General features: G+C 41.5%; 102 protein-coding genes and 1 riboswitch (2 of these 103 running past the window's edge). Of the genes, 53 read left to right on the top strand and 49 right to left on the bottom strand.

Annotated features, from left to right (window positions below; all coding sequences use genetic code 11):
• The 13 genes from rplO to ispH all read left to right on the top strand — a co-directional run.
• A protein-coding gene (rplO, locus tag AC0SAP_RS04645; RefSeq protein ID WP_094566735.1) for a 50S ribosomal protein L15 crosses the window boundary here: on the top strand, positions 1 to 237 show its 3' portion. 198 nt of this gene lie to the left of the window's left edge; 237 of the gene's 435 nt are visible here — the last part of the coding sequence; its start codon lies beyond the left edge, outside the window; its stop codon occupies positions 235 to 237.
• A gap of 2 nt (positions 238 to 239) precedes the next feature.
• Positions 240 to 1,664 (top strand): preprotein translocase subunit SecY, encoded by a 1,425-nt coding sequence (secY, locus tag AC0SAP_RS04640; RefSeq protein ID WP_109200812.1) that lies wholly within the window; start codon positions 240 to 242, stop codon positions 1,662 to 1,664.
• A 21-nt stretch (positions 1,665 to 1,685) separates the two neighbouring features.
• Positions 1,686 to 1,799: a 50S ribosomal protein L36 gene (gene rpmJ / locus AC0SAP_RS04635; protein WP_094566737.1), complete on the top strand. Its 114-nt coding sequence runs from the start codon at positions 1,686 to 1,688 to the stop codon at positions 1,797 to 1,799.
• A gap of 68 nt (positions 1,800 to 1,867) precedes the next feature.
• Positions 1,868 to 2,221: a 30S ribosomal protein S13 gene (rpsM, locus tag AC0SAP_RS04630; protein ID WP_094566738.1), complete on the top strand. Its 354-nt coding sequence runs from the start codon at positions 1,868 to 1,870 to the stop codon at positions 2,219 to 2,221.
• A gap of 20 nt (positions 2,222 to 2,241) precedes the next feature.
• Entirely contained in the window at positions 2,242 to 2,631 is a 390-nt protein-coding gene (gene rpsK, locus AC0SAP_RS04625) for a 30S ribosomal protein S11 (protein ID WP_094566739.1), read from the top strand.
• Between the two features lie 28 nt (positions 2,632 to 2,659).
• The gene (gene rpsD, locus AC0SAP_RS04620; RefSeq protein WP_094566740.1) at positions 2,660 to 3,280 is read left to right on the top strand and encodes a 30S ribosomal protein S4; all 621 of its coding nucleotides are present in this window, start codon (positions 2,660 to 2,662) and stop codon (positions 3,278 to 3,280) included.
• A gap of 60 nt (positions 3,281 to 3,340) precedes the next feature.
• A complete protein-coding gene (locus AC0SAP_RS04615; RefSeq protein WP_094566741.1) occupies positions 3,341 to 4,345 on the top strand; it encodes a DNA-directed RNA polymerase subunit alpha in 1,005 nt (334 codons plus the stop codon).
• 28 nt (positions 4,346 to 4,373) lie between these two features.
• Positions 4,374 to 4,760 carry a 50S ribosomal protein L17 gene (gene rplQ, locus AC0SAP_RS04610; protein WP_094566742.1) on the top strand — a complete coding sequence of 129 codons (387 nt, stop codon included), beginning with the start codon at positions 4,374 to 4,376 and terminating at the stop codon, positions 4,758 to 4,760.
• A gap of 63 nt (positions 4,761 to 4,823) precedes the next feature.
• Complete coding sequence (ribF, locus tag AC0SAP_RS04605; protein WP_473383171.1) at positions 4,824 to 5,765, top strand: bifunctional riboflavin kinase/FAD synthetase; 942 nt, start codon at positions 4,824 to 4,826, stop codon at positions 5,763 to 5,765.
• A gap of 90 nt (positions 5,766 to 5,855) precedes the next feature.
• Positions 5,856 to 8,636, top strand: a complete 2,781-nt coding sequence (gene ileS / locus AC0SAP_RS04600; RefSeq protein WP_473383241.1) for an isoleucine--tRNA ligase — start codon at positions 5,856 to 5,858, stop codon at positions 8,634 to 8,636.
• The gene (gene lspA, locus AC0SAP_RS04595) at positions 8,629 to 9,150 is read left to right on the top strand and encodes a signal peptidase II (protein WP_109236020.1); all 522 of its coding nucleotides are present in this window, start codon (positions 8,629 to 8,631) and stop codon (positions 9,148 to 9,150) included. Before ileS ends, lspA begins: the two co-directional genes overlap by 8 nt.
• A 168-nt stretch (positions 9,151 to 9,318) precedes the next feature.
• Positions 9,319 to 9,975, top strand: coding sequence for a beta-class carbonic anhydrase (locus AC0SAP_RS04590; protein ID WP_109236019.1), 657 nt, complete (start codon positions 9,319 to 9,321; stop codon positions 9,973 to 9,975).
• On the top strand, positions 9,968 to 10,933 hold the full coding sequence (gene ispH, locus AC0SAP_RS04585; RefSeq protein ID WP_473383169.1) for a 4-hydroxy-3-methylbut-2-enyl diphosphate reductase: 966 nt from the start codon (positions 9,968 to 9,970) through the stop codon (positions 10,931 to 10,933). Before AC0SAP_RS04590 ends, ispH begins: the two co-directional genes overlap by 8 nt.
• A 238-nt stretch (positions 10,934 to 11,171) precedes the next feature.
• Here ispH and ilvA read toward each other — a convergent pair whose 3' ends face one another.
• A complete protein-coding gene (gene ilvA, locus AC0SAP_RS04580) occupies positions 11,172 to 12,683 on the bottom strand; it encodes a threonine ammonia-lyase, biosynthetic (RefSeq protein WP_473383168.1) in 1,512 nt (503 codons plus the stop codon).
• A 277-nt stretch (positions 12,684 to 12,960) separates the two neighbouring features.
• Positions 12,961 to 13,875 (bottom strand): adenylyltransferase/cytidyltransferase family protein, encoded by a 915-nt coding sequence (locus AC0SAP_RS04575; RefSeq protein ID WP_473383167.1) that lies wholly within the window; start codon positions 13,873 to 13,875, stop codon positions 12,961 to 12,963.
• A 217-nt stretch (positions 13,876 to 14,092) separates the two neighbouring features.
• Here AC0SAP_RS04575 and cls point away from each other — a divergent pair, with 217 nt between their 5' ends.
• Positions 14,093 to 15,577 (top strand): cardiolipin synthase, encoded by a 1,485-nt coding sequence (cls, locus tag AC0SAP_RS04570; protein ID WP_473383165.1) that lies wholly within the window; start codon positions 14,093 to 14,095, stop codon positions 15,575 to 15,577.
• A 134-nt stretch (positions 15,578 to 15,711) separates the two neighbouring features.
• Here the strand turns inward: cls and AC0SAP_RS04565 are convergent, their stop codons facing one another.
• The 11 genes from AC0SAP_RS04565 to AC0SAP_RS04515 form a co-directional block, all read right to left on the bottom strand.
• Positions 15,712 to 16,653, bottom strand: a complete 942-nt coding sequence (locus tag AC0SAP_RS04565) for an NUDIX hydrolase (RefSeq protein WP_473383164.1) — start codon at positions 16,651 to 16,653, stop codon at positions 15,712 to 15,714.
• Between the two features lie 138 nt (positions 16,654 to 16,791).
• On the bottom strand, positions 16,792 to 17,391 hold the full coding sequence (locus tag AC0SAP_RS04560) for an ABC-type transport auxiliary lipoprotein family protein (protein ID WP_473383162.1): 600 nt from the start codon (positions 17,389 to 17,391) through the stop codon (positions 16,792 to 16,794).
• A gap of 121 nt (positions 17,392 to 17,512) precedes the next feature.
• Positions 17,513 to 18,436: an MlaD family protein gene (locus AC0SAP_RS04555; RefSeq protein ID WP_473383161.1), complete on the bottom strand. Its 924-nt coding sequence runs from the start codon at positions 18,434 to 18,436 to the stop codon at positions 17,513 to 17,515.
• On the bottom strand, positions 18,420 to 19,238 hold the full coding sequence (locus tag AC0SAP_RS04550; RefSeq protein WP_229821586.1) for an ABC transporter ATP-binding protein: 819 nt from the start codon (positions 19,236 to 19,238) through the stop codon (positions 18,420 to 18,422). Before AC0SAP_RS04550 ends, AC0SAP_RS04555 begins: the two co-directional genes overlap by 17 nt.
• 12 nt (positions 19,239 to 19,250) lie before the next feature.
• Entirely contained in the window at positions 19,251 to 20,357 is a 1,107-nt protein-coding gene (locus AC0SAP_RS04545) for an MlaE family ABC transporter permease (protein ID WP_473383160.1), read from the bottom strand.
• Positions 20,358 to 20,766: 409 nt separating this feature from the next.
• Entirely contained in the window at positions 20,767 to 21,378 is a 612-nt protein-coding gene (locus AC0SAP_RS04540) for a thermonuclease family protein (protein ID WP_473383158.1), read from the bottom strand.
• Positions 21,379 to 21,600: 222 nt separating this feature from the next.
• The gene (locus tag AC0SAP_RS04535) at positions 21,601 to 22,086 is read right to left on the bottom strand and encodes a phosphatidylglycerophosphatase A family protein (RefSeq protein WP_473383157.1); all 486 of its coding nucleotides are present in this window, start codon (positions 22,084 to 22,086) and stop codon (positions 21,601 to 21,603) included.
• Between the two features lie 76 nt (positions 22,087 to 22,162).
• A complete protein-coding gene (gene orn / locus AC0SAP_RS04530; protein ID WP_473383156.1) occupies positions 22,163 to 22,702 on the bottom strand; it encodes an oligoribonuclease in 540 nt (179 codons plus the stop codon).
• 153 nt (positions 22,703 to 22,855) lie between these two features.
• The gene (gene yaaA, locus AC0SAP_RS04525; RefSeq protein WP_094566758.1) at positions 22,856 to 23,620 is read right to left on the bottom strand and encodes a peroxide stress protein YaaA; all 765 of its coding nucleotides are present in this window, start codon (positions 23,618 to 23,620) and stop codon (positions 22,856 to 22,858) included.
• A gap of 44 nt (positions 23,621 to 23,664) precedes the next feature.
• Positions 23,665 to 24,441 carry a phosphatase PAP2 family protein gene (locus AC0SAP_RS04520; protein WP_473383154.1) on the bottom strand — a complete coding sequence of 259 codons (777 nt, stop codon included), beginning with the start codon at positions 24,439 to 24,441 and terminating at the stop codon, positions 23,665 to 23,667.
• A gap of 90 nt (positions 24,442 to 24,531) precedes the next feature.
• On the bottom strand, positions 24,532 to 25,332 hold the full coding sequence (locus tag AC0SAP_RS04515; protein WP_473383152.1) for a Cof-type HAD-IIB family hydrolase: 801 nt from the start codon (positions 25,330 to 25,332) through the stop codon (positions 24,532 to 24,534).
• Between the two features lie 376 nt (positions 25,333 to 25,708).
• On the opposite strand from AC0SAP_RS04515, the gene hfq reads away from it, so the two are divergent.
• The 6 genes from hfq to AC0SAP_RS04485 all read left to right on the top strand — a co-directional run bounded on the left by hfq (position 25,709) and on the right by AC0SAP_RS04485 (position 32,559).
• The gene (gene hfq, locus AC0SAP_RS04510; protein WP_094566761.1) at positions 25,709 to 25,963 is read left to right on the top strand and encodes an RNA chaperone Hfq; all 255 of its coding nucleotides are present in this window, start codon (positions 25,709 to 25,711) and stop codon (positions 25,961 to 25,963) included.
• A gap of 26 nt (positions 25,964 to 25,989) precedes the next feature.
• Entirely contained in the window at positions 25,990 to 27,291 is a 1,302-nt protein-coding gene (hflX, locus tag AC0SAP_RS04505) for a ribosome rescue GTPase HflX (RefSeq protein ID WP_473383151.1), read from the top strand.
• A gap of 80 nt (positions 27,292 to 27,371) precedes the next feature.
• A complete protein-coding gene (gene hflK, locus AC0SAP_RS04500) occupies positions 27,372 to 28,619 on the top strand; it encodes an FtsH protease activity modulator HflK (RefSeq protein ID WP_094566763.1) in 1,248 nt (415 codons plus the stop codon).
• Positions 28,620 to 28,634: 15 nt separating this feature from the next.
• Entirely contained in the window at positions 28,635 to 29,693 is a 1,059-nt protein-coding gene (hflC, locus tag AC0SAP_RS04495) for a protease modulator HflC (protein WP_473383149.1), read from the top strand.
• A 93-nt stretch (positions 29,694 to 29,786) separates the two neighbouring features.
• On the top strand, positions 29,787 to 31,079 hold the full coding sequence (locus tag AC0SAP_RS04490; RefSeq protein WP_109236002.1) for an adenylosuccinate synthase: 1,293 nt from the start codon (positions 29,787 to 29,789) through the stop codon (positions 31,077 to 31,079).
• 16 nt (positions 31,080 to 31,095) lie between these two features.
• The gene (locus tag AC0SAP_RS04485) at positions 31,096 to 32,559 is read left to right on the top strand and encodes a phosphomannomutase/phosphoglucomutase (protein WP_473383148.1); all 1,464 of its coding nucleotides are present in this window, start codon (positions 31,096 to 31,098) and stop codon (positions 32,557 to 32,559) included.
• A 92-nt stretch (positions 32,560 to 32,651) separates the two neighbouring features.
• Here the strand turns inward: AC0SAP_RS04485 and lptG are convergent, their stop codons facing one another.
• From lptG to tgt, 3 genes are all read right to left on the bottom strand, one after another.
• Positions 32,652 to 33,686, bottom strand: coding sequence for an LPS export ABC transporter permease LptG (gene lptG, locus AC0SAP_RS04480; RefSeq protein ID WP_473383147.1), 1,035 nt, complete (start codon positions 33,684 to 33,686; stop codon positions 32,652 to 32,654).
• 61 nt (positions 33,687 to 33,747) lie between these two features.
• Complete coding sequence (gene lptF, locus AC0SAP_RS04475; protein ID WP_286481296.1) at positions 33,748 to 34,803, bottom strand: LPS export ABC transporter permease LptF; 1,056 nt, start codon at positions 34,801 to 34,803, stop codon at positions 33,748 to 33,750.
• A gap of 78 nt (positions 34,804 to 34,881) precedes the next feature.
• Positions 34,882 to 36,003, bottom strand: coding sequence for a tRNA guanosine(34) transglycosylase Tgt (gene tgt / locus AC0SAP_RS04470; protein WP_473383145.1), 1,122 nt, complete (start codon positions 36,001 to 36,003; stop codon positions 34,882 to 34,884).
• Positions 36,004 to 36,227: 224 nt separating this feature from the next.
• Here tgt and AC0SAP_RS04465 point away from each other — a divergent pair, with 224 nt between their 5' ends.
• Positions 36,228 to 36,665: a DNA polymerase III subunit chi gene (locus tag AC0SAP_RS04465; protein WP_473383144.1), complete on the top strand. Its 438-nt coding sequence runs from the start codon at positions 36,228 to 36,230 to the stop codon at positions 36,663 to 36,665.
• An 81-nt stretch (positions 36,666 to 36,746) separates the two neighbouring features.
• Here AC0SAP_RS04465 and recN read toward each other — a convergent pair whose 3' ends face one another.
• Positions 36,747 to 38,417 carry a DNA repair protein RecN gene (gene recN / locus AC0SAP_RS04460; protein ID WP_473383142.1) on the bottom strand — a complete coding sequence of 557 codons (1,671 nt, stop codon included), beginning with the start codon at positions 38,415 to 38,417 and terminating at the stop codon, positions 36,747 to 36,749.
• A gap of 89 nt (positions 38,418 to 38,506) precedes the next feature.
• Positions 38,507 to 38,758 (bottom strand): glutaredoxin family protein, encoded by a 252-nt coding sequence (locus tag AC0SAP_RS04455; protein ID WP_473383141.1) that lies wholly within the window; start codon positions 38,756 to 38,758, stop codon positions 38,507 to 38,509.
• A 726-nt stretch (positions 38,759 to 39,484) separates the two neighbouring features.
• Here AC0SAP_RS04455 and AC0SAP_RS04450 point away from each other — a divergent pair.
• The 16 genes from AC0SAP_RS04450 to der all read left to right on the top strand — a co-directional run bounded on the left by AC0SAP_RS04450 (position 39,485) and on the right by der (position 58,621).
• Entirely contained in the window at positions 39,485 to 40,459 is a 975-nt protein-coding gene (locus tag AC0SAP_RS04450) for a KpsF/GutQ family sugar-phosphate isomerase (RefSeq protein WP_286481290.1), read from the top strand.
• A 72-nt stretch (positions 40,460 to 40,531) separates the two neighbouring features.
• Positions 40,532 to 42,508, top strand: a complete 1,977-nt coding sequence (locus AC0SAP_RS04445) for a UvrD-helicase domain-containing protein (RefSeq protein WP_473383139.1) — start codon at positions 40,532 to 40,534, stop codon at positions 42,506 to 42,508.
• A gap of 143 nt (positions 42,509 to 42,651) precedes the next feature.
• Positions 42,652 to 43,392, top strand: coding sequence for a hypothetical protein (locus AC0SAP_RS04440; RefSeq protein WP_473383138.1), 741 nt, complete (start codon positions 42,652 to 42,654; stop codon positions 43,390 to 43,392).
• A 34-nt stretch (positions 43,393 to 43,426) separates the two neighbouring features.
• On the top strand, positions 43,427 to 44,170 hold the full coding sequence (locus tag AC0SAP_RS04435; RefSeq protein ID WP_473383137.1) for an energy transducer TonB: 744 nt from the start codon (positions 43,427 to 43,429) through the stop codon (positions 44,168 to 44,170).
• A gap of 7 nt (positions 44,171 to 44,177) precedes the next feature.
• Positions 44,178 to 44,921, top strand: a complete 744-nt coding sequence (locus AC0SAP_RS04430) for an ABC transporter ATP-binding protein (RefSeq protein ID WP_473383135.1) — start codon at positions 44,178 to 44,180, stop codon at positions 44,919 to 44,921.
• A 9-nt stretch (positions 44,922 to 44,930) separates the two neighbouring features.
• On the top strand, positions 44,931 to 45,962 hold the full coding sequence (locus AC0SAP_RS04425) for a FecCD family ABC transporter permease (RefSeq protein ID WP_473383134.1): 1,032 nt from the start codon (positions 44,931 to 44,933) through the stop codon (positions 45,960 to 45,962).
• Between the two features lie 207 nt (positions 45,963 to 46,169).
• Positions 46,170 to 46,278: riboswitch (cobalamin riboswitch) on the top strand.
• Positions 46,279 to 46,296: 18 nt separating this feature from the next.
• Positions 46,297 to 48,255: a TonB-dependent receptor plug domain-containing protein gene (locus AC0SAP_RS04420; protein WP_473383133.1), complete on the top strand. Its 1,959-nt coding sequence runs from the start codon at positions 46,297 to 46,299 to the stop codon at positions 48,253 to 48,255.
• 194 nt (positions 48,256 to 48,449) lie between these two features.
• Complete coding sequence (locus AC0SAP_RS04415) at positions 48,450 to 49,457, top strand: ABC transporter substrate-binding protein (RefSeq protein ID WP_473383131.1); 1,008 nt, start codon at positions 48,450 to 48,452, stop codon at positions 49,455 to 49,457.
• A 76-nt stretch (positions 49,458 to 49,533) separates the two neighbouring features.
• Positions 49,534 to 49,971 carry a nucleoside-diphosphate kinase gene (gene ndk, locus AC0SAP_RS04410; RefSeq protein WP_094566781.1) on the top strand — a complete coding sequence of 146 codons (438 nt, stop codon included), beginning with the start codon at positions 49,534 to 49,536 and terminating at the stop codon, positions 49,969 to 49,971.
• 105 nt (positions 49,972 to 50,076) lie between these two features.
• A complete protein-coding gene (gene rlmN, locus AC0SAP_RS04405; protein WP_473383130.1) occupies positions 50,077 to 51,219 on the top strand; it encodes a dual-specificity RNA methyltransferase RlmN in 1,143 nt (380 codons plus the stop codon).
• Positions 51,220 to 51,678: 459 nt separating this feature from the next.
• Positions 51,679 to 52,419: a tetratricopeptide repeat protein gene (locus AC0SAP_RS04400; RefSeq protein WP_473383129.1), complete on the top strand. Its 741-nt coding sequence runs from the start codon at positions 51,679 to 51,681 to the stop codon at positions 52,417 to 52,419.
• A gap of 99 nt (positions 52,420 to 52,518) precedes the next feature.
• Complete coding sequence (locus AC0SAP_RS04395; protein ID WP_473383127.1) at positions 52,519 to 53,982, top strand: helix-turn-helix domain-containing protein; 1,464 nt, start codon at positions 52,519 to 52,521, stop codon at positions 53,980 to 53,982.
• Between the two features lie 19 nt (positions 53,983 to 54,001).
• Entirely contained in the window at positions 54,002 to 55,285 is a 1,284-nt protein-coding gene (gene hisS, locus AC0SAP_RS04390; protein WP_286481270.1) for a histidine--tRNA ligase, read from the top strand.
• Between the two features lie 99 nt (positions 55,286 to 55,384).
• Positions 55,385 to 56,005: a YfgM family protein gene (locus AC0SAP_RS04385; RefSeq protein ID WP_286481268.1), complete on the top strand. Its 621-nt coding sequence runs from the start codon at positions 55,385 to 55,387 to the stop codon at positions 56,003 to 56,005.
• Between the two features lie 27 nt (positions 56,006 to 56,032).
• Positions 56,033 to 57,178 (top strand): outer membrane protein assembly factor BamB family protein, encoded by a 1,146-nt coding sequence (locus AC0SAP_RS04380; RefSeq protein WP_473383125.1) that lies wholly within the window; start codon positions 56,033 to 56,035, stop codon positions 57,176 to 57,178.
• Positions 57,179 to 57,220: 42 nt separating this feature from the next.
• On the top strand, positions 57,221 to 58,621 hold the full coding sequence (gene der / locus AC0SAP_RS04375; protein ID WP_473383124.1) for a ribosome biogenesis GTPase Der: 1,401 nt from the start codon (positions 57,221 to 57,223) through the stop codon (positions 58,619 to 58,621).
• A gap of 227 nt (positions 58,622 to 58,848) precedes the next feature.
• On the opposite strand, the gene AC0SAP_RS04370 is transcribed toward der, so the two are convergent.
• Both AC0SAP_RS04370 and AC0SAP_RS04365 read right to left on the bottom strand, forming a co-directional pair.
• Entirely contained in the window at positions 58,849 to 59,265 is a 417-nt protein-coding gene (locus tag AC0SAP_RS04370; RefSeq protein ID WP_286481264.1) for a hypothetical protein, read from the bottom strand.
• Positions 59,266 to 59,569: 304 nt separating this feature from the next.
• Complete coding sequence (locus tag AC0SAP_RS04365; RefSeq protein ID WP_473383123.1) at positions 59,570 to 61,930, bottom strand: Tex family protein; 2,361 nt, start codon at positions 61,928 to 61,930, stop codon at positions 59,570 to 59,572.
• A gap of 429 nt (positions 61,931 to 62,359) precedes the next feature.
• On the opposite strand from AC0SAP_RS04365, the gene AC0SAP_RS04360 reads away from it, so the two are divergent.
• The 4 genes from AC0SAP_RS04360 (at position 62,360) to AC0SAP_RS04345 (ending at position 66,478) form a co-directional block, all read left to right on the top strand.
• On the top strand, positions 62,360 to 62,941 hold the full coding sequence (locus AC0SAP_RS04360) for an ATP-dependent zinc protease family protein (RefSeq protein WP_275665745.1): 582 nt from the start codon (positions 62,360 to 62,362) through the stop codon (positions 62,939 to 62,941).
• A gap of 204 nt (positions 62,942 to 63,145) precedes the next feature.
• Positions 63,146 to 64,720 (top strand): UUP1 family membrane protein, encoded by a 1,575-nt coding sequence (locus tag AC0SAP_RS04355; protein ID WP_473383121.1) that lies wholly within the window; start codon positions 63,146 to 63,148, stop codon positions 64,718 to 64,720.
• Between the two features lie 2 nt (positions 64,721 to 64,722).
• Positions 64,723 to 65,721: an alpha-L-glutamate ligase-like protein gene (locus AC0SAP_RS04350; protein WP_473383120.1), complete on the top strand. Its 999-nt coding sequence runs from the start codon at positions 64,723 to 64,725 to the stop codon at positions 65,719 to 65,721.
• Positions 65,722 to 65,731: 10 nt separating this feature from the next.
• Positions 65,732 to 66,478: a methylated-DNA--[protein]-cysteine S-methyltransferase gene (locus AC0SAP_RS04345; RefSeq protein ID WP_473383119.1), complete on the top strand. Its 747-nt coding sequence runs from the start codon at positions 65,732 to 65,734 to the stop codon at positions 66,476 to 66,478.
• Here the strand turns inward: AC0SAP_RS04345 and AC0SAP_RS04340 are convergent.
• The 8 genes from AC0SAP_RS04340 to uvrB form a co-directional block, all read right to left on the bottom strand.
• Entirely contained in the window at positions 66,417 to 67,541 is a 1,125-nt protein-coding gene (locus AC0SAP_RS04340; RefSeq protein ID WP_473383117.1) for a YeiH family protein, read from the bottom strand. The genes AC0SAP_RS04345 and AC0SAP_RS04340 overlap by 62 nt on opposite strands.
• 199 nt (positions 67,542 to 67,740) lie before the next feature.
• Positions 67,741 to 68,712, bottom strand: a complete 972-nt coding sequence (locus AC0SAP_RS04335) for an NAD(P)H-quinone oxidoreductase (RefSeq protein WP_473383239.1) — start codon at positions 68,710 to 68,712, stop codon at positions 67,741 to 67,743.
• 152 nt (positions 68,713 to 68,864) lie between these two features.
• Positions 68,865 to 71,786, bottom strand: coding sequence for an FAD-binding and (Fe-S)-binding domain-containing protein (locus tag AC0SAP_RS04330; RefSeq protein ID WP_473383116.1), 2,922 nt, complete (start codon positions 71,784 to 71,786; stop codon positions 68,865 to 68,867).
• Between the two features lie 112 nt (positions 71,787 to 71,898).
• Positions 71,899 to 73,041 (bottom strand): cell division protein ZapE, encoded by a 1,143-nt coding sequence (gene zapE, locus AC0SAP_RS04325; protein ID WP_473383114.1) that lies wholly within the window; start codon positions 73,039 to 73,041, stop codon positions 71,899 to 71,901.
• Between the two features lie 14 nt (positions 73,042 to 73,055).
• Positions 73,056 to 73,565: a tRNA adenosine(34) deaminase TadA gene (gene tadA, locus AC0SAP_RS04320; RefSeq protein WP_286481250.1), complete on the bottom strand. Its 510-nt coding sequence runs from the start codon at positions 73,563 to 73,565 to the stop codon at positions 73,056 to 73,058.
• Between the two features lie 204 nt (positions 73,566 to 73,769).
• Positions 73,770 to 74,333, bottom strand: coding sequence for a YggT family protein (locus AC0SAP_RS04315; RefSeq protein WP_094566795.1), 564 nt, complete (start codon positions 74,331 to 74,333; stop codon positions 73,770 to 73,772).
• 141 nt (positions 74,334 to 74,474) lie between these two features.
• Positions 74,475 to 75,308: a pyrroline-5-carboxylate reductase gene (gene proC, locus AC0SAP_RS04310; protein WP_286481249.1), complete on the bottom strand. Its 834-nt coding sequence runs from the start codon at positions 75,306 to 75,308 to the stop codon at positions 74,475 to 74,477.
• A 178-nt stretch (positions 75,309 to 75,486) separates the two neighbouring features.
• Positions 75,487 to 77,526, bottom strand: coding sequence for an excinuclease ABC subunit UvrB (gene uvrB, locus AC0SAP_RS04305; RefSeq protein WP_353623189.1), 2,040 nt, complete (start codon positions 77,524 to 77,526; stop codon positions 75,487 to 75,489).
• A gap of 513 nt (positions 77,527 to 78,039) precedes the next feature.
• Here uvrB and lon point away from each other — a divergent pair.
• The 5 genes from lon to AC0SAP_RS04280 all read left to right on the top strand — a co-directional run bounded on the left by lon (position 78,040) and on the right by AC0SAP_RS04280 (position 83,684).
• Complete coding sequence (gene lon, locus AC0SAP_RS04300; RefSeq protein ID WP_286481248.1) at positions 78,040 to 80,490, top strand: endopeptidase La; 2,451 nt, start codon at positions 78,040 to 78,042, stop codon at positions 80,488 to 80,490.
• A gap of 130 nt (positions 80,491 to 80,620) precedes the next feature.
• Positions 80,621 to 80,899 (top strand): HU family DNA-binding protein, encoded by a 279-nt coding sequence (locus AC0SAP_RS04295; protein ID WP_094566799.1) that lies wholly within the window; start codon positions 80,621 to 80,623, stop codon positions 80,897 to 80,899.
• Positions 80,900 to 81,270: 371 nt separating this feature from the next.
• Entirely contained in the window at positions 81,271 to 81,846 is a 576-nt protein-coding gene (locus AC0SAP_RS04290; protein ID WP_473383112.1) for a UPF0149 family protein, read from the top strand.
• 24 nt (positions 81,847 to 81,870) lie between these two features.
• Positions 81,871 to 82,632 carry a TatD family hydrolase gene (locus AC0SAP_RS04285; RefSeq protein WP_473383110.1) on the top strand — a complete coding sequence of 254 codons (762 nt, stop codon included), beginning with the start codon at positions 81,871 to 81,873 and terminating at the stop codon, positions 82,630 to 82,632.
• Complete coding sequence (locus tag AC0SAP_RS04280; RefSeq protein ID WP_473383109.1) at positions 82,629 to 83,684, top strand: NAD(P)H-dependent flavin oxidoreductase; 1,056 nt, start codon at positions 82,629 to 82,631, stop codon at positions 83,682 to 83,684. Before AC0SAP_RS04285 ends, AC0SAP_RS04280 begins: the two co-directional genes overlap by 4 nt.
• A gap of 99 nt (positions 83,685 to 83,783) precedes the next feature.
• Here the strand turns inward: AC0SAP_RS04280 and nth are convergent, their stop codons facing one another.
• Both nth and AC0SAP_RS04270 read right to left on the bottom strand, forming a co-directional pair.
• Positions 83,784 to 84,419 (bottom strand): endonuclease III, encoded by a 636-nt coding sequence (nth, locus tag AC0SAP_RS04275; protein WP_473383238.1) that lies wholly within the window; start codon positions 84,417 to 84,419, stop codon positions 83,784 to 83,786.
• A 74-nt stretch (positions 84,420 to 84,493) separates the two neighbouring features.
• Positions 84,494 to 85,141 (bottom strand): RnfABCDGE type electron transport complex subunit B, encoded by a 648-nt coding sequence (locus AC0SAP_RS04270; protein WP_094566803.1) that lies wholly within the window; start codon positions 85,139 to 85,141, stop codon positions 84,494 to 84,496.
• 499 nt (positions 85,142 to 85,640) lie between these two features.
• Between AC0SAP_RS04270 and AC0SAP_RS04265 the strand changes: the two genes are divergently transcribed.
• Together AC0SAP_RS04265 and AC0SAP_RS04260 are read left to right on the top strand one after the other, a co-directional pair.
• Positions 85,641 to 86,729 carry an AI-2E family transporter gene (locus tag AC0SAP_RS04265; protein WP_473383107.1) on the top strand — a complete coding sequence of 363 codons (1,089 nt, stop codon included), beginning with the start codon at positions 85,641 to 85,643 and terminating at the stop codon, positions 86,727 to 86,729.
• Between the two features lie 595 nt (positions 86,730 to 87,324).
• Positions 87,325 to 88,383, top strand: coding sequence for a YkvI family membrane protein (locus tag AC0SAP_RS04260; RefSeq protein ID WP_286481236.1), 1,059 nt, complete (start codon positions 87,325 to 87,327; stop codon positions 88,381 to 88,383).
• 63 nt (positions 88,384 to 88,446) lie between these two features.
• Here the strand turns inward: AC0SAP_RS04260 and AC0SAP_RS04255 are convergent, their stop codons facing one another.
• From AC0SAP_RS04255 to AC0SAP_RS04200, 12 genes are all read right to left on the bottom strand, one after another.
• Positions 88,447 to 89,031, bottom strand: coding sequence for a hypothetical protein (locus AC0SAP_RS04255; protein WP_473383105.1), 585 nt, complete (start codon positions 89,029 to 89,031; stop codon positions 88,447 to 88,449).
• Between the two features lie 221 nt (positions 89,032 to 89,252).
• Positions 89,253 to 89,678 carry a ComEA family DNA-binding protein gene (locus tag AC0SAP_RS04250; protein ID WP_473383104.1) on the bottom strand — a complete coding sequence of 142 codons (426 nt, stop codon included), beginning with the start codon at positions 89,676 to 89,678 and terminating at the stop codon, positions 89,253 to 89,255.
• 92 nt (positions 89,679 to 89,770) lie between these two features.
• Complete coding sequence (locus AC0SAP_RS04245) at positions 89,771 to 90,553, bottom strand: segregation and condensation protein A (RefSeq protein ID WP_473383103.1); 783 nt, start codon at positions 90,551 to 90,553, stop codon at positions 89,771 to 89,773.
• A gap of 131 nt (positions 90,554 to 90,684) precedes the next feature.
• The gene (trpS, locus tag AC0SAP_RS04240) at positions 90,685 to 91,692 is read right to left on the bottom strand and encodes a tryptophan--tRNA ligase (RefSeq protein ID WP_473383101.1); all 1,008 of its coding nucleotides are present in this window, start codon (positions 91,690 to 91,692) and stop codon (positions 90,685 to 90,687) included.
• Between the two features lie 259 nt (positions 91,693 to 91,951).
• On the bottom strand, positions 91,952 to 92,794 hold the full coding sequence (gene truA / locus AC0SAP_RS04235) for a tRNA pseudouridine(38-40) synthase TruA (RefSeq protein WP_286481230.1): 843 nt from the start codon (positions 92,792 to 92,794) through the stop codon (positions 91,952 to 91,954).
• A gap of 85 nt (positions 92,795 to 92,879) precedes the next feature.
• The gene (locus AC0SAP_RS04230; RefSeq protein WP_094566811.1) at positions 92,880 to 93,716 is read right to left on the bottom strand and encodes a MurR/RpiR family transcriptional regulator; all 837 of its coding nucleotides are present in this window, start codon (positions 93,714 to 93,716) and stop codon (positions 92,880 to 92,882) included.
• 7 nt (positions 93,717 to 93,723) lie between these two features.
• Positions 93,724 to 94,710, bottom strand: coding sequence for a glucokinase (locus tag AC0SAP_RS04225; RefSeq protein ID WP_473383100.1), 987 nt, complete (start codon positions 94,708 to 94,710; stop codon positions 93,724 to 93,726).
• Positions 94,697 to 95,320, bottom strand: coding sequence for a ribosome biogenesis GTP-binding protein YihA/YsxC (yihA, locus tag AC0SAP_RS04220; protein ID WP_233146759.1), 624 nt, complete (start codon positions 95,318 to 95,320; stop codon positions 94,697 to 94,699). The genes AC0SAP_RS04225 and yihA overlap by 14 nt, the downstream gene beginning before the upstream one ends.
• 486 nt (positions 95,321 to 95,806) lie before the next feature.
• Positions 95,807 to 96,622 carry a symmetrical bis(5'-nucleosyl)-tetraphosphatase gene (locus AC0SAP_RS04215; RefSeq protein ID WP_473383098.1) on the bottom strand — a complete coding sequence of 272 codons (816 nt, stop codon included), beginning with the start codon at positions 96,620 to 96,622 and terminating at the stop codon, positions 95,807 to 95,809.
• A 97-nt stretch (positions 96,623 to 96,719) separates the two neighbouring features.
• Positions 96,720 to 98,570: a tetratricopeptide repeat protein gene (locus AC0SAP_RS04210; RefSeq protein WP_473383097.1), complete on the bottom strand. Its 1,851-nt coding sequence runs from the start codon at positions 98,568 to 98,570 to the stop codon at positions 96,720 to 96,722.
• Between the two features lie 126 nt (positions 98,571 to 98,696).
• The gene (mutY, locus tag AC0SAP_RS04205; RefSeq protein WP_473383095.1) at positions 98,697 to 99,857 is read right to left on the bottom strand and encodes an A/G-specific adenine glycosylase; all 1,161 of its coding nucleotides are present in this window, start codon (positions 99,855 to 99,857) and stop codon (positions 98,697 to 98,699) included.
• Between the two features lie 223 nt (positions 99,858 to 100,080).
• Positions 100,081 to 101,319, bottom strand: coding sequence for a uracil-xanthine permease family protein (locus AC0SAP_RS04200; RefSeq protein WP_473383094.1), 1,239 nt, complete (start codon positions 101,317 to 101,319; stop codon positions 100,081 to 100,083).
• Positions 101,320 to 101,945: 626 nt separating this feature from the next.
• Between AC0SAP_RS04200 and purU the strand changes: the two genes are divergently transcribed.
• On the top strand, positions 101,946 to 102,794 hold the full coding sequence (purU, locus tag AC0SAP_RS04195) for a formyltetrahydrofolate deformylase (protein ID WP_286481217.1): 849 nt from the start codon (positions 101,946 to 101,948) through the stop codon (positions 102,792 to 102,794).
• A gap of 54 nt (positions 102,795 to 102,848) precedes the next feature.
• On the opposite strand, the gene AC0SAP_RS04190 is transcribed toward purU, so the two are convergent.
• The 7 genes from AC0SAP_RS04190 to lepA all read right to left on the bottom strand — a co-directional run bounded on the left by AC0SAP_RS04190 (position 102,849) and on the right by lepA (position 109,945).
• On the bottom strand, positions 102,849 to 103,466 hold the full coding sequence (locus AC0SAP_RS04190) for an aminotransferase class IV (RefSeq protein WP_473383092.1): 618 nt from the start codon (positions 103,464 to 103,466) through the stop codon (positions 102,849 to 102,851).
• The gene (locus AC0SAP_RS04185; protein WP_473383091.1) at positions 103,429 to 104,577 is read right to left on the bottom strand and encodes an aminodeoxychorismate synthase component I; all 1,149 of its coding nucleotides are present in this window, start codon (positions 104,575 to 104,577) and stop codon (positions 103,429 to 103,431) included. The genes AC0SAP_RS04190 and AC0SAP_RS04185 overlap by 38 nt, the downstream gene beginning before the upstream one ends.
• A gap of 108 nt (positions 104,578 to 104,685) precedes the next feature.
• Positions 104,686 to 105,624 carry a DMT family transporter gene (locus AC0SAP_RS04180; RefSeq protein ID WP_473383089.1) on the bottom strand — a complete coding sequence of 313 codons (939 nt, stop codon included), beginning with the start codon at positions 105,622 to 105,624 and terminating at the stop codon, positions 104,686 to 104,688.
• Between the two features lie 131 nt (positions 105,625 to 105,755).
• On the bottom strand, positions 105,756 to 106,646 hold the full coding sequence (gene era, locus AC0SAP_RS04175; RefSeq protein ID WP_109235955.1) for a GTPase Era: 891 nt from the start codon (positions 106,644 to 106,646) through the stop codon (positions 105,756 to 105,758).
• Between the two features lies 1 nt (position 106,647).
• Complete coding sequence (gene rnc / locus AC0SAP_RS04170; protein WP_286481208.1) at positions 106,648 to 107,316, bottom strand: ribonuclease III; 669 nt, start codon at positions 107,314 to 107,316, stop codon at positions 106,648 to 106,650.
• Between the two features lies 1 nt (position 107,317).
• Positions 107,318 to 108,145, bottom strand: coding sequence for a signal peptidase I (gene lepB / locus AC0SAP_RS04165; protein WP_109235953.1), 828 nt, complete (start codon positions 108,143 to 108,145; stop codon positions 107,318 to 107,320).
• 6 nt (positions 108,146 to 108,151) lie between these two features.
• A complete protein-coding gene (gene lepA / locus AC0SAP_RS04160; protein ID WP_473383088.1) occupies positions 108,152 to 109,945 on the bottom strand; it encodes a translation elongation factor 4 in 1,794 nt (597 codons plus the stop codon).
• A 611-nt stretch (positions 109,946 to 110,556) separates the two neighbouring features.
• On the opposite strand from lepA, the gene AC0SAP_RS04155 reads away from it, so the two are divergent.
• From AC0SAP_RS04155 to AC0SAP_RS04140, 4 genes are all read left to right on the top strand, one after another.
• Positions 110,557 to 113,445 carry an insulinase family protein gene (locus tag AC0SAP_RS04155; protein WP_473383087.1) on the top strand — a complete coding sequence of 963 codons (2,889 nt, stop codon included), beginning with the start codon at positions 110,557 to 110,559 and terminating at the stop codon, positions 113,443 to 113,445.
• Between the two features lie 303 nt (positions 113,446 to 113,748).
• Positions 113,749 to 114,177, top strand: coding sequence for a biotin-independent malonate decarboxylase subunit gamma (locus AC0SAP_RS04150; RefSeq protein WP_473383236.1), 429 nt, complete (start codon positions 113,749 to 113,751; stop codon positions 114,175 to 114,177).
• Entirely contained in the window at positions 114,171 to 114,467 is a 297-nt protein-coding gene (locus AC0SAP_RS04145) for a phosphoribosyl-dephospho-CoA transferase MdcG domain-containing protein (RefSeq protein WP_473383085.1), read from the top strand. The genes AC0SAP_RS04150 and AC0SAP_RS04145 overlap by 7 nt, the downstream gene beginning before the upstream one ends.
• A gap of 335 nt (positions 114,468 to 114,802) precedes the next feature.
• Positions 114,803 to 115,343: the 5' portion of a GntR family transcriptional regulator gene (locus AC0SAP_RS04140; RefSeq protein WP_473383083.1), read on the top strand. It continues 152 nt past the right edge of the window; the window shows 541 of its 693 coding nt (coding positions 1-541); the start codon lies at positions 114,803 to 114,805; its stop codon lies off the right edge, out of view.

The raw sequence follows: 115,343 nt of genomic DNA, 5'->3' as shown, positions 1-115,343 counted from the left end.
AATTCACAAATTGGTTTGGTGACTGCAGAGGTACCATTATCAGCACTTAATAAAGTAGAGGGTAATGAGATCACTATGGCATCACTTATTGAGAGCAATATTCTTCCAGCGAAATATGAGCGCGCAAAAGTTATGCTTTCTGGTGAGATCAATAGAGCGGTCACCTTAAAAGGTATTCGTGTTACTAAAGGGGCTAAAGCGGCTATTGAGGCTGCAGGCGGCTCTGTTGAAGAGTAAATATGCAAAGAAATCAAGTAGGGGCTAATAACCTCGGACGTTTTTCAGGGCTCTTGTCAAGACTATGGTTTTTAGTCTTGGCATTAGTAGTCTATAGAATTGGGGTCTATATTACATTGCCAGGTATTGATGCTGTTACGCTTTCAGAGGTAATGGATCAGCAAGGGCAACAAGGTGGTATATCTGCAATGATTAATCTCTTCTCAGGTGGTGCATTTGAGAAGATGTCTGTGTTTATGCTGGGTGTAATGCCGTATATTACAGCTTCGATTGTTATTCAGATGTTATCTGTAGTGTATGCTCCTCTCGAACAACTCAAAAAAGAGGGTGAGGCAGGGCGTCGTAAGATGACTCAGTACACTCGCTATATGACTATTGCTTTCGGGGTTGTGCAGGGGATTGTTTATTCAATCGCGATCATGAATGGTGGATTTGTAAATGCCGAATTGGTAGTTATACCGCCAGTCCTATTCGTTACACTTTCAACGCTAACACTTGTAACAGGAACAATGTTCCTCGTTTGGTTGGGTGAGCAGATTACAGAAAGAGGTATCGGTAATGGTATTTCAATGATCATCTTTGCAAGCATTCTAATGGGCGTACCTTCATCGGTTGCGTTCCTATTTGAGACTGCTACCACACAAGGTGGTGCAATGTGGTTGTTATTAGTTGTTCTATTCTTGCTTGTATTGGCTGTAATTTTTGTAATTGTCTTTATTGAGCGTGGTCAGCGCCGTATTACAATTCAATATGCAAGAAGACAGCAAGGTAGAATGATGACGGTTGGTAATCAAACTAACCATCTGCCATTAAAACTCAATATGTCGGGAGTTATACCGGCAATCTTCGGTTCTGCGTTCCTATCCTTTGTTTACACCATTAGTACCGGTTTAAGCAAAGTTAATGTGCCAGAATTGACTGACGCGGATACAGGGCTTTGGGGGAGCTTTAGCTATTATGTATCCTTGACACTTAATAAGCTCGGATTTTACGGAGTGAAGTATTTCTCTATAGGTCAGCCTGCATATATGATATTATTTGCGGCACTTATAATCTTCTTCTGTTTCTTCTACACTGCATTGCAGTTTAACTCTAAAGAGACAGCAGAAAACTTAAAGAGAAATGGTGGTTTTATACCTGGCATTCGCCCTGGAATTCATACATCGCAATATTTAGATAGAGTATTAACTCGAATCACTTTATGGGGTTCGCTCTATATTACAATCATCTGTCTATTGCCTGAATTCTTTAATGGTATAAGTCCTGTACAAATGTACTTCGGTGGAACCTCGATCCTAATTGCTGTTGTAGTCGTAATGGATTTAGTGACACAAATTCAAGCATTATTAATGTCTCAGCAGTATGAGTCTTTAATGAAAAAAGCAAATATTAGTTCAGCATTGAATGGTACCCCACCAAACTTTTAGTAAAATATATTGGAGTTAAGAATGAAAGTAAGAGCGTCAGTTAAGAAAATTTGTCGCAAATGTAAGATTGTTAAACGCGCTGGTGTTGTACGTGTTATCTGTGAAGATGGACGTCATAAACAACGCCAAGGTTAATAGTATTGAGTAATTTTAATTTATCAGGTAGAATGCTCTGCTTGATATAATATTAGGATAGGATTTATATGGCACGTATAGCAGGTATTAATATACCAGTAGCAAAGCATGTGATTATTTCACTGCAATCAATTTATGGTGTTGGTCCAACTCGTGCGGCAGCAATCTGTGCAGCGGCAAATGTTGACCCAACGACAAAAGTAAAAGACTTAACAGATGAGCAAGTTGATGCACTACGAGCTCAAGTTGGTGAATATACTGTAGAAGGTGATTTGCGTCGCGAAGTATCATTAAACATTAAGCGTTTAATGGATCTCGGATGCTATCGTGGTATTCGTCATCGTCGTAGTTTACCTTTAAGAGGACAGCGCACTAAAACTAATGCACGTACTCGTAAAGGTCCAAGAAGACTTGTTAAATAATTTGTTAGGGAAAATGTAAAATGGCAAAACCTTCAGTAAAAACGCGTAAACGCGTTAAAAGAAGTGTTGTTGACGGTATCGCACATGTTCAAGCATCATTCAACAACACAATCGTGACTATCTCTGATCGTCAAGGAAATGTACTTTCATGGGCAACTGCTGGTGGCTCAGGCTTCCGTGGTTCAAGAAAATCTACTCCATTTGCAGCTCAAGTAGCAGCAGAAAGAGCTGGTACAGTAGCGCAGGAATATGGTCTTAAAAATTTAGATGTAAATATCAGCGGACCTGGTCCAGGACGTGATTCAGCAGTTCGTGCACTTAACGCGATTGGCTACAAAATCACAAGTATTTCTGACGTAACTCCCATTCCACACAATGGTTGCCGTCCGCCGAAAAAGCGCAGAGTATAATATAAATTTTTAAGGAGTATAGATAGTCATGGCACGTTATATTGGCCCAAAATGTAAATTAGCAAGACGTGAAGGCACAGATCTCCACTTGAAATCTGGCGCACGTTCTTTCGAATCTAAATGTAAACATGACAGAGCACCTGGACAGCATGGTGCAAAACCAGGTCGTACATCTGACTACGGTTTACAGTTACGTGAAAAACAGAAGTTAAAAAGAATGTATGGATTGTTAGAGAAACAATTCCATCTTTACTATAAAGAGGCAGATCGTCGTAAAGGTTCTACAGGTGAGAATCTTTTAGAGATCCTTGAGTGCCGTTTAGATAACGTTGTTTATCGTATGGGCTTTGCTTCTACTCGTGCAGAAGCACGTCAGTTAGTAAGTCATAATTCAATTTTAGTAAATGGTGAGAAGGTTAATATCCCTTCATATCAGCTGAAAGCAAGTGATGTGGTTGCTATTCGTGAGCGTTCTAAAAAGCAAGCAAGAATTGCATATGCAATGGAATTAGCAGAAGCAAATGGCCTAGTTGATTGGGTTTCGGTTGATAAAACAAAAATGGAAGGCGAGTTCAAGCGTGTTCCTGAGCGTTCAGATTTACCAGCAGATATTAACGAGTCATTAGTAGTAGAGTTGTACTCAAAATAATAAGCATATTGGTATTTTTTCGTTCCTTCTTATTATTTTAGATCAATCGGGTAAGTACATATGGCTTTAAATGAGTTGTTAACTCCACGTATAGTGGAGATCAAAACCGACGAAAATCACTTCTCTGAAATATCGCTAGAGCCTCTTGAGAGGGGCTTTGCGCATACTTTAGGGAATGCATTACGTCGTATTCTGCTATCTTCGATGCCAGGTGCAGCGATTACAGAATGTGAAATTGATGGCGTTTCAAAAGAGTACTCTGCAATTCCAGGGATGCATGAAGATGTTATCGATCTTCTGCAAAACCTTAAAGGTATTGCAATTACTCTTCACGATGCCCCTGAAGCATATATCTCATTAGATATTCAGGGTCCGTGTGTGGTAACAGCAGGAAATCTTGAAGTTCCACATAATATTGAAATTGTTAATCCTGAACATGTAATTGCGAACCTTACTTCGAGTGGTTCCTTAAAAATGCGCATGAAGGTAGAAAGTGGGCGCGGTTATAGTACTGCGGCAAACCGTGAAACCGAAGCGGGTGATAGTTCTACTATTTCACTTGGCCTCTTCAAGTTAGATACGACATTTAGTCCTGTAAATCGCGTAAGTTATCGTGTAGAAACGGCTCGTGTTGAACAGCGTACTGACTTAGATAGACTCGTTATTGCGTTAGAAACTAATGGAACTTTAGATCCAGAGCAAGCAATTCGTAATGCAGCAACGATCCTTCATGAGCAGTTAAATGTCTTTGTAGATCTTAAACCAATGCCGGAAGAAGAACCTGTAGAGGAAGAGCCAGCATTTGAGATAGATCCTACATTATTAAGACCTGTTGATGATTTAGAGTTAACAGTTCGTTCTGCGAATTGTCTAAAAGCAGAGAGTGTATATTACATCGGTGATTTGATTCAGAAAACAGAAACAGAGTTACTCAAAACGCCTAATCTTGGTAAAAAATCATTAACAGAAATTAAAGATGTGTTGGCGCAATATGGTTTATCTTTAGGTATGACTTTAGATAATTGGCCACCGCCTAACTTAGATACCTCTAAGCCACCAGCATAATTTAATTATTTGAATAGGAAGTATAAAAATGCGTCATCGTAAAGCAGGTCGTGCATTTAGTCGCACATCAGCACATAGAAAAGCAATGTTCAAAAATATGTCTGTATCTATTCTTGAGCATGAAATTATTAAGACTACACTCCCGAAAGCAAAAGAGCTTCGTCGTGAAGTAGAACCATTAATTACACTTGCTAAAGTTGATACGGTAGCTAACCGTCGTAAAGCTTTCGCAATCCTAAGATCACGTGAAATGGTCACTAAACTTTTTGAAGTTTATGGTCCACTTTTCAAAGATCGTAATGGTGGTTATCTCCGTATTTTGAAGTGTGGTTTCCGCCCTGGAGATAATGCTCCAATGGCTTATGTTGAATTTGTTGAGCGTCCAGCTAAAGCAAATGAAGCTGATGCCAGCTAAATCATAAATTATTTATTAGCCGGTTATTCTTATAGCCGGCTTTTTTATTTAACGGTCGAAAAGATGAAATTTTTCTTTTATCGAGACTCTCGTGTTATTCCGGATGTGCCACGAATTATTACGATTGGGGCTTTTGATGGAATACATTTAGGTCATCAAAAATTATTGCATAAGGTGAATGCGCTACAGGCTAAAAATCCTGATGCAAAGCGAACATTAGTGACGTTTGAGCCACTTCCTCATGAGTTCTTTTTGAAAGAGAATTCACCGGCACGAATTATGTCGCTAAAAGAGAAATTAGCTTACCTTAAAAAGAGTCAATTAGTTGATGAGGTGATTATCCTGCCCTTCACTGAACGCTTGCGGGAAGAATCTCCAGATCACTTTATTGACCATTTTTTAGTAGATCAGCTCAATATTAAGGGAATCGTGATTGGTGCTGATTTTCGTTTTGGTGCAAAAGCGGCAGGATCTTTTGAAGATCTTTCAGCGGCTGGGAAACAGTATGGCTTTGAAGTTGTTCAGGAAGATTATTACTTTATTGGTGGCGTACGTGTCTCCTCGACCTTGGTTCGTGAGGCTCTGGCAGTTTCAAACTTTAATCAAGCGGAGCTCTATTTAGGTCGACCATATCAGATTATGAGTCGTGTCGTTTATGGAAATCAGCTCGCTAGAAAGCTCGGAACAGCGACGATCAATCTGCCATTAAAACGCTTTAAGCCCCCCTTTACCGGGGTGTATAATGTAGAAGCCACTCTCTGTCGAACTCAGGAGAAGTTGAAAGGTGTTGCCAATATTGGTTATCGGCCTACAGTTGATGGCATAAAACCTAATTTAGAAGTACACTTACATGATATTAACCGTAACTTATATGGTGAGACATTTAGTGTTAGATTTCTCTCTAAAATTAGGGATGAGAAACGATTTGAAAGTATTGAAGCATTAAAGGCGCAGATCTTATTAGATGCAGGGGCTTCAAGAGATTATTTTAATCTTCAAAAGTAGGATGTGAACGTGAGTAAAGCAAAAAGAATCGAAGAGAAGAATGACAATATATACCGGGATACCTTAAATCTCCCGGAAACAGATTTTGCGATGAGAGGGAATCTTCCAAAGCGGGAACCTGAGTTTATTGAGTATTGGGATAAGATCGATCTCTACCATAAACAACGGGAGATCTTCAAAGGAAAGCCGAAATTTATTCTTCATGATGGACCTCCTTATGCAAATGGTGCGATCCATTTAGGGCATGCAGTTAACAAGATCTTAAAAGATATTATTGTTAAATCTAGAGGGCAATTAGGTTTCGATTCTCCTTATGTTCAAGGTTGGGATTGTCATGGTCTTCCTATTGAATTAGTTGTTGAGAAGAGTTATGGCAAAGTGGGCGATAAATTGACCCCTGCCGAGTTTAGAGCTAAGTGCCGCGAGTTTGCAAAGAGTCAAATTGCAATTCAAGCCGATGGTTTTAAGCGTTTGGGTGTGCTCTCTTATGAAGAGAAACCTTATTTGACGATGAATCAAGATGCGGAAGCTGATATTGTTTTGGCATTAAAAGAGATCGTTAAAAAAGGTCATCTAGAGAAGGGTGCTAGACCTGTTAACTGGTGTCTCGATTGCGGCTCATCTTTGGCTGAAGCGGAAGTAGAGTATGCAGATAAGGTCTCTTATAGTATCGATGTTAAATTCCCGGTGGTAGATGTTGCCTTATTAGGGGAGAAGATTGGTCAGCCATTAGAGGGCGAAGTCTCTGTTGTTATCTGGACAACAACTCCTTGGACATTACCTGGTAACGCGGCTGTTTCTGTGAACAAAGATTTTATCTATGCTTTAGTCGATAAGTCTGGCGATCAACTTCTTGTGGCAAAAGATCTTGTGGAAGAGCTTGAGAAGAGTTGGGATTGTCAATTACCGATAATTGCAGAATTTGAAGGCGCGGTTTTAGAGAATTTGATGGTGAAGCATCCTATTGAAGCGGATCGTAATGTACCATTGATTTTAGGAGATCACGTTACATTAGATGCAGGGACAGGATTTGTTCATACCGCCCCCGCTCATGGTGAGGAGGACTATGCTGTTGCTCTTAAATATGGGATCGAATTTGAAAATCCTGTATTAGGTGATGGTACTTATATTGCAACTGTTCCCTATTTTGGTGGTCAAAATATTCGTGGTATTGAGCCTGAAATGATTCAATACTTAACAGATAAAGGAATCTTAATCCATAGTGGTAAGATCACCCATAGCTATGCTCATTGTTGGCGCCATAAAACACCTACAATCTATCGTGCAACGCCTCAATGGTTTATCAGTATGGATAAACAGGGATTACGTCAAGAGGTTCTCGATGAAATTGATCAAGTGCAATTTATCCCGACATGGGGTAGAGAGCGTCTTTATGGCATGATCGAAGGCCGTGGCGATTGGTGTATTTCTCGTCAACGCTATTGGGGGGTTCCGATTCCTTTCTTCCTACATAAAGAGACAGGGGAGTTACATCCTGAGACAGATCGCTTGATGGAAGAGGTTGCGACAAGAATTCGTAAAGATGGATTAGAGGCTTGGTTTAGTGCAGAAGTAGAAGATTATCTCCCTGCAGAAGAGGCAGCGCTCTATCAGAAAAATAGAGATACATTAGATGTCTGGTTTGACTCTGGAACAACACATTTTAGCGTTTTAGCGCGTCGACCTGAATTGAGCTATCCGGCAGATCTCTATCTCGAAGGATCGGATCAGCATCGTGGTTGGTTTAACTCTTCAATTATCACCTCTGTTGCAATTAATGGTGTTGCTCCTTATCGAGCATTATTGACCCATGGATTTACGGTAGACGCGAAAGGCCGTAAGATGTCTAAGTCTTTAGGTAATGGTGTTGAGCCAGCTGATGTGATCGATAAAATGGGCGCAGATGTTCTTCGTCTTTGGGTCTCCTCAACAGATTATCGCGGAGAAATTCCGGTATCAGATGAGATCTTAAAGAGAATTTCTGAAACTTATCGCCGTATTCGTAATACCGTTCGTTTCCTTTTAGCGAATACTAATGAGTTTGATCTTGAGAAGAATGGTTTAAGCTTTGATGAGATGCTTCCTCTTGATCGTTGGATTGTTGCAAGAGCCTTAGAGATCCAAGAGGAGATTAAGGAAGCGTATCTTGATTACTCTTTCCATAATGTCTATCAAAAATTACAATACTTCTGTTCAATCGATTTAGGAAGTTTCTATCTCGATATCATTAAAGATCGTCAATATACCGCAGCTAAAGAATCTATTGCGAGACGTTCAGCACAAACTGCGCTCTATCATGTGTTAGAAGCTCTAGTTCGCTGGATGGCACCGATCCTTACCTTTACTGCAGAAGAGGTTTGGTTAGCGATGCGTGATCGTGGTAATGAGCGTTTAGAGTCTGTCTTCTTAACAGAATTTTACGATGGATTGATGCCCCTCTCTGAATCAGACCCATTCAATACAGCATATTGGAACCGTCTATTAGCTATTCGTGGAGAAGCTTCGAAAGTGATCGAAGGATTACGATCTGAAGGTAGAGTAGGTTCTTCATTACAGACAAAGATTACAATTTATGCAAGTGATACATTAGCGGCAGATATCGCACGTCTTGAAGATGAGTTGCGTTTTGTTCTTCTCTCTTCATATGCTGATGTTAAACCTCTTTCTGAAGCGCCTGAATCGCTCGAAGAGCACTCTTTAGAGGGTGAAAGCTTTGCAGTAGATGTTGAAGTATTAGGGGATGATTATCAGAAGTGTGTAAGATGTTGGCATCATCGTGAAGAGGTGGGTAAAAATAGCGAACATCCGCTTCTTTGTGATCGCTGTATTGAGAATCTATCACCGGAAGGGGAAGATCGTCATTATGCATAAAGCTGCTCATCAAGAGAAGCCAGTTAATATCTACTTCTGGATGATCTTTGTGGTTATCGGAGTCCTACTCGACTTTGGTACAAAATATGCAGCGGAACATCTCTTATTGTACGGGGAGAGTATCCCCGTCTTTAAGGGGCTCAGTTGGACATTAGTCTATAACCCTGGATCAGCTTTTAGTTTTTTAGCAGATCAGGGAGGCTGGCAGAGATGGTTTTTTGTTGCTATTACCGTAGTGATCTCTCTGATTCTCTTTTTTTGGATTAAGCGTACCTCATCTTCGGAAAAGCTTTTAAGATTTGGCTTAGCTGCTGTATTAGTGGGCGCAATTGGCAATCTTATTGATCGGGTAGTTTTAGGGCATGTTGTCGATTTTATTCATGTCTATTTCAATGATTGGCACTTTCCCATCTTTAATGTCGCAGATATCTTTGTTACTACAGGAGTTGCCTTTATCCTTCTCTCCTCATTAACGGAGAAGCGACGGCAACGTGAGGATGAGTCAATTCGTTGATTCTTGAAAGTAGTGTCACCCCTAACAGTCATTCATCATCTCTAATAAGTGGTGGTGAATGAGATTGGATGGGTGTGACACTTAATAGATGAAGTAAGAAGTGAAGTGTATTACCGTAACTCCTTTGTGAGTACGGTCTGTTAAGGTGCTAGTAGATAGGATAAAACTATGGCAGATGATAAATCAACACTAGAGAAGATCTTAGAACATAACCGTGAGTTTGTTGACTCGAAAGAGTACGATCATCTCTGTACTGATAAGTATCCCAACAAAGAGATTGCAATTTTAACCTGTATGGATGCGCGAATTGTGGAGCTTCTTCCTAAGGCAATGGGAATTCGTAATGGGGATGCTAAGATTATTAAGAATGCCGGCGCGCTAATTAGCCATCCCTGGGGTGCAGTTATGCGCAGTCTTTTAGTGGCGGCACTTGAGTTTAATGTTAAAGAGATTATGGTGGTTGGCCATACTGACTGTGGTATGCGGGGATTTGATCCAGAACATCTTCTTGGCAAAGCCCGTAAATTTGGTATCACAGATGGAACAATTACAACATTGAGAAATGCCGGTATTGATCTTGATGGTTGGTTGCGAGGGTTTGATAATGTTGGCGATAGCGTTCGTTATACGGTCGATCAGATTCGCAATCATCCTTTAATGCCGGGGCGAGTTGTGGTTCATGGTTTAGTGATTCACCCCACAACAGGAAAATTGCATACCGTTGTTAATGGTTATGTCGAGAATGTTAATCTCCTTGAAACACCTAGTGGTGCAGCGAGTAATACTGCAAATAATAGTAATTTAGTAGAAGAGAATAATGACTAAGAAGATATTTTTAGCCAATCCCCGTGGATTTTGTGCGGGTGTGGATCGTGCCATTAGCATTGTTGAGCGAGCGCTCGATCTTTTTGGCGCTCCCATCTATGTTCGTCATGAGGTTGTTCACAATAAATATGTGGTCGATAGCCTGAAAGATCGTGGTGCGATCTTTGTAGATGAGCTTGATGAAGTTCCAGATGGAAAGATTGTTATCTTTTCTGCCCATGGCGTTTCAAAAGCTGTACAAGATAATGCTAAAGAGCGCGGACTTGAGGTATTCGATGCAACTTGTCCTCTCGTAACGAAGGTACATTTAGAGGTATCTCGTTTTGCGAAAGATGCAATGGATACTGTATTGATAGGTCATGCCGGACATCCTGAGGTGATTGGGACAATGGGGCAGTTTGATTCTCGATATGGTGGGGAGATCCATCTTATTGAAGATTTAGAAGATGCTGATCAGTTAATCGTTAAAGATCCTTCAAAGATTGCTTATGTAACGCAGACAACGCTCTCTTTAGATGACACGTCACAAATTATTGATCGTTTGCGGGAACGTTTTCCGGAGATTCAAGGTCCTAAAAAGAGTGATATCTGTTACGCAACTCAAAATCGTCAAGATGCAGTCAAAACTTTAGCAGAGAATTGCACTCTGATTCTTGTTGTTGGCTCTAAGAATAGTTCTAACTCTAATCGCTTGCGGGAGCTTGCGGAAAAAGAGGGTGCTAAAAGTTATCTGATCGACAGAGCAACAGATATTGATCTCGATTGGTTAGATGGGCATCTCAATATAGGCGTTACTGCCGGAGCCTCAGCGCCCGATATCTTAGTGCAAGAGGTGATTACCTTTTTGCAAGAGAAGCGAGATTATCAATTAGTAGGAAATATGCCGGGAATTGAGGAGAATATTGTTTTTCCGCTACCTCGTCTTCTTCGTCCTTCTGAGGATGAGTCAAAGGCTTGATTCTAAAGTAGAGTGTAGTAATTGTAATAGTAGCAATAGTTGTAATAGCTGCAATAATTGTAATCAAAGAGCGGTTATAAGTATTCGGTTATAAATATTAAATAGCATAAAACCGAAATCATTTTGGAGCTGTCATTCCTAATGATTTCGGTTTTTTATTGAGTGAGGCTGGGCTAGTTATTCACAACGCACTTCATTATGGTCGTTAACTATCGTAATTAATCATTTTTACTGCCATTTAAAGAAAGAGCTTGAAGGCAGGGTTTTCATTCTCATCTTCAAATTGATAGCCTAATTCATCGAGGAATGATTGGAAAGAGCCATCCTGAAGATCTTTTTCAGGCACCTGCATACCGATAAGAACGCGACCATAATCTGAGCCATGATTGCGATAGTGGAAAAGACTAATATTCCATCGTCCCGCAAGCATTGATAAAAATTGTAAAAGAGCTCCAGGTCTTTCAGGAAATTCAAAGCGGAAGAGTCGCTCATTCTCTGCATCTGCTTTTCCACCAACCATATGGCGAATATGGAGTTTTGCCATCTCATTATCACTCAGATCGACCACATCTAACTGATGGCTCTGAAGTCTCTCTAAAATCTGCTGTTTCTCTTCATCGCCACGACTCAGTTGTAAACCTACAAAGATCACCGCTTCTGAGGGATTTCCATAGCGGTAATTGAATTCAGTGATGCTTCGTTTGCCAATAAGGTTGATAAAGTTTTGGAAACTGCCAGGCGATTCAGGAATTTTGACGGCAATGAGCGCCTCATTTCTTTCCCCTAACTCTGCTCTCTCGGCAACATATCTTAATCGATCAAAATTGATATTAGCGCCACTTAAAATGCCGGCAACATTTTTAAATCCTGTGTGAGGATTGGCTTGGAGATACTTTTTAATGCCGGCAACACTGAGAGCACCAGAAGGCTCGCTTAGGGCGCGTGTATTGTTAAAGATATCTTTCATCGCCGCACAGAGTTCATCAGTTGAGACAGTAATGATCTCATCGACATATTTTTGACAAAGTTCAAAGGTCTTTTCTCCGACTAGTTTTACCGCAGTGCCATCGGCAAAAGTCCCAACTTGTGGTAGGTTGATCCGCTTTCCACTCTCTAAAGAGGCCTTCATTGAGGCTGACTCTTCAGGTTCTACGCCAATAATTTTACAATTAGGGGCAATAAATTTCACATAAGCAGCAACGCCGGCGATCAGGCCACCACCACCAACCGGGATAAAGATCGCATCGAGGACCGGTTTTTGATCGAGCATCTCTTTACCGATTGTTCCTTGTCCTGAGATCACGGCAAGATCATCGAAAGGATGAATAAAGCTCTTCCCCTCAATTTCTGAAAGGTGGAGGGCGTGGGCATAAGCCTCATCAAAGTTATTGCCATGAAGAATTACATTTGCGCCCATTTCACGACATGCATTCACCTTAAGAAGCGGCGCGGAAGTTGGCATGACAATGGTTGTATCAAGCTTGAGGTGGAGGCCACTGAGCGCAACTCCTTGAGCATGATTGCCGGCAGAGGCACAGACTACTCCCTTTGCTTTCTCTTCATCACTCAGTTGGAAAATTCGATTAAATGCACCTCTAATTTTGAAGGAGAAGATCGGTTGTAGATCTTCTCTTTTAAGCCAAATATCACATTTTAATTGCTGGCTGAGAAGGTAGAGATGGTCCAATTGCGTATTTTTTGCAACATCGTAGACACGGGCCGATAAAATATCCCGGATTAATGAATTCATGAGTGTGTAACCTTTGTTCTTATTAGATTTGGTAGATGGTATAGAGATAAAAATAAATCGACTAACTCTCTATTAATTCTATCTGAAGCGTGACTGATCTCTTAGGAAGATAAGATCGATATTTTTAGCGCTTTTCAACGCTCTTTTAATATTCCTTACTCCCCTATTGGGATCCCCTCTTATAGTTTCGTTTGACTTTAAAAAGAAACTAAGATTACAGAATGCCTTAGCAAGATTGAGGAATCAAGTTTTAGTTGAAACTATTCTTGTACCATATCTATTTAGGTTTTGGCATCTTATTGGGGATTTGTGGTGTATTGATAAAATGATTGATAAATTGACAAACTTCTCTAAATTGTTCCCGCATTATTGAGGAGATATGAGCACTCATTGCCGATTCGCTTGAAGTTGTTGGGAAAGAGAAGATGTGAGAAGAGATGGGCGCATTGAAGTAGTGAGTAGCATGCTCTTTGACTTCTGTGATAAAAGCTTGCGAGCCAACGGCTAAAGAGATCGATTGTCGCTCTTTTTGTGCTTGCTTTAGTATTGTTGGGATCTTCTGAATCTCTATCTCTATAAATTGGATCTTTGACCAACATTGAGCATCATCAAGGGGTTCAACCATCTCAAAGAGCGTCACAATAGAGGGCGTTAAGAGGGGCTCTTTTTCAATAAGAATTCTTTGTTGAAAGAAAGGGCGAATAATAGTCGGAATAAAGTGCCAATTTTCGATAGGATTCTCTCGAATGGCTGTTGCCGAGATAGGGAAAAGATCTCGAGGGGGGTCGATTAATGTTACCGGAAGTTGAAAGAGCGCTTCATAATGCATCTTATCTTGAGGCTCACTGCTAAAGATTAAGGTGGGTTTGATATTGAGTTTTTTTAGATGAGATTTGAGTCGGTCGCTCCAAGCTTCCCAGCCATTGGGGTAGGAGGGAATACCATCCTCATTAAAATCATATAGAAAGATTCCGGGGATACCTTTAAGGCAATCTTTTGCCCAATTGAGGCGATCTTTAATAGTCGGCGCTGTTGTAAAAGCACTTGTTTGATACAGGGCCTCATCCCGATCAGTTTCGCTACAGACAAAGATGTGAAGCTCATCCACCATCAACTTAGCAGAGAGAATCATACTAATATGACCTTGATGAAGTGGGTAGAATTTTCCGACAATAAGACCGATCTTTTTCATATTTTTTATAAGGGATAGAGGGATTATCTAATAATGATGGAAGGATTATGTGAATGGAAGGATTATCAAAAATTATAGTAATTTTATAACAAGTTGAACATGCTATAATATCATGCCTTTAGATGTGACGATGATAGAGAGACAATTCTCTATCATAACTCTCCCTAATAGGTTTGAGAATTGATCTATTTCCCGCTTTCTTTTAGAGAATATTTGCATGATAACATCGATTTTAACAGGTAGTTTTTTATGGGCAGGGAGTCTTATTACTCTGTTGCTCTATATCGTCTTTATTTTAGCGGTATGTGTCAAAATTATTATGGATAATACGAGTGCCAGTAAAACATTGGGCTATCTCGTTTTGATCGTATTTTTACCGCTTTTTGGTGTGATTCTCTATCTCTCATTAGGGGTCAATTATCGTAATAAGGCGATGTACGATAAAAAGCTTGAATATAATGATGATCTAAAAGATAAGATTTATGAATATACCAAACATATTGAGAATAACCCTCAAGCAATCGATAACCCTGTTATTGAGCAATTTAAGCGATTAGCTCACTCAGTTTCAACGGAAGATATTCATTGGATGAGCCTCAATAATGATGTGAAGCTCTTAAAAAATGGGGAAAATAAGTATCCGGAAGTTTTAAAGGAGATCGCTGCGGCAAAAGAGACCATTCATATTGAGTACTATATTGTCCGAAATGATGGAATTGGTAATCAGATTAAAGATCTCTTGATTCAAAAAGCGAAAGAGGGTGTTAAGGTTCGTTTTATCTACGATGACTTTGGCAGCAAAAAGATTCGAGGGCAATTTGCACAAGAGATGCGAGATGCAGGCATCGAAGTTTATGCTTTTAGAAAATTGCTCTTTATCTTCTGGGCTAATCGGGTCAATTATCGTAACCACCGTAAAATCATTGTGATTGATGGACGCGTAGGGTTTGTCGGTGGAATCAATATCGGAGATGATTATATCAATGTGCCGGGAAGTGGTAAGCCGATATTGCGAGATATGCATGTGCGTCTTGAAGGTTATAGTTGCTACGCATTGCAACATATTTTTTTATCAGATTGGAATTTCTGTGCAAAGCAGAAGATTGAACCTAATGAGCAACTTTTCCCAGTGGATTTACGGGAAGAGCAGGGTAAAACAGCGGTGCAAATTGTGGCAAGTGGGCCCGATTCCCCCGAGCCTTATATTATGAATTCGATCATTCAGGCAATTGCGTTAGCGAAGAAAGAGGTACTTATTACGACTCCCTACTTTATTCCAACAGAGCAGATCTTAACGATGCTAAAGATTGCGGCAAGAAGCCAGGTAAAAGTAAAACTCTTAGTGCCGGAGCGAACCAATTCACTCTTAGTCCGAATGGCGAGTCGAGCGCTCTATCTTGATCTATTACGTGCTGGCGTTGAGATCTATCATTATCAAAAGGGCTTGATCCATGCGAAGACGAGTGTTTATGATCGGAGTTTAGCGATGATCGGAACAGCGAATATGGATATTAGAAGCTTTGATCTCAACTTTGAGGTGAATGCCATAATGTATGATCGAGAATTTGCTGAGAAGATGACAGCACAATATTACGAGGATCTTGAGAGCTCTGTTCAGGTGACTCTCGAAGAGTGGGAGAAGCGTCCTAAATATAAGGTTTTTGCCGATAAAGTGGTCTATTTAGCGTCATCTCTACTCTAATTCTGCTGATTTTAAGTAGCTACTACTTATTAGCCTACCTCAAGTGCTATAAGCTTCAAGGCAACAATTACAGTTACTCTAATTAGGCTAATTCGGATAAGTAGAATAACTAGATTTCGCTATAACAGATCTTGTTATAGCAAAGAGGAAGGCGAAAGATTTAATCGTTTTGATAGATATTGCTGTTCTGTCGAGGAGAGCTGCGTTAATTGATGTCTAAGGAGAAAGTGGAGTGTGACTAACCCACTATTAGGTTTAAACTTTTCGCCATCGAGAAGTGCCGCCATCACCTCTTCCGAGGTGAGTGCATGAAATGCTTCCACTTCACCATCATTAATTTGGGGCTCAAAAGAGGGAGGGATGGGGAGATCAAAGATAAAGATCGATTCATCCCGAATACTCTTATTGTACTCTGTAAGATAGTTAAAAGGGGTAACAAAGGAGAGCGCCTTTGTTGCTGCTTCTGGGATATTGGCTTCTTCCATCGCTTCACGCTTTGCAGTTACAAGTGGAATTTCACCATAACTTAAACCACCTGCTGCAATATTATCGAGCTTATGAGGCTCAATCTGTTTGAGTTTAGAGCGTTGAGCAACCCAGATATGGGAGATTTGATCGCTCTTTTCAGCCTCAACATAGCCATTGATATGAACGCCAAATACTCTAAAGCCTAAGAAAGGGGCCACACCACGTTCTATCGTAAAGAGGGCATTTTGCAGTCGTTCTTTACGGCGATAGACTCCATAGGCCTCATCTCTCCAATTAGTAATAATGCCGGCAAGGCGCAAATTTTCTGAAAAGTTGGCAAGAAACGCATTACGCTCATCAAATGTAGAGCAAATAAATTGGGAGGTAAAGGTGACCGTTGATGTTTCTTGATTCAGCTGAAAGAGCTCCGGATAGTTCGCAATAATGTCGATATTATCTTGATGTATCCAACCGATAATCTCTTCTTGAAAATAGAGGGGCCAGTAGAGAGAAAAATTGGGTTTTGGGAGATATTTAAAGAGATTTGAGAGCATATTAAATGATGGGGTAAGAGAAGAGCTAATGGGCATTAAGGAGAGAAATCTCAAGAAGATTCCTTAGAATACTTCTTGAATAATGCCCAAGCCCTCTCACTATTATTTTCTTTTTATTGTTGGATTGAATTGTTAGGTCGAATTCTTAGATCGAATTCTTAGGAATAGATTAAATTTTTCGATCGATCGCAGCTAATAACGACGCAATGTCTGTGTGATATCTGTAGCAAGAGAGTTGGCAATCTTCTGTAACGCACTGTTGTATGCAGCAACCCCTCCTTCTGCGTCATAACTTCTGCTCGGTTCTGTAATATTGTAGGTAAAGGTCTTAATAATCTTGTTATTACGATTATTAATGAGGCGTGCTTGAAGCTTTAAGACAACATGATTTTCAGTGGCATTAGGAAAGATCTGATTCATCTCCAATAATGTGATGTCGAGACGATTTTGAGCATTAACACTATTAGGTGCCATAACAACATATTGGAAGAGTGCGCGATTCTCTAAATCTTGAGCAATCAGTGATTGAATCAATTGTGCGGGTGGTGCAATCCAATCACTTTTGGTGTAGCTCTCAATCTCATTCGGTGAGCGACTGTAGGTCATATCGGTTGAGAGGCGACCTAAAGATTTTACTTGCGAGATCATAAGTGAAGGGAGCGATCGATTGCCGGTGTTAACACTATTTTCTGCCGGCGTTAAGGTAAAGCTCTTCTTCGGGGGAGCAGATGCACATCCCACAATGATAAGGGGAAGAGCAAAAAAGAGGATAAGTTTTTGCAAACGCTTCATAAATATTCTCCTGATAGAGGCTTTAAGCCCTTGGAACGGATCGAAAATTAAAGTTAAATTTAGATAGGGTATTTAGATAGGGTGTAGATCGGTAGAAAGTGTTTCTACCGATTCTATGATTCTACTCACCTGGCCCCGGTTGCTGTTTGGGTTTACCTAAGATTAAGGAGTTAGGTGAGGCTTCTAACTCTTGCATAAAGAGAGAGAAGTTGTAGAGTGCGTTCTCTAAGGTTGGCAAGATGGATTGAAGATTACTATTGGTCTCTTCTCCTAAGTTATTCCAAGTCCCTAAAGTCGATTGAGCACTATCTAATGTTTTGTTGACATTAACGGTTGTCTGTTCAAGTTGTTTTGATGCGCCTTGAATCTGTTTAGCAAACTCACCTAAAGCCGCTGCTGCCTCTTTTACTTTCGGCTGAATTGTATCGATTGTATCTGTCGCTTTCTCTGTTAATGTATTGACTTTACCACCAATGCCGGCAAGATCTGCGGTAAATGCATTGGTGTTGTTTAAGATATTGGAGAAGTTATCAATATTTTGTGTTGTTAATATAGATCCCATCTTCTTCGAGAGCTCAGTGAGCGACTTGGTTATATTATCGAGCGCTTCATCTAAACGACGAGCGAGCGAAGGACCATTTTGAATTGTGGGAATAGGATCTGCTTTAGTGGGAAGAAGTGCTCCCGCCTGAGGAGTTCCTCCGCTTAAACTAACATTAACGATGCCGGTAATTCCGCGATTGATCAGCTCTGCCTTAGTATCTTTTTTAATTGGCGTTCCGACATCGATATTGAGAAAGATCGTCACATAGCGAGGATCTTCGTGGTTAAGTTCAATTTTACTCACTTTTCCCACATTCACGCCACGATAATCGATAGGAGAGTTGACAGAAAGACCTGCAACCGATTCATTGGTTACAACTTTATACTCAATGGTATTAACCTTTTCAAAGCCATTTGTCAGCCAAATAATGAGCGCAATAAGACATGCGATAAATCCGAGAACAAATGCGCCGACAATAGTGTAATTAAATTTGTGTTCCATGTGCCTCTCCAACTGTGCGTCCACGTGGACCTTGGAAATAGTGTTGAATTAAAGGATTATCATTTTTAACCAGTTCAGCAATGGGCTGATAGGCGATCAGTTTTTTATCACCTAAAAATGCGACCTGATCTGAGATTGCCCAGATCGAATCTAAGTCATGCGTGACCATAACGACGGTTAGGTTGAGTGATTCTTTGAGTTGACGCATCAGATCATCAAACTCAGCTGCAGAGACAGGATCAAGCCCTGCCGTTGGCTCATCTAAAAAGAGTAGTTCCGGATCAAGTGCTAAGGCTCTTGCTAAACTTGCGCGTTTAATCATACCGCCCGAGAGATCTTTGGGGAGCAGATTGGCTGCTTGAGGTTTCAATCCAGATAAGGTGAGCTTTAGCATCGCCACTTCTTCCATCTCTTTACGACTGAGCTTCGTATGTTCTTGTAGTGGCACCATAATGTTTTCTAGCACGGTTAGCGAGCTAAAAAGAGCCCCGCCCTGAAAGAGCATACCAAAGGTTTGACGTAATTTTTGCGCCTCTTTATGGGTTGATCCCCAAACGGGTTGATTAAAGAGGTATACCTGCCCCTTTGTGGGTTTCTGCAGCATAATGATGCAACGGAGCAGGGTTGTCTTTCCAGAGCCCGATCCGCCTACAAGTGCAACAAGTTCTCCCCTTTTTACCGTCATATTGAGATCTTCATGAACAGAATGGGTTCCGAAGCTGTTATAGATATGTTCTACACGAATCACATCATCATTATTCACCGCTTGAGATTGCGGCATAGCAATTTTAACTTCACTCATCGATCGATCTCCCTATAAGCCGACATTGCGCATTAAGATTGAGAAGAGCGCGACGATGACAATGACGTAGAAGATAGATTGTACAACTGCCTTCGTTGTCTGTTGTCCGACACTGTCAGCCCCCCCTTCTACTTGGAATCCTTGATAGCATCCCACAAGAGTAATCACTATTGCAAAAACAGGAGCTTGGATAATGCCTACTAAGAGCGAGCGCCAGGTAACGGCATTGGGGATCGCTGTGATAAACTCACCAAAAGAGATATCGAGATAGATTGCCGCTAAACACATACTGCCAAAGATTGCCATCATATCGGCAAAGAGTGTCAACAGGGGTAGTGAAACAGCAAGCGCATACATTTTGGGCAGAACGAGTTGGTCATAGCGATTGATACCGATCGTCTCTAGCGCATCCACCTCTTCATTGACCACCATGGTCCCGATCTGTGCGGCATAGGCAGCCCCCGTTCGTCCGGCGATAATGATCGCCGTTAAGAGAGGACCTAAAACACGTAAAATTGCGACAGCAGAGAAATCGACAATATAGATACTAGCGCCAAACATCTGTAGAAGACTCCCTGCTTGATAGGAGATAACAGCCCCGATTAAGAAGTTAAGTAGACCAATAATCGGAAGCGCCATAACTCCTGCACTCTGGATATTCGCCCAGAAGGCACTCCATCTAATTTTCCAAGGCGTGAAAGCGCGTTGTGTCGCAATGACAGAAATCTCCCCAATAAATTCGATAAATTTCTGGATCTCATCGAGAAGATAGATGGTAAACATTCCGACTCGTTTGGTGAAACTATTACGATTATCGGGAGCAGCCAGTTGAATGCCGGCATCTTCAATACGAGATTTAATGTAGAGGTAGAGATCGAGCTGTTTCTTTTCAAATCCTTGATAATCGATCTTACTCTCTTTCGGGAGGCTTTTAAGAGCAATATAGAGCTCTTGGCATCCGGTGGTATCGATTTGGCTCAATTTGGATCCATCGATCGTTACATCTTTTAGGGTAGCAATTTGTGGTTGAATCTTATCTGATGCGAGCTGTATCTCTCGCAGATTAGATAGCGTCCACTGCCCATCAATTATGATTGTATTGTTATCAATCGTTATCATTCTGTTTGCTCATTAGTAACGGATATAAAAGTATCAGTAAATATTGATCACTATCGATTGGTCAATATCGCTTGATCATTATCGATGCCATATTGATTCGTTATCAATTTGATTATTCGACTATTCAACTATTTGATTGTTCAACTATTTGACTGTTGAATTATTCAGTTGCTCAATTAGTCAGCTATTCAAATTATTCAAATTATCAAAACTTCATTCATCAAGATTTCTATTTAAATATCTCTATTGAAAATTTTATCACTTAAAATATTATAGAAAATAGTATGAAGAATAACTATGAAAAATATAACTATGAAAAGTGCTTATTGCACTTCTTGATCATGATTCTTATCAAAATTTATATTCAAATCTTGATGGCGGTTCAATATTGTACGTGGAATAACAGGGATTAGCGAGGATTAACTTTTCGCCATGCGGCAGGATCTTGCTGATGTCCTGCTTGTGACCAGATCCCCCGTTTTGCTGCTTTCGCCTCCTCTTCTGCTCTATAATATTGAGGGTCATTATTATACTGCCGATAAACAACCGCCTCCCCTAATCGGACCATCTCAAGTCCAATATCTTTTTGGTTGTAAAAGAGCTGTGCGACATAACGTTGGTAATGATCTCGATCTCTAATTTTCAGAGTAATGATACCATTTTTCTCTTTAGGAAGAAGATTTATCAATGCCTTTTTAGCGCGATCTCCCCAAGGTTTTTGCCCCATTTCTGGTGCATCCATTCCCCAGATTCTCACCCTTAACTTATGCCACTTGCCACTCGCTTTTCCTGTAGAAGAGCAACTTGCAGGGCAGATCGCTGTGATTGAATCACCATCACTAATATGATTAATTTTGCAGGGGCATTGATAGCCCTTGTCGAGCTGAGACTGCTCTTGAGTATACCCTTGGCTACTTTTTAGTGGGTGTGGTCTTTCGAGAAAAAAAGAGCTAGCAAAGATCGCCATAAAGAGAAACGCGACAATTATTTTCCCTTTCTGTTCTCGCTTTATTTTACTCAATAAGTTTTTTAAATAATATTTAATGGCTTTTGAGTATCGGTATTCCATATTAATAGATTAATAGTTTGATTGTTTAGTTTCGAGTGATGCTCTCTTATTAAATGTTTGTGAGGTGCTTAGAAAAGCATTCTTCCAAATGAAACTGTTTTATGAGCTCGTTTTATAAAGTCGTTTTAAATCATTAGGCTGAAATTTAGCTAGCTTTATCGATTTTATATGACTCTATATTAGAAGCGGGAAGATCCAGTGTAAAATCAGCTGGAGAGAGATAAAGGCAAAGAGGCCGGCAATCATGTCATCGAGCATAATGCCAAATCCTCCAGATACGCGCTGATCTGCAATTTTGATGGGCCAAGGTTTTAAAATATCAAAGAAACGGAAGAGGAGGAATCCCAAGATAATGGTACTCCATGAGAGTGGTGCGGCAATCATGGTGATCCAAAAACCCACAAACTCATCCCAGACAATGCCACCATGGTCGTGGACTCCTAGTTCATCGCTTGCTTTTTGGCAGATAATGATGCCGGCAATGCTCGTCAGAAGAAGCATTAGAAGATAAAATGGTAGTGAGAGGGTTAATGAGAAGATAATCCAGAAGGGGATAGCCATTAAAGTTCCCATTGTCCCAGGGGCGATTGGGGAGAGGCCGGCACCAAACCCAGAAGCTAAAAATTGCCAGGGAGTTTTGATAGTGATTTTGGGATTCATTTGAAACCTCCTTCTGAGGAATGGGAATGATAGTCTGTCTCTGCAACGCTTCTATCTGCTATTGATACCTAATGGGTTATTTAACAAAGTAATGTTCACGAATAAATTTTAACTCATTGATCGATTCATGAATATCATCAAGTGCAAGATGGGTATTCTTCTTCTCGTAACTAAGAGGATTAGAATACCAACGTTTAACAACTTCTTTAAATGAGCTGACATCGATATTACGATAGTGGCAAAATTGATCGAGTTCCGGCATATATTTTTTTAGAAAGCGTCGATCGGTACCAATACTGTTACCGCAAAGGGGGGATTTCCCGGCAGGAATCCATTGCGAGGCAAACTGAAGTGTCGCATTCATTGCATCAGTTACTGTGACATCGCTCTCTTTAATTCGCTTGATTAAGCCTGAATTGCCATGTGTGGTTTGACACCAATCATCCATGAGATCGAGAATCTCTTGAGGTTGATAGATCGCAAGGTTAGGGCCTTCTGCTAAGAAGTTGAGATCTTTATCTGTAATGATTGAGGCGATCTCAATAATGTGGTGAATCTCCTCATCAAGGCCGGTCATCTCTAGATCGATCCAAAGTAGATTGCTCTCAGATTGCATATTTTTCTTCCTATCTTGCATCTTAAGTAATTGAATAGTGGAGTGGGAAAGGGGCATTATACCGAAAAGAGTGGGCCGGGAGAATTAAAAAGGCAGAGTCTCATTTTGAACTCTGCCTCGTTTATCTAAAGTTATTGGAATTCTTTAAGGAGTTTAGCCTCGGATAAAGACAATTTCGCCGGTGACATCATTAGGTTTATAGGCGTATCCTTCAAGATTAAATTTCTTTAGCTCTTGGAGATCTGTAATATTGTTTTCACTGACAAAGCGAGTCATTAAACCTCTCGCTTTTTTCGCATAAACACCAATTACTTTATATTCGCCATTACTAAAATCTTTAAAAATTGGGGTGACAACACGCGCTTTTAGCTTTTCAGGGCGAACAGCTTTAAAGTACTCATTAGAAGCGAGGTTGATAACCACTTTTGCATCGATCTCATCAATGCGTCTATTGAGATATTCTGTGACGAGATCTCCCCAGAATTCGTAGAGATTTTTTCCACGTGGATTAGGAAGCGCCGTTCCCATCTCTAAGCGGTAAGGGGCGATAAGATCTAAGGGGCGAATAGCACCATAAAGACCCGATAAAATCGCTAAGTGACGATTGAGAAAATTGACACAATTTTCAGGTAGATCGTATGCAGAGAGCCCTTGATAGACATCGCCATTGAAGAGATAGAGTGCGGGTTTTGCATTTTGTGAGGTAAATGGAACCTCAAAGTCTCTAAAGCGCTCTACATTCTGCTCTGCAATTCGCTCAGATACTTTCATAAGACTCTGAATCTCTTCCGTTGAGTATTGGCGAAGAATATCAATAAGAGCCTGTGAATCTTGAAGTAACTCAGGTTGCTCAAGACTTGTAATCGGCGGTGGAGTATGTTCATCCAACATCTTTGCAGGAGAAAGTAAAAACAGCATAGTAATCCTCTTTATTGTTGTTTTAATTGTTATCTTAATCTTAGTTAATGATCAATTTTATCATCTGTTTGCGTTACACTCTTTTCCATCAGAGTATCTCTTTTTGCTAAAAAATAAAAGAAAATTAAGGCGACGATGTAAGCGATGATTGTGCTGACAAAAAGATCGATAGGGAAATGCATCCCAAGTCGTAATCGACTAATCATCATTAACCCAGCCCAGAGAGTCATAATAACAATCGCGACCGCTGTTTTAGGATCTTTTTCCCGGGTCATAAAACCGACAATAATAAAGGCCCACATCACCGCAAAAATCGTATGTCCTGAAGGGAATGAGTAACCTGTTTCCGCTTGCCAGTGAGATTTTAACCAGTTGGGGGTTATAGGATCATCCTTAATTGCGTTGGCAACAATTGTGCCGCGCTCTTTGCGAGGAAGCTCATAAAATGACTCAATATCAACTCCTTGATCGACGACATAACTCATGTAGGGGCGAGGCTCTTCCCAGAGAACTTTAATTGTACTTTTAATGATCTGTGTGCTGCCTTGTAGCAAAAAGACACTTAAAAAGATAATAACCCAGTGATGCTGTAATTTTTTACAACGCATACTTAGCCAGATAGCCAGAACAAGCGATGTTAGTAGTGCAAAATAGGGGGCAGAACCAGATTCAGTTACGATAAAGAGGATTGCATCTATCGCCGTATAGCTGTGAAGTGGAGACCAGTGCCAGCCTAGAATCCAAGCTAAAAGCGGGATAAGCAGTAGTGCGATAAAAACAAAAGAGAGATTACGAAATAGGGTTTTATAGGTGTTCATCATAAATAGTTGATAATCAGGTGTTAGTGGTGATTGATTATAAATCAATTTCTTACTGAAGGAGAACCTTGTCGTGATGAGCCAAGGGCAGTATCAGCGAAAATAGTGGAGCCCAAAGAGCTGGTCAAGTTGCCGTGCTACGCCATCTTCAATGTTTTTAGCGATGATTCGATCGGGAAACTGTGCTTTTAACGGTTCTGTTGCATTACCCATAATAAAAGGGTGCGCCACCAGTGAGAGTAGCTCTCGGTCATTGAGTTGATCACCAAAAGCGATGCAATGTTGTGGGTCGATATTGAGTGCCTCTAAGACATATTGTGCCCCGACTGCTTTATTGATCCCAAGCGGCATCACCTCGAGATAGGTTGATGATGAGGTTGAAACTGAAGCGCCATCAAAGAAATCATAGGCGATTGAGAGATGATCGTGCAGCTCCTCTTCTGGTAAGACAAAGAGCGCCTTTGTTAATGTCTCATTGACCCAATCGTGATTAGGGCAAAGAACCTCAAATCGTTCGCCGGGGCAAGTGTAATGGTGGGGAATACCATCTTTGGTGTAGATAATATTGTTGTGGTAGAAGATGGGGGGGTATCGATACTCATTAGAGAAGTTGAAAACTTGCTTTAAGACAGGCTTTGGTAATGTTGCCTCATGTAGAACAGCATCTCTTTTAAAGTCAAAGACGCGAGCGCCATTGTAGTTAATGATATATTCTGTTCCACCAATGGCCTTTGCAAAAGGTAGGCTCCCGGCAAAACTTCTCCCTGTACTGAAGATGATCTGAATCCCTTTCGATTTCAGTGTCACAAGAATCTCCTGAAGTGCCGGGGAGAGTGCATTGTTGTTATTAAGACTTGTGCCATCAAGGTCTAGAAAAATCGCTTTAAAGCTCATGAAAGATCCTTTTGTCGAGTGAAATGCATAGGAGAGAACTTGTAGAGTATAGAGTGATAGCGTGAAGGCGACAAGCGGTGATCAGATGATCTCTTTTATCCCTTTTCATTTCATCTTAGATCTAAATCTTGATCTAAATCGATTAATAGCGCTTTTAAGTTGGGCTTTTAATGATCGATATTATCGCTATATACTTGAAACTAATTTCTCATTTTAGTGCTAAATAGATTATAATAAGGCGGTAATAAAGCCGATCGATACTAGTCGGTAGCAGGCTTCGTGTTACTATAGAGTCGGTTTCTTGTAGCGAGGAGCTCTGATAAAATAGAGAACTCATCATATAACGACGATAAGAACTAAAAAAGTGAGAACTAAAATGGCAAAAATGCAATCCCTTCAAGACCCGTTCCTGAACTTGCTTCGTAAAGAGCGTGTTCCGGTATCTATCTTTTTAATCAATGGCATTAAGTTGCAAGGACAGATTGAATCCTTCGACCAATTTGTCATTCTATTAAGATCAAATGTCAGTCAAATGATCTATAAGCATGCGGTGTCTACAATCGTTCCTGCGAGAAATGTTAATTTAAGCAGTGAAGTGGTAGGAGAAGTTGACGCTCCTATTGCTGAATAGCAGAGGTAAGGGTCCATCCTTTATTAATGAATCATATAGTAGAGCAATTTAGTCACGAAGATGACAGAGCAATCATCGTCTCTTTAGAGATGCCTGAAAGTGAAGAGGGGGATCTTGCAGAGTTTAAGGAGTTAGTGACATCTGCAGGTGTTGAGATCCTCTCCTGTATTACAGGAACTCGGCAAACCCCTCATCATAAATATTTTTTAGGAACCGGCAAAGCAGATGAAGTACGTATAGCCGTAGAGCAGAGCGATGCTAATGTTGTATTAATTAACCATGATTTAACGCCTAGTCAAAACCGCAACTTAGAAGAGTTATGCGGTGTTCGTGTGGTTGACCGGACTGGCTTAATTCTCGATATCTTTGCCCAAAGAGCTCAAAGCTTTGAAGGAAAGTTACAGGTTGAATTGGCACAATTAACCCGATTATCGACACGTTTAGTACGAAAGCATACTAATCTCTCGCAACAAAGAGGGGGTGCTGTAGGACTTCGAGGGCCAGGGGAGACCCGGCTTGAGATGGATCGGCGCGTTATTAGTGATCGTATTCGGCAGCTTAAAAAACGTCTTGAGACCGTGACAAAGATGCGTGCGCAGGGACGTATCTCTCGGGAACGTAACGAGGTTCCTACAATCGCATTAGTCGGTTATACCAATGCCGGCAAATCTTCTCTTTTCAATCGATTAACTGCCGCTGGCGTCTATGTGCAAGATCAACTCTTTGCAACACTCGATCCGACTCATAGAGCGTTGGATATTGAGTTTGTTGGCAGAGCAGTTTTAGTTGATACCGTTGGGTTTATCTCTAAACTTCCTCATGATCTTGTAGAAGCGTTTAAATCAACTTTGCAGGAAGCTGTTGAAGCGGATCTTCTTCTCGAGGTGATCGATGTTGCAGATCCAGAGAGAGATCTAAAGATGCGAGAGGTGACTGCTGTTTTAGAGCAGATCGGTGCAGAAGCAGTACCGCGATTACAGGTCTTTAATAAGATCGATCTTAAACCTGAGATCGAGCCCCATAATGAGATGTCAGAAGAGGGCGTTGTTAAAGCTGTTTGGATTTCAGCAGCTAAAGATATTGGCATCGACCTACTTTTAGAGGGAATCGCTTCCCACTTTCAGAAAGAGCATCTCTCAATGAGATTGACGCTTCCCCCAAGTGAAGGGCGACTAAGAGCAGAGCTCTATGCGCTCGATGCAGTTAAAGAGGAAGCGTTTGGCAAAAATGGTGAGTTTCTTTTAGATCTCTATGTTGCTCGATATCGAATTATGCGACTATTGAAGGAGCAGCCAGAAGCAGCTCCCTATTTCGAACAATATCTATAGGTGCAAATAGCGTAAAAAATTGGTATCTTGTCGAGTTGGTATTCAACAGTTTCGGTAAGATCTGGAATCAAAGGGATTAAATGAAAAAAAATAACTTAGAGATGGCTTGGCAAGAGCCTAAAGATAGCCAGCAAGGTGGCTCATCAGGTAGTCCTCATGGGAATAATCAGCCGAATGATCAACGACCTAAAAATGGCGCTGGGCCCGATCTTGACGAAATTTTTAAAAAGTTAGGCGGTGCATTTCGTGGTAAGAAAGGGATGGGCGGTCATCGACATGGCGGTTATGGTAAATATATCGCTTTAGGTGGTGCTGTTCTTCTATGTGGTTGGTTAGCAACAGGTTTCTATACGATTGATGCGGGACAAAAAGGGGTCGAACTACTCTTAGGTCAGTATCATGCCACTAAAGATCCTGGTTTAAGATGGCGTCTTCCTAATCCGATTGGTGATCATCGCATCATCGATATTCAACGTCGATTTTCACAAAAGATCGGTTCTACCGCTAAAGGAAATCGTCGTGCTGCGATGTTAACGAAGGATGAAAACTTAGTTGATGTGAGTGTTGAGGTTCAATATCAGATTAATAATGATGATCCTTCACAATATTGGTTTACATCTGTTGATCCCGATAAAACATTAAAAGAGGTTGTCGATAGTGCAACCCGTGAGCGTGTTGGTCAAACATCTCTAGATGATATCTTGACAGATGGTCGCGAGCAGTTGATGCAAGAGGTTAAAGAGCTTGCTCAAAGTATCTTAGATAACTATCAGATTGGTCTTGTGATTACAAACGTGAACTTAGAAGATGCGCAAGCGCCGGCAGCGGTGCAAGATGCCTTCTCCGATGCGATTCGTGCTCGTGAAGATGAGCAGAGTCGAATTAACCAAGCGAATGCTTATCAGAGTAAAGTCCATGAAGAGGCTCGCGGGGAAGCGGAGAGAATTTTGCGCCAAGCAGAAGCTTATCGTGAGAGTAAAATCGCACAAGCACGCGGGGAGGCAGAGCGTTTTAATCGCCTCTACTCAGCATATGCTGTAGCGCCAGAGGTGACTAGAGAGCGTCTCTATCTTGAAAATATGGAAGAAGTATTACAAAACAGTAATAAACTCTATATGGGGTCAGATAGTAATAACTTAATGATGTTGCCACTCGATAAGATGACAGGCTCTACAACAAACTCAGGATTGAGTAAGACTGAGAAGAGAGAGGGTGCGGTGACAATCGAAGTCAAAGAGACAACACCGACACCAGAGAGCATTATTCAAAATCAACCCAATAATAACAATGTGAACGATCAGAGAAGTCGTGCGCGTTTCACTCGTTAAGAGAGGAGAGAGAAAATGAGAATTGTAACTCGCATCGTTTTACCAATCGTCATTATTGTACTGCTTCTCTTAAGCACATCTTTAGTGATTGTTAAAGAGTGGGAGAAAGGTCTTCAACTCCGTTTTGGGCGTATCGTTGCCGTCTATGATGAACCCGGTATCTATTTCAAATTACCCTTTATCGATAATGTAAGAGTCTTTGATGGCAGAATTCAGACATTAGATACGCCACCAGAACCTTTCTTAACTTCTGAGAAGAAGAATTTGATTGTTGATACCTTTATAAAATGGCGTGTCATCGATCCTGAGGTCTATTATCAGAAAGTATCGGGTAATCCCGGTATCTTTAACCGCCTTTTTGAGCCTATTGTGAAGAATAACTTTAGAGCAGCTTTCGGTAAGCGTGATGTTCAGACAGTTGTCGGTGGTAATGTTACCTCTAAAGGAAGTAAATATGACGACGATACTTCAAAGGTGATTGTCGTTGATAAGCCGAGTGATGCGCTCTCTTTAGATCCTAAGACATTAGAAGAGATTCATTCTGAAGATGTCGATATCGTTATTCGCAGTAAAGAGAATGTTGTTCCGGTTATTGCAGGGCAAGAAGTTGATCTCAATAATACAGTTCGTCAAGAGATTGAGCGGACGATTTTAGTCGCGCTCTCTGTAGAAGCGAAAGAGTATGGTGTTGAGATTATCGATGTTCGTATTAATGGTGTAGAGCTCCCTGATGATGTGACCGATAACGTCTTTAAGCGAATGAGAACAGAGCGTGAGCGCGTAGCAACGGAATTGCGTTCTAAAGGGGAAGCTGCCTATATCGAAAAAGTTGCAGAAGCAGATAGTAATCGAACGATTCTCTTAGCAACCGCTTATGAAGAGGCAGAGAAGATTCGCGGGGAAGGAGATGCAGAAGCGGCGACAATTTATGGAAAAGCGTATGGTCAAGATCCTGACTTCTACTCTTTCTATCGTAGCTTAGAAGCATATAAAAATGCCTTTCAGAATGATGGGGATCTCTTAATCCTCGATCCAGAGAGTGATTTCTTTAAACACTTTCAGCAGAAACAGTAATAAACAGCAAGTAGTGAGTGTTGTTCAAGCTGTCTATTTGTATCAATTTAAAAGCGCTCTGCGCTAGATTCATTTTCATGAGGAAAACTTATAATGGGTAATAATGTTGTTATTATCGGGACGCAATGGGGCGACGAAGGTAAAGGAAAGATCGTTGACCTCTTAACAGATAAAGCAGAAGCTGTTGTTCGATTTCAAGGGGGGCATAATGCCGGGCATACTCTTGTTATCGATGGCGAGAAGACAGTTTTACGTCTAATTCCATCTGGAATTTTGCGTGAACATGTTACCTGTTATATCGGTAATGGTGTGGTGCTCTCTCCAGAGGCACTCTTAAGTGAGATGGATGAACTATTAAGTCGTGGCATCAATGTCGATGAGCGTCTAAAGATCTCAGAAGCTTGCCCTTTAGTGATGCCATATCATGTTGCGATCGATCAGGCTCGTGAAGAGAAGTTGGGTAAAAATAAGATTGGTACAACAGGAAGAGGTATCGGTCCTACCTATGAAGATAAGGTTGCTCGACGAGCGGTACGTGTTGCTGATCTCTTCTATCCTGAAGTTTTCCGTCAAAAACTTGAGAGTGTTATGGAGTACCATAACTTTGTGTTAGTTAACTATCTTGGTAAAGAAGCACTCTCTGTAGATAAAGTATTTAATGACACAATGGAGCTTGCAAAACGTCTTCTTCCATTAGTGACCGATGTCTCTTATGAGCTTAAAAAGTTAAGAGATCGTGGAGCTAAGGTGATGTTTGAAGGAGCGCAAGGAACATTCTTAGATATCGATCATGGAACTTATCCTTTTGTGACTTCAAGCAATACATCAGCAGGTGGCGCGGCAACAGGGTCAGGTGTCGGTCCTTTAGCGTTAGACTATGTTTTAGGTATTGTAAAAGCATATGTCACGCGCGTTGGCTCTGGGCCATTCCCAACAGAATTAACATGTGAAATTGGGCAAGGCTTAGCAAAACGTGGTCATGAATTTGGTTCAGTGACCGGTCGTGCGCGTCGTTGCGGATGGTTTGATGTTCCTGTTTTAAAACGCTCAATCGATATCAATAGCTTATCAGGTATCTGTTTAACGAAACTTGATGTGTTAGATGGCATGGAAGAGGTGAAGATCTGTACCGGTTATAAGTTAGATGGTGAAGTAGTTGACTATCCTCCTTATGGTGCTGAAAACTTTGCTCGTTGTGAGCCTATCTATGAAACAATGCCGGGTTGGTCAGAAAGTACAGTTGGTGTCATGAGTTTTGATGCACTTCCGATCGCTGCGCAGAATTACATTAAGCGTCTTGAAGAGCTTGTGAAGGTACCGGTTGATATTATCTCAACAGGCCCTGATCGTAATGAGACATTAGTTTTAAGAGACCCTTTCGATTAGTAGAAGGTAATCCGTAATGGCGTTAAAAGCTTTTAAAGCTTACGATATTCGGGGGGAATACCCCTTAGAGATTAATGAAGACCTAGCTTATAAGCTAGGTCTTGCATTTGTAGCGGAATATCGAGCTCAAGAGATCGTTGTGGGGCATGATATTCGTGAAAGCAGCCCGCAACTTTTCACTCAATTAGTCGCAGGTATCTGTGATGCCGGCGCCGATGTTATCTCTCTCGATATCTGTGGAACGGAAGAGGTCTACTTCAATACTGTCTATCTCGAAGCAGATGGCGGCATTATGATTACAGCAAGCCATAACCCCAAGAGTCACAACGGTTTTAAATTGGTAGCGAGAGGCGCAGAGCCTATCAGCGGTTCCACTGGCCTTGAGGCATTAAAAAAACGTATTTTGCAGGAAGATTTTGGTCATCTCACTCTAAGAGAGAAGGGGCTATTAAGGCACTTTGTCGATAAGAGGCCTTATCTTCAAGCCTTGTTGCAAGCCTCTTCAATGGCACTGCCGCAAAAGGGTGAAGATTTCCCTTTAAACTCATTCACTTCAGCTTCATCAGCGTCATCAGTTTCATCCACCCTATCCACCTCACCCATTTCACCCATTTCACCAAAGCCATTAAGGATCGTCTGTAATAGTGGCAATGGTTGTGCCGGAGCGATTGTTGATCTTCTTGAGCCCTATCTGCCTTATCAGCTAATAAAGATTCATCATGAGCCAGATGGTACTTTTCCAAATGGTGTGCCTAATCCACTTTTAGTGGAGAGACGACAGGCAACCCAAGAGGCGATACAGGCTTCTGGGGCTGATTTTGGTGTTGCGTGGGATGGTGATTTTGATCGTTGCTTCTTCTTTGATGAAAGAGGAGATTTTGTTGATAGCTCCTATATTGTTGGGCTATTAGCAACCGTATTATTAACGGATCATCCCAATTCTACTGTTGTGATTGATGCACGGCAGACACTCAATAGTGAAGAGGCGATCAAGAATGCTGGTGGAAAGGTTGTTATTTCTGCCGGTGGACACTCACCGATGAAGGAGAGTATGCGGAAGTTTAATGCACTTTATGGTGGAGAGATGAGTGCTCACCACTACTTTCAAGCATTTCATTACTGCGATTCGGGAATGATCCCCTTTCTTCTCATCTCTCAGCTTTTAGCAAAGAGTGATCAGACGTTAGGTGAGCTCGTCGCCGCCGCAAGAAGGCGTTATCCTTGTAGTGGTGAGCTCAACTATTTGGTAATTGATTCAGATCTTGTGATGGCGAAAATAGCCGATTATTTCAAAGATAGAGCAGTTTCTGAAGATTATCTTGATGGCTTGAGTCTCCGTTTAGATGATTCTCGGATCAATGTGCGAACTTCTAATACAGAACCTTACCTACGAATCAATATCGAAGGAAAGGGATCTGAAGCGATTGTAAAAGAGCGGCAAAGAGAGATTGAGTTGTTGTTAACTCCCTATTTACAGTAGTTAAATGCCGGCGCTTTAAGTTGCCGGCATTTTAAAATATCTTAAGTTTAAGAGATTGATGATAGAGCGCTTATCAATTGATCAGTTACAATTTATGGTAGTAGCTTGAAGAGGGCATAAGCGATGATAATCGCTAAAATTGTCGGGAAGAGGGCCCCTAATAAGGGTGAGAAGCCTGAGATAAGGATAAAGTGCCCTAGCATCTGAGTAGTCAAGTAGATAATAAGCCCTAAAATCACGCCGATTAAGATACGCTCACCAATTCCTTGTCGCCGTTGTTGCGCAAAGACTAAGGGGGCAGCGATCAGGATCATTGAAATGTTGGTCAGTGGATTAAAGACTTTAGACCAGAAAGCAAGGCGATATTCGCTACTATCGAGATTATTCTCATCGAGATAGTTAATAAAACGCCAAAGACTTTGGCTCGATTGATATTCAGGATCGCTAATTAGCGCAGTTAAGGCAGCTTGATCGATATGGGTCTCGATTTTGAAATTTTTTAGCTGCTCTTTTGTGATTTGGCGCTCACTAAAGGTGATTGCGGAGAGCGAAGGAATGACCCATTGGTTATTTTCAAGAACCATATGATCAGCTCTCATAATCTGTTTGAGAACATTTCCTTCTGGTTTATAGATGGTGATATTGCGTAGTGAGAGATCACGCATTGATCGCACCTCTATAATATAGCCACCATCAATGGCCCAAAACCCCTTACCGATACTGCTTTTATGGCTCACTTTTAGAGCCTTTTCGTGAGTCTCAGGGACAATATATTCGCCTATTAAGACAATACCAAAACTTAATATAAGGGTGGTATAGATCGCTCCTTTCAATGTCCGAGCTTTACTAAAACCCGCTGTTCTAATGGCTGTTAGTTCATTGTGGCTCGCGAGTTGGCCTAGTCCAAGAAGCGTCCCTAATAGAAGTGCCATCGGAAAGATTCGGTAGATCCGTGCCGGCATATCATAGAGTAGATAGAGCAGCATATCAGTGACGACATAGGTTTCATCGAGATCTTGTAGCTCATTTAAGAAGGTAAAAAAGGTCTCAATAATAACAAGAAGTAGAAGACAGAGCAGAGTAAAGAAGAGGGAGGTCTTTAAGGTATATCGATCTATTTTTATCATATTATCCTCGCGATAATGAGTTATCGCTCATAGTGCTATTTATGCTATCAAGAGAGTGCCGCTAGAGCGATCTGTTATAACGCCGGTAGACAATATAGGCAAATATAAACATTATCAGTTGAATCCACCAGACACCTAAATCAGGGTTAATTTTGCCACTCTTAATCCAGGAGAGTCCGATACCTAAGAAGTTAAAGTAGAAGACGTAAAAGATGACCCCCACAATTAATTTATTGAAGCGACCTTCTCGCGGTCGAGAGTGTGAGAGTGCCGGGATCAACAAAATTAAGAGATAGATTGAGATCGGACCGGAAAGGCGCCTTTGTAATTCCCGCTTCTCATCCGGGGTTGTGCCGGTGATGACATCATACGCACTCCAAGCGATCGCTTTGGGCCAAGCATCACTACTTTCAGTATCGAGGCGGATTCGTAGCGTATCGAAGAAGAGCACTTCTGAAAAATCAGCATTTGTGGTTGTCCTTGAGCCATCTTCTAAGATCACAAAACGGGTATTATCCTCATTGATCTGTTGGGTTCCCTTTTCGGCAATGGTAATAGTATGATGCCCATTCGCTTCATTCGTTTTGATAAAGATCTTGTTCAGCGTTCCATCTTCCGCATTGATCGATTGTACGTAGATAGTCTGCTTTCCTCTGGCAAACTCCTGGAAAACACCTGGTTTTAAGATTGTCAGCTGGGCCTCTTCTCGTGCCTTTTTTAAGACTACTTCTTGAATTTGTGCAATCTCCGGCACAATCCAGAAATTTAAAATTAAGATGAGAAAACTTAAGGGAATTCCGATCTGCAACAAAATACGATAGAGTCGTTTAACCGGCATTCCTAAAGCGTAAAAGGCGGTCATCTCACTATCTTTGTAGAGTCTACCGAAAGCTAAGATAGAGGCGAGTAGAAAGCTCAAAGGGAGCAGTTCAGTGATAAATCGAACAACTTGTAGGCCTAGCAATGAGATCACAGCTGATTGCGATAGAGTTCCATTGATCACTTGGTTGAGATAGAAGGCCAATCGCTGCACAAGCAGAATAGAGATCAGTACCAAGAGTACTGCTGCGAAGGTCGACAAGATCTCTCGTCGAATATAGCGATTAATGAGACTCATATCATTACTGTTCCATAATTTGAGGACCTAAATCGGTCGCTGAAAGTGTAGATCGCTGTGAGTAAATGAGAAGAGAGGCTATCGCGCCTCTTCATCCACCTGTTTACGCTCTCTGTAGAATTGTTCATAATATTGATCGAATGTTCCGGCATCGATGTGATCTCGAATCTGTTGCATATGCCAGAGGAAGTAGTGCAGGTTATGAATACTTGCTAAATGTGCGCCAAGCAGCTCTTTGGTTCGAATAAGATGACGAAGATATGAGCGACTAAAGTTTTGACAGGTGTAGCAGCTACAGGTCTCATCGAGTGGACGAGTATCGAGATCATAGCGAGCATTTTTGATGCGAATATCGCCAAAACGGGTAAAGAGATGTCCATTTCGAGCATTGCGTGTAGGAATCACGCAGTCAAACATATCGACCCCTCGTTTTACCCCTTCGATAAGATCTTCTGGTTTACCGACGCCCATCAGATAGCGGGGTTTATCTTTCGGCATTTTGGGATCGAGAAATTCTAAGATACGATCTCGTTCCTCTTTCGGTTCTCCAACCGCTAGACCGCCGATAGCATATCCATTGAACTCCACCTCTTGGAGTGCATCGAGTGATTGTTCTCGAAGATCCTCAAACATACTTCCTTGAACAATCCCGAAGAGTGCATTGGGGTTCTCACCGGCAACAAAAGCATCTTTAGAGCGTTTAGCCCAACGCATTGAGAGCTCCATCGATTTTTTAGCTTCATCATAAGTTGCAGGATAGGGTGTGCATTCATCAAATGCCATCACAATGTCGGAACCTAAAACCCGTTGAATCTCCATTGATTTCTCTGGATCGAGAAAGAGTTTCTCACCATTAAAGGGGGAGCGGAAGGTAACCCCTTTCTCCTCAATCTTACGAAGCTCTGCGAGAGAGAAGACCTGAAAACCGCCTGAGTCGGTAAGGATCGGTTTATCCCACCGCATAAAATCATGAAGATCGCCATGAGCGCGAATCACATCAAGTCCCGGTCTTAGCCAGAGATGAAAAGTGTTGCCAAGAATAATCTGAGCATTCATCTCTTTTAGGTTTTGGGGGGTTACCCCTTTTACTGTGGCAATTGTCCCTACCGGCATAAAGATAGGTGTTTCGATCGTGCCTCGCTCAAAAGTAATCCGGCCTCGGCGAGCAGCGCCATCGGTCTTTAAAAGTTCAAATTTCATTGCTACCTTATTTTTCCATAATTTTAATGCTATTATTTTACCGTTAAACAGTAAGAAATGCAGATATTCATTGGGGAATGAATTATCGCATATAACCCCTTTCATCGTCGGCAAAATTAATAGGCTGATTTAAGAGGCTAACTCTCTTAAAAGGTTATCTCATAATCTTACGGGATGAGGCTAGCTGATAGGTGGGCTAACAAGATTCACTGAAAAAGGATGTTATGGTACAAGTCAGCTTTTATGTTCTACCAACAAGTAACGAAGCTTCTCGACAAAAACTGTTATTGAAGATCTTAGAGAAGGCATATCTTGCTGAGGAGCCGGCACTTCTCTATAGCGATAATCAGGAGTTGATCCGCTTTTTAGATCGAAAACTGTGGGAATTGCCCCACATTGAATTTCTCCCACATGCTGTCATTACGACGGAGGAGGATATTAATGAGGCTGATTTTATCTATCTTTCCGATAAGATGTGGCCATTACCTCATCGATCTTTAATCATCAATATTCACCCCTTTGTGCCGGATGATGTTAAAAATGGACTCTATCCGCGTGTCTTTGAGGTGATTACGCAAGATCCGCAAGTATTAGATGAGAGCCGAAATCGTTATCGGCTCTATCGTCAATTGGGGTTTGAGATCGAAACTCATAAGTTATAATAATTATAATGTCGTTTATAGGTCTTTTATAGATCGTTTATAGGCTGTTTATAAGCAGTTAGTAAGAGATAATCTTCTGCATCATTGAGGACGATTACTCTCGATCATCTCTTTTGCATGTTCAAAGGTGGCTTCTGTCAGCTTGACACCCCCTAGCATTCTAGCGATCTCATCAATACGCCCTTTAGGAGTGAGTGCACGAATAGCCGTTGTTGTACTACTCTCTCCTTTTGTTTTAGCCACAACAAAATGGTGATGCCCAAAACTGGCAACTTGGGGAAGATGGGTCACACAGAAGACTTGACGACCAATGCTAAGCTCTTGCAGATAGCGACCAATCATCTCTGCAACAGCACCACCAACACCGGTATCCACCTCATCGAAGATTAAAGTAGGGAGAGATGAGCGCATACTTAGAATCACAGAGATTGCTAAGCTAATACGTGCTAATTCACCACCTGAGGCAACTCTGCCTAAAGGTTGTAGAGGTTGTCCCGGGTTAGCAGAGACATTAAATTCAACTGCTTCATTACCATAAGGATGGTAAGGATTATTAGGCTGAAGATGGATTGCAAATTTTCCCCCTTCCATTGCTAAGCCTTGCATCGACTCGGTGATTTTAAGATTGAGTTCCTCAATCGCCTCTAATCGCTTCTGCGTGATCTCATCCGCCATCTTCTGCCAACGGATTTTCATCTGGGCAATCTTCTCCTCAAGCTCTTCAATCTCTTCTTCAGAGACATCTTGGGCGCTAAGTTCCTGTTCGAGCTCTTGTTGTTTTGTTAAAAGGTTGAGAGGGTCGATCCGATGTTTACGTGCTAAGCTATTGAGCTCTTGCATGCGGCTTTCGACCTGTCGTAATTCCTCTTGATCAAATCCCTCATGATCCATTTTGGCATTGAGTTCATTTTCTGATTCACTACAGAGAATAAGCGCATTGTTGATCATCTCTTTAATATCTTTTACAGAAGGATCGAAGTTTTCGATGGTTTGTAGCGACTGTTCTAGTTGTGCTAACTTCCTGGTGATACCATTTTCATCATCACTTAGGTAGTTGATCGCTTCTTCTAGGGCGGCAATTCTCAGCTCAAAGTTGTTAAGATGATCGAAGCGTTCATTGATCGTTTCCCACTCACCTTCTTGTGGCTTTATGCTATTGAACTCTGCCAACTGAAACTTTAAAAAGTTGATGCGATCTTGTGTGCTCTCATCCCGGTTTTTAAGCTTATTGAGTTTACTCTCTAACTCCTGCATCTCTCGGGTAAAGATGGCAAGGTCATTCACCTCCTCTAGGCAGCCGGCATATTGATCGACCAGATGGCGTTGAGCATTGGCACGTGTTAGTGATTGATGAGCATGTTGACCATGGATATCGACTAAACGCTCACCGATACTTTTGAGTGCATGGAGTGGCATAGCGCGACCATTGATAAACCCACGGGTTCGTCCGCTGCTTGAGATAACGCGACGAAGAATACAGAGATCATCATCAAAACCGATAGAATTTTCAGTGAGCCATGCTTTAGCTCTTGGGATTTTGGAGATATCAAAGGTGGCAATAACCTCACCTTGTGCTTCGCCCTGATAGATCATTGAGCTATCTGCTTTTCCGCCTAATACAATTGAGAGAGCATCGACCGTTAAAGATTTTCCCGCGCCGGTCTCTCCACTAATAACAGTTAAATTAGGGGAGAAATCGAGTTGCAACTCTTCAATAATGGCGAAGTTTTTTACATAGAGATCAATTAGCATCGCAGATTCCTTAACTTATACGGTGTCGATTGTGAGGGTCGATAAACTTCTTAGTTTGAAAACAGGCTTTAGGGGTTTACTTCGGAAATCTATTTTGAGCTCTTTTTTATTTTCTCGATGATCATATCGAGATCGAGAGGACTTTTGTAGATCTCCTCTTGCCATTTAATGACAGGAATAAACCAACCATAACGCTCTACTAATGCATCATCGTGAACAATATCGATATAGTGATATTGAATACCTTCAGCTTGTAAACGCTCTTCAACTGCTTCGCAGAGTTGACAATCTAATGTGCTGTAGAGCACGACTGTGTCAATATTTTGAGTCTGATTTGTCATACTTAATTATGCTCTTTTACTTTGAATACCAATAAATGATCCAATAAATGATCCAATAGAAATGAGCCAATAATCACCTATTGGTATGATCGATTGGCATTATCTATTGTGGATCATTAATTGACGACGATCTGGACGATGATCTGATAATTGTGTCGCTTAGTTTACTCAATCATCTCTTAAACGACAATAAAAATATTGCTTTTATGTAATATTTGTAAAAGTTTGCAATATTTATAATGAATTATCTATTTCCTCTATCTGTTTTCTTATCTGATTTTTATTTGTTTTATGAGCACCTCATGAAGCACTTCATGAAACCCTTTTATGTGAGTTTTATATGAGAGGGTGTCGTAATGGATCTTATTGAAGTTAAAGATGACTGATAGTTAATAAGTAGGTGTAAAAATAGTAGATAGTGGTATTAATAACGGAGTGTAGTCAATTCTCTGTAGAATAAAAAGGATCTTTCAGTCATGCTTTTTTTGTTGCGCTATAATTGCATCAATTTAAATGACATACTCATTGACGAAGTAGTGAGGCGTTCAATAAAAATTCACTCATAGGATGGATATTAACGCCCCTCTTAATTCGTTAATTGGGTTAATCGGGTTGATTGGGTCAATTCGGTTAATTTGACTAATTGGAATTGGTTCGATTAGTTCGATTGGTTCGGTTACTTTCACTAGTCCGATTAATAAAATCTTATTCAGGAGAGAGCTACAGATGGATGCGCAGCGAGAAATATATCTTACCCATGCAAAGAATGTTCTAACAATTGAAGCAGATGCTGTATTGGCATTGCAATCAGAGATTGATGAGAATTTTTTACAAATTTGTGATCTTCTGAAAGATTGTCGCGGGCGCGTTGTCGTGACGGGGATGGGCAAGTCAGGACACATTGGCAATAAAATTGCGGCGACGATGGCGAGTACCGGCACTCCTGCCTTTTTTCTCCATCCCGCGGAAGCAAGTCATGGTGATCTTGGCATGATTACTGAAGAAGATGTGGTTCTTGCGCTCTCTAATTCTGGGGAAACAGATGAGATAATTGCTATTTTACCGATTATCTCTCGGAGAGATATTCCGCTTGTGGCAATGACCGGAAATCAACACTCTACCTTAGCAAAATCAGCCGACTATCATCTTTTAGTAAAGGTTGAGAAAGAGGCATGTCCTCTCAATTTAGCACCGACAGCAAGTACAACTGCGGCGCTTGCGATGGGGGATGCATTGGCAGTAACGCTATTGGAGATGCGAGGGTTTACCTCTGAAGATTTTGCCTTCTCCCATCCTGGTGGCAAATTAGGTCGCAGATTGCTTCTGCGCGTTGCCGATATTATGGCCCCTTTTGAAGAACTTGCGGCACTTCCTGAGTCGACAACATTAACCGATACTCTTTTAGCAATGACCCAAAAACCGCTAGGCGTTTCAGTCGCTATTGATGATCAACAGATGCTTTTAGGAGTCTTTACAGAAGGGGATCTTCGTCGTTCTTTGATGACAGGTCGAGATATTCATGAGCTCACATTAGGTGATTGTATTACGCGCACTCCCTATATTATTGCGCCCGATGCTTTAGCTGTGGATGCTGTGCATTTAATGGAGACTAAGAGAATTACGGCACTCCCAGTTGTTGAAGCGGGGAAAGTATTAGGTGTGATCAATATGCACCACCTTCTTCAAGCGCGAGTAATTTAGCGTTCTGATGAGTGTTTCTTAAGAATTTTTTAAAGAGTTTGTAGAGAGTTTATAGAGTAATAAAGGGTAACAATGAAACTCAATCCGGAACAGGCAAGTGCGGTTAAGCATATTAAAACACCACTATTGGTATTAGCCGGTGCAGGCTCAGGAAAGACGCGTGTTATTACCGAAAAAATCAGATATCTGGTTGATGAACACTATTATGATCCGGGATCAATCTATGCTGTGACCTTTACCAATAAAGCAGCAAGGGAGATGTCGGATCGACTGATCGGAACAATGGGGAAGGAGCGGGGACGTAAAGTGCGCGTCTCTACCTTCCACACCTTAGGGCTCTCTATCTTAAAAAAGCATGGGAAGTTGATCGGTCTGCGCCCGGGATTCTCTATTTATGATCAGAAAGATAGTACACAATTGATGGAATCATTGATGGAGAGTGATGCTGAAACGATTCGTTTGGCATTAGATCGTATCTCTACGTGGAAAAATGATCTGCAGAGCTTAGATGCGCTCCGTAATGCTGTTTTAGACCCCTTTGAAAGCTCTCTTGTGGAGCTTTATGATCGTTATCAAACTCAGCTTCTCTCCTATAATGCGATCGATTTTGATGATCTTATTCTTCTGCCCCTACAATTGTTGCAAAAATTTCCTGATGTTCGCTATCACTGGCAAAAGGAGATCCGTTATCTGCTCGTCGATGAGTATCAAGATACCAATATGTGTCAATATGAGCTGGTGAAGTTACTGATAGGGGATCATCACCACTTAACTGTTGTGGGGGATGATGATCAGTCGATCTATGCATGGCGAGGCGCACGACCTGAAAATTTACATCAATTGCGGGTCGATTTCCCCAATCTAACCCTTATTAAGCTTGAGCAGAACTATCGCTCAACAGGCCATATTCTTAAAGCTGCAAACCATGTGATTTCACTCAATCCTCATCTCTATGAGAAGGCACTTTGGTCCACATTAGGGGATGGAGAGAAGATTGAAATTCGCGACTTTAAGAGTGCCGAGGCGGAGAGTGAATATATTGCTACTACAATCGTGCATCATGTGATGTTAAATCGTGCTAACTACAGTGATTTTGCTGTTCTCTATCGTGGCAATCATCAGGCACGAATCTTTGAGATGGCACTGCGTATGCGCGGTGTACCGGTTAAAGTGGTTGGAGGAACTAGTTTTTTTCAACAGCCTGAGGTTAAAGATCTTCTCTCCTATCTCAAGCTCATTAGTAATCCAGCGGATGATCCCTCCCTGTTACGGGTAATCAATATCCCCAAAAGAGAGATTGGGGCGGTAACACTCAAAAAAATTACAGAGTTTGCCGCAGAACATCATCTCTCTCTCTTTGAGACATTAGAGCATCCCCATTTAGCAAGTTATATTGGACGAGCAGGGCATAAATGCGCTCAGTTTGCCGCCCAAATTCGTTCACTGAGTCGTTATGAGAATCATGTTGAGAAACTCTTTGATAAGTTGATTACCGATATCGGTTATGAGGAGCATCTACGAGATCAGGCAACTTCTCCTAAATCATTTGAGCGGAAATTGAATAGTGTTAATGCATTAAGAGAGTGGTTTGCCGGCGAAGAGGGGAGTTTGGGGGAGATACTCTCCCACTTAACTTTGATCTCTATTTTAGAAAATCAACGAGAAGAGGAAGAGGCGGATGCTGTGACGCTCATGACGCTCCATAGCGCTAAAGGGTTGGAGTTCCCCTATGTTTTTATGGTGGGATTGGAAGAGGATCTACTTCCGCATCGAAATAGTATCGATAGTGATATGGTTGAAGAGGAGCGTCGACTCTTCTATGTGGGTGTAACCCGAGCTCGAAGAAAATTGGAGATCACTTTCTGTCGGCAGCGCCGGCGTTATGGTGAGTGGGAGTCTTGTAAGATGAGCCGCTTTTTAGAGGAGTTGCCGGAAGAGAATATTGTCTGGTATACCGATGGCAAGATGCCCTCAAAAGAGGCTCAGCGCCAAAATACGGCAGATACGCTTGCTGGATTACAGGCCATGCTCGATGGGCTAGAGCGATGAGAGATTCTATGCATAATGAAATCAATAAAGGTGGCATAAGCGGTGGTATAAACGCGTTGGAATATGGATCTAAAAAAAACATTAGCAGGGGAGCAAACTTAGCAGATAGTGGGATTGCTATTTGTCGAGTTATGGGTCAGATTATGGCTCGAATAGTTGCACCGATCGGGCGAAGAGGATTTATTGAAGGATACTTTATCCTCTCTCTGATGGCTTTATCATTCTTTGCACTCCTTCTCTACCACTATGCTGATGTTGCAGAGTCGCCACAAAAACTCTTAAGAGGCATTGCTAACCTGATACTAGAACGAAATTTCTACTTAGCTATTGTGATGCTCTTTTTTTTAAGCTTTGGCATTCTCTATCTACTACGAATACGAGATAGTAGACTTTCACCGATGCTAAAGGGACTCTTTTTTCTACCTCTTTTTCTCTTTTATCTCTTTGCTGCTGAATTGATTTTGGTGCTCACCAATATCATTGTAGAGACCAACTTTCTACAGATGATAGCCGCGATTAAGCGCTTTTCACAAACCGCGAATGGGGAGAATTTCTCTCAAATAATTCCTCAGAGCTGGATCCTTTTATTAAAAGAGGGTGCATGGCGTTTTCAGCTGCTCTCTCTTTTGCATCTCTTGGTTCTGATCTTGCCGTTACTTTTGCCCGCCTCCTCCTCTCTAGATGAGAAGCGCTCTACCTCTACTTTTCAACTGATCTTTATCACTTTCTTAAAGATTCTTCGCTATCTCTTTTTCACCCTTGCGCTATTATGGTTTCTCTTGAGTCTTCTATGTTGGGGGTATATCGCTTATCAGACATTTCAAATTGAGAGCGCCCCACAATATTTACAAGATTATCAGCGATTTCAAATGCTATTTCAGTAAATGAGAGAGAGTGATGATCAGGCGCATAATAGTTGTGATAGCAATTTTGGCATCGTTACTCTTAAATGGGGGATTGCTCTGTGGGCTTCTTTTTTCTCTTAAGGCGGATCAGCTGATTTTAGCGCAAAATGCCGGAACAGTTGAAGGAGAGCAATATTTATCGATTCAGCTATTAAGTCAGAGCCCCTCTTTAGAGACCAATACAGAGGTGGAGGTAGCGATAGAGGTAGATCCTAAAGAAAAGAGTGGAGAAAAGAGTGAAGAAAAAAGGGGAGAGCAAGTGATCGACCCGATAGATCCTCCCCAAAAAGAGGCTAAAAAAGGGCGTGAAGATAGAAAAAGCTTAGAGAGTCAGCAGCAGCGTGCAGATACAAAAAATCTAGCGAAGAGGAGCGTTGAGCCAAATAAGAATCCCGCACCTCAAAAGCAAAATAGTAAAACAGAATCACTCGCCAAAGAGGCGCCGGCAGTTGAGAAGGGTGAGAATAAGGGGAGAAGCGGCGATCAATTTGCTCAATCTTTGATGAATACTATTCTTTACAATATTGAAGGTTGCTATCCAGAGGCTTCAAAACGAAGGGGTGAGGAGGGTACGGTTGAGTTAGCATTGCAGCTGAAAGGGGGGCATATTGAAGTGATAGTGCTGAAGAGCTCAGGTTATGGACGACTTGATCGCTGTGCCATCACATCTGTTGAGAGGGCGTTAAAAAAGAGCCAGATTAAGGAGCTTCCTGCAAAAAGGGTTAAACTAAAACCGATTCGATTTCAATTACGCTAGGAGAGAGATGTTAAAAGTTGAAGCATTGACGGCAATCTTATCGACAGGGGAAAAGATTCTTACTGATATCTCCTTTTCGCTTCCTAAGGGGGCAAAGATGGCGATCATCGGCCCTAATGGTGCAGGGAAAAGCACTCTGCTGAAGGCATTAATCTCGGCAATTCCGGCAGATTATCGTACTTTGAAGGTTAATGGTTGTCACTTTGAGCAGCTCTCTTTAAGAGAGCGGGCATTGCAGATGAGTTATATCGCCCAACAACAGCAAGTCGATGAGGAGATTACCGCATGGGAGTGGTGCATGCTGAGCCGTTACCCACACTATTTAGCAGGTAAAGCCAGGGGGATAGATGGTCAGATTATTAAATCCTCGTTGCTTCGTTGTGATGCGCTTCAATTTGCCGGAAGAAAATTATCAACCTTAAGTGGCGGAGAGCGGCAACGGGTCTATATGGCGGGCGCATTAGCGCAAGAGACACCCTTAATTTTACTTGATGAGGTGAGTGCTGCATTAGATCCCAAACATCGAGAGACGATCAATCAGTTGATTGCGCTTGAGCCGGAGAAGACCATTTTATCGATCACTCATGATCTTAATATGCTCGATGCTTATAGCCATCTTCTCGCACTCAAAGCAGGACGTGTTTTAGCCTTTGGCTTAAGAGAAGAGGTTTTATCAAAGTCATTACTGCACTCTCTCTTTGATTACGCTTTTGAAGAGGTGGTTTATGAAGAGAAACGGCGTTATTTTTAAGGAGTTGGTGTGGCGCGACTATCAGAGATCACAAAAATCGATAAGAGAATTAAGGATAAGCTCCTCTATTTAGGTAGCATGAGCCTCATTTTTTTAATGATAATGCCCTCATTTGGGCTCACCTTTCTTCTTCCTTGGGGAGAGGGCGCTGAGCTCTATTGGCAACTGCGTTTTCCTCGAGCGGTTGCAACCTGGTTGATTGGTGCAGGATTAGCGCTTGCTGGTTTGGTATTGCAAGCGATTTTACGAAATCCATTAGCAGAACCCTTCACATTAGGGGTTGCGGCGGGGGCAAGTTTAGGAGCGGCTATCTATATCTATTGGGGGATCTCCTTCTCATTGGGGATTATGACCGGTTTGACGATTTTTGCCTTTATCGGCGCATTGATCGTGACGATCATTATCTATCAGGTGAATTTTCGAACAGGTCACTCGCCTATTAAATTATTGTTAATGGGGGTGATCTTAACCTTCTTTATCTCAAGTATCTTGATGCTACTTCAAGCTTTAGGGCGCTCCTCCTCGGCATTAGCGATGATGAGTTGGATGATGGGGCGACTCTCCTTGATCTCTTTAAATGATCTATGGCAATTGCTGTTGATAACCGGTTTTTCATCAATCATTATCTTTCGCTCGCTTATTCCTCTCAATCTATTGCAGCAAGGGCAGGAAGTAGCACTCTCAAGAGGGGTTGATTCTGCTCGTGTGATGCAGGTTCTCTTTTTAGTTGTAAGTTTGATGACGGCGGTATTTGTTGCTATTGCCGGGCCGATCGGTTTTGTCGGAATGGTAGTTCCTCATCTTGTGAAACGCATATTAGGAAGTAGTGATCATCGTTATCTCTTTTGGGGTGTAATCTTTATGGGCGGGGGATTATTAGTGGTTGCCGATACATTAGGCTCTCTTATTTTGCGCCCTTCAGAGATTCCTGTAGGGGTTGTTACCGCACTTTTAGGCGCGCCTTTCTTCCTCTATCTCCTACTAAAAGGGGGACATCGAGATCGCTTTGTAAAGGTTTCTCGAAGCAGGAGGGGATCATAACCTCTTGTTATCAATAATCTAACAATGTTTTAAAAAGGTTTTTTAATAAATTCTTTGCATCTCTAGAGTACTTTGTTAATACTATCTCCGGCAGAAGTTTGGGAAATCGACTCTGCTCAATCATTTCTGCTCAAATCAATAAATGTTTTTATCGCTATTGATTGAGAATGACTGATCCAGGTTTATTAAAACTGATCAATTTATCCACTTATTAAATAGGGCTAGGCTTTGGGAAGCAGGGTGAAAATCCCTCACGGACCCGCCACTGTGATGTCATTAGACTTTAGTCAGATACCACCTAGCTTCTACAACTCTCGAGGTTTAAGAGGCAAATATGAATACTCCTTTTTTGAATAAAGGTGCTCCGGCACTTTTTCTTATTTCATCCTTTCTATTGACGCCGGCACTTGCCGATAAGGTGATGGCAGAAAATCATGATGAAGAGATAATCTTTACCGCCAAACGCACGCCGGCGCTCCTTAATGAAGTTGGTACACAGAGTATCGTTATTACAGAAAAGGAGATTCAAACTCGGCAATACAATAGTGCGGTAGAAGCGATCTCCCATCAACCGGGCGTTATTTTAAGTCAAAATGGACCTACTGGACCGAGCTCTCTTTTTTTGCGAGGAAGTAGTAATACGTTACTTTTAATCAATGGAGTGCCGGTATCTGACCCGATGGGGCCTGATCATAACTTTAACTACGCTCTTTTAGGGCAGTTGTTAGATGTTAATCGTATTGAGGTATTAAAAGGGCCTCAAAGTGCGCTCTATGGAAGCTCTGCTATGGGGGGTGTTGTTCAGATCTTCACTAATGATTTAAATAATCCCGGCACGCGTTTTCGTATTATGGTAGGTTCTCATGAAACGATTCAGGTAGGTGCAACAACGACAGGGGCAGTAGGCGATCTGCGTTATTCTTTAAGCGGGCTCTTCTATAATACCCGTGGTATTGATGTTACTACGGATACGCCTAATAAGCCTCAGAATGATTACGATAAAGATCGAAATAAAAACCGCCAATTATCAGGGCGTTTTAATTATATTTTGAATGATAACTTAGATGTCGATTTAGATTTTACCTATAATAATCGTTATGATGAATTTGATAACTTATATAATGTAACTCCTTATAATGATTATGATAAGTCGAAAATTTTTACGGGGAGAGTAGGGCTCAATGGTTCATTTTTTGAGGATCAATGGAGCTCAACCCTCTCTTATGGTGTAGTGAATTTAGATCGAGATAGTTATTCGGGGGAAGATGTTAATAGATATGATCCTAATCCTAACTGGAAGCCGACAGATCCTGACTGGATGAAAACAATACCTGTTAAAATTGGGGAGAAGATCAGCCATTCTCGTTTTAGGGGAAAAACTCAGACAGTTAATTTTGATAATGAATTAAGCTTTTATAAAGATTTCTCAACCCGTTTTGGAGTGGTGTATCACCATGATAAAGGGTCAGATAATAGTCGCTTAGATCACTCTCAAAATACGAAGAGTATCTATGTAGAACAATCTCTCGATTTTGCTGATCAATTCTTTAATACTGTAGGTATTCGTTATGATAAAAACTCTATTTTTGGAAGTAAAACCACTTATCGTTTAACTTCTCGTTATAACATCAATGAGATGCTTGCCGTTAAAGGGAGTTTCGGTACAGGATTTACAACACCGACTATTTATCAATTATATGTTCCAGTATATGGAGATAGAGATTTAAAACCGGAAACGAGCCGTGGTTATGATTTGGGGATTGAATTAAGACCTTCATCCAATAGTCTGATATCACTAAACTATTTTTATACCAATTATAAAAATATGATTGCAGGAAACTCGAAAAATAAATACAAATATGAAAATTTAAATAGAGCGAAGATTAAAGGGGTTGAAATAGCAGGTTCTATAGCCTTAACTGATCAATTAGCCGTATCTGCAAGTTATACCTATCTTAATGCGAAACAGAGATCAGAGGGAGGTAAGTATGAGCAGATGCTCCGTCGCCCTAAACATCAAATTACAGCGAACGTAACTTATCAGCCGATTCAAAACTTAACGCTTAATGCATCGGCTATCTATTATAGTCAACGAGAAGATGCTGTTTTCGGGAAACCTAATGTAAAACTTGATGCCTTCACACTCTTCGACATCGCCGGCAGTTATAAGATCAATAAGACCTTTGAGGTGGATGCAAAGATTCAAAACCTCTTCAATAAGGATTATGAGTTTGCACGTGGTTATCGTGAAAAGGGGCGTACAGCTTATCTTGGTGTGAATATCTCTCTTTAGGATACTGTTTTGTAAGTACTCTAAACATTGAAAGAAGTATTGAGAGAGTGCTATTTCAGCATTGGAATAGCACTTTTTTAATGGGCTAATTTGAGAACTTATGTAATTATAAGTTGACTTGGTTGACTGGTTGATTAGTTGACTAGCTCATAAGTTTATAAACTCATTACAAAAGTGTGTGGATCGATTACATTATGAATAATAAGGCTGCGTTAGTGATACAAACCCTCATACAAGCATCTCTGCAAAGGCTCAAACTCCGCTTTTGCTATATTGCCAATATTGTCCAATTAGTTGTTGTTGGCATTCTACTTATCATGCTATTAGCTCCTACCTTTGCTGCAACACTCACCATCCCTAAAGGTGAGAGTCGGCAATGCCAAAGAATTGTCTCTATCTCTCCGGCATTGAGTGATATGTTGGTAGAGATGGAGTTAGAGGAGCATATTGTTGGGGCGACACGTTATGATCGTCTGCCGGCAACAGAAAAGCGTGAGATTATTGGTGGTTACTTTGATCTCAATATTGAGAAAGTGGTCTCATTGAAGCCCGATATTGTCTTTCTTGAGGGGAATGTGAATAATCCCATATCGGAACGATTAGCAACTTTGGGTGTTAAAAATCGTGTCTATGCGCTCGACACCATTGAAGAGATTGAAGCTGCGAAGCAGGAGATTGGCCACTATTGTGAAGGGAAGATGGAGATTCACTCTCAAACGCTGAAAGATCAGTTAGCGGCCTTAACGCCTCTTGATGAATTTGATCAAGAGAAACCTCGTGTGTTGATACTCTACAATTATGGTGATCATGCTGAAACTATTTTGCCAAAATTAGCAGCAGGTCGTAGTTTTCATGGAGAGCTGTTGGAGACACTTGGTATGCGCAATGTCTATTTGGGATCGCTCAATGCGCCGGAGTTAACGCGAGAGGCGATCTCTATTCTTAATCCTGAATGGATCTTTATCCTTAATGGAGCGGTTGATGATACATCCTTAACACGCAATGAGTTGGTTGTGAAACAGCTCTCTCCTCGTTGGGAGTTTCTCTCCCGTGTAGATGCTGTTAAGAATCATCATGTTTATGAGATATTTGGCTTTTATACACAGATCCCTTCCGTTTCTGCAATGAAGCAGTTAGCGGCTCTTTTTGCACAATTAGTCTATGGTATTGAGATCGAAGATCAAGCGGTATCAACTCATTAAATTTCGGGTGTAAAGTTGCTAAATATGGTAGACTAAGCCGCTTTATCGACCGATTTATTGATTTTAGGAGTAAATTATGAGCAAACAACAGACATTATCGATTATCAAGCCAGATGCAGTTGCTAAAAACTTAGTAGGTGCGATCTATTCACGTTTTGAAGCAGCAGGTTTTAAAATTGTTGCAGCAAAAATGACTCACTTAACACGTGAAGAAGCTGAAGGCTTCTACGCAGTTCACAAAGAGCGTCCATTCTTCAACGATTTAGTTGAATTCATGATCTCAGGTCCTGTAGTGATCTCTGTATTAGAAGGTGATGATGTGATTGCTAAACATCGTGATCTTATGGGTGCAACAAATCCTAAAGATGCATTAGCAGGTACACTTCGTCATGACTATGCAGAATCAATCGATGCGAATGCGGTTCACGGCTCAGATGCGCCTGAAACAGCGAAAGTAGAAATTGAATACTTCTTTGGTCCTAACGCAGTTGCAGCACCTAAAGTGTGTGCATAATCGCTAAGCACTAAAGAACAGTACCGACCCGCAATATTGGCAGTGTTTTTAGACGCTATCGATATTGCGGGCGTATTGATAGTAATAGAAGGACTCTAAATATCTATGTTAGATATTGACATTGAAGTAAAAGTTGAAGATGTGAAGCGTCAAACAGATCTGATTAATCTTTATAGTTTGACCTTTGCCGACTTAAAAGAATTTTGCCTCTCAATCGGGGAGAAACCCTATAGAGCGACCCAAATAATGAAGTGGCTCTATCATAAAGGGGTACGTTCGATTGATGAGATGACTGATATCTCAAAAAAGACACGAGAGAAGCTCAAAGGAATTACATCATTATCACTTCCTGAGGTGATCATGGATCATCTATCAGAAGATGGAACGCGAAAATGGTTGATTCGTTTAGATTCCGGTAACTCAATTGAGATGGTCTATATTCCCGAAGATGATCGAGGAACGCTCTGTGTTTCATCACAGGTGGGTTGTGCGCTCGATTGCTCTTTCTGCGCAACTGGAAAGCAGGGCTTTAATCGAAATTTAGCAGTGGAAGAGATTATTGGGCAACTGATGATTGCAAAGTTGCTGCTTAATGATTTTGAAGAGATCGATAACTTTACCCCTAGAAAAGTGACTAATATTGTCTTTATGGGGATGGGGGAGCCACTCCTAAATTATCGTAATGTGGTAGCTGCGATGGATATTATGCTCGATGATTACGGTTTTGGGCTCTCAAAACGACGCGTGACCTTGAGTACTTCAGGCGTTGTGCCGGCACTCTACCGTTTAAAAGAGGATATTGATGTCGCTTTAGCGATCTCTCTGCATGCACCCTATAATTCATTAAGAGATGAGTTAGTGCCAATCAATCAGAAGTATCCTATTGAAGAGCTTTTAGCGGCATGCCGTAACTATATTGATGGCACAAATAAGAAGATTACGTGGGAATATGTTCTTTTACGAGATATTAATGATCGTGATGAAGATGCTCATGCGCTAGCGCGTTTGATCCGTAATATCCCCGGAAAAGTAAACTTAATTCCTTTCAATCCTTTTGATGGTGTTGATTATAAGACAACAGAACGTCAACAGATCGATCGCTTCCGTTCGATTCTCATGAGTTATGGACTTGTTGTGATGACTCGTAAGACGCGTGGTGATGATGTTGCTGCGGCATGTGGTCAATTAGCAGGGAAGGTCAAAGATCGTACGAAACGAACCGGTCAGAGTGAAGTGATTGAAGGATAGATGATCGAGAGTTGAGATCTTTTGTTCGCTTCTCCTCAATGAAGCTTCTTATCAATAGATATTAAGAAGTATCGGAAGATATCGGAAGGCATCGGGAGCGTTACCGTAAGGTTAGTTTTTAAAGAGAGCGTTATCATTGTGATACGCTCTTTTTTGTTCTCACTCACCCTCTCTCTACCGATTTCTTTTTTCTATCATTTCTCTATTTTCTCCTATTTTTTCCCGTCTTCTCTTTTTAGTCATTATTGGCCCACCACTTATCAATCATCTGATCTCGATTGAGATCGTGACATCTATTTTAAGCCTTATGATATTGCTGACATTTCATAATATTGAGAATCATGACCTAACTTTATCTAGTTCTCTAGTTATCTAGTTCTCTAGTTACCGTGTTATTTCATGATCTCTTTTCTGCGCTAAGAGAGACTGATATAGAAAATTGATGAAAGGAGTCGGCTGTTGAGAAGAGCGTTGTTAAAAAACGTATTATTAATAATGATCGCCTTTGGAGTAATAGGGTGTGCTCATATAGGAGGATCGGGGGCGCTAACAACTTATCTCGATCAAGAGGCGCTCTCTTTAGCGGATCAGAAGCAGTATGAGTTGAGTCTCTACTATATCGAGTCAGGACATTATAAAAGCGCCCGGGAGAAGCTTGAGCGATTGGTGATAGACAATCCCAACTTTCCCGATGCTTATAATGGGTTAGGAGTGATCCATGAAAGGCGAGGGAGAGTGACGTTGGCGGCTGATTATTTTTTGCGAGCAATTCAATTAAATCCCAATTATGATACGGCGATCAAAAATTATGGGGTATTAATGTGTTATGTCACGGGGGGAGATGGTATTATCTCTATGGCAAAGAATCAGTATCAGACGATGGTAAAATCTCGTCTATATAGTGAGGCGGCAAGGTGTTATCTCGATAATGAGAAGTATCAGCAAGCCACAGATGCCCTTAACAAAGCGTTACAACTCGATACCGATTATGCTGATAGCTATCTAATTAAAGCAAAGCTCGACTATAAATTAGCACAATATGAATCGGCCGAGAGCGCAATCTTTCATTTTAATGATCTCAATGGTTATACAGAAGAGAGTGTTCGCTTAGCGCTTATCTTAGCGGAAAAGAGGGGCAATCAAGCAGATATTGATCGCTATAAAAATATATTAGTCGAGCAGTTTCAGATGACGAAATAGTGTCATATAGAGACATCAAAATAGAAATAGAGGCGCGCTATACTGATAGCTTTTATCTGCAGATAGGGCGTTTTAATGAAAGATGAGGAAGAGGAAAGCATGAATGCACAGGAACTAGGCGCAAAGCTAAGAGAGATCCGATTAGAGAAGGGCTTATCAATAGAGCAAGTTTCACGTGTATTATCATTAAGACCCGCGCTTGTTGAGGCGATGGAGAGTGGTGATTATCGGGAAATTGGGGCGCTTCTTTATGCAAAAAACTACCTCAAAAAGTATATTCAATTTTTAGGGGTTGATGATCCCCATTTTAGTGCAAGCGTTGAGGCACTTTCCGATGGTTTAGATCCTAAGAGTCAAGGTTTTTACGAAACCTCAAAGGTGAAGCTTGAGGTGGAAGAGAAGAAGCGCTCCAATAATTTTAAGTATTATCTTCTCTTTGTTTTAGTGCTCTTAGCGATCTTTGCCTATCTCTATCAGAGTGGTATGATTCCTTCTCCTTTTAGAGAGAAGTTATCTACTGAAGGGCAAGGAGCAGTCTCTCTTCCTAATGAGCGACTCCCCTCTTTAGAGCTTGAGTATAATCTTAAAGAGAAGGAGTTAACCTCTTATGAAGAGAAGAGCTTTGAGGAGATTCTGCTCGATGCAACACAGCAACAACAAGATTTAATGGTTAATGAGGTTCATGGAACAGAATCTCTTTTACATTTAGAGAGTGATGCCTTTTCAGAAGATCCAGAAAATGCCCATCTTGTAAGGTTAGATCTACAAAGTGAGTTGAATATCGATGCGATGCTCCCAGAACTTTCTAATAAAAGAGGGGGATATCAACGCTCGGGAAATTATGCCGTTTTAGGAAAAGCGCTTCGAAATTATGCCCCGCTCTTGACCGATGATAAATTACCACTTATCGATTTGGGCTCAAAAACGGTCTCATCACAATTTATAATTCCAGAAAAGCATATCGATTATCTCTATCAGTCGCCCAATAGCGTTCGATTAGGGCTTATCATTCCTAAAAGCTTTGAAGAGCAATTGGCGGCATTGCAATCTAAGAAGCTCTCTCTCTATGATCGGGAGAGTGGTTACTATCCCCTTTTAAGTCGTATTGTTGCTGAAAAACAGCTTCTAAAGTTGAAGCGTGAGTATCAAGCGTTGAAAGAAGAGGAGGGAGCTCTCAATGCTCTTGTTGTGGCAGATGATGTCAGTGATAATCTATTAGGCGCTCTTAAGCAGAATCTCCTACTGCAAGCAGAAAAAGAGGCCTCAATTAGCACTCTACAGACCCTTTTAGAAGAGAAAGCGATCATCACAATTGTGGCACAAGATATTACAACTTTAGGGGTTGAGGATGAGAAGGGGCGCCAGATTGCCAACAAGGTACTGAAACGAGGTGATCAGTATCAGTTAGAAGGGCAAGGGGTTTTTGAGATATATTTAGGGAATCCGGCAGTTATTGATAGAATAATGGTAAATGGAGCGCCGATTCCAGAGTATCATTATAAGCCCTTAACTGAAGAGGCTGTATCGATCCGTTTTTCGCTCAATTCAGGACAATATCTTTAAATATCATTAGGAAATAGTAATGAGTAATAAAATTAATGCATTGCGTGGAATGCACGACTGCTTACCTGCTGAAATTGGTTATTGGCAGACAATTGAAGGACATCTCCGTTCACTCTTTGCCGAGTATGGTTATTGTGAAATTCGGACACCGATGTTAGAAGAGACCCGTCTCTTTACACGTTCAATTGGTGAGGTGACCGATATTGTTGAGAAAGAGATGTACACATTTCCTGACCAGAGTGAAAGCTTGAGTCTCTCTTTACGCCCTGAGATGACAGCGGGAATCGTTCGTGCCGGCATTCAGCATGGACTCTTCTATAATCAGGTGCAAAAATTGTGGCAGATCGGACCTGCATTCCGTTATGAGCGTCCTCAAAAAGGGCGCTATCGTCAATTCCATCAAGCAGATGTTGAGGTTTTTGGGGTTGAAACACCGGATGTTGATGCTGAAATGTTAGCGATGTTAGCTCGCTTTTGGCAACGACTCGGCATTGCAGATGAGGTAAAGCTTGAGATCAACTCGATGGGAACAGCGGAATCTCGTGCTCAATATCGTGAAAAATTGATCCAATACTTTGAGGGTTTCATGGATCAATTAGATGAAGATTGTAAGCGTCGTCTCTATACCAATCCTCTTCGTATTTTAGACTCAAAAAATCCTGATTTAAATGAGATTATTGCCGGAGCACCTAAACTACTAGATCATCTAGATTCTGAATCAAAAGAACATTTTGATCTGCTCTGTCAGCAACTCGATATTTTAGGTATTCCTTATATTGTTAATCCTAGAATCGTTCGCGGTATGGATTACTACACACGTACGGTCTTTGAGTGGACGACAACAAAACTCGGTTCTCAAGGAACGGTTTGTGGCGGTGGGCGCTATGACAAGATGGTAGAGGAGTTAGGTGGACGCTCAACGCCGGCAATCGGTTTTGGTATGGGAATGGAACGTCTCATTCTTCTTTGCCAAGCTTGCGGTGTTGAAGCGAATGAGTCGACCCCACTTTTAACGACGATCTTTCTTGGAGAGCAGGCGACCCTTCAAGGGCTCGCAATAGTCGAGTCTTTGCGAAATGAGATTGAGAATGCAGAAATTATCACGAACCTAGGTGGTGGTAGTATGAAGTCTCAGATGAAAAAGGCAGACCGCTCAGGGGCAAAATATGCTTTAATCATGGGTGAAAATGAGTTAGAGCAAGATATTGTGATCTTAAAAGATCTCAGAGAGAATGGGGCGCAAGAAGAGATTGCTCGAACAGAGTTAGCGACATTTCTCCGTGCTAAGTTAGCAGAGCGCTAAGTCGGTAATATAGAGTAGATAGGATTAGATGTTAACCTATTCAAATAATTGAAGTAAACTAGAGTGATTTCTAATTTTAGATCAAAAGGTTTAGATTGAATGGCTTTAAATCAATATGAAACAGATGAGCAACGTGCAGAAGTACTGATCGATTGGCTCAAGAGAAATGCGGGCTACCTCCTTCTTTTAGTGGTAGTTGTGGTCGCTTCCATCGGTGGCGTGGAATATTATAAGCATCATAAGGTGCAGAAGCTCAATGAGGCTTTTGATCGTTATGATACCTTTTTAACAACTTATGATAATGAGCCTGTAGATCTAGGGAAGAGTGCAGCACTTATTAGTGAAAATGAGGGGGTTTATCAGATCTTCTCAGCACTTCTTTTAGCCAAAGAGGCGCATGGTGCCGGTGATTACCAAGGAGCGGAAAAATTATTAAAATCAGCTTTGACAGTAGATCTTAATGATCCTGGTTTAAAAGATCTGATCAATTATCGTCTTGCGATTGTTCAATTTGATCAAGGAGAGGATCAGCAGGCGTTAGTGACGCTAAAAGAGATTCAATCATCAGAGTTTTTAGGTTTACGAAAAGTATTAGAGGGTGATATCTATAGCGCATTAGGTGAGATAGAAGATGCGAAGATCGCTTATGAAGAGGCACTCAGTAGCGAAGTTGTTCCTGATGATGCGCGTGATAAATTGCATCTTTTAAGTGCTCAATAATCAATCCTCGATAGGACTCTAAGCAATATGAAAAAAATCATTACAACCTTGATCATATCATTAGTGATTGCTGGCTGTGCCGGCGGTCTTCGTGGTAAAAGTAACTTGACGCCACCCACCGAGTTGGATTTAACAGTGCCGGCAACTTTAGTGAGCCAGAATTGGCAGATTAAAACAGGTAGCCAAACCCCAAAAGAGAGTAATCTTCGCTTCTATATTGCCGATGATGGTTTAGGTACACTCTATATCGCCGGACAAAAAGGGGTTGTGACTGCTATCGATCGCCATAATGGACAAAAGCGATGGGAAGTTAAGACGCAATCTCCTCTCTATACCGGAATTAGTTATAGTCAAGGCATTCTCTTAGTCGGAACGCAAGATGGGTATATAGAGGCACTTTCGGCTTCCAATGGTGCACAAGTTTGGCATCAAAAACTGTTAGGTGTTCCTGCTGTTCCTCCTGTCGGAAATGGTCAATTAGCGATTGTACGAACCCTCTTTGGTGCGGTAGAGTCATTTAATCTGCAAGATGGTAGTGAGGAGTGGGCTTACCTCTTCCCACGCTCAGAGTTCTCTGTTCGAGGTGCAGCGCCTCCGACATTCCTCAATGGTAATATCTTAATTGCCGGCGATACGGGTACACTCTCTTTAATTAATGCCGAAACAGGAGCTGAGATCTGGAGTAGAGTTCTTAGTCAGCCTCAAAATGGTAGCTATATGGGGGGATTGCGAGATGTTGACGCCGCGATTATTGTCTCGCCACAGCGGATCTTTGTGGGACAATATTTAGCAGGTGTTACAGCTTTAACGCATGATGGCCGTAAGTTATGGCAAGCAGGTAAAGGCGTCTATGCGGGACTTGCTTATACCGGTGAGAGTGTGATCTCTGTAGAGAGAGATAGTACAATGCAAGCATTGAATGCTCAAAATGGAGCATCAGTGTGGCAAAACCTCGATTTAAGAGGGCGCAATTTAACGAAGCCTGTGATCATGCGAAATCGTATTGTTGTAGGTGATTTTGAAGGATATGTCCATGTTATTGATGCAACAACAGGAATACTTCAAGGCACTACAAAAGTAGGGTCAACAGGGTTTTTATGGGATATTAGAGAGATCGATGGCAGTGTCTATCTGCTCGATTACTCAGGTACACTTTATAAAGTTTCGATATAAATACGATATTTTGATTCGATATTAATTAGTATAAGGGAAAGGATGTCACAACCACTTATTGCGCTAGTAGGGCGTCCCAATGTAGGAAAATCGACAATTTTTAATGCATTAACGCGAACAAGAGATGCGTTAGTTGCCGATCAACCTGGTTTAACTCGTGATCGCCAATATGGTGAAGGGCGAGTAGGTGATCGTCCCTATAATGTATTGGATACCGGTGGATTATCAGGTGATGACAATCAGATGGATAATCTCATTGCAGAACAGGTCTGGATTGCTACTGAAGAAGCAGATCTTATCTTCTTTATTGTTGATGGTCGGGCAGGTGTTACGGCTTTTGATGAGCAGATCGCAGATCGCCTTCGGAGAATGGGAAAGCCGGTCATTGTTGTTGTTAATAAGGCTGAGGGTATTTTACCTGAAGTGATTGTCGGTGAGTTTTACTCATTAGGTTTAGGGGAGCCTATTGCTATTTCGGCCTCCCATAATCAAGGTTTATATGAGTTACTTCATCGCGCTTATGAGGAGATTGAATTTCCTGAGGCTGTTGTCTCTGAAGAGATTCAAGATGATATTATCCGTTTGGCGGTCTTCGGTCGTCCTAATGCCGGGAAATCGACTCTCATTAATCAGATGGTGGGAGAAGAGCGTGTTTTAGCCTCTGATGTGCCGGGAACAACGCGAGATAGTATTGAAATTCCATTCACAGCTTATGATCGAGAATTTATTCTCATCGATACTGCGGGGATTCGTCGCCGTAGTCGTGTCACTGATATGATCGAGAAGTTTAGCGTTCTCAAGAGCTTAGATGCTCTTGAGAAAGCGAATGTTATCGTCTTTGTCTTTGATGCTAAAGAGGGATTATCGGATCAAGATGCGACCCTTTTAGGGGCTGTTCTAGAAGCTGGTAAAGCGCTTGTTCTTGCGGTTAATAAATGGGATTCGCTCGATGAAGATGAGAAGAGTTGGGTTCAACAAGATTTTGCGAGACGTTTTGCTTTTATCGATTTTACGGAGCCGCTCTTTATCTCTGCGCTGAAAGGACAGGGAGTACGTCAAGTGATCCGTCAAGCGATCGAGGTATTTGATCAATCGATGCGTGAATTCTCTACAAATGAGCTCTCTAATATTTTAGAGTATGCTGTTCATGCGCATCAGCCACCGATGGATAAAGGATATGCACCGAAGTTGCGTTATGCGCATCAAGGAGGCAAAAATCCATTGAAGATCATTATTCACGGTAATCGGACTCAATATGTTAAAGATAGCTACACTCGTTATCTTAGCAATATGTTCCGTGAGCAGCTTGAGATTGTCGGAACCCCAGTTCGTATCCTCTATCGTACTAATGAGAACCCTTATGCAAATCGTCCAGGAAAAACCACAGAGATTCGTGGAAGTGCGAAGCGTAAACGCAAATTAGAGCGAGCAAAAGAGAAATAATAGAAATAATATAATAGAAGCAGGATAAGAGAAGCTAGAAGAGAAGTCAGAAGAGAAAATGGATCGATTCGTGAATCTCCATCTCTTATTAAGATTTTTGCTTAACCTCATTATTATAGAATTTATCATTATCTATCATTATTTATCATTAAAAAGGTCATAACGTTAAATGTTATGACCTTTTTCATTTGTGTGCTTTACTGCGTAGTGAGCTAAATGGTGATCACTTATCCAATTGTTAATTGCCAAAATCCCGTATGATCTTTTGTGAGTACGAGTGTATCGAATTGATAATCGCCATCATTGTAATAGAGGGTATAGCGAACAATAGCCCGATCCTTTTCACTGTTATATTCGATGGTATGATACTCAATTTTATTAATTCCCCCCTTTTCTTGAATATTGAGTGCAAGATCGGTGAAAATAATTGTTAGAATTTCATACGCTTCTGCCTCTGCTTCAGGATCTTTTAGTTTCTCTTCAATATTGAAAAGGGAGAGAAGCTCGGGATAATTCTGCTGGTTGAGGGATTCATAGAAGAGTTGAATACTCTCTTCAGGAGAGTGGGAGGGAGTACATGCTGCAACTAGAAGAGTCAATCCCACTATGGATGTGCGTAATAAAATTTTTAATCTATGAAACATCATAAGCCTTAAAGGAGATTGGAGCTAAGAGCAGATTATAGCAGAAGTGAATGATAGATTTGTGGAATAGGAGATATCTGCCGGGTGCGAAAATGAATTGAGTCACCGTTTATTGTGATCAGTGAAATACTTACTATTAAGAAAGAAGAGCACTAAGAAAAAAAGATCACCTCACTAAGGTGATCTTCTCTCTTGTGTGATCTCTTTATAGATATATCCATTACTCGATGCTTTTAATATATCTTTTGTTATCAACTGTTAATTAACAGCCGTTGATTAACGGTTATTGATTAACGGCTATTGATCAACGTTTTTTCAGAGATTTTAAAGCATCGGCAAAAGGATTATTGCTGATTGATCTGCCTCTATTTTGTGAATCACGATCTCTGTTGCGATTTCTGCTTCCTTGATGATTTCTTGCGCTATTTTCTCGTGAGTGACTTGTTCGGTGGGCATCAGTATCAGAAGTGTGATTCTCCCCTTGTGGAAGTGGATCATTCATCCGCATCGAGAGTCCAATTCGTTTTCTTGGAATATCAACCTCTAATACTTTTACCTCAACAACATCCCCCACTTTGACCACTTCATGGGGATCTTTAACAAAACGATCTGCTAACGCACTGATATGAACCAATCCATCTTGGTGGACTCCAATATCAACAAAGGCACCAAAGTTTGCCACGTTGGTCACAACGCCTTCCAATTTCATTCCTGGTTTGAGATCTTTCAGTTCAGAGACATCTTCTCTAAATTGAGCGGTAATAAATTCAGGACGAGGATCGCGTCCCGGCTTTTCAAGCTCTGCTAAGATATCCTCAACAGTGGGAAGACCAAATTTTTCACAGACATAATCTTGAGGATTAAGCCCCTTAAGAAAAGTACTATTACCAATAATCTCTTCCAATTTTTTACCACTTTTTTGGAGAATTCTCTCTACGACAGGATAAGCTTCAGGGTGAACTGCGGAGATATCGAGGGGATGATCTCCTCTAATCCGTAGAAATCCGGCGGCAAGTTCAAATGTTTTGGGGCCTAAGCGGGGAACTTTTTTGAGTTGAGCGCGATTTTTGAAAGGACCATTCTCATCACGATAAGCGACAATATTGTACGCAGTGGTGCTATTGAGACCGGATACTTTTGCAAGAAGCTCTGTGGATGCTGTATTCGCATCAACACCGACGGCGTTAACACAATCTTCCACAACACTTTCGAGCATGCGATTGAGCTGTACTTGATTAACATCATGCTGATATTGCCCAACACCGATCGCTTTGGGTTCGATCTTAACTAATTCGGCAAGGGGATCTTGGAGACGTCTAGCGATCGAAACTGCTCCACGTAGAGAGACATCAAGATCGGGGAACTCTTTTGCTGCAGTTTCAGATGCTGAGTAGACCGATGCACCAGCTTCACTTGTGACCACTTTATTGAGCTTAGGAAATTGCTTGCAGAGCTCAGCTGCTAATTTATCTGTTTCGCGCGATGCCGTACCATTGCCGATAGAGATCAGTTGAGGATTATATTTTGTGACAAGCTGTGCGAGTATCTCTAAGGATTGAGCCCAGCGATTGTGGGGTGCATGTGGATAGATCGTCGCAGTTTCTAATAATTTCCCAGTGCGATCAACAACAGCGACTTTACATCCTGTCCGAAGGCCGGGATCGATTCCTAAAATCGCTTTCTCTCCGGCAGGAGAGGCGAGGAGAAGATCTTTTAAATTACGCGCAAAAACGGCAATCGCTTCTGTCTCTGCCGCTTCACGCATCTGGTTGATCAATTCTAAAGAGAGGGAGAGATGTAATTTGGCTCTCCAGCTAAGGCGGATTGTCTCTTTAAGCCAAGGATGTGGTGCAGTGAGCGCTAATTGATCGGTGATTATTTGAAGGGGCACCTCTTCTAGTAATTCCGGCAGTTTGAGGTTGAGCTGTAAAATATCTTCATTTCTTCCTCGAAGAAGTGCTAAAGCCCGATGAGAAGGAATTTTATGAATCGGTTCTTGAAACTGAAAGTAATCTTTATAGTTGTTCCCAAGCTCCTCTTTTCCAGCTTGAACTTGCGCATGAAGCTCTCCCTCTTTCCAGAGATAGTGACGAAGTTCTCCTAGAAGTTCAGCATTTTCAGAGATTCTTTCAATGAGAATAAAACGAGCACCATCGAGGACCGCTTTATGATCGGCAAAACCATGATCAGGATTGAGATAGGGCGTAGCGAGCGCTTCAATATCGAGGTCGGAATCATTATTTAAGGTAAGAAGTTGATCTGCTAAGGGCTCAATGCCGGCTTCAATGGCAATCTGTGCGCGGTTTCTTCGCTTAGGGCGATAGGGAAGATAGAGATCTTCAAGTGCCATTTTAGTCTCGGCATCGTTGATCTTTTTGCGAAGATCATCACTCAATTTATTCTGCTCTAAAATGGAGTTGAGGATGGTCTCTCTTCTCGCATTGAGCTCGCGAAGGTAGATTAAACGCTCTTCAAGATTACGTAGCTGTGTATCATCTAAGCCGCCTGTAACCTCTTTACGATAACGGGCAATAAAGGGAACCGTTGCACCCTCATCAAGTAGCTTAATCGCGGCTGATACCTGTGCCTCTTTAGCATTGATATCGGTGGCGATAATGGTGGGTAGTGCTGCGAAATGGGCTTGCATATCTGCCTGAATCGTCATTAACAAGAACTCCTTCTGCTCAAAAGTAATGAAAAAGAGCTCTATTATATCGTGATTTACCACTAGGAGCGTATCGCTTTACGTTTAAAGTAAAGATTCGAGTAATTGTTAGACATCATTATCTTATATCAATATTGAATCAATATTGGATCAATATTGGGTCAATCGTGGATCATCAATAGTTGATTAAGATTGGATAGATTGTTGCACTTATTATGCGCTCTAATAGGATTGTAGATGTAATAAGGAGAGACTCTGACATTACTTCTGATATTACTCAATGTATGGATCAATCGATGCCGCTTCTTAGGGGTGAGAATTTTTCTCCACGAAAAGATCTATGCTAAACTGACAAAAATTAAAAAACGTAAAATCGATCTTTCAATAGCGAAAGCATCAGGATCGATATGCGAAGAATAGGAAGAAATAATGAGTAGAAAAAAGATAGAGATGATCACCATTCTCCTATGCCTTATGGGGAGCTTTCTCTTCGGTGTGACATTCGCAGCGGAAAAGGCAAAAAAAGGGGCAATGGAGAAGGATCATAGTGTTCAGCGAGTATCTCAGCCAATTTTAGGACGTTATGAACGTGTTAAAATTGATGAGTTAGGTGGCAAAACTATTAAAGCAAAAATTGATACCGGTGCTTATACCGCCTCTTTGAATGCAATCGATATCGAGTATTATCAGAAAGATGGGGAAGATTGGGTTCGCTTCACGCCTGTTGTTGATGATAAGCCTCTACAGACACAAACACTTCCCTTAGTTAAAATTTCTCGAATTAAACAGCGGGCAGAGGAGGGGGATGATAGCGATGATATTGCATCTGCGAAGCGTCCTGTTGTGGCAATGACAATCTGTATTGGTGATCAAAAGGCAGTGATTGATGTCAACTTAACTAATCGCGGTCATTTCAATTACCCTCTTTTGATTGGTGCAAAAGCTTTAAGAGAGCTCAATGCTCTAGTTGATGCTGGAAAACGCTATATTGCGCCGGCAGATTGTGATTAATTGCCCTATTGTCAATTGATCAACTTTATCTATTTAAACCATCTATTTAAACCGTCTATTTAAACTGTTTATTTAAAATATCTATTTAAAAAGTAATTTACTTAATAGTACTTAATCGTACTTAATAGTGATCGATTTAATTATTACTGATTGAGTTGTTACTGATTTAGTCGTTACCGATTCGCCAAATAAGGAAAGTCTCCAATGCGTTCCGTCAATCTTCATTTAAGAGTTTTAGTATTTCTTCTTGTAGCATTCGGCTTAGGCTCTATCGCTTATGAGCGTTATGTGTTACAGATCCCTTTTACCGATCGAGCCGTTGAGGATCTCTGGACGATCGATGCCAAAATTACCTATGATGTTCCTGCAAATTCAGGGGTTAGCGTTAAGTTTTATCTGCCCACTATCTATAATCAATACTCGCTCTATAGTGAGTCCTTGATTGCGGATAAGCAGTATGGACAGGTATTAGAGCAAGACGAGTATGGGAATAAGATTGGCCACTACTCTATAAGAAGAACGAAGGGACCGGAGACACTCTATTATCGTTTAGCTTTGTCCCCTAATTTTGGTATGAGTGAAAAGGTGGAGGAGAAGGGACCTATCTACCGAGAGCCGATACCTCTCGAAGGGGCTGATAAATTGGCCGCAGATGCATTAGTCACTGATATTCGTGCAACCTCATCGAATACATTGAGTTTTATTAGTGAGGCGATTCGCCGAGTGAATGATCCTGATAATATCAATGTGAAGACCCTTCTAAAGGGGGATAACTCTGTTAAGAATCGTTATGCAGTCGTAGAACTTCTTCTCTCCCAGGCTCATATTCCTGTTCAGCGCGTTAATACTTTGGAGTTAAAGCCGAGCGTTGATCAATCACCGGAGATCTGGTTAAGAAGTTATATCGAAACAACCAAAAAAGAGGGTTCAAAAAACACAACCGTTGGTAAATGGTATTATTTCAACATTACGAATGGCATGGTGGGATTACCCAAGAATGCGATCATCTGGTCAATAGGTGATCAGCCGATTCTCTCTGTGGATAATGGTGTTCGTGCTAAAGTCTCCTTTAGTGTGACGGATAAACAGTTAACGGCAATTAGCCTTGCACAATCGACAAATACCGCTAGTTCTGAATTTTTAGCTTACTCGCTCTATAGTTTGCCCATCTCCATTCAATATGGTTATGAATTAATGCTGATGATTCCTTTTGGCGTTTTGGTCATTCTTTTAGTGCGTAACGTTGTCGGGATTCAGACATTAGGAACATTTACTCCAGTATTGATAGCGCTCGCATTTAGAGAGACGGGATTAGCATTTGGGGCGATCTTCTTCTCCATTATTATTGCGATGGGGCTACTGGTTCGCTCCTACCTTGAGCATCTAAAATTACAGATGTTATCGCGACTCTCTGTTGTTTTAACCTTTGTGATCATTATGATCGCTGTTTTAAGTATTTTCAGTTATAAGATGGGCTTTGCTAAAGGCTTGGCTATTGGCCTCTTCCCGATGGTGATCCTAACGATGACAATTGAGCGCCTTTCGATTACGTGGGAAGAGCGTGGTGCCGGTAATGTCTTAAAAATTAGTATCGGTACATTGATTGCTTCCTCTTTAGCTTATCTTTTGATGGAGGTTGAAGAGTTAGTCTATTTTGTCTTTACCTTCCCCGGCATACTCCTTGTTCTAGCTGGTTTTATGTTGATGATGGGACGTTATCGTGGTTATCGTTTGACGGAGTTGAAGCGCTTTAAGGCGATGTTAAAAGAGGATAAGTAGAGATGTTGACATGGATTAAACGCTGGCGCGCTCTGCGAAAACGAGGTGTCATGGGGATCAATGAACGAAACGGGGATTTTGTCCTTAAATATAATAATCGCCGTTTCTACCCTTATGTTGATGATAAGATCTTGACCAAAGAGCGAGCAATTGCTGCGGGAATCAATGTGCCGGAGATGTATGGCGTTATTGAGACTGAGAGCGATATTAAACGGCTGAAAAAGATTATTGGTGATAAACGGGAGTTTGTGATTAAGCCCGCTCAAGGTGCCGGAGGCGATGGTATTATTGTGATTGCCGATAAATTTGATGAGTATCGCTATAAAACAGTTTCAGGGCGTTTAATTACGCTTGATGAGATTGAGTATCAGATCTCTAGTACATTGACCGGTCTCTACTCATTAGGTGGTACGCGAGATCGAGCTCTGATTGAGTATAAGGTGACCTCCGATCCGATCTTTAGTAGCATCAGTTACGAAGGTGTTCCCGATATTCGGATTATTGTTTTGATGGGATATCCGATTATGGCAATGTTACGACTACCGACAAGGCAGTCAGGAGGGAAAGCAAACCTCCATCAGGGTGCTATCGGTGTTGGCGTTGATCTAAAGAGTGGGACCACCTTAAAAGGGACCTGGCTCAATGAGATTATCCATCGACATCCCGATACTAATAATGAGGTCAGTAGTGTGACGCTCCCTAATTGGGAGGGCTTTTTAGAGCTGGCAACGAGTTGCTATGAGCTGAGTCAATTGGGTTATATCGGCGTTGATATGGTACTCGATGAGACAAAAGGGCCATTAGTTTTAGAGATCAATGCGCGTCCGGGATTAAACATTCAGATTGCTAATAATGCCGGCCTTTCTGCAAGGGCTAGAAAGGTTGAGGAACATTTAGCGATGCTTAAAAAAGAGGGATTACCTGCAGAATCAATCGCTGAGAGAATGGCCTTTTCTCAGCAATATTTTGGTGCCGATATGGTTGAATCCTTAGAGAAATAGAGAGAGCAAGATGGCACAATCTCACGAAGCGCGATACTTCTACTATCACCGATTTCCCGCTGGGGAGATCGGTTTTTTATGGCAAAAAGAGGGGCTTTTAGCGCTCGATATCTCTCAGTTAAAGATGCCGGTTAATCAGACCTCTCTCTTATCGCTTCAAGGGATGCCTCATGGAGATGGCGGTTTCCAATGGGGCAATCAAGATATTGATAGAGATCTCAATCATCGCTTAGCCACAATATGGGAGAGAGACGCGAAAGAGATTATCGATCTTTCTGATCTTTCAGATTTTTCCTCTCACTCTAATCACTCCAAACACTCTAAGCCTACTCAACGCGCTTCAAACGATAGTAGTGAGCGTTTGATTTATCAGGCAATTTCAGAGCTATCGGCCTATTTTGCCGGAACCTTGCAACAATTTACTATCCCCCTTCTTTTGAAGGGAACGCCTTTTCAACAGAAGGTTTGGCAAACATTAATAACAATTCCCTATGGTAAGGTGGCAAGCTATCGCGAAGTAGCAGATATGATCGGTCAGTCACGAGCTACGCGAGCGGTAGGGAGTGCAAATGGTAAAAATCCATTGCCGATTATTATTCCTTGTCATCGCGTGATTGCCAGTGATGGCAGCTTGGGAGGTTATAGTGGAGGGCTGATAACTAAAATAGCACTCCTTGAGCAGGAAGGATTCACCATTACTGCAGAAAAAAAGCGATTAAGAGTAGTGCCAAGAGAATCTGTCCTGTTCCAAGAATAAGCGCATAGAGTGCTAATTTACCTCCTTGCTGTTTGAGGAGTGAGAAATTAAGGCGTAGCCCAATCGCTGAAAGCGCTGTTACCTCAAAGAGTCCACTTAAGGTGAGGAGTCCTTTTGTAAGATCTTGATGAATGATCTCAATAGAGTTGAGGGTGCAGGCGATCATAAAACCAAAGAGATACCAAGGAACGATTTTAATGATCGATTGTAAAAATGATGATGCCGAAGATGGTGCTTTATCGTTGACCGATGGGCCCCTCTTAGAAGCACTTAGCGCTTCTTCCTCGGATATTGAAATGGTGACTTTTTTTGAGTTTTTTATTATCGCACGACTATTTCGTGCTGCAATTTGGTGAAAAAGTAGAACAATAAAGATCAATGAAGCGATCCGCATAATCTTAAAGATTGTGGCATCTCGCATCACCTCATCACCTAACATACTTGCGCTAGCAATCACTTGCCCAACAGATTGTAAAATTCCACCAATAAAAGCACCTTGCAACAGCGTATGATCATAAAGCATTAGGGCGATAAAGGGGAGAAGAAACATCATCACGGTCCCCATGAGGTTAACAATGGTAATGATCAGGCCTCTCTCCTCTTCCTTTGCGCCAATAACCGGCGCTGTAGCGGCGATAGCGGAAGAGCCACAAACACCATTTCCAGCGGCCATGAGGAGGTAGTAATTTTGTGTGAAATGAAGAAGTTTACCAATTCCAATAGCTAGGAGAAGGGTGCCGATAATCTGTAGTATGATAAAGAGTGTGCCGGCAAAGCCCAGTTCGCCTAAGGTGGAGAATGTGATGGAAAAACCTAATAAGACAATGGCATATTCTAGTAGACGCCCTTCTGCAAAGCGAGTTCCTTTTTGAAAAATATCCTGCTTAAAGAGGAGGTTTCCTAAAATAATTCCTAAGAAGATGGCAATTGGAGAGGGACCAATTGCCGGAATCCAGAGCGCTAAAATCGCAGCAACTGCAGCTGTTCCTATTGCTAAAAGCAGACCGGGGATAATTGCTGGAATTTCAGAAGGTTTGGGAATAAAACTAGGATATTTCATCATGATAGGGCATTTGTAGATTTGAAATAGGGGAGAGAGGATTGCTGTTTTATCCTACTCCTTTTCATACAATGAGCCAATTAATTGCTAGAAATCGTGCGATTAACGATTGAGTATTAACTACTCGAAAAAACGCCACAACTCTCTATTGATGAAAGATTGTGGCGTTCTATTTGAATAAGATGCTATTGATCGATTGTTCTTAGTTAACTTCTAGAACGATTTTACCGATGTGTGCGCTCGATTCCATTAATTCGTGTGCTTTATCTGCTTCAGCAAGAGGGTAGGTTGCACAGATCACAGGTTTAAAGTGGCCTTCCACAAGAAGAGGGAGAACATCACGGCGAATATCTTCTGTTAATTGGCGTTTGAAAGCATATTCACGGGAGCGAAGTGTGCTACCGGTAACGGTGAGGCGTTTTTGCATAATCTTCATCAAATTGGCAGTCACTTTTGCGCCCCCCATGGAGTTGATATAGACCAGTCGACCGTCGGGATTGAGAAGATCGATATTCTTCTCATAATAATCACCTCCAATCATATCGAGAATGACATCGATACCGATCTCTTTTAAGACTTCAGCAAAATCTTCCTCTTTATAGTTAACAGCAATCTCTGCGCCTAGTGCTTTTACTGCCTCCTGTTTTTCGCTATTTCCAACAGTTGTGTAGACATTGGCACCAATAATTTTTGCAAGTTGAATAGCGGTAATGCCGATACCACTACTGCCACCATGAACGAGAAAATTTTCCCCTTTTTTTAGTGCACCTCTTTGGAAGACATTGCTCCAGACCGTATAGAGTGTCTCAGGAAGGCTAGCGGCTTCAACGAAGCTAAGCTCTTTCGGTTTAGGGAGAGCCAAATCTTGATCGACACGAACGTATTCAGCATAACCGCCCCCGCCAATAAGCGAGAAGACCTCATCGCCTACCTTCCAACGAGTCACTTTGCTCCCGACCGCTTCCACAATACCGGCGACCTCTAATCCAAGAATATCTTGAGGTTCTCCTTCAGGAGCTGGATAGTAACCTTTTCGTTGAATGACATCAGGACGATTGACGCCTGCCGCTTTCACTCTGATCAGAATGTCATTCTCACCTACTGTTGGGCGTTCTTTCTCTCCAAGTTGAAGAACTGAAGGTGCGCCAAACTCTGTAAGAATCACTGCTTTCATAGTATCCATAATATCTCCTTATCTGTTTTGTAAGAGAGGGAGCGGGTTCGATAATACTGCTATCTATAATACCGCTATCTATAATACTGTTATCTATCGATACTTATTTAAAATGATAGATAGACACTATAACCTATCTTCAATCTTGATTGCTATCTCTGCAAAAGGGGGCTTAATAATTGATTGAGTTTCACAATAGGATGAACAATCTCAACATTATCGAAGCGTTTTACCTGACTTCTGCAGGAAGATCCAGTGGCTAAGAGTGTTTCAGGTGCATTCTCTTTGATGATCTCGCCCCATGATTGAGAGTAGATCTTTTCAGAGAGATCTCTATTTTTCTTAATATGGCCAAAGCCACCACTCATTCCACAACAACCACTCTTCTCCTCACTTAAGTGGAGGCCAAAGCGGGCAAATATCTCTTGCCATGCTTTAGGGGCATGTGTTGCATTGGTCTTTTCAGTACAGTGACTCATCAGCTTGAGATCGATCTTCTCTTCAATCTGTGGAAGATCTTGTCTATTGGCAAGATAGGTGGTTAACCACTCTTGAATGAGTGCAACATTGGGGGAAGCAAGCCCGATAGCAGGATACTCCTCTCGATAGGTGAGTGTGATGGGTGGTTCGATACCTACGAGTGGAATGCCGTAAGCGGCAAGCTTCGTTAAGAGCTCATTTTGAGCTTCAGCCTCTTTTTTAAATTGTGTTAAAGCACCATAGACATGAGCGACCTTTCCAGAGGATTGGTAAGGCGCGATAAAGATCATGACGCCTAATTGATGAAGGAGCTCTACGGTGGCATTAAAGGTTGTCGCATCATAGAACATAAAGAAGGAGTCCGGCACTAAAATAACAGCATTTTCCGGAGATTTAACCGATTCTAAGCAGGAGAGATTATCGAGTGTTAATTGTTGATAGTAGTGTTGATCTGCATGATATTGGGCTCGCTCAAGTTGTGGAAGATCGACGAGTCCAATTTGTGAGAAGAGCTGCTTCGTTAGGCGGTTTTGGGTCATCCAATTAGCAATTCCTGCAACCTTGGCACTCTTTTCCACCATCTTTTCAGCATTGATCAAGATTTTTTCATAGAGTGGGCGTTTTCTCTTTTGATAATATTCATTGAGGAATTGAGATTTTGCCGCCGGGATATTGACTTTAATAGGGCATTCTCCGGCACATGATTTACAGCTTAAGCAGAGTGAGAGTGAATCATAGAGCTCTTGCTCAAATTGAGGTTGAACAATATTGTGTGATTTTTGACGAAGCCACTCTTTGATCAATTCTGCACGACCTTTAGGGGAGTAAATTCGTTCTCTTGTCGCTTTATAGCTTGGACACATTGCGGCATTGAGATCATAATTGAAGCAGGCGCCATTCCCATTACAGTAGAGGGTGGTTGCGTATGCATTCTCAGCCCAATAGTGGCTATTGATCTGACGATTAAAATCAGCACGAAGCGGCACTTCATCAATCTTTAAGAGCGCATGATCCGCAACGGCAGCAATTTTGCCGGGATTGAGTTGATTGTAAGGATCAAAAGCTCTTTTTACACTCTGGACAAGGGGATAGAGCTCACCAAAGAAATCTTGAGCATATTCAGAGCGAACCCCTTTCCCATGCTCCCCCCAAAGTGCGCCGCCATACTTTTGGCAGAGCTGGTAGACTTTGTCGGAGATTTGTCGAATGAGCGGGCGATCCTCTTCTAGTTTGAGATCAAGGGCAGGGCGGACATGGATAACGCCGGCATCAGCATGACCAAACATGCCATATTTGACTGCTGCTCGGTCAAGAATAGCGCGAAATTCAGCAATAAAGGGAGCTAGATTTTCAGGAGGTACGGCTGTATCTTCCACAAAGGGGATCGGGCGACGATTCCCTTGAACAGCGCCTAGCAATCCTACCGCACGTTTACGCAGACCATAGATATCAAGTACCGCCTTTTTCCCTAAGAGTGGGCGAATGGAGAGTCGGCTTTTGTGAGGATGGGTCTCAATATAGTGTGTAAAGTCGGTGACCTTCTCTTGCAATGTCGGAAGATCATCAGCATTAAATTCAACAAGTTGAATGGCTTTAAGCGCCTCATAATCGATGCCACTAAAATATTCCTCTGTTGTCGCCCAGATAAAGTCATTCTTAGCGATCTCCATGACAATATTATCAATCACTTCAACCGATGTCGGCTTAGGTGTTGCCCCCATTAAGAGGGGAGCATCCTCTAGCGCGCCGATAAAATCATTATAGGTGATCAGAACCAGCGCTGTCTCTTTAGGGATCGGCAAGACATTGAGTTTAGCTTCTGTAAAAACGCCCAATGTTCCTTCTGACCCACAGAGAAGATGGTTGAGGTTGATCATCTCATCTTGGGTAAAGTGATCAAGATCATATCCGGTGATAAATCGATTAAGTTGAGGGAAGTGAGCATGGATCTTCTCTTTATGGGGAAGAAGTGCTTGATAGAGAGATTCCGCTATTGGTAAGCGTTGTTCATCTTTCTGATTTTGAGAAAAAGGACGACTCACAAGCGCTTCACCGCCGATGCGATAAGCTAAGATCTCAAGGACATGTTGGCTGGTCTTTCCATACTCACAGCTTCCTTGGCCAGAAGCATCGGTATTGATCATTCCACCGATTGTTGCCCGGTTAGAGGTTGAAAGCTCAGGTGCAAAGAAGAAACCATAGGGGCGAAGATAGGCATTGAGCTGATCTTTGACAACTCCCGTTTGCACTGTTACGACTCGCTTATCAGGATCAAAATTTAGAATCTTATTCATATGGCGTGACAGATCTAAGATAATCCCTTGATTGAGGGATTGCCCATTTGTTCCTGTGCCACCTCCACGAGTGGAGAGCGTAATATGGCGAAATCGCTCCTCTCCTAGCAGTACCATCACTTTCTCCACATCGTGATTATCTTTGGGAAAAAGGATCGCTTCCGGCATCAATTGGTAGATAGAGTTATCTGTTGCCGCGATTAATCTTTGGGCATAAGAGACCTCAATCTCGCCGCTAAAGTTTTTTGCGCTTAAGGCTTCTAAAAACTGCTCTGTACTCGGGGTGGGGTGGATGCTCATAATCTCTCTTCGTTATCTCTTGGTTGTATCTCGTTATCTATTATTTACTACTTCTCACTTTTTACTTCTTACTTCTTATTTCTTACAGCTCTTCATACTATTTATTGATGTTTCATTGATGTTTCTCTTTATTACTCGTTCTTTTCGGTTGATCGAGATACTCTTGTGATTGCATCTCAATAAGGCGACTAATTGTGCGATCAAACTCAAAGTCGAGCGCCTTTTCACCTTTCGGCGCATAGAGTTGATTCATCGGAACTTCCGAACCAATAATCACTTTGACCCCTTGGTCATAGAACTCATCAATCATAATCACAAAGCGTCTTGCCTCATTCTCTAAATCTCGCGTTAATTGCGGTAAGCCACTGAAGAAAACGGTATCTAAGATTGATGCAAGATAGATAAAGTCTTGAGATGAGCGTGCTTTGCAACAAGCCTCATCGAAGGTGAACCAGGCGCTCTTCTCATAATGTTCTAACATATGGAATGGATGGCCATTGACATCGAGCGTTTCGGGATGATCTGAACCTCCGGTGAGCTTCTCAAATTTTAGTTTGAACTGCTTCTCTTGCTCCTCTTCTGTACCGGTAAACCAAACATCGGCACTATCGATATGGCGCATACGATAATCTTGATCTGTATCGAGAACAATGACTTCAAGACGATTCTTGATAATATCGATTGCCGGTAGAAATTGTTGACGCTGTAATCCATTTTTATAGAGATCTTCAGGCGGACGGTTAGAGGTTGTGATAAAGAAGATACCTTCCGCTAAGAGGGCATCGAGTAGACGATAGAGAATCATCGCATCGGTAATATCGATAACGTGAAACTCATCTACACAGAGAACTTTACACTCCTTGGCAAACTCTTTTGCTACCAATTTAAGCGGATCTTCACTTCCTTGGTATTGACGCATCTTTTGGTGAACATCTTGCATAAAGTGGTAGTAATGCTCTCGAATTTTGGGAACATCGATATTGTTAAAGAAGAGATCCATTAGAAAGGTTTTTCCTCTTCCTACGCGCCCATAGATATAGAGTCCTCGAGGATCGTTATAGGTTATCGGTTGCTCGGCAAAAGGTTTTAACATCTTCTGCATAAAGGAGCGAGAATCCTCTGCCGGGATCGGTTTGTCATTGAGAATTTTAGCTTTTAATTTGTCATAGCTCTCAGCGACAGAGACTTGGACGGGATCGACCTTAAAACCTTTCTCTTCGATTAGTTTGAAATAGGCTTCTTTAATGGTTGTCATAATGATTAGCTCCTCTATTTTTTAACCCGACGCTCTTTAAAAAATGCTTTGATAAGTGAACGACACTCCTCTCGGAGGATGTGTGGAATAATGGTGATTTTATGATTAAATGCTTTATAGTCATTGATATTGAGGTTAGTTCCTAATGCGCCATTCCGGGAATCTCCGGCACCATAAACAACGGTATCGATACGTGCGTGGAGAAAACTGCCTGCGCACATTGTACAAGGTTCTAAAGTGACATAGAGTGTCATCCCCGGCAGACGATAGTTTTTGATTTTGGCACAAGCTTTGCGAATTGCAACAATCTCGGCATGTGCTGTAGGATCATTATCGATAATGGAGCGATTATGCCCACGTGCGATAATTTCTCCATTGTAGACGATCACAGCACCGATAGGGACTTCTCCGATCTCCCCTGCTTTTTGTGCCTCAAGAAGAGCCTCTTGCATAAAGTATCGATGTTGCTGATATGCTTCATCAGGGATCTTATCTATCGTGCTGTTTTCTCGTACTTCACTCATATTGTATGATCTATTCTTATATGATCTGTTATCAGATGCTGGATTTATTATTTTTCTATAGCGTTCTATAGTGTTCTATAGCTCTTCTAATGTTACTGCCTAACTATTATTTCCCAACTGTACCTTCTAACTGTTACTTTCTAACTATTATAATCCTGATAATCAGGTTTTCTATTAGGTTTTGCGAAACGTTCTTTTCATTCGCTAGGCAAAGAAGATCAATTTTGCGTAGAAATGATTGATCACATTTAAGCCTAAGAAGAGACCGAGTACAATCACCATTGGGCGAAAATCGATCATACCGACCTGTAGCTTAAAAGGGAAGCGTTTCATAATGGGGGCAAGCAATTGATTGAGAAGACTTAAAAAGACGCTCTGTCTTGGAGATGAGCCGATCCAACTACTAATTGCTTGGATAATATAAGCAAAGAGATAGATATAGATAATGTTGCGCAAGATCTCTAAAATCACTACCCCTACTAATGCTAGCGGTGTAATCGGCAACATCACTTTAAGTAACATCAAGAGGAGATATTTGATGATTGTAATGATAATCGCCGCTAAGATTGCAGACCAATCGGCACTGCCGACGATGGGCGTGATTTTACGAATCGGTAAGATAATTGGATTGGTGAGTTTAACGATCGATTGCACAATCGGATGGTAAAAGTTTGCCTTAACTAATTGCAATAGAAAGCGAAGAAGAATAAAGATCATCGCAAAGCTATAAGCAACTTCAATGAGAAATTCGAGAATATTGTTGATCATTAGAGATTTTGCTCCTCATCTATCTAATGGGGGGAAATAGGAAAATAGTGGAAACAGAAGAATTTATAACTGAGATTGAGTCGGTGATTCAATGGCGTTAATAGCGTAACGAATAGATGATTCATCGCTACTCTAGATCACCTATATTTTCTCAGAGATGAGTTCGGAAAGTTCTTGATCGCGATTAAATGCAGCTCTCATCGCCTCTTCAATAATCTTGTCAAAATGATTTTTCTCTAAGCTAAAGATCGCCTGCTCTGTTGTTCCTTGGGGGGACATCACATTGCGCTTTAAGGTCTCAAAAGAGAGATCAGAAAGTTGACTATAGCGTGCTGACCCTAGCACCGCTTGCTGTGTCAATACCTTACTATTTTCAGGAGTAAGCCCCATCTCTACTCCGACACGGCTCATAATATCCATTAGATAGTAGAGGTAAGCAGGGCTTGAGCCCGAGACAGCTACCGCCGCAGAGATGAGCTCTTCAGATGCAAGCCAAGTAGTAATGCCACAGCTTGAGAAGATCTGGTCGGCATCATTGCATGCAGACTTTGAGACCGCTTCATTAGCATAGAGTGCAGAAGCGCCTAATCCAATAGTGGATGGGGTATTAGGCATGACACGAATGATGGGATATTCCGTTGCATCGATACCACGTAAAATGGCTTCTATTGAGACGCCGGCAGCGATAGAGATAATGAGTGGTTTCTCTTTAAGTGCATGAAGAATGGGTTTAAGCTCAGCAAGGAGAGCTGGGAATCCTTGGGGCTTGATGGCTAGAATAAGGATATCGACATGATCGATAAAATCGCGATAATCTGCTGAAGTGGTAACGCCGAGCGTCTGTTGAAAATAGGTGCGTTTCTCTTCATTTCGATCACAAAGATAGAGGTCAAAACAACGCTCTTTTTGTGATAATCCGCTCAATATCGCCTTTGCCATATTGCCACCACCGATAAATCCTACCGCTTTTTTCATAAATACTCCTCGCTTTATTGTTCGTATCGATCTCTTTTGCATCCTTGAGATGAGATCTTTCTGATGTTACGAAAGTTGCAATCCCCGGCGTTAATTAAAAGGTATTAACTTAGTGTTAACGTAAATAGGGGATTTTGAGCTCATTGGGTCATTTTATCATGCTCTTTAAGGAAAAACTTTAGGCAAGAAGAAACTCTCGCTTAAGACGCTCAATCTCATCTCGCATCTCTGCAGCCGCTTCAAACTCTAAGTTTTGTGCATGATCGAGCATCTCTTTTTCCAATTGTGCCAGATGTTTTGCCAACTTTTTAGGATCTGATTTAAATTGATGCTCATCATTAATACTCTGTTCATCGATGATCAATTTACCGCGATACTCTTTGATATATTCATTATCAGGAGCGGCATCGCGGGCATCATACATAATGTCTTGAATCTGTTTTTGAATGGTTTTAGGGGTAATATTGTGTTCAATATTGTGCGCCTCTTGTAGTGCTCGACGACGTTCCGTCTCATCGATTGCGGCACGCATCGCTTTAGTGATCTTATTGGCGTAGAGAATGGCTTTCCCTTCTGAGTTTCGTGCGGCGCGCCCTATAGTCTGAATCAGGGAGCGCTCTGAACGGAGGAATCCCTCTTTATCGGCATCTAAAATCGCCACAAGAGAGACTTCAGGGATATCGAGTCCTTCTCGTAACAGGTTGATTCCCACTAAAACATCAAAGACACCGAGTCGTAGATCGCGAATAATCTCCACTCGTTCTACAGTATCGATATCTGAATGGAGATATCGAACTTTGATTCCATGATCGGCTAAGAACTCGGTTAAATCTTCCGACATCTTCTTCGTTAAAGTGGTAATAAGAACCCGTTCATTTTTAGGAATTCGCTGATGGATCTCAGAGAGAACATCATCGACCTGTGTCTCTGCCGGACGAACCTCTACAATTGGATCGAGAAGTCCTGTTGGCCTTACCACTTGTTCTACAACTTGATCTGCATGTTCTGCCTCATAGATACTTGGTGTTGCCGAGACAAAGATCGTTTGAGGCATTAAATTTTCAAACTCTTCAAATTTAAGTGGGCGGTTATCGAGAGCAGAGGGGAGGCGAAAACCGTAATTGACTAAGGTCTCTTTTCGAGATCGATCCCCTTTATACATTGCCCCTACTTGAGGAACGGCAACGTGAGACTCATCAATAAAGAGAATGGCATTTTTAGGGAGATAATCGAAGAGTGTGGGAGGTGCTTCTCCCGGCGCTCTTCCGGAGAGGTAGCGCGAGTAGTTTTCGATTCCCTGGCAATAGCCCAGTTCAATCATCATCTCAATATCAAACTTGGTTCGTTGCTCAATTCGTTGTGCTTCCAATAATTTATTTTGTGAACGAAGCTCTTCTAAGCGTGCGGCGAGTTCCACTTTAATCTCTTCCACGGCGGCAAGTAGTCGATCTTTAGGGGTTACATAATGGCTTGAGGGATAGATCGTCAAGCGGGAGACATTGCGAGAGACATGACCGGTTAGGGGATCAAAGAAGGAGAGTTTTTCAATCTCATCATCGAAGAGCTCAATTCGAACCGCATCTCGTTCACTCTCTGCGGGAAAGATATCGATCACTTCGCCTCGAACTCTAAAGTTTCCTCGCTCTAAGATCGTATCGTTGCGTGTATATTGTAGTTCTACTAAACGCTTAATAATATCGCGTTGATCGATCCGCTCCCCTTTAGTGACATGGAGAATCATACTCATATAGTGATCTTTATCGCCAAGCCCGTAAATTGCGGAGACAGTGGCAATAATAATGGTATCGGGACGCTCTAAGATCGCTTTGGTCGCTGAAAGCCGCATCTGTTCGATATGATCATTGATAGAAGCATCTTTTTCAATAAAGGTATCTGATGCCGGCACATAGGCTTCTGGCTGATAGTAATCGTAATAGGAGACAAAATATTCCACAGCATTTTCAGGAAAAAATTCCTTCATCTCACCATAGAGTTGTGCAGCAAGTGTCTTGTTGGGAGCTAAGATCATTGCCGGGCGCTGTGTATTTTGGATCACATTGGCCATGGTAAAGGTTTTCCCTGATCCTGTAACGCCAAGAAGGGTCTGAAAGGCTAGTCCATCGTTGAGTCCTTCTGTTAATGCAGTAATTGCTGCAGGCTGATCTCCTGCCGGAGAATAATGGGTAGAGAGCTTGAAATGCATAGGATCTGTCGCCATATTGAGTGTTATGTATGTCTGTATCGGTTTTAGAAGTCACTTTCATAAAGCATCGAATATAGAGATAGTATGTCATTTGCGATTGATGATTTGATGAAAGTACGAAAGTAATAAATGAAATAAATGAAATAAATGAGTGATCAAAAGAGTGATCAAAAATTTGATATTAATTTTATGTTAATTTTCTACCAAAATTATATCAATTCTCTCTCTTTTATATTTTTTATCTCTTTTGTACAAATGGATATCACTTAGTATTACTTTTGTTACTTATATCACTGATAACCTCTCGTCGGTTGATCTGCTATCTGATAGTAGTCTATAGCAATTGATAGCAATCAAGATCAACAGAACTTATGAGGTTCAAGTATCTCATAGTGATTCTAAGAGAGGCTAACGATAGCATAACTTCTAACAATCACTGTTAGGTGGTAAGATCATTGATGTAGAGATTTATCGATAAAACGTGGATGAATACCAAATCACATTATAATAAATTGGAGATAAAAACGAATGTCTCAAAAACGAGTAAAAGATGCGGAATTACCTATTTTAGCGCTTCGCGATCTAGTAGTATTTCCGGGGACAAAAACTCCACTTTTAGTGGGTAGACCTCTTTCAATAGGTGCGCTTGAGATGTCAACGGAGGTTGATAATCGTGTTCTATTGATGAGTTTAAAAGATCCTGATGAAGAGCGAATTAATATGGAGACAATCTACCATACCGGCGTTGTTGTCCGTATTATCTCAAGTAAACTCTCAAAAGGGGGATCCTACCAAGTTACATTAGAAGCCCTTGAACGAGTTAAATTGCAGAAGACAAAAGAGTTAGTCTATGAAAATGGTGAGGGCTACGTTTTTGATTTTGTAATGGGAAGTTATGAGCTTGCCCCTTTTGAAAATAATTTAACAGAGGCAGAAGAAGAGGTCTACTACGCCACTTTTGAGAAGTTGGTGAAGAAGCTTTTAGAAAATGCTCAAATTAAACAATTAACGCCGGAATTGCTCTTAGAGGATAAAGCGCTCTATCCATTGGTGATGAAGCTTGCTTGTGAGATTCCGATGTCGGTGGAGAAGAAACAATCGATCTTAGCGGCAGAAGATTTAGGTGAAGCTGCGGATCTATTGATTAACCACTTAAGTGTTGAGCTCAATATTATCGATCTTCAGCGCCGAATTCATGGCCTGGTGCAGACTCAGATCTCAAAAAATCAGCGTGAATATTACCTCAATGAACAGATCAAAGCGATCCATAAAGAGCTTGATGATCTAAACGATTCTGGTCTTTCAGAGCTTGAGACGCTCGAAGAGAAGATTAAAGCAGCGGGAATGCCCAAAGAGGCTGAAGAGAAGGGGCTAAACGAAGTTAAGCGACTTAAATCGATGCCGGCAATGTCCGCTGAGGGTACTGTTGCGCGGACTTATATCGATTGGCTCTTAAAGATGCCATGGAATCATCGCTCGCGTCTTCGTTATGGTCTGATTACTGCGAAGAAGACGCTCGATCGAGATCATTCTGGCCTTGAGAAGGTGAAAGATCATATTCTTGAGCACTTAGCAGTGATTAGCCATACCAAGTCGAAGAAGGGTGATATCCTCTGCTTTATTGGACCTCCTGGGGTGGGTAAGACCTCACTTGCTCGTTCAATTGCTGAAGCAACAGGGCGAGAGTTTGTGCGGATGAGTTTAGGTGGTGTGAGTGATGAGTCTGAAATTAGAGGACATCGCCGGACCTATATCGGTGCAATGCCGGGTAAGCTTGTACAACTTTTAGCAAAAGCGAAGACCAAAAATCCGCTTATTCTTCTCGATGAGTTAGATAAGACCGGGCATAGCCATAAAGGTGATCCGGCCGCTGCACTCTTAGAGGTTTTAGATCCAGAGCAAAATAGCACATTTAATGATCACTATCTCGATGTCGATATCGATCTTTCAGAGGTGATGTTTATCGCAACCGCTAATAGTTACGATATTCCAGGGCCTCTACGTGATCGTATGGATATTATTGAGCTCTCAAGCTATACCGAACTTGAGAAACTTACAATTGCTAAAGAGCACCTTATTCCAGATGCCTATAAGGAGAATGGATTAACGCGGGAAGAGATTAAGTTTACCGATGATGGGCTTCTTTTCCTTATCAATCACTACACAAAAGAGGCAGGGGTTCGAAATTTAACCCGTGAAATCAATACAATCTTCCGTAAATTTATTAAAGAGAGAATGCTCGATAAAGAGCGTGATCGCAAAGGGGAGATCGTTGATGAGGCGCGTATCAAATATTATCTTGGCGCTATCAAGTATCGTCATGGTATTAAAGAGGATGAGCATGAGGTTGGCTATGTCAATGGGTTAGCTTGGACACAAGTTGGTGGTGATCTTCTGGGGATTGAGGTACAGTTAGTGCCCGGTAAAGGGGAACTTATCGCAACTGGTAGTCTTGGTGATGTGATGAAAGAGTCAGTGAGAACCGCATTAACCGTGATTCGAGCGCGTAGTAGTTACTATGGTCTACCCGATGATTTTTATAAAAAATGGGATATTCATGTTCATGCTCCAGAAGGGGCAATTCCTAAAGATGGGCCAAGTGCTGGTGCTGCAATTACGCTTGCCATTCTTTCTGCGCTGATAGGCGTTCCTATTCGTTCCGATATTGCGATGACAGGGGAAATTACCCTCAGAGGTCATGTGTTAATTATTGGGGGATTAAAAGAAAAATTGATAGCGGCCGAGCGTGCGGGTATACGTACCGTCTTGATTCCAGAGGAGAATGTGAAGGATTTAGAGGAGGTTCCTCAATATATTCTTGATGCATTAGAGATTATTCCTGTAAAAACCTTCGATGAAGTGGTAGATTGTGCATTAACACAATCACTTACAAGACGAGATGAGTGGAAACGCTTTGATAGTTTTACAACGCTTCCTGAAGAGGTCGATGAGATCAAAAAAAGAGCGAAAACACATTGAATCACTTGACTTGCATCGATTGCGGACGTATAAATCTATACAGAATTAGCAAAGTTTGTTAATTTGAATAGACATAAGCACACTATGATCGTGCAAATTACATGTTTTTTTAATAGTAGGATATAATTTTATGAACAAAACTGAATTGATTGCTGCAGTAGCAGAAAAAACGGAAATGACGAAAGTAGCTTCTGCGAAAGCGGTTGAAGCAGTGATGGAAACCATTACTGAAGCGCTTGCAAATGGTGATAGTGTAACTTTAATTGGTTTCGGTACATTTACAGTACGTGATCGTGCTGCACGTGTTGGTCGTGACCCACGTAACCCTGAAAAAACAATTCAGATCAAAGCGTCACGCGTACCTGCGTTCAGAGCTGGTAAAGGTCTTCGCGAGTCAGTTAATAAGTAAGTATTCCTTATTTAACAGAGCATATTAAAAGGCTTTAGTACATTATGTGCTAAAGCCTTTTTGTATCTACTTTTTGTATCTATCTTAATCAGGCTATTTAATCGCGTTATAATAAGCGCTTTAATAGGCGCATCAATAGGCGTATCAGTAGGCGTTTTAATAACTATTTTAGTGAATGTTGATAGAAACAGAAATTCTATATAGGGAAGAGAATAGCTATCTCGTAGAGAAAAAGGATATAGAAGTAGATAGTAGATAGTAGAGATGTAGGGTATTTCCCTCATCATAACGGTAAAATAGTAGAGAAACAGCAGAAACAGCAGAAACAGCAGAAACAGCAGAAACAGCAGAAAAAAGAAAGGAAGCGATCGATGTCAGAAACACAAATCCCTCAAAGTGTGACCTATCAATTATTGCAAGAGCAATTTCCAGGTCTTAATCTTTCTGAAGCGCAGGGGCTCTTAATAGCCCTTCTATGTGGGCAGTCTCATGATTATTTTCATAATTGGCTAGTGGAGATTGAGCATATTCGTTTTGATGAAGCGGAGTTGAATCAAGAGATCTTAAAAATTCTCTATGAAAAGACGCTTGCAGAGTTAAATTCAGAAGATTTTAATCTCGCTCTTCTCTTACCGGAAGAGCCTTTAGAGCAACGTATTGAAGGATTTATCAAATGGTGCCATGGTTTTAGTTATGGCTTTGGCCTCTCTAATGAGCTCTATGAGGCGCTCGATGAAGATGGTCGTGATTATATCCGTTATATTATTGAGTTCTCAGGATTAGAACGGGAGCAGGTGGTCGATGAGTTGGCTGATGAGGAAGATTATCTCGCGCTAGAGGAGTTGATCGAATTTGTCAGAGTAGGTGCTTTGATGCTCTACTATCACCTTAAAGGCAGAGATAGAGAGGAAGTTGTTGCAGAAGAGGGAACACCTCAGGTTCACTAGGCTAACTTTGATAGGTAGAAGAAAATGATCGATACCCATATTCATCTCAATGATATAACGCCGAAAGAGGCGCTCGCTGAACATCTGCAACGAGCCCAGGATTTGGGCGTTCGGGGATGGATTATGCCGGCAACGACCATTGATTCATTTATCCCTATCGTGGAGATCTCTCAGCGTTATTCTCGCTGTTATCCTGCTTTGGGGCTACATCCGTGGTTTTTGCCGGAGCAGCTCGATTTCGCTATTTTATCGTTAAGGGAGGCGATCGAGCATTATTCACCTATCGCTATAGGGGAGTGCGGACTCGATTTCTCTCGTGAGGATCATCTAAAGCAGATAGCTCTCTTTGAAGCGCAGGTTGCACTTTCTGTAGAGTATCAACTCCCCTTAATTATCCACTCCTATAAAGCGGTAGATTCAGTATTGCAAATTTTGCGTCGCTATCCGCAGGCTCGAGGGGTGTTTCATGGTATCAACTGTAGTCTGCAGCAGTTAGAGCAGATCTTAGCACTCGGCTTCTATTTAGGATTTGGAGGGGCGGTCACCTATTCTCGCGCTAAAAGGTTGCAACGTTTATTACAAGCGACACCTATCGATCATCTTCTACTTGAGACAGACGCACCCTTTCAACCAGGAGCTTATCGGGAAAAGGGTGAAGCGCATCTGCCGGAAGATTTAGTGAAAATTGGCCACTCTATTGCACAACAAAGATCGCTTGAGAGGGGAGAACTTGCTAAGATAACAACACAGAATGCGATTCATTTATTTAATTTGGAGATAAAATGACGATCAATAAACCTGCACGCTTATCTCAACAACTATCGATTGAGTATCCTATTATCCAGGTGCCACTCTACCATGGTGGATCAACAGAGCTTGTTGCTGAAGTCTCAAATAGTGGTGGTCTAGGCATGATTGCTGGTGGTTTTTTAACCGCCGAAGCCCTGCAACATGAGATCTCCTCTATTAAAGAGTTAACCGATCGCCCATTTGGCGTTAACTTAATGATCTCAAAGAGTCGTGATATTCCAGAATCGCTCTATGCGGATGCGATTTCACGGATGAAAGGGTTTGCAAGCGCAGAGCTTTTGGAGATGGAGAATCTCAATACTGATGCATGGGAACTCTCACCTTTAGATGATCTTTTAGAGGTTATTTTAGATGAGGAGGTGCCGGTCGTCAGTTTCACTTTTGGTATTCCCTCTAAAGAGACGATTGCACTCTTAAAAGAGGCTGGCGTTAAAATTATTGGTCATTCAACTCATATGGTTGAAGCGCTTTTATGGGAAGAGAGTGGTGTTGATGTCCATCTCTTACAAGGATCTGAATCGGGGGGAATGCGTCATACTTTTATTGGTGATGTCCGCACTCATGCTTTTAGCGCACAGGCATTAACAACTCAAGGGGCGCGTCTATTGGAAAAGCCTTTTGCGGTATCAGGTGGGATCTATAATAAATCACTCTTTGCTGCGGCAATTATTCAAGGGGCGGATGGTGTTGGGATTGGAACCGCATTTATGTTGACGCCAGAATCGGGATTAAGTGAGCAAGAAGCGGATCTTCTTCTCAAGAGTAATGAGTATGATTCTGTCTTAACAGAGCATTGGACGGGGGTATTAGGGCGCTGTTATAGCAATTTAGGAACGCAGCAGTTACGAAAAGTCCGTGGCAGAACACTCCCTTTCCCGGAGCAGCTCTTTTTGGTTCATGCAGCAACGATCGATGAGTTAGAGATGGAGGATCATCCTGTGGACTTTCAGCCTATTTGGGCGAGCGTTAATGCGCCTTTTTGTGAAAGAGTCTCTGTGAAGAGATTGATGGAGTCATTGGTGAGTTGATTGCTCTATCATATTTAATCGAAATTTAATCGAATTTAAGAAGGGCGAGAGGAATGATCTCGCCCTTATCTATTTCTATTTCTATTTCTATTTTTGTTTCTACTCATTGGTCTTCTCTAAATATTGACACTGGTGATAGACCAGACAAGATGCACAACGAGGTTTGCGTGCAATACAGGTATAACGACCATGAAGAATAAGCCAGTGGTGGGCATCGAGAAGAAACTCTTTAGGAATCCTTTTGAGCAGTTTATCCTCCACTTCTCGAACATTTTTACCCGGTGCTAATCCTGTGCGATTTGAGAGGCGAAAGATATGGGTATCAACAGCCATTGTAGGCTGACGAAAGGCGGTATTGAGGATGACATTCGCTGTTTTTCGACCAACGCCGGGAAGCGCTTCTAAAGCGGCTCGCTCATTAGGAACCTCTCCTTGATATTTCGTTGCTAAAATACCACAAGTTTTATGTAAGTTAGCTGCCTTAGAATTATAGAGACCTAATGTTCGAATATATTCCTTAATCTTCTCTTCACCTAAGTCATACATCGCTTGAGGCGTATTAGCTGCGGCAAAGAGCCCTTTTGTCGCTTTATTAACGCCCACATCGGTAGATTGTGCAGAGAGAAGCACAGCCACTAAAAGCTCAAAGGTGGAGTGGTAGATCAATTCTGTCTTCGGTTCAGGGTTTTCATTCCGTAATATTGTGAAAAACTGGGTGATCTCTTCCCGATTCATGAGGCGCTGATACTCTTTATTCTTACTCATCATTACTCTCTTTTTCTGTTTCAATTCAATTTTTCAGTCGCTATTTAGCGCTCTTCATAACTCTTCTTTGCCAGAGCGATTAGATCAAGCATTTTTGCCTTAGGTGCCGGGTCAGCCAGCTCTTTTTCTTGAGGAGGCTGTGTATCTGTAATATTGGTTCGTGCTGCTTCTCGTGCTTTTTTTGCGCGATACCTTTGACGTGACTTTTCAGCACGCTGTTTCTCCCAAGCGGAGAGTCCTATCGGAGAAGCTGCTAACTGCGGGTCTAGAGGCTCAATCACGATACAGTTGAGGGGGCAGGGGGGAATACAGAGCTCACATCCAGTACACTCTTCGGTGATAATAGTATGCATCAAGCGACGTGCGCCGACAATTGCATCAACGGGACAAGCTAAAATGCACTTCATGCAGCCGATACAGTAGGGCTCTTCTATACGAACAACTTGAGGGGGCTTATAGTGACCTAGCGACTCATTTAAGGGGAGTATTGGGCGTGTTAAGAGCTCACTCAATGCAGCAATAACCCGATCGCCTCCGGGAGGGCAGCGATTAATAGGTGCATCATCACGGACAATAGCCTCCGCATAGGCAAAGCAACCTTGGTATTGGCACTGCTCACATTGGGTTTGTGGTAAAAGGGCATCTACCGCATCGATTAAAAGATCTTGATTCTGTTGCGTTCTCTGTTGCATTCTATCTAGTCTATCTGTTGATCTGTTGATCTATTGATTATTAAGGGTGGGTAAGTCGTATGATTGATCAATCGCTTGATGAGGCGATTGGTGTCTCGGTTCACTATTTTTATCGTGAAATGCTCATGGCATACTCATGACATACTCATGACATACTTATGAGATATTCCATAAGAGCTCGGAGTTCATAATCATAGGAGATTGGTGTCACTTTCGCAATTCTCTTCCATTTTTAATCGGTGATTTGTAAGACGCTTTGCCATTTACTTAAGTGCTATTAAGGCATACTTAAGCAGTTGATGCACTTAATGATTTGTATTCTATTTTTTCTCTCTATCACTTAAATAGGTCGGCTTTTAAGGTAAAGTTGCGTAGAATAGAGAGCATCATTGGGGAGTTGATGGTTATTATTAATATCCCTTAATATCCCTTAATATCCCGATAATATATCTCACCTAGTATATTTTAGAAATATTGATAGAAATCGATAGGAGTCTGCATGCAATTTGACCGGGTTAATCGTCTTATATTTTTTTGGATCGGAGTAATAATAACACTCTACCTCATTCATCGTTTAGCCGCTGTTTTAATCCCTTTCTTAATTGCGTTTGGTTTAGCCTATTTAGGTAATCCTTTAGTGGAAAAGATTCAATCGAAAAGGATTCCAAGAGTCTTAGCGGTCACAATTGTCTTTGCCGGGTTATTACTTCTATTGGTGCTACTTTTAACCGTCGTCATTCCACAGCTTCTTAATCAGATCTTAGCTTTTGTCGATAAAGTGCCAACCTACTATCTCTGGGTGCAAGATAATATCTTTCCCCGGCTAGAGAAATATCTCTCTTTAGAGAGTTTAAAAGAGAATCAGTATGAGGCACGTCAAGCATTGACAAAATCTCTCAACTATCTTGGTGAAATTACCTCAAAAATTGCACCTTCAATTAGCGCTATTATTATGGGGATAGTGGGTTTCCTGGTCAGTCTCTTCTTAATTCCAATGATCACTTTCTATGTGATGCGTGATTGGGTCAGTATTACTGAACGATTTGAGACTTTAATACCTCGGACAATCTTTCCGCAAGCGATGCGCTTTTTTCATGAAGCGAACTTTATGTTGAGTGGTTTTCTACGTGGGCAATTAACTGTGATGTTCTGTCTAGCCTGTATCTACGGTATTGGTTTGACTATTGTCGGGGTAGAGTATAGTTTGGTGATCGGCATGATTGCTGGCTTAATCAGCTTTGTCCCCTATTTTGGTGCAACTTCAGGGGTGATTATGGGGTTAACTGTTGCTTGGTTTCAATATGGAACTTTAACCCATCTCTTCTTTGTAGGTATCGTTTTTGCGATTGGGCAATTGATGGAGAGCTTTGTTCTAACGCCCATTTTGATTGGTGATAAACTAGGAATGCACCCAATTGCCGTCGTCTTTGCTTTGATGGCGGGGGGAACGCTTTTTGGATTTACTGGGGTGCTTTTAGCATTGCCCGCATGTGCGGTATTGATGGTTGCACTTCGCTTTCTCTATCACCGATATCTTAAGAGTGAATTTTATAATGGCCCAAAGAGTGAGTCAAAGGTGTCGGAGTAGGTTCTTGCTATTATTGCTATTCTCTCGGAATACTCTTTTTTAAAGATATTTCTTGATACTTTTTTCTTGACGATTATTGCTGATTAATTATTTCTCTTACAATGTTTAGATATAATATTTTGATATTGTTTTATCCTTATTTTTATTGTTGTTTGTTATATTAACATTAAGGATCAAGGAGATAAATTATCTTATATCGATTAAATGATCGGTTAAGAGAAAATTTAAAAACATTGATTTGTCTATTTGTTTATCAATAAATAGATTTAGCATGCAACGTGTTATATGTTGAAACTGTTACTGAAGAGAGCGCCTTATTGATTGAGGCGCTCTTTTATGGGTGATCCCCGGCGTGATTCAGTGATAGAAGTGACAATAGTATAGAAAGTACAAAGTACAAAATATAAAATATAAAAAGAGATCGATTGTTTCGATGGTGGTTTTAAACAGATAATCACCAAATTACTATGAATTATTATCGATCTGAAGAAGAGGTTGAACCACAACCCGAAAGTATTATAAAAGATAAGCGATAAAATAGAACAAAACAGAACGAAAACAGAACGAAAACAGAACCATTACATGAGGAGGAGTTATGTTTCAGGTACTGCGTATTGCAAGTGCATTCGTGGGAATTATTGTCGGGGCGGGATTTGCGTCAGGGCAAGAGATTCTACAATATTTTACAAGTTTCGGTTATATGGGGATTGTCGGTGCTTTTGTTGCCACTGTCCTCTTTGCTTATATGGGAATGATGTTGACCCGTATTGGGAGTATCATGAAAGTCCACTCCCATAGCGAGGCGATCTACTCTTTAAGTGGAAAAACATTAGGCGTTGTGGTCGATGCCATTTTAGTTTTAACGCTTTTTGGTGTCGGTGTTGTAATGGTTGCTGGAGCAGGAAGCTTAGGAACTCAATTTCTGGGGCTTTCTCCCTTTATCGGTAGTTTAGTGATGACTGTTTTGATTGTTGCGACGGTCTTGATGCCGATCCATCGAGTGATCTCACTTATCGGAAGTATTACTCCCTTCTTAATCGTAGCTTTAGTGGTTATTTGTACTTATAGTCTTTTTACTTATAGTCAAGATTTAGATGTTTTAGAGCCCATTGCAACAAGTATCGAGACATCTCTACCTAACTGGTTTGTTTCTGCGATTAACTATGTCTCATTTAATATTGCGGTAGGTGCTGGAATGGCGCTCGTTATGGGCGGAAGTGAGCCGAATGTTAAGATTGCAACATGGGGCGGTTTTTTAGGCGGAATTGGCGTCGGGCTCTTAATTCTCTTAGCCCATTTAGCGATCTTCTTAAAAGTCGATATTGTTGGAAATTACCCATTACCATTATTGAAAATCATCCAAGATATCTCTCCTGTATTAGGTGGGTTTATGGCGGTTGTTCTCTTTGGGATGATCTACAACACCGGCGTTGCAATGTACTACGCTTTTGTGGCGCGTTTTACGACGATGCAGACTAAAAAATCTTATATCTTTGCGATTGTAACAGGTGCCGTTGGATATGTGGCTAGCTTTGTTGGTTTTACCGATCTTATTGCTTACTTCTATCCATTAATTGGCTATTTAGGACTCTTCTTAATTGCGATCTTAATCTATGCACCTTTCAAGTTACGTAAGATGGCGGAGAAGAAGTAGTATCTGTATCATTAGATAAAATGATGATGAGATCATGAAGATGATAAAAGAGAAGGGTAGCTTTTAACAGCTACCCTTTTCTGCTGTGAGGCGAAAATAGCCATAGACATTAATGATAAAAGAGGGGTAAGAATCGAAAGAGGTGTTACGACCTCCTTGCCGGCAGATATTGATTCTGCCATTAGCGATAGAGCGTGCCATCCCATAGGCATACTCTCTCCGAGCACTAATATTGAGTCCACCGCCGATATTTGCCGTTGTTGTTAAGATCAATTTCTGATTGCTCTTTTCGAAGAGAGGATAGTAGTGCAATATTGATTCTTGAGAGGGGGTAAATTGTTGCATGTCATCATAAAAGAGTAACCATCCGGGCCAGCTTCTCTCCTCTTCATCTAGACATTGGTATCCATCACGACTTCCACAGAGTGTAATAGATCGCTCCTCTAAAGAGGCTAAATTTTTAGCCATCTGCAGATCTTGTTTCAGGTGAAACTTTGCAATCTCTAAAGTTAGTGATTCCTCAAGGGAGTGGTAGAGTGGAGAGAGGGAGAAGAAGAGCAGAGCGATGAGAAGAAGAGTAAATAGGAGCTCGATAAGTGTGGCGCCGGACTCGTCGGTTGCGTTGAAGGATGGGCTTTTGCCATTCATAACAGACTCGATATCTTGGTGAAGCGTTACGGAAAAGCGTTACAGAAAAATATTATGGAAAACTTTATCTATAGAAACGTTTGATCGACAGAAAAGATGAGCAGCTCGCTATATTACAACTATATCTAATATAGCGGCTGCCCGGGAGGAGATAGTTGAGTTAGGGAGAGCATTGAGAGTTATGAGCGAGGAGATATCTCTCCCTTGTCTCCTCTGATCCTCTACTTCTCAGTAGTAGAATTTTGTTGTGGGTTATTCGATTGCGGATTATCTGCGACTCTCTCTGTCGGCGCCTTATCTGTAGTTGCGTCACTCGTTGTATTGTCTGTAACATTTGTGGCGCTTGTAACATCACTAATCATCTCATCAATAATGATATTATCGCGATTGGCTTCTAATGTTTTTTCGCCAATACCTTTGACAGCAAGAAGATCTTCCACACGTTTAAAGGGGCCATTCTGCTCACGATATTCAACAATCGCGGTTGCCTTAACGGGCCCTATATTCGTTAAGTTCTCCATAATGGTATCGACATCAGCGCTATTGATATTGATAGGTGCTGAATGGGCAAGTGATAGGAGAAGTGCTGATATGAGCAATGAGATAGAGAACACTACTCGTTTATAAATTGAGGTTACCTTATTCATTATAAAAACTCCTTATTTCAAATGGTTAGGAAGATAAACCTTCTAAAAATAAGCAACTTTAACTGTAGGTAACTCTTTGAATAGATGGGAAACTACTCTGTAGCGAGGGCGATTAAGATATCGCTATAAGCCTCTTCTTGGGTGAGAAGGATCTGCTGTTTTCGCGCTAATTCAAGGAGTGAGAGAAAGGAGATTGTAATGCCATAGCGACCTTCAGCAGGATCGATGAGTTCCGTAAATGCAATCGGTTTTTCCGGCGTTAGACGGGTAATAATCTGATCAATACGATCATTAATAGAGATCTTTTCCGATTTAATCTGATGCTTTTGGTGAAGATCAGCCCTCGCAATAATTTTTTCTAATGCTTTAAGAAGTTGCGAGAGTTCAATTGTGGGTTCTGGTGTTTCCACAACAATATTAGGGGTATCTGGGGAGATGGGAAAAATATCTCGGTAGAAGATCTCTCGCTCTGAAAGTTGGATTGCGACCTCTTTATATTGCGCATAGATCTGTAGACGACGAATAAGCTCTTGACGTGGATCGATCTCTTCTTCGCTCTCATCTACTTCAGGTGTTGGAAGTAGAATGCGAGATTTAATCTCCGCTAACCAGGCAGCCATAACAAGATATTCAGATGCAAGTTCAAAGCGTTCCTCTTCTAGATAATCGATATAGGACATATATTGCGTTGTAATATCGCTAATAGGTATATCGAGGATATCGAAGTTGTTTTTTCGGATAATATGGAGTAGTAGATCGAGCGGACCCTCAAATTGATCGAGCCAAATTTCAAAAGCATCTGGGGGGATAAAGAGATCTACCGGAAGATTGAGTTGTTCTCCTTTAAAGATCGCAATATTGTCATGTTCACTCATATCTATTGAGCATCCTTTATCTCTCTTTTATTGTTGCTATTTATTTTATTATTAACTAAATATTTTATTACTTATCGTGAAAAATCAGGAGTAGTGATGAGCTACTCCTTACATTATTTCTGCCAAAAGGGTTAGATAAAATTTCTCAGACCAACAGCATCTTTTAATTTTAGTAACATCTCTCTTGCCGGGATACGTGCTTTTTCGGCCCCTTTTTGTAGAGTCTCTTCAATAATATGAGGATTTGCCATCAGCTCATAGTAACGTTCTCTTGCTTCTTTGATCTGATCATTGATGAGATTAAAGAGCGCTTTTTTCGCATCCCCCCAACCCATCCCATCAATGAGAGCTGCACGGAAAGCCGCAGTCTCTTCAGCGCTACCAAAGGCTTTGTAGATATCGTATAGATGCGCACTATCAGGATCTTTGGGCTCACCAGGTTCTAGAGAGTTTGTCACAATACGATTGATCGATTTTTGTAGCTTCTTCTCAGGTAAGAAGAGAGGGATTGTATTGTTGTAGGATTTACTCATCTTGCGACCATCAAGACCGGGTAAAATCGCAGTTTCATCATCGATCACTTCTTGTGGCATAACAAAGAACTCAGATTGGTAGATATGGTTGAAGCGCTGTGCAATTTCACGAGCAATCTCAACATGTTGACGCTGATCGCTACCGACAGGAACGAGGTCTGCATTAAATGTTAAGATATCGGCAGCCATTAGAACGGGGTAGGAGAAGAGCCCCATGGTAACTCCACGATCAGGATCATTCTCCTGTGCGATGTTATCATCAACCGCTGCTTTATAGGCGTGAGCACGATTCATTGTCCCTTTTGCCGTAACACAGTTAAGAAGCCAGGTAATTTGCGGAATCTCTTCAATATCTGATTGGCGATAAAAAATTGCTTTATCGGTATCTAGTCCAAGGGCCATCCAGGTAGCGGCAATCTCAAGGCGAGATTGATTGACCAATTCGGGATCTTGGCATTTGATTAAAGAGTGAAGGTCAGCTAGGAAGAAGTAAGCACTATCATGAGTTTTACTCAACTCAATTGCAGGGCGAATTGCGCCGGCATAATTTCCCAAATGGGGGGTTCCTGTTGTACTAATTCCTGTTAAAACTGTCTTCTGTTTCATTTTAATTCCTTTATTGCAAATTAGAATCAGCAATTGGGATCAGAGAAGATCTCTCTATTGCTTTAATAAGGTCTTTTATTAATAAGGTCTGTCAATGATACTCTATTTTCATTCTTAAATAGATAATCTTAAATAGAGTATCTTGAATAGAGTGTCTTGAATAGAGCATCTTAAATGGTGTAGCTAATTATGCGACTAAAATTGCGCTAGTCATATCTCGATATTGAGAAGATCATCCTCAAAACTCAGGCTGAAGTCTCTACTCCCTTATGGTGAGCATTAATTGAGGATTGATCGCTTCAGGATATTCCACCTGGTAGAGATGTAGTCCTTGAGGAGGAACGGTGATACCGCCTTGAGTTCTGTCGAGACTCTCTAATACCCTTTGAGGATAGATTATCTCCTCTTTACCTAAGCCTACTTCGAGCAGGGTGCCTACAATATTTCTCACCATATTGTGGAGAAATGCATTCGCTTTAAGTTCGATCTCCAGCAGAGGGCCTTTCTGTGTAAAGGTAATATGATGTAGATTACGAAAGGGTGTTGTTGCTTGACACTCTGATGAGCGAAAAGCAGAGAAGTCATGCTCTCCAATAAGAGCTTGTGCTGCGCGTTCCATCTTGATGATATCGAGCGGATGGTAACACCAGAGGCTTTGAGTTCTTAGTAGTGGACTGCGATAGGGATGATTGTAGATAAAGTAGCGATAGGTACGGCTAACGGCGCTAAATCGAGCATGAAATTGGGAAGAGACTTCCGTGATATCTCTTACCGCACAATCGGGGGGAAGATTAGAGTTGATACCCAACATCCACGCACGTTTTTCACGAATAGCGTTGCTATCAAAATGAGCAATCTGATTGATTCCATGTACGCCTGCATCTGTTCGTCCGGCACAGACTAGTTTAATCTCTTCATTTGCCACAAAACTGACTGCTTTTTCCAATACCGCTTCTACTGAGCGGACAGGAGGATTGAGCTGTTTTTGCCAGCCTTTAAATTCAGTTCCATCATACTCAATAAGAAGTGCATAGCGATATGGGGCAGTTTGTTCTTCTTGCGCACTTTCTACGCTAACGCTACTGTGACAATGTGATTTCATAAAGTTTCGTAATTTCGTAGATTTTATAATCTTGTAATTTCTAAGATTTTATAGGTTGTTGTGTAAAAGAGGTCTTCTCTAAAAACTACTCTTTTGTCCGCTTTGAGTCGATAATTTTGAGTGAGTTCTCCATTGCAATTCTAAACTCAGGCCCCTTTTTAAGGGCTAAAGTCACTAGAAGGATATCGACAATAGCAAGATCAGCAAGACGAGAGATCATCGGCATATATTCTGAAGTATCCTCTTTTGTTCCAGACTCTAAAACAACGGTAGCATGGTAGCTTAAGGGGGAGTTTTTGGGAGCAAAGGCGATCACTTTCGCACCATTAGAGAGGGCAAGATCAGCAGAATCGATCACATCTTGGCTCTTTCCTGTATGGGAGACAGCGATCAAGACATCTTTAGGCGTTAAGAGACTCGCCGCTAAGCTATGAACATGGTGATCTGTATAGGCAGAGACGGGGATACCGACTCGTAATAGCTTCTGTTGGATATCATTAGCCACAACGCCAGAGACACCGTGACCAATACACATGACCTGATTAGCCTGCTCAAGTAGTCCGATTGCTTGATCGAGATCCTCCTCTTTGAGAAAGTTTTTCATATTGAGAAGTGCAGCGCTCGATTGATCGATCAATTTGATAATAATGCTTGCGGTAGAATCATGGGGGGAGATACTTCCATGCACAAAGGGAACACCGGAGCGTAAGCTCTTAGCAAGAAGCTGTTTAAAGGTATGAAAGCCTTCATAGTTTAAAGCATGACAGAAACGCATAATGGTAGGTTCAGAAACCCCCGCTTTCTCTGCTAATGCACTGATTGAGAGGTCAACCGCTTCATTAGGATGAGCTAAGACCCAATCAGCAACTTTTGCTTCAGATTTCCGAAGATGATGATAGTTATTTTGGATATGAGATAACATGAGCTCCTCACGATTGATAATGGTTAGATAGGATCTGTTTTAATCCGATCAAAGTAGCATAAGGGTGTTTGATGAGATAGGTCGGGACTTGTGTCAAGATCTCATCAATATGACTTCTGTTACAAAACGCTTCTCTAAAAGGGGAATCGAGAAGAAAAGACTCAAAGCGAGGCGCAAAGCCGCCGGCAATATAGATCCCTCCTAATGCACCACTTGTCAGAAGTGTATTGGCCGCAACATTTCCTAACATGGCGCAATAACGGGAGAGGACCGCAATTGCAAAGGGCATCTTTTCCTCTAATGCGGCTGCTAGTAAGCCTTTAGCAGATGAGAAGTCGACCGGCGTTTGTCCATAAATTTTTGCCATCGCCATGATAAGGCGAGGGATACCTCTTTGACATCCTAGAAGATCTTCAATGGTAACAGGGCGATGAAGTGTCTGCTCTACTAATTTAAGGATCGCGATCTCTTCTTGATCTTGTGGCGGGTAGAGCGCTTGTCCCCCTTCTGCAGCAATGGTAAAGCTTCCTGTAGAGGTAGAGATCAGAAGCGCAGAACCAAAGCCGGTACCAGAACCAATCACTGCTTTAGGGTGATTGTTAAAAGGCGAGGCACTCTCTTGTGCGCTATCGATTCTGACGACTTCTCTCTCTGTAAGATGATCAAGTGATGCTGCAAGAGCGGCAAAATCATTGAAAGGCTTCACTTTTAGAGAGAGTCGATCTGCCATCTCTTTGAGGCTAAAGTGCCAATGATTATTACTCAGAGAGATCTGATCCCCTTGAATCGGTGCTGCGATCGCCATCAGTAATTGATGGGGTGCCGGCGGTGTTACATCCCTTAAGTATTGTTCAATTAGTTCAGTAGGGGAGGGAAAATCAGAAGAGAGATATTTACGAATATGGCTGATTGCTCCCTCTGAGTCGATATAGGCGATACGTGTAAACGTTGCGCCCATATCGGTAATCAGTGTTGAAACATCACTCTGCTTCATGATGATTGATCCATGCTCCAAGATATTGTAAAGCTTCGTTGAGTCCTATCTCAGGTTTTGTTGAGGAGAAGAGTTGTACTGTAATAGGCATGGTAAATTCATTTTCAACAACTTTACGAACGTGATGAAGCGCTTTACTCGCCTCATTTTTACTCAATTTATCTGCTTTAGTTAAGAGGATATGGGTGGGTAGCTCTTGATATTCACACCAATGGAGCATCTGTTTATCAAGCTCTGTTAGTGGATGGCGGGAATCCATCAACATAATCAGCGCATCGAGCTGTTTTCGCTCTTCAAAGTAGCCTTGTAATATCTTTTGCCAATGTTCACGCATCGGTAATGGTACTTTGGCATAACCATAGCCGGGAAGGTCTACGAGATAGAGATCATCTAAGACTTCAAAGTAGTTAATTAGTTGTGTTCGCCCAGGGGTTTTACTGGTTCTTGCTAATGTTTTCTGCCCGGTAATCAGATTGAGGGCGCTCGATTTTCCTGCATTTGAGCGACCAGCGAAAGCGATCTCAGCACGGCTATCAGGAAGTTGATTTAAACCATTTGCGCTCGTTTTAAAAGTGGTTTTTCTTAATAAGGAGCGAATATCTTGCGTCATGTAATCTTCCTCTCTGTCCGTGGATTGTGTAACGCAATATTCTACCCTTTATTAGGGGAAAATGCACCTTAGAGAAGAGAGGCGCTCTGCTTGATATTAAGATGTTTTTAGATCGATTTTGTTTTTTATCTCTTCTCTTCTTGTCTCGATTTTCGCCTCTATTTCTACCCCCTATCTCTACCCCTATTTCTTCCTCTATTTCTATCTCTATTTCTATCTCTATTTTTTAGTGATCTATCTGATGATCATTCAAGTTGCTATCTAAATTTTGTGGAAATGATTTATCGGAATGCGTTATCGAAATGATTATTTGAATCTATTCGATATTTAATCCATTCGATATTTTATTGGTCATTTTTGACCTTAAGCTATTTTATTGCAAAACAACATTTGATAACTACACCTCACGCAACTGCATCATACAACTGTATCGCACAACTACATTGCTAAAATGATTGAAGGATAGAGTATGGGAGAGGAGGCTCTTTAGAAAGAGAAGGAGGTCACCTCAAAAGGTCTTTGATCAACTCTTATTAAAGAGAGTTCTCCTTCCCAAACGCAACCAGAATCGATCCCATAGGCCTTATTTTCGAAATGGCGTCCGAGACTTGCCCAATGACCAAAAATAATGAGGTTATCTTCCTGTTTAGGACGTTCAAATTTGAACCAAGGGAGCATCACTTTTTCATCATATTGATCAAGTTTGTTAGCAAAATCGAGACTTAAATCTAAGTTGAGATAACGCATTCTTGTTAGGTAATTGATAATGGCACGAATTCTATCAAATCCTTGGAGTGTTGGAGACCATGCATTAGGTGTGTTGCCAAACATCGATTGAATAAATTGCTGATATCTCTCTTGATCGCTACTTTGTAGATAAGCTTGCGCTTCTTTGCTCAATTTTAATGCCTCTTCAATACTCCAAAATGGAGGAATTCCAGCATGGGCAATTGCGATCTTAAATTGAGGGAGGTAGCGCATAAGGGGTTGATGGCGTAGATATTCGCGAATCTCATCGGCCAGCGGACTTTCGAGCAACTCTTGATAGGTATCACCTCTTTTGAGGCGTGTATAGCCTTCTGCATAGACGAGATAAGAGAGATCATGATTTCCCAATATAGGAAAAATTGAATCTTGATGCGCTAAGAGATACTCCATAACAGCAAGTGATTTAGGGCCTCTATTGATAAGATCTCCTACAAGATAGAGACGATCCTCTTGATGCTTGAAATTGATCTTTGTTAAGAGGGCTTGAAATTCATCAAAGCAGCCATGAATATCGCCCATCACATAGGTTGCCATCTATTACTCCTTTTCAATCATACTTCTTTTCAATCATTTATCGGTATCTTCTTCTCTGATCTTGATTGACGGCTCAATCTATCGAGTGACAATCTATCTAGTGAAGCTGCGCGCCTTCATAAGGGGCATACTCCATTATCTTCAACAATCCTTCTACCTCTGCTTCAAAGGCCCAAGGATAGTGAACAATATCGGAGGGTGAGATCTCTTCGCGATCAACAGTCCGAAGGTAATCAAGGGTGTAAGCTTCATTCTCATTCTCTAAGAGAGAGATGGCAAAGTTGTAGTAGGGAATCGCTTTTTCATACTCTTCAGTAGAGACAAAGAGATAGATCAGATCTAAAATCGCCGGCAAAGAGTAGTAGTGTGGCATAAAGCGATTTTTAGTAATACTGTAGTTGATGTTGCCCAGCGCGCTGCTGTAGTAGTGGAGCGCCTCTTCATGATTTCCAAGTTGAAGGTTGACCCATCCTAACATCGATTGTGTTCTCCCAAGATTGTAGTAATCTGGCGGTGATACAGCTTCATGAGACTCAAGTTTAAAGAGAAGAATCTCTTCTGCTTTTTCGAGTTCTGCAAATTTAAGGTAGAAACTAGCATAATTCTCAAGAGCAAGAATGGTACGAATATCATTGGTGGTAAGATGTTGTAGGTCGAGCGCAAGCGCCGCCTTATAATTTGCATCTGCTTTTTCAAAATCATTTACAGTCTCATAATAGACTGCTAGATTGCGCAGCACTTCAGTATATTGCGGTGTAAAGGTATGATTTTCCAAGATACTTTTTGCTTGAGAGAGAAGATCATAGATCAGTAGTCTTTCTGTTGCCATATCGAAGGTCCAGACAAGCTTTACTAAGATATCGGCGATCTCCATATCATAGCCTGAAAATGTCTTATAGAGATCAAGCGCATGAGTATATTGAAAACGGGCAAGAAAAGGATTCTCTTCAATATCGGCCAATTTCACCAATGCTTTAGCATAGAAGGGGGAGTCTTTCTTTTTAGCTCCTAACTTGATCGCTTGCAGATAGTATTGACGCGCTTTGTCATTATCACTTGTTAAGAGAAAGTAATCACCGGTAATAATCAGTTGTTCAATCTGCTTTTCAAGAGACAAGTTATTAAAGTCAGCGATAAGTGCTTCCTCTTCTAAAATCTCTAATGGATCTGGAAGATAAGGGTAGATCAGAGGTTCTGATTCTATCTCCTCATCAAGATCGGCACCATAAGTATGAATATTGTCGTAATATTCTTCTAAAAACTCAGTTGTCAGTTCACCTGTGATCTCCTCGGTAAATTCAATACCTTCCGCCTCTTCCTCAAGCGGATCTTCGAGAAGATCTTCTGTATTATCGTCTTCTCTCTCTTCACTGATCTCCTCTTCGATAAGATCTTCCTCTTCAAGAAGACTCAAAGAGTGATCGATACGATCGGCAATGCGAATCATGGAGAGATCATTTTGATGGAGATGTTCTTCATAAGGGCGAGCGATAGGCTCCTCTACAATTTCACTTTTTCTATGGGGAAAAAGGGTGAAGAGGAGATAATCCTCAATGGCACTATCATGACGAATAGCACCTTTCTGTTCAGTCTCATATTGATCGATAATAGAGGTGATCTCATCGTGAAGCTCTGCCGGCGGTGCGGTTGGGATTATTTCGATCTGTGCCTCTATCAATTCCTCTTGTGGTGCTGCCATCAATTTTTGGTAGAGCACCGACTTTGCTGCACCAATTAGAAGAGGATAGCCATTTTTAGGATAGGAGGAGATCTTTTTATAAGAATTGATCACCGCAGAGAGTACTGCGGGAGATTGGAGCTCTTTTGCTTGAATCGCTCTTGCAAGCGAGGTGAGAATCATTGTGATAAGAATCAAGCTTACTATGAGAAGATAGCAACGAAAAAGAGAGAACATAGTGATCACTCGTTGTAATAGAAATCTATTCATTCAAGTCTCGATAGTAGCTAGTAAGAGGGCTCTGTAAATGGGTGAGCATTTTATATGCTAGATGAGCTAGTATACTACAGATTTTTAGCGCAATAAAATAGCGAAATAACCGATTGATTATCAAGGTCATGATCCGCTATTGCGCTCTTTTAAATATTGAGTTAGCAGATCTGCTATCGGTTTTGGTTTAGGGAGAAGAAGCAGTTCATCACGAGGAATAAGGGAGAGGTTTTGGGGTAATGTCTTCTCTAGCTCGGGGCATAGTTCGATGAGAGAGGAGAGAGGCGCTCTAAAGATTGAAGCTTCCAATGTATAGTGGGTAAATTGATGTCGAAATTGGGTGAAACTCTCGCGATTTTTGATCGATTCAAGAGTGATATTGGCTAAGATCGGGCTATTTTTACTGCGAGAATTACGCCCTTCAATGATGAGCTCTGGCAGTGAGTAGAGGCCACCCCAGATCCCTTTCTCTGGTCTCTTTTCTAATAAGAGATAATTTTGCTCCTCAAAAATCAGCATGGCTACCGATTCTACCGGCATACTCTTTTTGAGTGCTTTTGCCGGGATCTCTAATACCTTCTCATGTTGAAAAGCACTACACGCCTCTTGCATAAAACAGCGCTCACAGTTCGGCTTAAGCTTACAGAGCGTTGCGCCAAAATCCATAATCGCTTGAGTGTAATCAGCTGGGTTTTGTCGGCAGAGAAAGAGATTGCTGATCGGTATAAGGCGTTTATCGAGCTCTTTGCGTGGTGCAGTCATGCCGACAATGCGAGAAAGAACGCGCCTGACATTTCCATCTAAAATGGCATAGGGGAGATTAAATCCTTGCGCTAGAATGGCATTTGCGGTTGTATCGCCAATCCCTTTGAGAGAGCGAATAGCATCAAAATCAGGGGGAATAACACCTTGAAATTGAGAGACAAGTTGTCGGCTTGCGGCATGGAGATTGCGGGCGCGAGTATAGTAGCCCAATCCTTGCCACAATTTGAGAACTTGATCTTCAGAGGCTTCAGCTAATGCTTCTGGCGTCGGAAAGGCGGCCATAAATCTTTCAAAATAGGGCAAAACAGTGATCACTTGTGTCTGCTGCAACATAATCTCAGAGATCCAGATGCGGTAGAGATTGATCTTTTCACTCAGATGGGGTTGAGGCTTCCAGGGGAGATCGTGGCGACCTTCACGTTCGAACCACTCAAGGAGATAGGTTTGAAAGCGAGACACTTTCTCTTCGGTGATGGGATCGAGTAAGGTGTTATCTTGAATAAGAGTTTTAATATCTGTCATTTCGCTACTATTTTCTAGAAATGGTACTAGGAATTGAATGGTGCTAGGCGTGGTGAAGAGTCTATTTTGAGTAAGTTTTCAACGATCTTCAAAGAGAAGTGAAAAGCGGGAGATTATCTCTCCCGCCAATCAATTTTGATGCTAAGTTTTGATGCTAAGTTTTGATGTTATAAATAGATTGATTATCTATTATTTATCAATCACTTAACAGCTAGGGGCTGATTTAAAGATCAACCTCAATCTCTTCGCTCTTCTCATCTTTAGGGTGAGGGAGAATAGCATTAAGAACAATGGCTAAAACAGAGGCTAAACCGACGCCGGCAAAGGGGAAACTGCCGATCTCAATAGTGTATCCGCCCACACCCGTAATTAATGTCGTACTGATAATGACTAAGTTACGGGGGATAGTGATATCAACTTTTGCATCGATAAGCGCTTTAAGACCAAGACTTGCGATTGTTCCAAAGAGAAGAATCATAATGCCACCCATAACAGGGAGCGGGATCGAGTTTAAAAAGGCATTAAATTTACCAAAGAAGGCCATGAAGATTGCGAAGATCGCGGCATAGGTCATAATCAATGGGTTATCATTTTTAGTTAACATTACCGCGCCCGTTACCTCACCATAAGTAGTCACTGGCGGGCCACCAATTAAGCCGGCAACACAGACACCTAAACCATCTCCTGCGAGCGTCTTATCTAACCCCGGGTTAGAAGCATAATCTTTACCTGTTACTTTACCGATCGCCATAATACCGCCGATATGTTCAATCGCCGGCGCAATAGCGACAGGAAGCATAAAGAGTGCAGCCATCCAGTTAATCTCAGGTGAAACAAATTGAGGAACTTTAAACCAAGGTGCTTCAACAACCTTTTCAAATTCAACTAATCCTAGTGTAGCCGCAACCGAATAACCAACAGCAATACCGATCAAAATAGGGACTAGTCTTAAGAAGCGTTTACCAAAAATTGTCACCAATACTGTCACAGCGAAGGTAATGGTTGAGACAATGATGGAGAGTTTGTAGTCAATCACTTGCTCACCATTCGATTTCCCCATTGCCATTTGTGTCGCAACGGCAGCTACGGAGAGCCCAATCACGATAATGACAGGACCGATCACAACCGGCGGAATCAATTTATGGACGCTATCGATTCCTTTTATGCGAATGGCAAAAGCGAAGACAAAATACATAAAGCCTGCGGCGAAGAGGCCAAAGAAGGTTGCTCCCGGTCCCCAAGTAGTCATCGAGAAGATGATCGGGGCGATAAAAGCAAAAGAGGAGCCGAGGAAGATCGGAACCTTCCAGCCCGTGACGATCTGAAAGAGAATGGTGCCAATGCCGGCACCGAGAAGCGCCATAGAAGGGTTAAGTCCTGTTAAAAGGGGGACGAGCACCATTGCACCGAAGGCTACAAAGAGGATTTGTAGACCTGCAACGGCGTTATGAAGAGCCTGCATAGAGTTGTTACCTCGTTAAGAATAGATATTAAAGGGATGATAGGGCGCATCGGGGGATGCATCAATAGAAAATTGTTTTTTTGATTATAGCAGGTTATTGCATGAGATCATCTTTGAGATCTATTTAGGCCAAGGTGGTTTCGAATCATTTTTTCCAAAGTGTAGATTATTGATCTAGATAGGAGGATAAAATTTATACAATTCTGTACATCTCTAAAAGTTGTAGATGTGATCATTATTTGAGATACTTCTCTTTCTCTTGGGGGTTGATCTAACTTGATTAATTATCAGTTGTCCAATTGAGATAAGATTCTTTGAGCTCTTAGTTATGTAAACTACTGGCTAGAACTCTGTACAAAAGTCTCTATAGAGCCTATAGGTTTATATCAAAGAGAAGGTCAATGATTCTGTAAACTTCAATGACATATTTAATTCTTAAGATTTAATTCTTAAGGTTTAAATCTTGAGAATTAAGACTTAACTTAAGTTGTAATTTGTAATTTGTAATTTTTAAATTGTAAATCAAAAGCTTAAGTTACAAGGTTAAATTATAAGTTTAAGTTATAAGTTTAAGTTATAAACTTAAACGACTATATCAATCATTATATTAGGGAGGAGAAATAGGAATGAATAGATATCGATTGGTGATGTCTTGCCCCGATGGTGTTGGAATTGTCTCGGCTGTGAGCGGCTTTTTAGCGGAGAATGGCGGCTGGATTATGGAAGCGAATCACCATTCAGATCTGGAAACAGGTATGTTCTTTATGCGGCATGTGATTAAAGCGGAGAGCCTGCCTTTTGGAGTTGAGGAGTTTGAGCGACGCTTCACCCCTATTGCAGAGAAATTTCAGCTCAACTGGCGTATTGTTGATACTTCTAAGCGCCATAAAGTGATGCTGATGGCAAGTAAAGAAGCACACTGTTTAGTCGATATCTTATCGCGTTGGCATGCCGACGAACTCGATTGCGAAATTGTGGGGGTGATCTCTAACCATAATGATCTAGCGAGCTTAGTGGAGTGGTATGGAATCCCTTATCATTATGTACCGGTCGACCCGCAGAATAAGGAACCAAGTTTTGCTAAGGTTAATCAATTGATTGAAGATTCGGAAGCAGATACGATTGTTTTAGCACGTTATATGCAGATTATTCCACCGGAATTATGTCAGAAGTATCAACATCGAATTATCAATATTCATCACAGTTTTCTCCCCTCTTTTATCGGGGCTAAGCCATATCATCAAGCGGCCAAAAGGGGCGTGAAATTGATCGGTGCAACATGCCACTATGTGACTGAAGATCTCGATGCCGGCCCCATTATTGAGCAAGATGTGATCCGCGTTTCACATGAAGATAGTGTCAAAGATATGGTGCGTTTAGGAAAGGATATAGAGAAGGTCGTCCTTGCTCGAGGTTTGCGCTACCATCTTGAAGATCGTGTTATTGTTCAAGGTAATACGACAGTTATTTTTTAATGAAAAGGAGGGATTCTTCCCCTCCTTCTCTCTATGCACTATTCTACAATGGCACTATTCCACAATGTTTTTAGTAGAGAATTCTATCTCCCCAAAATCGATCATGGCATTGAAGAGTCTAATTTTACTAAATTTTTTTAACTCTTCGCGATGAATTTGCCGAGGTATTAAGATGCCGTGATGCAGAAGCGCCGCTCTTTTAGTGCCCTCAAGAAGCGGAGATGCCGGCGTATACCAATGCTCTCCTTCGAGGAGCGCTATATTGGCAATTGAAGTATCGGTTAGAAAGCCATCGCGAGTCATTAAAATATCATCACAACGTTTCTTCTGTTGAAAGAGTGTATTAATAACGGGACGCTTCTCATATTTATAGCGGTAGTCGAGCGCTGTTTCAATCAGTTTAAGTGAATTGACAGGTCGCATCTCATAGGGGAGAAACTCAATTGTTGAGATCTCCTCTTCATAGATTACCCGTACGCGATAGAGTCCTTTTTTAGGAATATTATCGAGTCGCATCAATGCTTGAGGTAGTGAGAGAGGGGGCGCATCGGGATAGAAATGTTCCCGTGTTCTATCTATTCTCTTTTGATGATAGGAGAGGGCAAAAAAGTAACCATCTTCCAACTTAATTGTCTCAAGAAATGGGGAGGTAGATTTTTTCGATAAGCTCATGGTATTCATTCTCTACATTGCTCATAGCGGTAATGCCACCACCACTTTTAAAGGTGTAGTGGTAGAGGGGGGAAACTGTCTGATCCGATATATTATCAGCCATATCATCAGCCACATCATCAATCGCATTATTAATCATATCGTCAGTTGCATCGTTGTTCTGGCGAGACTGCTCCTCAAGATAGCGAATGAGAACGGTGCTATCAAGATTTTCTCCATCAAAAATAGCGGCGACACCAGAGTAGAAATGGCGTGAATATGACTCGATTTGAGTCAGGATTTCGGTCGCTTTATCACGAGGAGATCCTGTGATGGAGCCTGCCGGTAGAAGTTGGTAGAAGAGATCTCCAAGTGATTCTCTATAATTTTTGGGGAGATCTCCTTCAATCATAGAGCTACTTTGAAGAATCTCTCCATCACCCCGAGAGATACGATCAATGTAACGAAAGCGGGTAATGCGAGCATTATTAGCGACGAGAGAGATATCTCTAATAGCCTCTTGTGCAACAGTTTCATGTTCATCAATCTCTTTGGGATCTTCCATCAATCTCTCTAATGCATTAGGAATCGCGGCATTGATTGTGCCTTTCATCGGATAGGTGGCGATGACATTATCCTCAATTGTAATAAAAGTCTCTGGTGAAAAGGAGCAAAACTCTCCTTTTAGCCAGAGTCGATATTTCGCTTGAGTACGTTGAAAGATCTCAGGAAGAGTGAGATTACACTTCACCAAGGTTGGAAAAGTAAGGTTGGCGAGGGAGATCTCCCCATTTTTGAGCGCCATCATTAATTGTGTAAAAGAGGATTGATAGCGAGCAAAGGGGATCGGTTCTGGTTGCCAAATTACCGGCATACTCTCATCTAGAAATGCTTTTTTGGAAGCAGGAGAGCGCCTCTCTTCAGCTCTTTTATGATCGACCCACTCTGTAAACTTCTCAATGTTATTCTGTTTGCCATTAAAGTCGAAAGCGATCTCAGAGGGATCGATTTCGGAGAGAGGCAAAACAATATTTGTTTGAGTATCAAAACTCGCAATGAGAAGAAAGGGTCTCTTTTCAGAGGCGAGTTGATTGATGGTTTTGATGGCAGTTGGTCGATCTAGAAAATTCATAAATAGGTGACCTTAAGGATGATTGATGAAAATTAAAGGTAATATCGAAGGCTGATAAGGCTGATAAAGTTGATAAAGCTTGTTAACTCATTTTAATGAGGATGATTTTTATCGTTTTTCCGGATTCCTAATTTCAAAGTAGCTAATTGCGAGTAGAGAGCTCACCATAATCAGTGCGCCTAACCAAAATTGTAGTGTGACAGCCCAACCAAAGATGATAAACCCTAAAAAGGTATTGAGTGGCAATTTAAAGTAATCGAAAGGCTGAATAAAGATCACATCGGCATGAGAATAAGCCTTTGCGACACTATATTGGGCAATCGCTGTTAGAAAACCTAAGAGTAGCAGTGCAAGTAGAAGCTCCCTATCAGGAACGAAGAGCTGATCTGGAAGGTGGCTAAAATTGTCAGTTAATGCGATAAAAAGATTGATCGGCACCATTAAGATATAGAGATAGCTCACCATTGTTAGGGGGTGATCTTTATCGGAGAGATGCTTCATCAAGAGCGCATGCAGTGCCCAAAAGAGTGCCGCAAGTAGGGGGTAGATAGCAGCACTATTAAAGTTTTGTTGATTGGGGGCCAAAATAATAATGGCACCCATAAATCCTAAAATTGTGGCGATAACGCGTGGTGCTGTTAATCGTTCTCGTAAAAAGAGAAAAGCGCCGAGGCTTGCGAAGAGAGGGGAGGTCATTAGGAGCGCGACGCCCTCACCGATTGGAAATTGAATCGCAAGAGCATAGACCCAAAATTGAATTCCGATGACTGCCACTAAAATACGCCAAAAATGGGTCATAAAGTGTTGTGTATAGAGAATTCTCTTCAATCCTAATCGCAGAATAAAGGGGGCCATAAAGAGAAGGGCAAAGAGGTATTGGTAGAAGGCTATCCAGCTAGAGGTGATACGGTAATGCTCAGTTATTAGAGGCGTAATCACATTGATGCCGGCAAAGGCGATCCCTGCTAGTAGCATCCATATCGCGCCATGCAGTGAATACTCTTTACTCTCAGTATAACGTTTTAGCAGATATTGAAATCGATTCATAGAGAAGGCTTTAGGGGCTGGCTTAGAGAAAGTTTTAGAGAAAGCTTTAGATAATATCGCGGAGAGATAAGGTCATGAACGGAAAAGATCTTCCAAAGGAAGATCTTTTGCTGTTTCAAAAAGGGTTTAATTTAGAGAAGATCTTTATAGCCAAGGGCATTGAGTGCCTTCTCATCATCTGACCAGCCCTCTCTCACCTTAACAAAGGCGCGTAGAAAGACTTTTGCATCAAAGAGACGCTCTAGGTCGATTCTCGCTTGTGTACTCGCTTCTTTCAATGTTGCGCCCCCTTTACCGATCACAATTCCTTTTTGACTCTCTCTTTCTACAGAGATAGCGGCAAGAATGCGGTAGAGGTTTCCTTCAATCTTAAACTCCTCAATCTCAACCGCGATTGTGTAGGGGAGCTCTTGGTTGAGCCTACGTGTTAACTTCTCTCTTAAAACTTCCGCAGCTAAGAAAGCACTTGAGACGGTTGTAATCTCATCTTCACTATAAGGGAAAGGCTGTTCAGGAAGATATTTTTTAATTACATCGAGAAGAACATCGGCAGATTTTTTCTGCTTAGCGCTCAGTGGCACAATATCTGAGAAGGGAAAACGTTCGCTCATCTCAGCAATAAAAGGGAAGAGCTCCTCTCTATTTTGTAGCTTATCGATCTTATTGATGACAAGAATAACAGGGGTTTCAATCCCTTTTAGCTTACTCAATACCTTTTCATCATCTTTATTAAAGCGTAGCGCTTCTACAATAAAGATAATGACGTCACCGGTTGTAATGGTGCTCATTGCAGTTCTGTTGAGCTGTTTATTGAGCGCTGATTGCATATTAGTATGAATGCCGGGAGTATCTAAGAAGATAATTTGTGTCTCTTCATCGGTATAGATCCCGGTAATTGCATGACGGGTTGTCTGTGGTTTATTGGAGGTAATACTAATTTTTTGCCCCAAAATACCATTCATTAAGGTCGATTTTCCTACATTAGGGCGGCCAACAATGGATGCAAATCCTGCTTTTGTCATCTTAAATTTTCTCCAACATTAATTCTGCTGCGCGTTGTTCCGCACGTTTTTTGGTTGTCCCTTCTGCGATTGTTTTATGATTTTCAAAGGTGCAGAGGACCTTAAAGACCTTCTCATGGTCACGACCTGATATATCGATTACTTCATAGATGGGGATCTCTCTATTGAGCGCTTGAAGTTTCTCTTGTAGACGACTTTTAGGGCTCTTAAAAATTTCACCTAGATCCTTCTTCGCTTTCTCAGTGATTGATTGGAAGTAGGGCTCATAGAGCGTAAGAATGACAAGACGAGTTGTCTCAAAGTCTGAGTCGAGAAAGAGTGCGCCAAAGAGTGCTTCTAGGCAGTCCGAGAGCGTGCTAGGTCTAAATTCTCCTTCATTGTTCTTCTCGCCTAAGCTCAAAATTAAAAACTTATTGAGCTCTAGCCTGAGTGCGATCTCCGCTAAAGTATCCTCTTTAACAAGGTGTGCGCGTAATTGGCTTAGCTCTCCTTCATTAGCATCAGGCAGCTTATGGTAGAGTGCTTCTGCAATAATGAAGTTGAGACAACCATCTCCTAGATACTCGAGGCGCTCATTATTATTTTGTGAATAGGAACGGTGAACAAACGCACGTTTTAAGAGGCGTTTATCCATGAAGGTATAATTTAGTTTCTGCTCAAGTTGGTGCATATTAGTCTATTGTTGTAAAGATATGATCACAATCCTTAAAAGAGGTGACACAGTTATAATTCATCCAGATAAAGCGTGCTTTACCCAATATTTTTTGATCATCCACGAGCTCCCAGAAGCGACCATCGTAACTGTTGTCGCGATTGTCCCCCATCATTAGAAACTTCCCTTCTGGGATTGTGAGAGGAAACTTATGATAGAGCCCAACACCGCGATCTGCAGGTGTAATGACCTTTGAGGTCTGAATGATCTGCTCTTTGTAGACACCTGATCCCGGCTCACCAATAGGGAAGCGTTCAAGCACGAAAAGATCATCCTCTTCCGGCTCTCTAGCAGGGCCTACAACCTGATACTCTAATGGTTCGCCATTGATGGTAAATTGCTTATTCTTATAATCGACAACATCGCCGGGAACAGCAACGACGCGCTTGATGTAGTTTACCTTCTCATCTTTGGGGAATTTAAAGATAGCAACGTCACCTCTCTCAATTCCTTCACCCGGTTTTGAGAAGAGTCGCGTATTGAGGATCGGAAGGCGAACACCATAAGACCACTTATCCGCAACAATCATATCGCCGGCATAGAGTGTGGGTTGCATCGACCCTGATGGAATAACGTAAGGCTCAATAATAAAGGAGCGAAGGACCCCTACAAAGAGGACAACGGGAAAGAGAAATTTCGCCCAATCAACAATTTTAGGCTCCTTTTTCCCCAATTTGCGTCGTTTCTTATAGTAGAGTGCATCGAGTAACCAGATCAAACCTGTCACTGGAATTGCTAAAATGATCAGGATTGAGAGGTAGTGGGTAAAATCTGCAAATAGTGACATAATTATCTACTCTTCATTAACTTTGAGGACGGCAAGGAAGGCTTCTTGTGGAATCTCCACGCTACCGACCTGTTTCATCCGTTTTTTCCCTTCTTTCTGTTTCTCAAGAAGTTTACGTTTACGGCTTACATCTCCTCCATAACATTTTGCTGTAACATCTTTACGGAGGGCTCGAACGTTGGTTCTTGCGATAATATTTGCACCGATAGCGGCTTGAATTGCGATCTCAAACTGCTGTCTTGGAATCAATTCGCGCATCTTTTCAACCAGTTTACGGCCTTGATATTGTGCATTATCTTTATGGGTAATCAATGAGAGCGCATCAACACGATCGCCATTAATTAAGACATCAACCTTCACAAGATCAGATGCCTCAAAGCGGAGGAACTTATAATCGAATGAAGCATAACCGCGAGAGACCGATTTGAGGCGGTCGAAGAAATCTAATACTACTTCACTCATTGGAATCTCATAGCGAAGTTGCACTTGATTTCCGGCATAAACCATATCGACTTGGACGCCTCGCTTCTCGATACAGAGCTTCATAATATTGCCGATATAATCTTGAGGAGTGAGGATGTTTGCTTCAATAATGGGCTCTCTGATCTCTTTAATCTGTGTTGTTTTCGGTAATCCATCGGGATTATCAACATAGATCACTTCACCATCATTCTTCTCAACTTCATAGATAACAGTCGGCGCTGTTGTGATGAGATCGAGGTTATATTCACGCTCGAGACGCTCTTGGATAATCTCCATATGGAGCATGCCGAGGAAACCACAGCGGAAGCCAAAACCTAATGCTTGAGAGGTTTCAGGTTCAAAATGTAATGAGGCATCATTAAGACGTAATTTTTTGAGCGCTTCACGGAGATCTTCATACTCTTCTGATTCAACAGGGAAGAGACCGGCAAAGACTCGGGGCTGAACCATCTCAAATCCCGGCACTGCCTCTTTAGCCGGGTTTCTTTCGAGCGTAATAGTATCTCCTACAGGAGCTCCATCGATATCTTTAATACCGGCGATAACAAAGCCTACCTCCCCTGCGGAGAGCTGCTCTTTATCAACGCGGTTAGGAGTAAAGACCCCAACATGTGTCACCTCATGAGACTCTTTTGTACTCATGATTTTGATCTTGTCATTTTTGCGAAGTACACCATCGAAGATTCTGACTAGCGAGACAACGCCGACATATTGGTCATACCAAGAGTCGATAATCAACGCTTTAAGAGGAGCATCCACATCGCCAACCGGTGGGGGAATGCGTTTAATCATATCTTCTAAGACATCTTTGACCCCAATGCCTGATTTTGCTGAACAGCGAACGGCATCGAGTGCTTCGATCGCAATAATATCTTCGATCTCCATCGCCACACGATCAGGATCTGCTGCCGGGAGGTCGATCTTATTCAAAACGGGGATTACGGCTAAACCTTGATCAATCGCGGTATAGCAGTTGGCAACAGATTGTGCTTCTACGCCTTGAGCGGCATCGACGACTAAGAGCGCTCCTTCACATGCAAAGAGTGAGCGGGAGACCTCATAGGAGAAGTCCACATGTCCGGGAGTATCGATAAAATTGAGATGATATACTTCACCATCATCTGCTTTATAGTCGAGAGAAACACAGTGAGCTTTAATCGTGATACCCCGTTCTTTCTCAAGATCCATAGAGTCTAAGACCCGATCTTGCATCTCGCGTTCAGTAAGACCTTCACAAATACGGATAAACTGGTCAGCTAAAGAGGATTTGCCATGGTCAATATGGGCAATGATTGAAAAGTTTCTAATGTTCTTCATCGATTCTATCTATATAAAAAGGTGAATTGTATATACTTCAAAGGAGTTCTATCTTAGCAAATAAAGCATTAGGGGATATATTTAATATTTTTTGATGAGTTTAATGATAGTTGAGTCCTATTTTTGAACCCTATTTCGTAATAGGTCCATTTTTCTTACTGTTTCTGTTGTCGAACAACAGCGGTTAATCTGCCGATTATACCGAAAACTCCTTTGTTGTAATAGCGCTATCGATCTTTGCGTTTTTAATATCAGGGGAGGAGATCCCTTGAAGTCGATTATAAGTAGGTCAAGGTGGGTCATGATAGGTTATGGTAGATCCCAGTGGGGCAATGTAGATCAAACTAGATCTAGAATTAAAGCAAATTAAATTAAAGAAAAATTAAAGAAAATTAAAGTTGATCGAATAAAGAGGATGATATTAAAGCGCATAAAGCAGAAGGAGGGCTACCTTGAAACTTCGATTATTGTTATGATGGAACGATTGAGGTTTTTGAAAATAGAGCCCTATTTAAGAATGCTTAGATCTTAGATAGCGCTTAAATATTTATATTTAAATATTGAATTTAAACATCGAATTTAAACATCAACATAAGTATAAGAGAGGATTAATGACTCAGCAGACATTTACTAAGGTGAAAGAGACTTTCATCCCATCCCTAAACATTACGCTTCAAGAGTATGAGCATAATGTTACAAAAGCAAAGCATATCCACTTAGCAAATGATGATAGCAATAATGTATTTTTGGTCGGCTTTTTGACAGTACCGGAAGATTCGACAGGTGTTGCACATATTTTAGAGCATACCGCTCTTTGTGGTTCCGAAAACTATCCTGTTCGAGACCCATTTTTTATGATGATTCGCCGTTCTCTTAATACCTTTATGAACGCTTTTACCTCATCAGATTGGACCGCTTATCCCTTTGCGAGCCAAAATAAGAAGGATTTTTATAATCTTCTCGATGTCTATCTAGACGCTGCCTTTTTTCCACAATTGGAGTATCTCGACTTTTTACAAGAAGGGCATCGATTTGAATTTAGTGAGATCGATAATCCTGAGAGCGAGTTGGTCTACAAAGGTGTAGTCTTCAATGAGATGAAAGGGGCGATGAGTTCGATTGGCTCTATCCTCTATCAAGAATTGACAAAAGCGCTCTTCCCAACAACGACTTATCACAATAACTCTGGGGGGGATCCTGAAGATATTCCTAATCTTACCCATGAGGCGCTCGTCAATTTCCATAAGAAACATTACCATCCTTCCAACAGCGTCTTTATGACCTATGGAAATATGGATCCTTTAGAGCATCAAGCCGTCTTTGAAGCGAAGGTCTTGTCAAAGTTTGATTATCAAGATTTCGACTTTAGTGTCAAAGATGAGAAACGTTATACTGAACCGCAGAAATTTACAGCAACTTATCCATTGCCGGCGGATGAACCCTTAGAGAAACAGAGTCATGTGATCAATTCTTGGTTACTCAATCCCATTATGGATGCCGATGAATTGATGCGCGCTAGAATTTTAAGCAGTGTTTTAGTGGATAATGCGAGTTCACCGCTCCGTTTAGCGTTAGAGACTTCAGATCTTGGCACTGCTCCCTCCATCTTTTGTGGTTTAGAGGAGGGAACTCGCGAAGCATTCTTCTCCTGTGGTTTAGAGGGGGCTAATGGCGATGAGAGTGAAAAGATCAACCAACTGATTGTTGATACCTTAATTCAGGTGCGCGATGAAGGTGTTCCCCAGGAGAGTATTGAAGCGGCACTTCATCAATTAGAGTTAGCATCTCGAGAGATCTCTGGTGATCGTTACCCTTATGGATTACGCCTGATTGTAGATATCTTAACGCCGGTTCTTCATGGCGGAGAGGCATATGATGCCCTCTCCTTTGATGAATCACTGAAGAAGATGCGTGAAGAGATTCAAGATCGTAACTTTATCCCTAACTTAATCGATCGATTGCTACTCAATAACCCTCATCGTGTGATGTTAACGGTTCATCCGAGTCATACTTTAGCTGATGAGCGTGTGGCAAAAGAGAAGGCGAGATTAACAGAAATTCAGAGCAACTTAACCGAAGCAGATAAAGAGAAGATTATCCGTGAAGCAAAAGCGCTACAGGCGCGTCAATCACAGATCGATGATGATTCGATTTTACCGATGGTTACACGAGAAGATATTCCTAAAAAATTGACCTTCCCAGAGCTCAATTATCAAGAAGGGATTGTCTTAGGATCGCCCACAACAAATGGAATGACTTATCAATCAATCGTTGTCGATCTTCCGGCATTAACAGAAGAAGAGATGGTTATTTTGCCATTTTTAGATGCCTTTATTACAGAGATGGGCGCAGGCTCTCATTCATATCTTGAGCAGCAAGCACGAATTTCGGCAGTCACCGGTGGCGTGAGTGCAAGAACGATGTATCAACCTTATGACGGCGATATTCGAGGTTACTGGGTTCTTTCTGGTAAAGCACTCTTAGATAATAGTGATGCATTAGCTTCATTATTAAGAGATATCTTCTTCGATGCTCGCTTTGATGAAGTAAAGCGTATGCAGGAGATTATGGCGCAGATCAAAGTAGGACGTGAGCAGGGTATTGTTAGTAATGGTCATAGTTATGCGATGGGAGTTGCGAGTCAAAATATTTCGCTTATCTCTCAATTAGAGCAGCGTCTATCGGGAATGCAGTCGATTAAAGATTTCCGTGAAATTGAGAAGCGAATGAAGGATGATACAGAGTGTAGAGCTTTCGGTGAGAAGCTTGCAGCGCTCTTAACAAAGTTACAAAAGAGTCCTTATGAGATCATTGTTTTAAATGACTCAGAACAGATCGAGAAAATTGGGCAAGATTTTGCTGCGGTAATGGCTCACAATGTCACGGAAGATGTAACTCGTTTCAGTGCTCCATTTGCTGAGCACTCTGAAGAGAAAGTTCATCTTGGTTGGGCGATCAATGCACCCGTTTTCTACTGCGCTAAGAGCTATAAAACAGTCACTCGTGATCATCAGGATTCTCCTGTTTTTCAGGTATTAACCGGATTTTTGCGTAACGGTTATCTGCATCGAGCGATTCGCGAGCAGGGGGGTGCTTATGGGGGAGGTGCAAACTATAATGCCTCATCAGGCGCGTTTAACTTCTTTAGTTATCGTGATCCTCGTCTTGAGGAGACATTAGCTGACTTTGATGCCTCTATCGTTTGGTTATTAGAGAATGAGCATGATGAACAGCAACTTGAAGAGGCTATTTTAGGCGTTATTAGTGCAATTGATCGTCCTAAAGCACCGGCAAGTGAGTATGGAGATCGTTACTTTATGGCAAAATATGATCGTACTCCGGAGGATCTAGAGCAGTATCGTGCAGCGGTACTCAATGTGACAATTGATGATCTTAAGCGTGTTGCCCGAGAGTATCTCGCAAATCCCGATACCCATACCGCAGTATTAGGACCTAAAACGGCTTTAGAGTCTGCTGGGTTTGAGGTCAAACAACTTTAATAGAGGCTTGAAGGTTGAGAGCTGTTAAGTCATTTTCATCTACAATTCAACTGACTTTCAACTCATCTTAGGCAGATTTTAAAGATTTCTTTAAAAGATTTTTAAATAGTATAAAGAGTAGAAGGCACCTCGGAAGGACGCTGACCTATCGGTTAGTGGTGATACTCCGAGGTGTTTTTTTGTCTCTTTTTTGATGATTGCCTCTACCCATCTCTCGCTACATCTCTATCTATTTCGACCATATTTACATCTATCTAATTGATATCGTAAGCTTACCGTCAAGTGCACAGTTCATAACTAGAGATTTTTCGGTTAATTGTTGGTAATGCGATTTCAGGGGCTTTTTTAGCCCATGGTCTACAATCGAATCGTCTTATCGCGTTAGATGATAAAAAGATTAATGTGCAAGCAATGTCGAAAGAGTCTGCGGCGAGGGTTACATTACGAACGATTGAAGAGATTGATGCCGCTGCTGCGAAGGTGCCGGCAATTGCGTACGATATTGAGAGCTTCCAGAAGTTAGGTGCGCTCTATCAGCTATTAGAGGTCTCTAATGCAGATCAGCCAGCTGAAGTGGATGTTGCGCTTTTGTTGAAGGCAACTAAAGAGGCGATTGCGAGCTTATCGCCGGAAGAGCGTGATTTAAACTTTCGCTATACAAACCCACAAGCTACCAACTTTGGGCGTGTAGAAACCAATAAGGTAAGAGCGCGATTAGAGGAAGTATGGTAATAATTAAACCACATGATATTGTTGAGATTAAGAAGGGCGTATCGATTGATACGCCCTTTTTTCCCGAATGGGCACTTCAGCGATGGCAACGACAAAAAGCGTTTCCTCAAGCTATCGATTCAATTCAAGCCTTAGCCTCTCTCTTTTCCAAGATCTCTTGGGGGATTGGTGGAAGTTTAGGATATGAGTTAGCTACAGGGTTACCGACTCTTTCAGCGCCTAGTGATATCGATATTATGCTCTATCCTCTTAAACGATTCTCAATGAAAAGTGCACAGGATATCTTTTAACAGAAGATGTTTGGGATGAGACTTCTGAGTGAAGTTTAGGCGCTGAGCTTAAGAGGTAAGACTTTGAATTTTTAGCTGGAATCTTTAATTGGAATTTTTGAAGATAGTGAAGAGATAATGAAGATTATCGATTTTTATTAAATGAGACTGTTGCAGTAATTTTCAGAGTCGATACTATACTTTGTTATCTTTTAACGAATAGAGCAATTAGATAAAAAAATCGCTACCTCATAGCTGGCTTTTAAGATCGATGGCGAGGCAATTTTGAGGGTGGTGTGAGAGAATCTTATCTGCTACTTTTATCTACTTATAACTAAAATGGTAACAATATACTTATGGAGTTAAAGCGCGCGCAGACACTGCCGAACACAATTAAAGAGGTTATTATTCAAGATATTATTAAAGGGGAGATTCAGCCGCGAGATAAGATTCTTGAGGAGAAATATGCTAAAAAAACGGGGGCGAGCCGTGCTTCTGTTCGGGAGGCAATCTTTATCTTAGTGAGTGAAGGGATCGCGACTAAGGTTGAAAATAAAGGAACTTTTCTCAATAGTTTTACCCTTGAAGAACATATCGATCTCTATCATCTTCGTTTTTTTCTTGAAAATAAGGCTTTAGAGAAAGTCTCTAGAATAGCGGACCTTGTACCACTTATTGAACATCTTGAGGAGCTTTCAGCGCAGATGCGCTCCAGTCTGCAGGCGATTATCGATAAAGGGGAAGGGTCGCGCGAAGAGATGGCTTATATAGGGTTACTCAATTACGAGTTTCATTATGCACTTGTCCAATTCTCAGGAAGTCGAGTTTTGATTGAGCGTTATCCCTCATTTTTTGTAAGTTTAGCCTTTATACAAAATGAGCTCTATCTCCATCAGC

The sequence above is a fragment of the Ignatzschineria sp. PL_is040 genome, assembly GCF_055813795.1.
This window is presented reverse-complemented; position numbering and strand designations above follow the sequence as displayed.

Coding starts and splice junctions, on each gene's coding strand:
- secY (WP_109200812.1), top strand. CDS start 240: ATGCAAAGAAATCAAGTAGGGGCTAATAACCTCGGACGTTTTTCAGGG.
- rpmJ (WP_094566737.1), top strand. CDS start 1,686: ATGAAAGTAAGAGCGTCAGTTAAGAAAATTTGTCGCAAATGTAAGATT.
- rpsM (WP_094566738.1), top strand. CDS start 1,868: ATGGCACGTATAGCAGGTATTAATATACCAGTAGCAAAGCATGTGATT.
- rpsK (WP_094566739.1), top strand. CDS start 2,242: ATGGCAAAACCTTCAGTAAAAACGCGTAAACGCGTTAAAAGAAGTGTT.
- rpsD (WP_094566740.1), top strand. CDS start 2,660: ATGGCACGTTATATTGGCCCAAAATGTAAATTAGCAAGACGTGAAGGC.
- AC0SAP_RS04615 (WP_094566741.1), top strand. CDS start 3,341: ATGGCTTTAAATGAGTTGTTAACTCCACGTATAGTGGAGATCAAAACC.
- rplQ (WP_094566742.1), top strand. CDS start 4,374: ATGCGTCATCGTAAAGCAGGTCGTGCATTTAGTCGCACATCAGCACAT.
- ribF (WP_473383171.1), top strand. CDS start 4,824: ATGAAATTTTTCTTTTATCGAGACTCTCGTGTTATTCCGGATGTGCCA.
- ileS (WP_473383241.1), top strand. CDS start 5,856: ATGAGAGGGAATCTTCCAAAGCGGGAACCTGAGTTTATTGAGTATTGG.
- lspA (WP_109236020.1), top strand. CDS start 8,629: ATGCATAAAGCTGCTCATCAAGAGAAGCCAGTTAATATCTACTTCTGG.
- AC0SAP_RS04590 (WP_109236019.1), top strand. CDS start 9,319: ATGGCAGATGATAAATCAACACTAGAGAAGATCTTAGAACATAACCGT.
- ispH (WP_473383169.1), top strand. CDS start 9,968: ATGACTAAGAAGATATTTTTAGCCAATCCCCGTGGATTTTGTGCGGGT.
- ilvA (WP_473383168.1), bottom strand. CDS start 12,683: ATGAATTCATTAATCCGGGATATTTTATCGGCCCGTGTCTACGATGTT.
- AC0SAP_RS04575 (WP_473383167.1), bottom strand. CDS start 13,875: ATGAAAAAGATCGGTCTTATTGTCGGAAAATTCTACCCACTTCATCAA.
- cls (WP_473383165.1), top strand. CDS start 14,093: ATGATAACATCGATTTTAACAGGTAGTTTTTTATGGGCAGGGAGTCTT.
- AC0SAP_RS04560 (WP_473383162.1), bottom strand. CDS start 17,391: ATGAAGCGTTTGCAAAAACTTATCCTCTTTTTTGCTCTTCCCCTTATC.
- AC0SAP_RS04555 (WP_473383161.1), bottom strand. CDS start 18,436: ATGGAACACAAATTTAATTACACTATTGTCGGCGCATTTGTTCTCGGA.
- AC0SAP_RS04550 (WP_229821586.1), bottom strand. CDS start 19,238: ATGAGTGAAGTTAAAATTGCTATGCCGCAATCTCAAGCGGTGAATAAT.
- AC0SAP_RS04545 (WP_473383160.1), bottom strand. CDS start 20,357: ATGATAACGATTGATAACAATACAATCATAATTGATGGGCAGTGGACG.
- AC0SAP_RS04535 (WP_473383157.1), bottom strand. CDS start 22,086: ATGAATCCCAAAATCACTATCAAAACTCCCTGGCAATTTTTAGCTTCT.
- orn (WP_473383156.1), bottom strand. CDS start 22,702: ATGCAATCTGAGAGCAATCTACTTTGGATCGATCTAGAGATGACCGGC.
- yaaA (WP_094566758.1), bottom strand. CDS start 23,620: ATGCTGTTTTTACTTTCTCCTGCAAAGATGTTGGATGAACATACTCCA.
- AC0SAP_RS04520 (WP_473383154.1), bottom strand. CDS start 24,441: ATGATGAACACCTATAAAACCCTATTTCGTAATCTCTCTTTTGTTTTT.
- AC0SAP_RS04515 (WP_473383152.1), bottom strand. CDS start 25,332: ATGAGCTTTAAAGCGATTTTTCTAGACCTTGATGGCACAAGTCTTAAT.
- hfq (WP_094566761.1), top strand. CDS start 25,709: ATGGCAAAAATGCAATCCCTTCAAGACCCGTTCCTGAACTTGCTTCGT.
- hflX (WP_473383151.1), top strand. CDS start 25,990: ATGAATCATATAGTAGAGCAATTTAGTCACGAAGATGACAGAGCAATC.
- hflK (WP_094566763.1), top strand. CDS start 27,372: ATGAAAAAAAATAACTTAGAGATGGCTTGGCAAGAGCCTAAAGATAGC.
- hflC (WP_473383149.1), top strand. CDS start 28,635: ATGAGAATTGTAACTCGCATCGTTTTACCAATCGTCATTATTGTACTG.
- AC0SAP_RS04490 (WP_109236002.1), top strand. CDS start 29,787: ATGGGTAATAATGTTGTTATTATCGGGACGCAATGGGGCGACGAAGGT.
- AC0SAP_RS04485 (WP_473383148.1), top strand. CDS start 31,096: ATGGCGTTAAAAGCTTTTAAAGCTTACGATATTCGGGGGGAATACCCC.
- lptG (WP_473383147.1), bottom strand. CDS start 33,686: ATGATAAAAATAGATCGATATACCTTAAAGACCTCCCTCTTCTTTACT.
- lptF (WP_286481296.1), bottom strand. CDS start 34,803: ATGAGTCTCATTAATCGCTATATTCGACGAGAGATCTTGTCGACCTTC.
- tgt (WP_473383145.1), bottom strand. CDS start 36,003: ATGAAATTTGAACTTTTAAAGACCGATGGCGCTGCTCGCCGAGGCCGG.
- AC0SAP_RS04465 (WP_473383144.1), top strand. CDS start 36,228: ATGGTACAAGTCAGCTTTTATGTTCTACCAACAAGTAACGAAGCTTCT.
- recN (WP_473383142.1), bottom strand. CDS start 38,417: ATGCTAATTGATCTCTATGTAAAAAACTTCGCCATTATTGAAGAGTTG.
- AC0SAP_RS04455 (WP_473383141.1), bottom strand. CDS start 38,758: ATGACAAATCAGACTCAAAATATTGACACAGTCGTGCTCTACAGCACA.
- AC0SAP_RS04450 (WP_286481290.1), top strand. CDS start 39,485: ATGGATGCGCAGCGAGAAATATATCTTACCCATGCAAAGAATGTTCTA.
- AC0SAP_RS04445 (WP_473383139.1), top strand. CDS start 40,532: ATGAAACTCAATCCGGAACAGGCAAGTGCGGTTAAGCATATTAAAACA.
- AC0SAP_RS04440 (WP_473383138.1), top strand. CDS start 42,652: ATGGCTCGAATAGTTGCACCGATCGGGCGAAGAGGATTTATTGAAGGA.
- AC0SAP_RS04430 (WP_473383135.1), top strand. CDS start 44,178: ATGTTAAAAGTTGAAGCATTGACGGCAATCTTATCGACAGGGGAAAAG.
- AC0SAP_RS04420 (WP_473383133.1), top strand. CDS start 46,297: ATGAATACTCCTTTTTTGAATAAAGGTGCTCCGGCACTTTTTCTTATT.
- AC0SAP_RS04415 (WP_473383131.1), top strand. CDS start 48,450: ATGAATAATAAGGCTGCGTTAGTGATACAAACCCTCATACAAGCATCT.
- ndk (WP_094566781.1), top strand. CDS start 49,534: ATGAGCAAACAACAGACATTATCGATTATCAAGCCAGATGCAGTTGCT.
- rlmN (WP_473383130.1), top strand. CDS start 50,077: ATGTTAGATATTGACATTGAAGTAAAAGTTGAAGATGTGAAGCGTCAA.
- AC0SAP_RS04395 (WP_473383127.1), top strand. CDS start 52,519: ATGAATGCACAGGAACTAGGCGCAAAGCTAAGAGAGATCCGATTAGAG.
- hisS (WP_286481270.1), top strand. CDS start 54,002: ATGAGTAATAAAATTAATGCATTGCGTGGAATGCACGACTGCTTACCT.
- AC0SAP_RS04385 (WP_286481268.1), top strand. CDS start 55,385: ATGGCTTTAAATCAATATGAAACAGATGAGCAACGTGCAGAAGTACTG.
- AC0SAP_RS04380 (WP_473383125.1), top strand. CDS start 56,033: ATGAAAAAAATCATTACAACCTTGATCATATCATTAGTGATTGCTGGC.
- der (WP_473383124.1), top strand. CDS start 57,221: ATGTCACAACCACTTATTGCGCTAGTAGGGCGTCCCAATGTAGGAAAA.
- AC0SAP_RS04370 (WP_286481264.1), bottom strand. CDS start 59,265: ATGTTTCATAGATTAAAAATTTTATTACGCACATCCATAGTGGGATTG.
- AC0SAP_RS04365 (WP_473383123.1), bottom strand. CDS start 61,930: ATGACGATTCAGGCAGATATGCAAGCCCATTTCGCAGCACTACCCACC.
- AC0SAP_RS04360 (WP_275665745.1), top strand. CDS start 62,360: ATGAGTAGAAAAAAGATAGAGATGATCACCATTCTCCTATGCCTTATG.
- AC0SAP_RS04355 (WP_473383121.1), top strand. CDS start 63,146: ATGCGTTCCGTCAATCTTCATTTAAGAGTTTTAGTATTTCTTCTTGTA.
- AC0SAP_RS04350 (WP_473383120.1), top strand. CDS start 64,723: ATGTTGACATGGATTAAACGCTGGCGCGCTCTGCGAAAACGAGGTGTC.
- AC0SAP_RS04345 (WP_473383119.1), top strand. CDS start 65,732: ATGGCACAATCTCACGAAGCGCGATACTTCTACTATCACCGATTTCCC.
- AC0SAP_RS04340 (WP_473383117.1), bottom strand. CDS start 67,541: ATGATGAAATATCCTAGTTTTATTCCCAAACCTTCTGAAATTCCAGCA.
- AC0SAP_RS04335 (WP_473383239.1), bottom strand. CDS start 68,712: ATGAAAGCAGTGATTCTTACAGAGTTTGGCGCACCTTCAGTTCTTCAA.
- AC0SAP_RS04330 (WP_473383116.1), bottom strand. CDS start 71,786: ATGAGCATCCACCCCACCCCGAGTACAGAGCAGTTTTTAGAAGCCTTA.
- zapE (WP_473383114.1), bottom strand. CDS start 73,041: ATGACAACCATTAAAGAAGCCTATTTCAAACTAATCGAAGAGAAAGGT.
- tadA (WP_286481250.1), bottom strand. CDS start 73,565: ATGAGTGAAGTACGAGAAAACAGCACGATAGATAAGATCCCTGATGAA.
- AC0SAP_RS04315 (WP_094566795.1), bottom strand. CDS start 74,333: ATGATCAACAATATTCTCGAATTTCTCATTGAAGTTGCTTATAGCTTT.
- proC (WP_286481249.1), bottom strand. CDS start 75,308: ATGAAAAAAGCGGTAGGATTTATCGGTGGTGGCAATATGGCAAAGGCG.
- uvrB (WP_353623189.1), bottom strand. CDS start 77,526: ATGGCGACAGATCCTATGCATTTCAAGCTCTCTACCCATTATTCTCCG.
- lon (WP_286481248.1), top strand. CDS start 78,040: ATGTCTCAAAAACGAGTAAAAGATGCGGAATTACCTATTTTAGCGCTT.
- AC0SAP_RS04295 (WP_094566799.1), top strand. CDS start 80,621: ATGAACAAAACTGAATTGATTGCTGCAGTAGCAGAAAAAACGGAAATG.
- AC0SAP_RS04290 (WP_473383112.1), top strand. CDS start 81,271: ATGTCAGAAACACAAATCCCTCAAAGTGTGACCTATCAATTATTGCAA.
- AC0SAP_RS04285 (WP_473383110.1), top strand. CDS start 81,871: ATGATCGATACCCATATTCATCTCAATGATATAACGCCGAAAGAGGCG.
- AC0SAP_RS04280 (WP_473383109.1), top strand. CDS start 82,629: ATGACGATCAATAAACCTGCACGCTTATCTCAACAACTATCGATTGAG.
- nth (WP_473383238.1), bottom strand. CDS start 84,419: ATGAATCGGGAAGAGATCACCCAGTTTTTCACAATATTACGGAATGAA.
- AC0SAP_RS04270 (WP_094566803.1), bottom strand. CDS start 85,141: ATGCAACAGAGAACGCAACAGAATCAAGATCTTTTAATCGATGCGGTA.
- AC0SAP_RS04265 (WP_473383107.1), top strand. CDS start 85,641: ATGCAATTTGACCGGGTTAATCGTCTTATATTTTTTTGGATCGGAGTA.
- AC0SAP_RS04260 (WP_286481236.1), top strand. CDS start 87,325: ATGTTTCAGGTACTGCGTATTGCAAGTGCATTCGTGGGAATTATTGTC.
- AC0SAP_RS04255 (WP_473383105.1), bottom strand. CDS start 89,031: ATGAATGGCAAAAGCCCATCCTTCAACGCAACCGACGAGTCCGGCGCC.
- AC0SAP_RS04250 (WP_473383104.1), bottom strand. CDS start 89,678: ATGAATAAGGTAACCTCAATTTATAAACGAGTAGTGTTCTCTATCTCA.
- AC0SAP_RS04245 (WP_473383103.1), bottom strand. CDS start 90,553: ATGAGTGAACATGACAATATTGCGATCTTTAAAGGAGAACAACTCAAT.
- trpS (WP_473383101.1), bottom strand. CDS start 91,692: ATGAAACAGAAGACAGTTTTAACAGGAATTAGTACAACAGGAACCCCC.
- truA (WP_286481230.1), bottom strand. CDS start 92,794: ATGAAATCACATTGTCACAGTAGCGTTAGCGTAGAAAGTGCGCAAGAA.
- AC0SAP_RS04230 (WP_094566811.1), bottom strand. CDS start 93,716: ATGTTATCTCATATCCAAAATAACTATCATCATCTTCGGAAATCTGAA.
- AC0SAP_RS04225 (WP_473383100.1), bottom strand. CDS start 94,710: ATGAAGCAGAGTGATGTTTCAACACTGATTACCGATATGGGCGCAACG.
- yihA (WP_233146759.1), bottom strand. CDS start 95,320: ATGACGCAAGATATTCGCTCCTTATTAAGAAAAACCACTTTTAAAACG.
- AC0SAP_RS04215 (WP_473383098.1), bottom strand. CDS start 96,622: ATGGCAACCTATGTGATGGGCGATATTCATGGCTGCTTTGATGAATTT.
- AC0SAP_RS04210 (WP_473383097.1), bottom strand. CDS start 98,570: ATGAATAGATTTCTATTACAACGAGTGATCACTATGTTCTCTCTTTTT.
- mutY (WP_473383095.1), bottom strand. CDS start 99,857: ATGACAGATATTAAAACTCTTATTCAAGATAACACCTTACTCGATCCC.
- AC0SAP_RS04200 (WP_473383094.1), bottom strand. CDS start 101,319: ATGCAGGCTCTTCATAACGCCGTTGCAGGTCTACAAATCCTCTTTGTA.
- purU (WP_286481217.1), top strand. CDS start 101,946: ATGAATAGATATCGATTGGTGATGTCTTGCCCCGATGGTGTTGGAATT.
- AC0SAP_RS04190 (WP_473383092.1), bottom strand. CDS start 103,466: ATGAGCTTATCGAAAAAATCTACCTCCCCATTTCTTGAGACAATTAAG.
- AC0SAP_RS04185 (WP_473383091.1), bottom strand. CDS start 104,577: ATGAATTTTCTAGATCGACCAACTGCCATCAAAACCATCAATCAACTC.
- AC0SAP_RS04180 (WP_473383089.1), bottom strand. CDS start 105,624: ATGAATCGATTTCAATATCTGCTAAAACGTTATACTGAGAGTAAAGAG.
- era (WP_109235955.1), bottom strand. CDS start 106,646: ATGACAAAAGCAGGATTTGCATCCATTGTTGGCCGCCCTAATGTAGGA.
- rnc (WP_286481208.1), bottom strand. CDS start 107,316: ATGCACCAACTTGAGCAGAAACTAAATTATACCTTCATGGATAAACGC.
- lepB (WP_109235953.1), bottom strand. CDS start 108,145: ATGTCACTATTTGCAGATTTTACCCACTACCTCTCAATCCTGATCATT.
- lepA (WP_473383088.1), bottom strand. CDS start 109,945: ATGAAGAACATTAGAAACTTTTCAATCATTGCCCATATTGACCATGGC.
- AC0SAP_RS04155 (WP_473383087.1), top strand. CDS start 110,557: ATGACTCAGCAGACATTTACTAAGGTGAAAGAGACTTTCATCCCATCC.
- AC0SAP_RS04145 (WP_473383085.1), top strand. CDS start 114,171: ATGGTAATAATTAAACCACATGATATTGTTGAGATTAAGAAGGGCGTA.